This window comes from Halanaerobaculum tunisiense (assembly GCF_054657635.1).
The window spans coordinates 57,672-161,812 of the sequence record NZ_BAAHYI010000006.1 but is presented as its reverse complement, the minus strand read 5'-3'; the positions used below and the strand labels follow the sequence as shown (position 1 = coordinate 161,812).

Genomic DNA, 104,141 nt, shown 5'->3' with positions numbered 1-104,141 from the left:
CTATCATTATAGCAGAGGAAATGATTTAAGTCAAGAAGAAACTGAGTTTTCTTTCTGAATATTTTTTCTTCTCACACAGCGATTAACATGATAACATCTTAACTTGATCTTGTCAAGAGTTAATAGGCTAGAGTTAATATTAACTCTAGCCTTTAAAATTATTGCTCTCTAATTTTAGCCTCTAATCTATTATCCAGTTCTGTTTCTATCTTAGACTGGACTTGATTTACTTCTTGGTCAGTCAAAGTTCTATCAGGAACTCTATACTGTAAAGAATAAGCTAAACTCTTATGATTAGCTGGAATCTGCTCTCCTTGATATAAATCAAATAACTCAACTGATTCTAATATTTCTCCTCCTACTTCATAAATAATATTCTCTATCTGCTGGTGAGTTGCTTCTTCGTTGACAACTAAAGCAATATCACGCATTAAGGCTGGATATTTAGGAAGTTGATTATATTCTCTTTTTTGAGTAGCTACTTGGCTTATCAAATCAAAATCAAGTTCCCAAACTACAACTCGATTATTCAAATCATAATTTTCTATGACATCAGGATGAAGTTCACCTATATAACCTATCTCTTGGTTATTAACTTTTACTTTAGCAGTTCGCCCAGGATGTAAATAACTTATTTGAGTAGTTTCAAGTTCTAAATTCCTAACCCCTAAGCTAGAGAAATAATCTTCTAGGATTCCTTTTAAGTAGAAAAAATCTGCTGCATCAACATTCCATTTATCAGCTAAATCATCTTTCATTACTGCTGCGGCCAACTTTAAATTCTCTTGCGGTAAATTATCATCTTCTGTAGGAGTAAACACCTTACCTAATTCAAAGAATTGACTATTATTAACTTTTCGACTAGCATTTAAAACAATATTATCTAACAACCCAGGAATTAAAGTAGTCCGCAATAAAGTATGTTCTTTACTAACTGGATTATTAAGCTCAACTACTTTCCGTAAAGGACTAGCCTCAGCTAAATCTAATTTAGTTAAATCTTTCTGGTTGATAAAAGAATAATTCTGAGCTTCAAACAAACCAAGATCAGCTAGAATTTCCCGTGTTTTATCCTCTAATTTCTGCGCCCAACTCTTCTTGCCCTGGACAATCTCAGCTTCAAGTTTAGTAGCTGCAATTTCATTATAACCATAAGTTCTAGCTACTTCTTCTATTAAATCAATTTCTTGGTCAATATCAACTCGATATGTAGGCACTTTAACTAATAGATTTTTTCCTAAATCCTCAACAGTAAACTGTAATCTCTCTAATAAAGTCTTAATCTCAATCTTGGCCAGCTCAACTCCTAATACTTTCCGAACTCTATCTGGTCTTAGTTTGATTCCTTCTTCTGTTACTGGTTCAGGATAAATATCTTTAATTCCCTCTAGTACCTGACCTGACCCTAACTCAGCAATTAATTCTGCTGCTCTATTTAGGGCCAACTCTACTAAATTAATATCAACTCCTCGCTCAAATCTATGAGAAGCATCACTATGAATCCCTAATCGACTAGATGTATTACGCACTGAACCTGGATCAAAATTAGCCCCTTCTAAAAATATAGTAGTTGTTTCTTGGGTTACTTCACTCTTAGCGCCCCCCATTACTCCAGCTATACAAGAAGGTTGCTCACTATCAGCAATTACTAACATTTCGGAATCAAGATCACGTTCTTCATCATCTAAAGTAACTAAAGTTTCATTATCTTGAGCCCTTCTAACAATTATCTGTTGTCCTTCTAATTCTTCATAATCAAAAGCATGTAAAGGTAAACCTAACTCCATTAAGACAAAATTAGTTACATCTACTACATTATTAACTGGTTGGATACCTACTGCTTCTAATTTATTCTTTAACCAGAGAGGAGATTCCTTAACTTCTAAATCAGTAATTATTCGCCCAGCATAACGTGAACAAAGATCTTTAGCATCAATCTGGAGCTTGATCCAATCAGCAATATTTTCTGGAATTTCTTCTACCTCAGGTTCAGGATACTCAAGATCATCACCAGTAATTGCTGCTATCTCTCTCGCTACTCCTATTATACTTAGGCAGTGACTATAATTAGGAGTCAAATCAAATTCAATAATAATATCATCTAAACCTAATTCACTAATTAATTGCCCACCTACTGTCAAATCAGCAGGTAGAATGAATAATCCATCTACTCCATCATCAGCTAATTCTAATTCATCGGTAGAACACATCATTCCTTGGGATTGAACTCCTCTGAGCTTAACTTCTTCGATCTTCATTCCTTCGGGCATAACAGTTCCCACTGGTGCAACAGGGACTTTATCCCCTTGCTCCATATTATCTGCTCCACAAACAATCTGCACTTCTTCCGTTCCTAAATCTACTTGGCAGACTGCTAATTTATCTGCATTTTGATGATCATTAATCTCTAGAATCTGGCCTACTATTATTTCTTTAATATTTTCTCCTTGATATTCAATTCCTTCTACCTCTAAACCAGCCATAGTTAACTTATCAGCTAGCTCTTGAGCTGTATAATCAAAATCAATATAATTTTGTAACCACTTATAAGAAACTTTCATCTTTAGTCCCCCTCTTACTTAAATTGTTGCAAGAATCTAATATCATTTTCATATAATAATCGAATATCATCAATAGCATACTTTAACATAGCAATTCGCTCGACACCAATCCCAAAAGCAAAACCAGTATATTCTTCTGCATCTATATCGGACATTTCCAGTACATTAGGATGGACCATACCAGCACCTAAAATCTCTAACCAACCTGTATTAGAACAAATACTACAACCTGCCCCATTACAGTTAGCACAAGAAACATCAACTTCTGCACTAGGTTCAGTAAAAGGAAAATAACTTGGTCTAAATCTAACCTGTCTCTCCTGGCCAAATAATTCATGAACCACTCTAATTAAGATCTCCTTTAAATTAGCAAAGGAAATATCTTCACCAACCATCAACCCCTCTACTTGATGAAAGACTGGAGTATGAGTAGCATCAACTTCATCAGATCGATAAACTCGTCCCGGAGCAATTATTCTTATCGGAGGTTCAGTCTGCTCCATTGTTCTAACTTGAACTGAAGAAGTATGAGTTCTTAATAACTGATCCTCGCCTACATAAAAAGTATCTTGCATATCTCGAGCTGGATGATTCTCGGGAAAATTTAACCCAGCAAAGTTATAATAATCAGTTTCTACATCAGGTCCTTCAGCAATCTGGAAACCTAAACCTAAAAAGATTTCTTTAAGTTCAGAAAAGACTATATTTAAAGGATGTTGGTTAGCAGATTCAGGATCCTTACCAGGTAATGTCACATCAATTTTTTCTTTACTTAGTTGTTCTTGCTTAGCTTGCTTTTTTAATTCTTCCTGGCGATCAGCAATCAACTGTTGAAGTTGATTTTTAACTTGATTAGCCAACTTTCCAATAACTGGTCGTTGCTCAGGGGGTAAATCCCCTACATTACGTAAAATCTGAGTTACTTCACCTTTCTTACCTAGATACTTAATTCGCAATTCATCTAATTGGTCTAAATTAGAAGCTTCACTAATTAAATCAGTTGCTTCCTGTTGAATATTTTTAAGCCTATCTTCCATCTTACAATCCTCCTTTAGCAAAATACTAAGTTTTAGTTTAAGTCTAAGTAACCCCTAAACTCAGTAGTTACCTACTTTACATCTGAAATTACTATTCCAAAACAAAAAATCCACCTATCCTCCCCCAGCTAAGGACGAAAGACAGTGGATTACTTCCGCGGTACCACCCTAGTTAGCTAACTAAAGCTCGCTTAACCTAGTAACGGTAGGTGCCGACTTAGTCTACTCCATTCAACTAAGTAGCTCCAGAGTGAATTCATCTAACATCATCTGAGAAATATTTGCAGTCTAAGATATTTCCTCCCTAGAAGATGATAGGCTAAATTACTTGACTCCTTCCTAGCTGTTATTATTTACTTAACGTCAGTATACCACACTCAACTAATAATCACAACTTACTCAGTTAACTTCTTCTTTGCCGAACTCCTTCGTATAACATAACTCCTGTTGCCATAGCAACATTTAAAGATTCAGCAGCTTCTGCTAATGGTATTTTAACTAATTTGTCTGCCCCAGTAATAAATTCTTGTCTAGGGCCTTGGCCCTCATTACCAGCTACAATCGCTGTCGGTTGAGTATAATCAACTGCAAAATGAGACATCTCTGCTTCAACATCACCTACCACTAACTGGACTCCACTGGCTTGTAACTCTCTTTTCAATTTCATTATATCCTCTGTTCGATAAACTGGAAATCTAAATAAAGCTCCCATAGTTGCTCTAATTACCTTTTGATTATATAAACTTACTGTTCCTTTAGTGGTAATTACCCCACTAGCACCTGCTGCATCAGCAGTCCGGATAATCGTTCCTAAATTTCCTGGATCCTGTACTTGATCTGCTATTACAAAAAATTGTTTATTTCCAGCTAAAATATCATTTAATTGATAATCCCTCTGCTGCACAATAGCTAAAATTCCTTGCGGAGAAGTAGTATCAGCTACTTGTTGTAACAAATCATCTGTAATCTGAAAAGTATGCTGACTAACTTGTTTTAACTTATGTAATAATTCTTCGCCTCGCTGATTGCGTAACAAGTAATCAGAATAAAAAACTTGTCCAATCTCAATCTGTTCCTTGATAGCTTCTTCTATAATTCTAACTCCTTCTAGGACAAACTTTTTTTCCTGGCGCCTATACTTTTTCCGATATAAAGAACGTAAATATTTAATTTTATCATTAGTAAAACTAGAAATTAGCACTAGTTAATAACTCCTTTCTATCACTTAATACCAGAAGTTATTATATCATGCCCTAGTTGATACCTCAAATTCAACTTAAAACTTTCTTAGCTTTTCTAAATTTTCATTCTTACCTACTACAATTAAAGTATCTTCAGGTTGAATCTTTAATTTAGCACGGGGAGAAACTTCTATTTTATCTTCTCTTTTGACAGCCATTACATTAACTCCGAAGCGACTTCTTAATTCTAATTCTTTTAAACTCTGATCATGCATTTTAGGACTAGGTTTCATCTCAATCACACTATAATTAGGGGCCAACTTGATATATTCTAAAATATTAGCGTCAACTAAATTATTCGCAATTCTAACCCCCATATCTCGCTCCGGATAAACAACTTTATCTGCGCCTACCTTATGTAGTACTTTACCATGTAATTGATTATTTGCTTTAGTTACTACCTGGTCAACTCCTAATTCTTTAAGTAATAAAGTAGTTAAAATATTAGCCTGAATATCCTCCCCAATACTAACCACTCCTATATCAAACTCATTAACTCCTAATTCTTGTAATGCATCTTCATCAGTAGCATCAGCTTCTACAGCATGAGTAACTTCATTACTAATTTCTTGCACCCGAGACTGATCAACATCAACTGCTAACACATCACAATTTTTACCAGCTAATGCTTTAGCTACCCCGGTACCAAACCGACCTAAACCAATTATTATAAACTGTTTCATTTCTTTCGCCCCTCTATTAGCCAATTAGTATCTCTTCTGCTGGATACTTAACCTTATCTGTTTCTACCTTTTCACCTAAGGCTACTGCTAAAGTTAACGGGCCAACCCGTCCTATAAACATCAATACTACAACAACCAACTTACCAATTACAGTTAAAGAGCTAGTAATCCCTGTGGATAAACCTACTGTCCCAAAAGCTGAGATAGCTTCAAAGAAAATTCTTATAAAAGAAGCTGTTTCGGTAACTGTCAAAACTAAACTAGCTAAGACTACAAACAATAAACCACTTAAGGTAACTGCCAAAGCTTTATAAATAGTACTTTGGAGGATAGTCCGACCAAATAGTTGCGGAGTTTTTTTTCCTCTAACCAATGAATAAGTAGTTAATAACAAAACCCCTACAGTTGTAGTCTTTAGTCCGCCCCCAGTAGAACCAGGGGAAGCTCCAATAATCATCAGAATAATAACTAAAAACAGACTCCCAGCAGTTAAATTACCAATCGGAACTGTATTAAATCCAGCTGTCCGAGGAGTAACACCTTGAAAATAAGCAGCCACTAATTTGTTACCTACAGACAAATCACCTAGTGTTTTAGGATTAGCAAACTCTAATAGAAAAATACCACAGACTCCTACTCCGATTAAAATCACTGTCAACAATAATACTAACTTACTATGTAAAGTTAAAGGACTAAACTCTCGTTTATGATATATATCAGCAAGTACTGCAAATCCAATCCCGCCTATAATAAATAAAGTGGTAATTACTAAATTAGTATAAGGATCAGTTACAAATCCTTCTAAACTAGTCCCAAAAAGATCAAAACCAGCATTACAAAAAGCAGAAATAGCATGAAAAATAGCAAAATAAATTGCCTTCCCTACAGAAAATAAAGAATTAAACCGGAAGAATAATAAAACTGCCCCTAGCAATTCAATACCTAAAGTCAAGCTAATTATGTACTTAACTACCCTAAGCAATCCAGAAAAATCAAAGTGATTTATCTCTTCTTTAACAATAATCCGTTCTTTAAAACTAATCTTTCTACCTAGTAATAAAACTACCAGAGTAGAACTAGTCATCAAACCTAAACCACCAATTTGGATCAAAACTAAAACTACTAACTGCCCAAAAAGGGATAAATCATGAGCAGTATTAACTACAATCAATCCTGTCACCGCCGTTGCTGAAGTAGCTGTAAATAGAGCATCGATTGTACTAAGACCTTGATTTGCTACTGTAGCCCAAGGAAGAGACAATAAAATAGTCCCTAAAATAATCAATATTAAATACCCTAACACCAAAAACCTGGCTGGCGACAAAGACTTAGTTACAGAAAAAATTATTCCCACCCCCAGGTTAATTGCTTGTATCATTAATATAAACTAGATACGTCAATATTATAACCTCCAGGTGGGATTATTTATTTTTCAGCCGTGTGTCGTGTGTTATGTGCGGATGCTTTTTATTACAAAAAGTTTCTGTGAAACTTGTAGGATCATCCAAGTCTCAGCTAGCACTAACTAACAATAGTAATTTAATAGTACTTTAACTGTTTCAAACTACTTTCTTGGCCCATCACCACTAGTACATCATTAGCATTAACTGTGTCTGTTGCTTCCGGGGATAAATTAATATCATCATCTGATTTAACAGCCAACACATTAACCCCAAATTGACTCCTTAAATCCAACTCTTTTAGTGTCTTTCCCACCAATTCATCCGAAGCAATTAATTCAGCAATACTATAATTAGGGGCTAATTCTATATAATCCAATACATTAGCTGAAACTAAGTTATTTGCTACTCTAACTCCCATATCTCGCTCCGGGTAAACTACTTTATCAGCTCCTACTTTACTTAATAATTTACCATGAAGTTTATCCTGAGCCTTAACTACAACATGAGAGACTCCTAATTCCTTCAAAACTAAAGTAGTTAAAATATTACCATGGACATTAGAGCCAATAGCTACAATAGCAATATCAAATTCAGCCACACCTAGTGTTTCTAAAGCTTCCTCGGAAGTAGCATCAGCCTGAACAGCATGAGTTACATCGCTAGAAATTTCTTGCACCTTTTTCTCATCTATATCAATAGCTAAGACATCATAATTCTTATCAGCTAAGGTAGTAGCCACACTAGAACCAAACCGACCTAAACCAATTACAATAAATTGTTTCATCAACCTTCCCTCCTTATTAAATTTAACCTACTAAGATCTTCTCTTTAGGATACCTAATATTTGCTTTATTTCTCTTCTCTGCTACAGCTACCGCAATAGTCAACGGGCCAACTCGCCCAGCAAACATAGTCAAAATAATTACTATCCGCCCAATACTAGATAAGTTACCAGTCACTCCCGTTGATAAACCAACTGTTCCAAAGGCTGAAACTGCTTCAAAGAAGAGATCAATAAATGCTCCCTCTTCAGTAATAGTTAAAATAGTCGTAACTAAAACAACTAATAACAAAGCAATAAAGGCAATCGATAGAGCGTCAAAAACTACTTCTCTACCTAACCGCCGATTATAAAGTTCTACATCATCTTTACCACTAATCCTAGAATATAATACAGCTCCTAAAGCTCCAAAAGTAGTAGTCTTAATCCCCCCACCTGTTGATCCAGGCGAAGCCCCAATAAACATCAGTACAATTACAAAAAATAAAGTAGATGTCCGCAACGAACCAGTAGGTAAAGTATTAAAACCAGCTGTTCTAGGAGTTATAGACAGAAAATAAGAGGAAACAAGTTTATCTTTTAACGACAAATCGCCCATAGTAGCTGGATTAGAATACTCTAAGATAAAAGAACCAACAAAACCAACTGCAATTAAAATCAGTGTTACACTAAGAACTAGTTTAGTCTGTAAAGAAAAGTTCGCAAATCTCTTTCCATCATAAATCTCTGCAATCACAGCAAAGCCAATCCCACCTAAAATAATTAAAGTACTAATAGTAAAGTTAACAATTATATCACCAGTAAAGTTAGCTAAACTATTACCAAAGATATCAAAACCAGCATTATTAAAAGCTGACACAGCATGAAAAATAGAAAAATAAACTGCTTTACCAAGGGGCATATCCTGAATAAATCTTACAAATAAGAATAAAGCTCCTGTCCCTTCGATTGTAAAAGTAACCGCTACAACATACTTAACCAGCTGTAAAATACCTGATAATCCAAATTGATCTAAATCCTTTTGAATCATCAACCTATGTTTAAGAGTTACCTTCTTCCCAATCAAAAAAGCTAATAAAGTAGACATACTCATAATTCCTAAACCACCAATTTGGATTAAACACATAATTACTACCTGCCCGAAAACAGTAAAAAAGGTAGCTGTATTTTCTACAATCAATCCGGTTACAGCTGTAGCTGAAGTAGCCGTAAAAACAGCATCTAAAAAGTTCATTCCTTGTCCATTAGTAGTCGCTAAGGGCAAAGTTAATAGTAAAGCTCCGGATAAAATTATCGTAAAATAACCTAAAGATAATATTTGCGCCGAACTTAAATTATGGAGATTAAATATTTTCTTCATACTTATACCACACCTTACCTTCTTATTCTGTAATCATATATTTACCATCTTTAATAATCTTTATAATAGCAAAGAAGATAACTAAAAATTCTAATCTACCTAAAAACATACCCCAAGTTTCTAACCATAAGATACCTACTGGCGCATCAGCTGCTGTAATCCCTACTGATAAGCCGACTGTTCCTAAAGCAGAAGCAAACTCAAACATAGCAGCAGACAATTCATATCCGTAAGCTAAATAAACTAGGACACCTAAAAAGTAAGTAGTTAAGTATAACATAATATAATTAGCAGTCTCACGAATATATTCAGACTTAACATACAACTTCTGCTCTCCACGCCAGATATAATTTTCTTGCATAGCATTTTGCGGTAAAAAATAACTTTTGAGTTCCCAAAATAATGACTTAAAAATTAAGTAAATCCTATAGAGTTTAATACCACCAGCAGTAGAACCTGTCCCTCCACCAATTAACATTAACAAAATCAAACTTAAAATACCAAAACTATTCCAGGTAGTAAAAGTATCCAAGGAAAAACCAGTAGTCGAAATAGCAGTTATAACCTCAAAAATACTTCTTCTTAACATATCAGGTAAGTTAGTATATAAATTAGCTACAGAAAAATAACCAATAATAGGAGTAAAAATACTAATCAATAAACCTAATAATCTAATTTCACCATTTTTAAAGAAAATTCTAAATTTCCCTTTCAACAACGCAAAATGAGTAGCAAAATTAGTAGTTCCTAATAACATTAAAACCCAGGTCGCTAATTCTATCGGTAGACTATCCCAGTGTCCAATACTATCTACCTTAGTAGAAAAACCTCCTGTAGACAAAGCTGCTATAGAGTGATTAATAGCATCAAAAAATCCCATCCCAGCTAGCCAATATAAAATTATACCTCCTAAAGTATAACCAGCATAAATTAACATAATTGCTTTAGTAGACCTCTTAACGTGAGGTAATAACTGATCACTTCTTCCTTCAGCATTATATAATCCAAAACCATAAGGATGAATTACTGAAGATAACATCACCACAATCAGCCCTACCCCACCAAAAAACTGCATAATACTCCGCCATAATAAAAAAATATGAGAAGTTTCTGCCTCATTAATAACTGATAGGCCAGTTGTAGTCCACCCACTAGTAGCCTCAAAAATAGCTTGCGTAAAGTTCAATTTACCAGCTAGCATAAAGGGCCAAGCAGAAGCAAAAATAGCTACAACCCAAGAAATTAAAACAATAATGCCTCCTTCTTTAAGAGACAAAGAGACTCTTTCCTCTTTATGTTTAGTAAATTTCCAACTTAAGAAACCACAACTAAAAAATATACTAGCTGGGACTAAAAATGCTTGTAAATGAACAATATCCTGCGGATAAAAAGGTAATACCAATAAAGGCAATAATAAAAAAGCTCCAGCAGCCATTGTTAACATCCCAATATATTTAAAAATTAAGATATATCTTTCCTGTAAATTTTTTTGATAGCGCATGACTTATCCTCCTATTCTCCAGACAATACACTAAAGGCTTCAGCTTGTTTTTTAGGTAGAGTAATAATTAATGCTTTATCCCCCTCTAACAATTTAGTATTCCCTTTAGGGATTAATACTTCCTCATCTCTAATAATACAACCAAATACAATATCATGTGGTAAATTTATCTCTCGTAAAGTCTTACCTAAAACAGGAGAATCATCCTGTAAGATAACTTGTGAAATACTAATCTTTCCTTCTTCAATAGATAATAAATTGCTAACATCTGATACCTCTACTCTTTGTTCAATCAAAATAGAGATCAGCTTAGTAATATTAAAGATAGTTTCTACCCCTAAACTTTTAAATATTTCTTCATTATTAGGATTATTAACTACTGAAAAAGTCTTAGGAATTCCAAACTGTTTATAGGCCAATTGACAAATAAATAAATTATCCGGATCATTATCAGTTAAAGCTAAAATAATATCAGCTTTATTAGCTTCAGCTTCAGCTAAATAATCCGGTTTAGAACCATCCCCATTGATTACTAAAGCCTGAGATTTACGAGCTAAAAACTTACAATACTCCTTATCTTGATTAATAACAGATACTCGATAGCCTTTAGCAATGAACTTTTTAGTTAAATGATAAGTAACTTTTCCTCCGCCTACCATTATAATTCTCATACAATCTCTCCTTAACAATTAATGATTTTATTTTTAAATTCTCCTACTAGCAAATTAGTAGGACTCATAATTTCTACATCTAGGTCTTGATAAATAACTTCTTTAGTTGGATCAATAGTTCTCACAACTACCTTAGGAATCTGATGTAATTCGCTAGCTATTTGAGCTATCATAGCATTGACATTATCATTATTAGTTGTAACAACTACCAAGTCTGCTTTATCCAGTTTAGCCTCCTGTAACACTTCTATCTCTGCTGCATCACCGCTAATTGTAAATCCTGTAAATTCAGCTGATAAATTAGCAAAAGCAGTAGTATCTTTATCAATCACTACTACGTCTTCTCCTTGTTTCGATAATAAATTAGCTATTGCTGAACCAGTTCTACCACAACCAATAACTAAAGCATACATCCTAATCCCTCTCTTTCTCATCGGCACCTAAATTAATATCACTTTTATCATATTCAAACTGACTTGTTCGCTCTAAATTTTCCTGAGCTGGCTTATAGGATGGATCCAAAGCAAGAGCAGCTCGATATTTCTTTTGAGCCTCTAAATCTTGATCCTCTAATTCTAAAATAACTCCTAATAAATTAAAAGCTTCTGGCTTAGAAGTATCCAAACTAACTGCTTTTTTTAAGTATTCATAACCTTTATCCAGGTCTTGATTGTTAATACACGACTTAGCGTAATGCAAATAATCTTGATAAGTGTTTAATTCTTCTTCTTGGAACTCTAGATCATTTCTGGCAATCACTTCACTAACAATATCTTTGATTTCATCAGGAGTAAAAGGCTTTCTTAAGTAATCAATAGCTCCTAACTTCATTGTTTCTACAGCTGTCTCAACGGAACTAAAGCCAGTAATCATAATCACACTAGCTTCTTTATCAACCTGCTTAACCTGTCTTAATACTTCTAAACCATCCATACCTGGTAATTTCATATCCAATAAGACTATATCAAAATTATCCTCTTTAAATTTCTCCAATCCATCTTCACCATTAACAGCAGTTACCACCTCATAATCAGTAGTTAAGCATTGTTTTAAAGTGATTCTAATATTCTTTTCATCATCTACAACTAATATTTTTTTCATTACTAATCTCTCCTTTCAGTTGCTAAGTACTTCTTTACTTTTGTTAATAAATTATTATGATCTATTGGTTTAGTCATATATTCATCAGCGCCTACACCATAGGCCCGTTTAATATCTGCTTCTTCTGCTTTAGCACTCAACATGATGATTGGTGTATCAGCAGTAATCTCATCATCTTTTAGTGTTTCACAAACTAAAAAACCATTCATTTTAGGAATTTTAATATCCAATAAAACCAAATCAGGATTCCAATCAAAGGCTATATCAACTGCTTCAACCCCATTAGATACTACTTTAATCTTATAACCAGCATTCTCTAAACACATTCTAAGTACAGTAATAATATTTTTATTATCTTCCACAACCAATATCTTATTCATAATTATCCTCCTATCTAAAACGCAAATAACAACCACAAAATTACTTAGGTAACTTTAAAGTAAAGGTGAAAGTACTACCTTTATCTACCTCACTTTCGACCCAGATTCTACCTCCATGAGCTTCAATTATTTCCTTAGAAATAGCTAATCCTAGACCAGTTCCTGTACTTTCATCTTTATCTGCTCCTGCCCGAACAAATTTTTCGAATATCTTATGCTGATACTCCTCAGGAATTCCCGCTCCCGTATCAGCTACTGAAAGATGAATTTTGTGACCTTTTTGGTTAGCAAATAATTTTATTTCATCTCCGTCATTTGTATATCGTAAAGCATTACCAATCAGATTAGTAATCACCCAAGTTATTTTATTTAAATCAGCATAAACCTCTAAATCATCAGGAGCTGTATAATCCAAATCTATTCCTTCTTCTTTAGCTTGTTCCTTAAAGGGCTGAACTGAAGTAGCAAATATATCCTCCACTTTTACTGCTGCAAAATCCAAGTCTATCTCCCCAGACTCCATTTTAGATAAATCTAATAATTCATCAACTAAATTATTTAAATGTTCACAGTCTTCCTGAGCAACCTCTAATAGTTCCTGTTGTTGATCATTAATTTCGCCTGCATTCTCTTCTAGTAACATATTAATCCCCATATTCATTGAAGTCAAAGGAGTTCTAAACTCATGAGACACCATAGAAACAAATTCTGATTTCATTTGATCTACTTCTTTAAGATGAGTGATATCTTCTAATAAAGTAACAACTAATTTAGTTTTATCCTCTTTATCCTTTACAGGAGTAGTTGTAATTCTAAAATATAGCTCTTGCTCCTCTGTAATAAACTTAATAACATTATTATCTTGACTGACTTTTTCCTCTCCAGAATCCAAAGTCTCACTAATAGAATTAAAAATTTGATCTTCTTTGATTGCTTCTAGAAAGTGAGTTCCTACTACCTCTCCTTCCTCTAATCCAAATAATTCCTCAGCATTAGGATTAACAAGTAAAATTTTATTTTCTTCATCAGTTACTAACAAAGGATTGGAAATACTCTTGACAATCCCTTCAGATTTATTCTTTTCTTCAATTAGTTTACTAATATTCATCTCTTCGTATTCTTTAAGTCGTTGCGTCATAGTATTAAATTCTTCAGCTAACTCTCCTATCTCGTCTTTAGTATTAATCTGAATGATTTGATCTAAATTTCCTCCCGCTATCTCTTTTATCTTAGCTGTCAACTGTTTAATTGGTTTGATAATCAAATTGGAAATATAAATTCCAAATATTACAGCCAAAATAATAGCTATTCCTGAAAATATAACTGTCGAGTAGATAGCTTGACTAGCATTATCATTGGCCCGTTGTTGAGCTGTTCTCATATGCTTTTGGTTAACTAATAATAGATCTCTAGATTCCTTTTTTACTTTTTCAAACTGCGGCATAATTTCTTGTAAATAATAATTTTGAACTTCTTTAAAATCTTCTTGTTCAGCCTTATTACGCAAAGTCATAAATTCTTCTAAATAAGCTTGATAACTCTGATTGAGATCTTCTATAATTTCTTTTTCTTCTTCAATAGTTATATTATCTTCTGCTCGAGATAAAAATTTCATAAACTGCATTTGATTTTCTTTAAATATATCCAAAGCCTTCTCCCGACGCCCAAAAACAAAAATCAATTCCGCGCTATCCTGTCTTTCTAAAGCTTCCATCATTTCTTCAGCAGCTATAACACTGCGGTAATTTTCAACCATAATATCATGAATTGATTCATTTAAGGAAACAAAATTATAGATAGACCAGCTAGCTACTCCGATTAAAACTATAATTACTGCTATATACCCTAACAAAATTTTAGTTCTTAATTTTAAATTATTAGTCATTTAATCACCTCACTTTATATTCTACCTCATCTAACAAAAAAAGACTACAGCAGGTAGCCGTAGTCTATGATCTAAAGACTTACTTTCTACCCCCTTTAGTTACCTACGAGGTTAGCTGTCGGGCTCAGGTTAAGGGTCACCTTACCATCTTTAACCTAAGTTTAAATCTAAGGTCAAGCTTAACCTTAACCTCAAACTTAAACTCAAGCTTATAATGGATTCGCCCCAAAAAATGGGTTCCCCGCTTTTATACCAGATGGTATAAAATTCGGTATTAGGTAGATATTTAATTGTTGACTATTGGTTAAATTATAACTTGTAGTAGGCTTTATTGTCAAGTTAACAACCAAAATAAAAGAATAAAAAGAGCTTAAAGTACAGTACTTTAAGCCCTCCATAATAACTAAATATTTTCTTTAGCTAACTCAACTAATTCAGCAAAACCTTCTTCATCATTAACTGCCATATCAGCTAACATCTTTCTGTTAATCTCTACATCTGCTTGCTTAAGACCATGAATGAATCTACTATATGGTAGGTCGTGTTGGCGAGCAGCAGCATTAATTCTACTAATCCATAACTTTCTAAAGTCTCTCTTCTTTTCTTTACGACCTCGATAAGCATACTTTAGAGACTTCATTACCTGCTCAGTAGCTGGTTTATATAACTTACTTTTAGTTCCAAAATAACCTTTAGCTAATTTTAATATCTTCTTTCTCTTTTCTTTTCTTCTATTACCTCGTTTAGCCCGTGGCATAAATCAGACCCTCCTTATAAAATTTTATTCATATGGTAAAAGTTTTTCTAAACGCTTCTCATCACACTTCTCAACAGTAGCATCTTTACTTAATTTTCGTTTACGATTAGAAGTCTTTTTAGTATTTAAATGGTTTTTAAAACCTTTTTTACGCTTGAATTTACCTTTTCCAGTCTTCTTAAACCGCTTCTTAGATCCTTTATGAGTCTTCATCTTACCCATAGTCTAGTCCCTCCTTCAGTTGGTTTAGGTTTTATCACTCTCAGGTGTAATAAACATTAGCATGTTTCGGCCTTCCATTGTCGGCTTCTTAGAGACCTTACCTACATCACTAACTTCTTCAGCTAATCTATCCATTAAATCATAACCAAGATCTTTATGAACTATCTCCCGACCTCTAAAGCGGAGACTAACCTTCACCTTATTTTTATCATTTAAAAATCTTCTGGCCATTTTAGCTTTCACTTTAAAGTCATGGTCTTCAATATTCGCACTCAACTGAACTTCTTTTGTCTTCATTACATTCTGATTCTTTTTAGCACGCTTAGCTTTCTTAGCTTGCTCATACTTATACTTCCCATAATCCATAATCTTACAAACAGATGGTTTAGCTTCCGGAGCAACCTCGACTAAATCAAGGTCTCTATCTTCAGCCAAACTCAATCCTTTCTTTAAAGACATAATTCCAATTTGTTCCCCATCATTATCAACAACTCTTACTTCTCGTGCTCTAATCTGATCGTTAACTCTTAAATCTTCAGCACTAATTTTACATACACCTCCTAAAAAAAAGAAAAGATGACCTAATTAAAGGTCACCCGCTAGTTAGCAAAATTAAACATACATCCCCCTAGGAATATATGCCAATTCTATTAACCTCAAGTCTTAGCTTAAGGTGAGAAGCGGATGACTTCTACTTTATTGTCCTTTCCTAGTATAACACATACCTTTACAATCGTCAAGAAAAAAGTCTTTAGCTATGAGCTGTGAGCCGTGAGCAAATTCAAAAACATAAAACAACTTTTTCCTCTTACGCTAAAATAGAGATTAGATTTTGAATTTAGAGGTTTTGAATTCGCTCATAGCTCACGACACACAACTCACGACTCACAGCTAATTACTCTTTATCCTCAATTTCCTCTACAACATCTGTTTTAAATTCCTCTACTGCAACAGCGCCTAAATCTCCTTCGCGCCGATCACGAACTGATACAGTATTATCCTCTACTTCATCATCTCCTACAATTAACATATAAGGAATCTGCTGGACCTGTGCTTCTCTAATCTTATAACCTACCTTTTCTTGTCTAGCATCGACTTCAACCCTAACTCCTTCTTCTTCTAATTCCTCTTTAATATCATAAGCATAATCCAATTGATCATCACTAATAGGAATTATTTCTGCTTGTACCGGGGCCAACCAAGTCGGGAATGCTCCAGCATAATGCTCAATTAAAATACCCATAAATCTCTCTAAACTACCATAAATAGCTCGGTGGATCATTACTGGCCGATGTTCGTCGCCATCTTCACCTACATAAGTTAAGTCAAATCGTTCGGGCATCTGGAAGTCAAGCTGGACTGTTCCACACTGCCAAGTCCGCCCTAGACAATCTTCAAGATGAAAGTCAATCTTAGGGCCATAAAAAGCTCCATCTCCTTCATTAACTACATAATCTAAACCATTATCAACAATTGCCTCTTCTAAAGCATTAGTTGCCCGCTCCCATAATTCATCAGACCCCATAGCTTTATCTGGTCTAGTACTTAACTCTACACTATACTCAAAACCAAAGGCACTATAAATTTTATCCACTAACTGAATAACCCCATTTAGCTCCTCTTTAATCTGCTCTGGTAGACAATAGATATGAGCATCATCTTGGGTAAAGTTTCTAACCCGCATTAAACCATGGAGTGTACCTGATAATTCATGGCGATGAACTAGTCCTAACTCACCCATTCTAACTGGTAGATCCCGATAACTATGCATCTTATCTTTATAGACTAATACTGATCCTGGACAATTCATTGGCTTAACAGCATAATTTTCCTCATCTATCTCAGTAAAGTACATGTCTTCACTGTAATGATCCCAGTGACCAGACTGCTTCCATAATTCTTCATTTAAGATAATTGGAGTCTTAATCTCTTCGTAACCAGCTTTTTGATGCTCTTCTTTCCAGAAGTCAATCAACTGATTTCTAACTACCATTCCTTTAGGATGGAAGAAAGGAAAACCTGGTCCTTCGTCCTGCAAACTAAATAAATCTAACTCCTGACCTATCTTTCTATGATCTCGTTTCTTAGCTTCTTCTAACTTCTCGAGGTGATCTTCTAGATCAGCTTGCTTATTAAAGGCAGTAGCATAGATTCGTTGTAACATCTTATTATCCTCATCACCACGCCAATAGGCACCAGCTACATTTAATAATTTAAAGGCATTAGCTTTTACTTTCCCTGTGCTAGGTAGATGTGGTCCACTACATAAATCAATAAAGTCTCCTTGGTGATAAAAGCTTACTGTGTCCTCATCTAATTCCTCAATTAATTCTACTTTATATTCTTCGTCTGCTTCTTTCATCTGCGCAAGAGCTTCTTCTTGAGCAACTTCTTCTCGTTGAATAGTATAATCTTCAGCAATTATTTCTTTCATCTCAGCTTCAATTTCCGCAAAGTCATCCTCGGATAACCTATAATCCAAGTCAAAATCATAATAAAATCCATCTTCAATTGTTGGCCCGATTGCTAACTGGACATCATCATATAATCTCTTAATCGCCTGAGCCATTATATGAGCTACTGTATGGCGATAAACCTCTAGTCCCTCTTCTGAATCAATAGTTATAATTGCTAACTCTACGTCTTCCTCTAGTTGATAACTAATATCAACTGCTTGTCCATCAACCTTGCCCGCTACAGCAGCTTTACCTAAGCGAGGGCCAATATCAAAAGCAACCTCTTTAATAGTAGTTCCAGCTTCATAATCACGACTGGATCCATCTGGTAAAGTGATTTCCACTTGACTCATTATAAATTCCTCCTTTTATTATTTATTAACAGTTAGTTACTAATTACATTAAAATAGATAATCGAATTTAGAATGACGCTTAATTGATATAATGTGGCACTTTCGTGCCACAGCTATCAGCTGTCTGCTATCTGTCGTGAGCAGATCTTCACGGAGAGTCCAAAGGACTCGTAGGAAGTCAAATTCTTCAATTGAAAATCATAAATCTAGTTTAAACCCCTAGAATATAGTAATTATAAGGGTTTAGATTTAGAATATAAATGTTTTGAACTGGCTGATAGCACACGACACACAGCTCACGACTGTGTCACCTATGGTGACACAATATATCAATAGTACTCGATACTATCATCACTGTACACTATAAATTATAAACTGTAAATTAAAAAGACCCTCCATCTCTAATTCTAGAGACGAAGGGTTCGCGATTCCACTCTACTTAAATCTATATTAAACCTAACATAGATTCCACTCATAGTTAAGATAACGGCTTAACCGGGCCTCCCTTACTAAGTAACTTGTTCAAGGGCCAACTCAGAGGTGGTTTTCCGCTAATCATTTCTAGGAGATTTCCAGCTTATAATCCCCATTCTCTAGTAGAAAGCAATTAACTTACTCGGCCTCATCAGTGTTGTTAATCAATATTAGCTTATCATTATTATACTTATCAAGTCGACTAATGTCAAATTAATTTTCACTATCTAGTTCAGTTAAATCAGTCACTTCACAGTACTGACAGCCCAAACAAAAGGAGATTCGATCCCCAAATACATTCTCTAAAGTTTTGACTACAGCTAACGGTTCTTTAAAATGTAAAATGATTTCTACAGGAGCAATAGTAATCAAGGCACTAATCAATAAATCTTGGTAATCTAAATCTTCTTCTACCATTTGCAAAGTATAGTCATCCAAAAAGGTATTCTCTAGTACAACTCCCTTGTGATTTAACAATTGGAATCGATCATCTTCAGTCTTAACTACATTTACTAGTTCATTCTGAGGACTTTGCTGATCAATAAATGTTTTTAATAAATGAACAACTTCTTTATAATCCTTTTCTACTAGATAATCATCCACTGCTCCATCAATAGCTAATTCTAATTCTGCTAAGTAGTTCTGGAGCCTAAACCGGACAAAACCTTCAATAATAATCTGCTCCTTAATAGCCAAGTAATCCATAATCTCCAATAAAACCCTATTCTTGCGTTGAATCTTAGATATAATCTCCTCTTTATCCTGACTAACTAAAAAATTAAGCCTGTCAGTAGCAATCTCTAGGATTCTCTCTTCTGCTAGCTTAGAAAAGGATTGGTAGTTATTTCGTAAAATTTTAATTAATAAATCCTCTTCTAAGTGGTTAATAACTAAATCTGATAGTACATTAGCAATATATTCTTTAAATATATTAAGTTCATGACTATTATCACTATCACACCTACAAGCAAATACTACTGTCTCTGCTTGCTCTTTTTCTTCGATAGTAATATCATATCCATCCTGTTGGAGAAAATCCAGCTCAAAATATAATCTATCTCTTAATAAAGCAGTGTACTTGCTTGTGCCAATCTTTACTTCAACCATCCTTGGCCCCTCCCCTTAAACCACGATCTATAATATTATATGCTGCCTTTACCTGGGATATGTTCCAAGGGCCAACTTAAAGAGCATACTAGGCTTTTATTTTTCTGAATTTAATTGTAAATATTCATTAACTCTCAGGGCAGCTTTAGCTCCTTCAGCAGCTGATATAATTATCTGTTTATCCTTAATATCAGTTACATCTCCTGCAGCCCAGATTCCTTCTACAGTAGTCTGGTTATTCTCATCCACTATAATTTCATTTCGCTGATTAGTATTTACTAGCTGGTCTACAAACCCACTATTAGGAATCAAACCAATTTCTACAAAAACTGCCTTGGTGGAAAGAGTTTGGTACTTACCAGTCTCTGTATCGCGGATTACTATCTCTTCTACTTCTTCAGTACCTGTGATTTCTTCTACTCCATAACCGGTATAAATCTCGATTAAGTCATTAGCTCGCACCTTCTCTTGGAGAACATCATCACCAGCTAACTGATCACCAACCTCAATTAAGTTCACTTTACTATCCAGTTTAGCCATATCTAAAGCCGCTTCTAAACCGGAATTGCCACCACCTACTACAGTTACTTCGTCGCCAGCATATAAATAGCCATCACAAATGGCACAGTAATGAACTCCTTTTCCTTTTAACTCATGTTCTCCTGGAACACCTAAACTCCGGTTATGAGTTCCTGTAGCCACAATCACAGAGCGAGTTTCAATCTCCTGTTGAGTAGTTTCTACTACTTTTAATTTCTCTTTTGCTCTAATATTAGTTACTTCAGCTCCTAGTTTAGCTTGAACATCATACTTTTGCGTATGTTCCCAAAAAGACTCCATTAAATCCCCGCCAGTTATCTCTGGGCTGCCGATCCAGTTATCAATTACATCAGTTTCAATAACTTGGCCTCCTAAGGATAATGAAAGCACTAATACTTCTAGACCTTTCCGAGCTCCATAAACAGCTGCACTCAAGCCAGCTGGGCCAGCCCCAACAATTACTAAATCCCAGATCTGATCTAAATCAGCAGGTTTAAGTCCTAACATCTCATTTAATTTACCAGTAGTCTCTAGTTCGATTAAATCATCATAACCACCGATATTTTGCCCATTAATAAATATCTGCGGCACAGTCTTGGCCCCATTACTTCTCTCGGCCATCTCTTCTTTCTTACCTTCTTCTTCATCAATCAAATATTCAGTGTAGGACAGGTCTTTACTACGAAAAAAAGACTTTGCTTTCCGACAATAAGGACACCAGGTCAAAGTATAAATTTCAATCTTAGGTTGATTATCACTCATTTTATCCACTCCTTATCAGTATTAATAATCATTTTTGTTCTTGTTATGTATTAATTTCTAGCTCTATATTATTTTTCCTCGCAACTTCTCCAAATAATTAGATAATAAAAGGAGATGGTAGCCCACCCCCTACTTAAAAATCTATAACTCTTGTAACTGATCAATGATCTCTTGGGGGTCTACCCGCGTTGTATAATCAGCATCTACAGCAGCAAACTGAATAATACCATCTTGATCAATAATAAAGACTCCTGGTACTGGTCACTATACTCAGCTAATACCATTCCCATTCCTCCATCACCTATAATATAGGTAAGAAGATTGATGGCCTGTCAGTTATTCAGTTGTTCAATCACTAGATCAACAACTCTTCGCTTGGACATTTTACCACTCCCCTTTAATGTTAGTAAAGCAACCTATTCTTTTAATGGACAGTAGGTTGTTCTACTTCAGTTTCTTCCTCCATAACTTCTGGGCCAACATTAGATTCAGTTTTAAGACTGGTATCTAAGCGGGGATAACCAGCATAATCGACATCTAACACTTGAGCTAACTCTTTATCCACACAAACAAGATCTTTCCGATTTATTTGAGCTAAATCAGTCTTGCCTAGAGCATAAGTAGTTAACTTCATTTCTTCTGTACAAGACTTTAAAAATTTGGCTAAATGCTCTGCAGCTTCTTCTACATCCAAATCCTCTTTAAACTTCCCTAAATACAATGGAATCTGAGGAGGTGGTTCTTGAGGCAAGGCTTCCTTCATTTGTGTTTGCAGTAAGGCCATTAGAGCAATTGAACCAATATAGACTGCATCGGCTCCTAAAGCCATTGCTTTAAGAAAGTGACCGGGCGTCGTTAATCCTCCCGAAGCAATGACTGAGACTTTATCTTTAACTTCTTTTTCTTCTAAAAACTTAACTGCCCGGGCTAAAGCATGGAGAGTTGGTAATCCAACATCATCTTCTAAGGTAGTTGGCCCGCCGTGAGTTCCACCTTCAGCACCATCAATTACTACATAATCTATTCCAGCTTCAATTGCAACCTCTAACTCTTTTTCTAAATAATGAGTAGCACAAAACTTTAAACCTACTGGTACACCGTAATCATTTTTTAATTCTATCACAATATCAATAAAATCGGAAGGCTTGTCCATGCCAGCTAATCTAGTATGAATTACAGCATCTTCACCTGGTTTTAAGTTTTTAGCTTGGCGTAAATCTTCTCCAATCTGATGAGAAGACATCCCCATAGGAGCAGCGGCCTGAGCTCCTTGCCCTAACTGAATCTCAATTGCATCAAGTTGACTTAATTGCTCTGGTTTATTCATCCAACCAGCTCGGTTATACTGACCAATAAAATACTTAGCTTCTTCTCGTTCTTCATCAACTAAAGGAGCCTCTCCAGAATTAGTTGCAGTCCCGGCCCTAGCCGAAGCTCTTGCTAAGGCAGTTTTAGCTTTGATACTTAATGCTCCTCCATAAGACATTCCAGTAATTAAAATTGGGATTTCTAGCTTAAGAGGCTTATCAGCTTGAGGGCCAATAGTAGTTCCAGTTTGGATTTCCACTCCATCTTGAGTTGGCAGTTTAGATAAATGAACAGGATTTAGTAATAACTTTTCCCACTTTGATAAAACATTAGGACTACCTAATGGACGCTGAATTGGTTTACCCGATTCTGCTCGCATACCTGCTTCTATAATTGCTCTAGGAGATAATTTCTGCATGATTGTAACAAAAGAAAATAAATTCTCTGTATAGGGTTCCTCCATCATCCCTTCCATCATCTGATCCATCATATTATTCATCATACCCATCATTATTTTATTCGTAAATTTTTCAAACACTTCTATTTCCCCCTTTCTAAACTTAACTAAATCTAAATACTATGGATATCCAATTTTAAAATAAAAAAAACATTGATAATTAAAAACTATTGTTTTGATAAGGTTTCAGGGGTTAATTATCAATTGTCAATTCTCAATTATTAATTTTATTCAATTGGTTCTATTTCAGGATCTTTTAATCCTTTCTGCTCCCAGTTAATAATCTCACTCTCAATTTCTTGTTGACTAGCTACTCCTACTTGCTGCCAACCTTTTGCTTCCATTATATTAAATAATTTAGTATGTAATTCTTCTAGATCTTGATGTAAACTATGAAATACTTCTCTTAATTCTTTATTAGCAGCTTCTAATTCTGCTTTTGTATAAGTTTGAATTGCTTGTTCCATCATTAGTAACATATCCTGAGCCATCTCTTGCTCTTTTAAATTCATTATTTTACCTCCCTGATTATTGTTCTTGACCATTGAAATTTCTCAGTTGGTCTAATAGTGTTTGCAATTGATTATGATGCAGTTGTTCCCCTTCTTGAAAAATCTGTTTTAATTCACTATCCTGTGTTTCCTGTTGATAAATTTGATATTTCTTCATCGCTAGAGCAGTAGTACTCATCTGATCCTTAATCTCCTTTAGTTCTCCTTGAGTTAATTGATCCATATTTGAATTCCTCCTTACTAATATTATCATTACTCAAACTATCGATTATTATATATTCCCAATTTCAGTTATTGCTAATATATAAATTATAAAAGGGCTTAGTTAAAACTAAGCCCTTTTCCTTATTCTTAATAATCATTCCCCAATAGTAATAAAATCAAAATTAAAAATACAACAAATGCTCCATTATCTCCATAACCATAATCGCCCATATATAACACCTCCTATTTTTGTTTAATATATATTATGTAATTAATATAATTTATGTTAACAAAAATACTAGTTTGGTTAAGATATTTTTCAATTATTAACAATAAATACAATATATTCATAAACTATAATTAAAAAGGAGGTGCCTACTATGAATAATCAGAAAAGTATTTACGACAATTCAGAAGCATATATCTTATTTTTAATTCTTATCTTATTATTGTTGGGGTCAGAAAAGTTATTTAATAATTAAACAACCATCCTTCTCATAGGATGGTTGACTAATCAAAATTTAATTTTTTTAATCTCCATTAAGTAAATTAAAACCACTTCTGATTAATCCAGTTGATTGTTGAAGTAAGATCAAAGTTTTCTGCTAAAATTACTAACCTAAGAATTTGGGTACATTCATCAAGACCAATTGGTTCTTATAAAACTGGATTTAATCGATAAAACCTCGCTCCTAATAATTGAGAGCTAACACAAACATCTGCTTGAACACTACCTTGGGTAAGAATTTTAAACATTTAATTGGTCTAAATTTTTGGTTATTAGCAATTGCAATAGCTACTATACTAGGATTATTAGCTATGACTCCTCCATCAATGTGATTTTGATAAGCAGGAAAATAATTTAGAGTAGCACTACTAGCAAGAGCAACTTTAGTTACAGTTTCATCTTTAGTATCAGATTCAGGAAAATTATTAAAAAATATTTATCGCCAAGTTCCTGAATCAGAGCTAATAGTTCGAAAAGCAGGTATAATTACACGATGATCTAATTGACTAAGTAATAAATCAGTAGGGAAAACAGAATTTAATACTTTAATTAATTTCTCATTATTATAACGAGGTCTTAACATATTCATATAAGTTGGATTAAATATAAAACGAGCCTTAGGATAAGAAAATAATACTGATATTATATTTAATAAATTACTAAAAATAAAATAATAAAATTAGTAAAGAGTCAGGAGAATATTTTCCTGGCTCTTTACTAAGATTTGAATTAACTATAGTCATTACCTAAAAGTAACAGAATCAAGACCAAGAATACAACAAATACTTCTTCATCATCCCCATTAAAGAAGCCATTTAATATACCAGGCATTATTTTGCACCTCCTTTTTAATTTATATTTTTAATATTTGCCGCCTGAGAATAATAAAAGCAAGATCAAGAAAATTACAAATGATCCATTACCTCCATAATCTCCATAATCACCCACTATTTTCACCTCCACTAAAATATTTTTTTAATAAATTAACTATAGTCGTTACCTAACAATAACAAGATTAAAACTAAGAATACAACAAAAGCTCCATCATCATATCCTGCCATTGTTTGACACCTCCTCCTTTTTTCTTTGGTATATATTATGTAGCTAATGTAAAATATGTTAATAAATAAGACCATCCTATTTAAATAGGATGGTCTACAAAAGTAAAACTTCTTTCGCTTTCACTCCATTTTTTTATTAAACAACCTAGCAAATTCAAAAATAATAATAGGGGGAACTAGCACCCTATCACTATCTTTAATAATTATAATCGCCACCTAACAGTAATAAAATTAAAACTAAGAAGATAACAAATACTCCATTATCTCCATAGCCTCCATAATCCCCCATTATTTACACCTCCTCTTTTTTCTTCAATACATAATATGCATCTACTTAGAAATCGTTAAATAAAATTAATCTAATAAAGTAGGACCAGCTTCACAGCTGGGACCCCTTATCAAACTGCACGAACGGTTTTCCCGTATACAGCTTTCGGTTATTGGTGCTCCATATCAGAGAGTAAGTCAGCGACTCTATGTTACCATAGATGTATATTTCACTCTCGATTACAGCACATCAGTAAGCAGTGAATCTAGTCCTTCTTCTCTTAAAAACTTATTCGATAAGCGATAATTCTGATGAATTATCGCTTTCTTTCCTTCTATGAAAGAACGTATTCTCATTCTTATCCATTTATCTAATTTCCTATATAATGTTTTGATATTGCCTATTTTAAAGTAATGTCCCCAGCCTTTTAGTACTAAATTTAACTCATCAATTATTATTTCCAATTTCTGAGGTCTATTTCTTCTAGTTATATCTCTTATTCTATCTTTAAAGTTATTTATTGCTCTATCTCTTGGACTTTTATAATACCAATGATGAAATCTAAATCCTAGAAATTTAAACCCATCATAAAAGTTTGTTATCACTGTCTTCTCAGGATGGAGTTTTAATTTTAATTCATTTTCTATTATCTGACGAGTTACTTGTAATGCTCTTTTGGCTTTATCTTTACTTTTGGTCAATACTACAAAATCATCAGCGAAGCGAACTAGTTTATATCCCCTTCGAGTCATCTTCTTATCAAAGTAATGTAAATAGATATTAGCTAATAAAGGAGAGATCACACCTCCTTGAGGTGTTCCTTCTTTAGTCTCTTTTCTTCCTTCTTCGGTCATGACTCCTGCAGTTAGCCACGATCTAATTAAGTCTAATACCCATCCATCACTTATATATTCTACTATAAAATCCATTAATAAATCATGGTTTATAGTATCAAAATAAGATTTTATATCTGCATCTACTACCCAATCGTAACCTTGCTGTTTATATTCTTCTATTTTCTCTATTGCATCATGGGTTGATCTGTTAGGTCTGAATCCAAAAGAACATTCACAAAACAATCTCTCAAAGTATATTTCTAAGATTTGTTTGACTGCTTGTTGGGCAATCCTATCTTTAATTACTGGAATCCCTAGTGGTCTCTTTTCTCCATTTTCTTTTGAGATATACGTTCTTAGTACTGGTCGTGGCTCATATCTATCCTCTCTTAACTGCCTATATAATTCTTGCATATTCAGTTTATAGTTATTTCTATATTCATTGATACTTACATTATCAATTCCACCACAACCACCATTAGCCAGCACTTTTTGTCCTGCCTTATGCATTCGCCATTTATCTGTGATTAAATCTTTCAGACTGTATAAGGTTCGAAAATTTTTTTCACCTATCCTAATTTCACTACTTACCAGTTCTTTCTTTCCTGTCTCGATATCTTAACCCTTATCTTCATAGTACTCCTAAGCACGTCTTTAGGCTCTCACCAATCGCACCTCTTAGTTCACTACTACTTAAGTCATGGTATTCCCTAAATTCATCATATTTTCAGTTATTATTTCCTGTCTATATTTCTTTTAGAGCTCACTATCTTTAATAGCGTCTAAACCATTCTTATTAAGATATCATTGACAGTCTATTCTTAACTTCAATAACCTGACTATCCTTCACTGTAATCAACTTTCATTGATTTTTTTCGCTACTATGATAGCTTCTGAACTCTAATATATCCTCACTCTGGCTTTCCCATTTTAGGTTATACCATCATTTATCTCTATAGATTTCTATACAGAACTATATTAGAGACTCCTCTGGTCAATTACGAAAACTATTATAGCCATCCCAACCATAATCACACCTAGTAATTCGACATGGACACTCTCGTTATCTCGCTTTTTATCCAGAGCCACCTGCATCCCCCAAGTCGACATTGGACTTCTTCATTTTTATGGTGAATCGCCACTACTAAATGCCACCGACGGTTCACATATTGTTTTAGGCTGACTATTCACCTCAAACTCTTCAGATTCTATCTCACGATAGACACCCTGTTACTATTGGTTTCACACACCGATACGACGAAAACAGCATGGATAGAATTCTCATCTACTATTTTCATAATCTACAGAGCACACATAAAAAAAACACCTAGATAATCTAGGTGTTTAAAGTGATTAGTTTTATTAAGTTCAACTACCATAATTTATTAAAAGCTAGTTAATTGTTCCATTACCTTATCAATATCTTCTTTTGTAGTATAACGACCCAAACTAAATCTTACTGCTCCCATAGCTATTTCATCATCAATATTCATAGCTTTTAATATTCTTGAAGGTTCTTTCTTTCCAGAATGACATGCAGAACCAGTTGAAACAGCAATATCATCTAACTCATTTAATACTTCTAATCCATTCATTTCTTTAAAGCTTATATTTAATGTATTAGGAAGTCTTTTCTCAGGATGACCATTAAGAATTATATTATCTTTAAATTCATTAACTAATAAATCATAAAAATAATCTGTTAACTTCTTTAATTTATTACTATTAAGTTCATCATTAGCCACATCACAAGCTTCTCCTAGCCCAACTTCAAAAATAACATTCTCAGTTCCTGCCCGCTTCCCAAACTCTTGACCTCCACCATGAATCAAAGGTTCTATCTCTATTCCTTTTCTAATGTATAAAGCTCCAATTCCTTTCGGAGCATATAACTTATGACCAGCAACTGATAAAAAATCAACTCCTAATTCATCAACTTTCGTAGGAATTTTACCAACTGATTGGGCTGCATCAGTATGTACTAAAATTCCTTTCTTGTGAGCAATTTTACTAATTTCTTTTAGTGGTTGAATTGTACCCACTTCATTATTAGCGTGCATAATTGTAATCAATATTGTTTTATCAGTTATTGCATTGCGAACATCTTCAACATCGACCATTCCATAGGTGTCTACAGGTAAATACGTAATCTCAAAACCCTTCTTCTCCAAATATTTACAAACATTAATTATTGCTGGATGTTCAATTTGAGAAGTAATGATATGATTTCCCTGATCTTGATAAGCTTCAGCTACACCTTTAATAACTGTATTATTTGATTCACTACCTCCACTAGTAAATATTATTTCTTCAGAAGTAGCTCCTAAAAGATTTGCAACTTGACTTCTTGCTTTTTTAACAGCCTTCGCTGCTTTCTTCCCAAGTTCATGATCACTAGAAGGATTACCATATATATCATAAATATATGGTTCCATTGCTTTAGCCACTCTTTTATCTATTGGAGTAGTTGCATTATAATCTAAATAAATCATTAAAGTTCCCTCCCTTATAAATTCTCTTTAAAAGAATTTTAATGTGTCCATTCAATAACTTCAAGTCCTGTCTTCTCTTCAATCAGGTCCTGCATTCTTTTACCAAAAGGACAAGGATAATCAATATCACTAGGTGTTCCCCGCAAAATACAAGAAGCTAAAACAATCTTTTCAGCTCCTCTTTCTTTTAACATTGCTGCTCTTTTAATAGCTTTTTTACCTGGACAGCCACCACAAGTGATTACTCCTACAATATCTACTGGTCCTAATTCTTCAAAACCACCTTTTCCTTCTTTTGCAAAAGATAAACATGTTGTTGCTGGACAATATTCTTCAGTTTGTTGACATCTAATCAAACCTACCTTAATTGACATTATATCTCCTCCTGTTCTTAATATAATGATTTATTTTTCTTCCGAAAGAATCTTCTGTGAAATATCTATTTGTTCTGATAACTGTTCTAACATCACTTCTTTCATAATTTCTAAAGCTTCCACCATCTTAGGACTACAAATTTCATAAAATACATTTAACCCTTCTTTCCTAGTACAAACAATCTTCTTTTCCCGAAGTATTGATAAATGCTGAGAAACATTAGCTGTACTTGTTTCCATTTCTTGAGCTAGTTTACTAACATTCTTTTCTTCATTTAATAAAAGATAAAGAATTTCAATTCTTTTAGGACTAGCAATCGCTTTACAAATTTCAGCATGTAGTTCATATAATCTTCTTTTATTATCCATCTTTAACCCCCTTTATTAGTATTATTTGAATTGTTTTATTTAATAATTAAGTAATTTATTAAATACTTTATTACTGGTTATAATTATATTAAATAAAATAATAAAAATCAATAAATAATAGGTTTGGCTACAAAATGACCGCTATTATCCCCAAAAAATAAAAATAACCTGTCTTAGTGACAGGTCTTAATCCTTTATATTTCAATGCTTTATAAATGGTGGGGATAAGTGGGTTCGAACCACTGACCTCTACGATGTCAACGTAGCGCTCTCCCGACTGAGCTATATCCCCTGGTGCCGGGGGTGGGATTCGAACCCACACGGACACAAAGGTCCACCGGATTTTAAGTCCGATGCGTCTGCCAGTTCCGCCACCCCGGCCTATTTAGTTGATAATTTACAGTTAAAATCTATAAAACAGAATTCAGATAATTTCTATTTTAAGATTTTAATTGTCAATTCTCAATTGTACATTATAAATTATTTAATGGTGCCGGAGGTCGGACTCGAACCGACACGGGCACTAGGCCCACCGGATTTTAAATCCGATGCGTCTGCCAATTCCGCCACTCCGGCTGGAGGTGACACCCGGACTCGAACCGGGGGATGGAGGATTTGCAGTCCTCTGCCTTACCAACTTGGCTATGTCACCAAAGGGAGCGAAAGACGGGATTTGAACCCGCGACCTCCTCGATGGCAACGAGGCGCTCTACCAACTGAGCTACTTTCGCACAAGGGTAGCAAGACCCGGATTCGAACCGGGGACACGAGGATTTTCAATCCACTGCTCTACCAACTGAGCTATCTCGCCACTTCTATGGCGGGGACGACGAGATTCGAACTCGCGATCTCCGGCGTGACAGGCCGGCGTGTTAACCAACTACACCACGTCCCCACAATATTAGTTGACAATTTACAGTGTATAGTTTACAGTTAAAATCTTTACTCAAAATTAAAACAAGATTTTTATGGGTTTGACTTTAACTGTCAATTGTCAATTGTAAACTAGTTTTAATGGTGGGCGAAACAGGGCTCGAACCTGTGACCCCCTGCTTGTAAGGCAGGTGCTCTCCCAACTGAGCTATTCGCCCTAATGGGGTCTCTCTCTTACGCACCGTCTAATAGTATACACAAACAGGGGGCAAAGGTCAAGTATTTTTTTAATTAAAATAGTTGATTAAACTGATTTAAATAGTTCAAACTATTGTTTACTCTCTTAAACTAGTAATTAAAGGTTAAATTAATCACCAATCGTATAAATATCATCATCAATAGTCTTAATGCTCAATTCCTCTCCATTTTTAGCATCGATCTTAACACTATATTTCTTACCTCCACCTTTTACTTCACCAATAAATTCATAACACAATTTCTCTTCTCCTCTTACCTCAGCTAAGGCTAATATAGGTTTTTTAGTTAATTGAAGGTTATTACTTACTTTCTTCCTAGCTTCTTCTTTACTCAATTCTGGTTCTAATTTAGCAGAATCTCTTTTTTCGTGATGAAGTGCATAATCAATCCCATTAAATCCAATCACTTCTCCATTATCCAGTGCTACCTCTACTTTTACTGAATCAGGCTGGATTAACACTCCATTCTGCACCGGAACAAAAGAATTGATCAGTACCCGGTTAAAACTCTTAGCTGACGTAGACATCATATTATCGTAACCGTTATTAGCTAAAAACTCTGTAGCTTTCTTCTTAGCTGTATTATTATCTACTTGTTTATCTCCTACATCTCGCTGGTGTAGCAACCAGACTACTTGTCCTCCTTTTTTAGTTACATCTATTTGGACGACTCTATCCTCATCTTGTTTACTAGTTGCTCTCACAAAATGAGCCGGAAGATTAGCTCTTACAGTTCTTCCGTTTTCCAATTCAACCTGATTTTGGTCTACTACTTCGTAATCATATTGTTCAGGGTTATTAATATACCTTTGGGCAATCTTAGTTGCTTCTTCTTTTCCTACCTCATCTCCATCTAATTCAGATAAACCAGTCACCACATCTTGTTTATTAACCTGCATCACATTATCAGGTACTACTGATTTTAAATCATCTTGAATTCCTGTTAATTCAATCTTACCATCTAATTTAGCTAAACCTGATAAAGGACTAGCGGAATACTCTTTCTCTCCTTTCTCAATATTGATTCTCTTTTTATTATACCATTTAAAATCATTCTTTTCCATTTTATTATGCACTGTCTCTAAATCCTTATTAGCAACTTTGATCTGCTGGCGAAATTTAGCTAGCATCTGTTTTTCTTCTTGCTTTAATGTTCTATCAGCTACTTTACGATCCAGATAATTAGTGTAGCGAGAAACATTATGCAATAATCCTTTTAAATTATCTAAAGCATCACTATTCAAAGGCATACTTCCTAAATCTTCTTGAGCAGAATGAGAGGACTTCCAAGTATTAGATAAGTTAACTGATAAATTATTAGCAGAATCAGAGACTACTAAAGCCCCTAATTCTTCCTCTAAGGAATCAACATTATTATTTAATCCCTGGAATGCATTCTCATATCTATTATTTAATTCACTATTTATCTGGGTTAAAGTAGAGTACTGATCATAACCCCAGTATCCAGTAGCAGCAAGTCCTACTGCTAATACTAAAATCAATAACCATCTTTCATCCAACCAATCAGCAATTCCTTCGTTGTTCAACTTAACCCCTCCTTATTTAGCAAAGATATGTTTCCCTATTCTACGTGTTACTTGTCTAGAATAGATCCAATTTGTCTCCACTTTAGCAGGATTATAATAGTAAATAGATCCATAAGTAGGATCCCAACCACGTAAAGCAGAAAGAGTAGCTCTTATAATCTGATTACTTGGGGTTTCATTCCAGACATGACCCCGAGCTACTGCAGTAAAGGCCCAAGGTTGATAGATGACACCAGAAACTGAATTAGGAAATTTAGAACTATTTACTCTATTCATGATTACTGCTCCAACTGCTACTTGTCCAACTAATGATTCTCCTTTAGATTCGGCATGAATCGTTCTAGCCATTAATCTTGCTTTAGGAGATAAACTCCAGAAGTTTGAGGCAGCAGCTTTAGATTCTTCAATATTTTGGGTTGACCCACTATAATAAACAAACGTACCTGCACCAATTAATAGTAGAACTGCTAAAAATATTCCTATCCTTTTCTTCATTTTATCCTCCCCTATTAATTAATTTCGCTATTATCTTTTGTTTTTAACTTATCTAATATTCACAAACTTATCTTTTCTCTTCATCATCACGCGGAATTTCAGGTGGCTCAGGAGTTGGCCCTTCTCCTTCATCAGACGGACGATAAGGTGAGTGAACAACAGTAATACTATTTAATAAAATCTCTGTCTCTTCTGTTGTATCTCCTGTCGTTCTCTTTTTTCTTAATTCAGCTCGTGGTACTATCACAGTTACTTCATGAGGCTTATCATAGGCAAAACAACGGTCTACATCTATCTCTAATCCATCTAAATTAAGATAAATCTGATCTTGATTTCTACAATCACACTCCCTAGTAAATAAGTTAGCCACTTTTTCTTTTAAAGACTGTACTAAAGAAAAAATCATTTCTAACTCCCTCCTTAGTACAATCTATTCGCCATATCAATTAAGGGTGCAGTTTATTAAATAAAAAATCTCGCAGCTAAAATAGCTGCGAGATGATTGTTTATTATTTCTGATCATTATCATTTAATTTTTCAGCCAATTTCTCTTCGGAAGCCTCAATAATATCCTGTAAACCAGACCGACCTAACTCCATATTATCTGTCTCATTAGCTGGTGAACCTAAAAATACCTGATCGCCAAATCTACCTACTTGCTCAGCCACATCAGCTTTAAAGCTTGTCCATTCGCCAGTTTCTATTTCTGTTGTCGGGAAATTAAAACCTTCTCCTTTTTGCTGCAAACTGATAAAATCACTATCGTGTTCTTCTTTATCCTCTACATCTCTCATTAGTCCTTTATTATTAGCCTGAGACTCCATTTCATCAGCAATATTTATTGCCCCATTAGTTTCCTCTTCTAATTCATCTGCTTCTGGAATATAGTCTTCTTCATTGATTTCATTCTCTTCCATAGAGTATATCTCCTCCTTAAAATTAGTTTATTGTAATCTACACAAAATATAACACTTTCAAATAATTAAAGCCGCCTAGCTCACATGAGCTAGGCGGCTACTAACTACTTTAATTTAATATTCTGGTCTTCTACCTCCACCAAGACCACCATCACCAAGCAATAATAAAATGAGTAATAAAAAGATTAACATCATGTTATTCTCCATGCCATACTCACCCATTATGTATCCCTCCTTTTTAAATTACACTATATATTATTCACCCAAGGAGAAAGTGTGAAAGAAAAATTATTGGCTAGTATTTAGATTAATATTATTGAAATACTTTAAAAAATCACTTTCCGGATCCAATAAAAGAGTGGTTTTATCCTGCATAGTCTTTCTATAAGTCTCCAGAGTTTTAATGAACTGATAGAATTCTGGATCCTGATTATAAGCTTCAGCATAGATCTCTAAGGCTTGAGCATCACCTGCACCGCGAAGTTGGCGAGCTTTCTTTTTAGCTTCAGCCAGAATAATTGTTTTTTCTTTCTCCACTTTAGCACGAATTTCCGCAGCCTGCTGATCTCCTTCTGCTCGATATCTATTAGCTTCTTCTCTTCGGTGAGCATTCATTCGCGAATAGACAGATTGCGCGTTAGCTTTAGGTAGATCAGCTCTTTTAATTCTAACATCTACAACCTCAATCCCTAGACTCTTACTATCCTGATTACTTTTTTTAGTCACCTCGCTCATTATCTCCTTTCGCTCCGGAGAGATTATCTCATCTAAAGTATACTTCCCTAATTCAGCCCTTACTTCGGAATAAACAATATCATCTAACTGAGATTGAGCAGCTGCCATAGTACCTACGCTTTGGTAAAATAACAAAGGATCTTCAATTCGCCACTGAGCGTAATTATTAACTTCTAAATTTTTCTCATCGGCAGTATAAACTACCTTAGGATTTGAATCGTACTCTAAAATCTGCTCTTCAAAATACTTAACGTTCTGAAGCAGGGGAATCTTAAATTTAAGTCCTGGCTCAGTAATTGACTTAACTGGATCTCCAAACTCCAGAACTACTACTTGCTCAGTCTCACTAACAATAAAACAAGTATTAATCAATATAATCCCGATAATACCTAATATAATTATTAAACTTAATTTTTTCATTATTTAACCTCACCTTCTTGCGCCTGGTCTAAATTCAACATTTTAAGAACTCCTTGCGAGTTATTACCTATAATGACTCTATCTAGCTTAGGTAAGACTTCTTCCATAGTCTCTAAATAAAGTCGAGTCCTAGTTACTTGTTTACCAGACTTATACTTTTTCAATAATTTATTAAAGCGAGCAACATTACCTTCAGCTTCAGCAATCCGTTCCGCTTTATCAGCTTCAGCTTTCTTTATAATCTTAGCTGCTTCTCCTTTAGCTGTCGGAATCACCTGGCTTCTATAAGCCTGAGATTGATTCACCTTGGTATGTTTATCTTCTTTAGCACTTGCTACATCTCTATAAGCTTCTTCAACAGGTTGAGGAACTGATACATCTTGAAATAGAAAATTATTAACATGAAGTCCAGACCTGTAATCATCTAATATTCCCTGTAGTAACTCCTTAGCTTCTAACTGGATTTGACTCTTCTTTTTAGTTAGGACATCCTGAATTCCATTCTGGCCTACCACCTGACGTAAGGCAGCTTCTGCAGCATCCTGGATTGTATCATTAGGATTTTTAATCCAGAATAGATACTGAATCGGATCTTTGATTTTATACTTAATTACAGCTTCAGCCGAAACAATTGCTAAATCGCCAGTTAACATTAAAGATTCATCCTTATTTTTCTCATATTTAGCAGGAGGACCAGAGTCAATAGTTCTAAATCCTAATTCAATTCTTCTCATTTGAGTTACTTTAGGAGTGTAGGCGGTCTCAATAGGATAAGGTAGGTGATAATGCAAACCTGACTCTACCTGTCGTGTAAACTTACCAAATCGAGTTACAACTCCTATCTCTTTAGGGCCAACTTTATAGATTCCAGTAGCTAAGTAGATAAGTACTAACACCAGTAATATAATACTAATCGGTAACTTACCTAGAGAAAAACGAGGCCCAGTCTCCTTCTTGGTAGCAGTCGATTCTCCACTATCATTAATATCAATCACTTCTTCTTCCTCTTCTAGTCCTTGATCAGTAAATAAAGTCAATATATCATCCCAAAAACTCATTTAATCACTTCCTTTTGTTAGATGTTGTCAGTCATGTGCAAATGGTTTCTATTACGGAAGGTCTGTTTTCTAGACCTGTAGGGTGTGTCGTGAGCTAATTCAAAACCTTTAAATTCATTCCGTAAAAATAAAAGTTACTCGGAAAAAAAGCTACTTTGTAGCTTTTCCGAACTAGCTGTTGAATTTTTATTGCTAACTTTTTATTAAAAAGTAAAGCAATATATCAATAATTTAAGAGGTCATACATTACTTCTACTATAAAAAGACTTAATTTCCTTGAAAAATAAAGAAATTGCTTAAGTATTCTCCACAAAAAAATAAAAAAGCACACCCTACTAGTAGGCATGCTTAAACTTAACGACAAACTATACTTATTGGCACCGAAAATATATATGTATCTGTGAAATAAAATTTAATAATCAAACTAACAACTTATAATTAAATATGGTGCCGAGGGTGGGATTTGAACCCACACGGACAAGAGCCCATAGCGCCCTCAACGCTACGCGTCTGCCAGTTCCGCCACCTCGGCTCCTTTGTATTATACCATACTTTTAAAAAAAGTCAATATTAAACTACTAATTCTCCTGGCAGTACCAATTGCACACTATCAGCATCAAAGTAGTAATTCTCAATCCCAATTGGTAATTTATCAATCAACATAATTCGTTGGCTTTTAACTATCGGGCTTTCTCTATCTATATCCAACTTATCAGCTAAGAAGGCATTAGCCTCTTCTACCTGAATAATATTATTCTTAAACTTGAGGTTATTAACTCCTTTATTTCCAAATAACTCATATAATGAATCTAGATTACAAATTCGATCTTGATTGATATCAGAACTTAAATAAGTAATAACTTCTTGTAAACCATAAGCTTCGTTATCAATCATCCGTACCTGAACTATCTTATATAACTCTTCTTCTTCATCAGTCTGAACTAACTCATCAAACTCAAAATCATCAATCTGTTGTAGTTTGACATCACTAGCAGCCACTTCTCCATCCTGCCGTAGTAATTGAATAGTAGCTTTCTGTAAGTCAGCTTCTCTACCTGACAAACGTTGTTCCATATTCCGAGCGTATTTTTCTCTTAACTCCATTAGTGAAATATTGGCTTCAGATAAAATAGTCCGGACATACCGCGGAGTAGTCTCCACTCGCTCAGCAATATCACTGATCTTCAAAAAAGGATCATGGCGAGCAAAATTAATAATCTGTTCTTTTTTAGTTAAGTCTTCTGCTTGCATAGCTAACACTCCTTTAATTGAATTGATTAGTCTGTTATCTATTATTTCTAACTTATGGTATTTTATACATCCAAAAAAAGAAAAAAGCAACCAGCTAAAGCTGGTTGCCTACTAACTATCTTTATTTTCTTTATCTATTATTGCTGACTAGGATCTAACCAAACATTTGTTAAAGGTAAAGAAACTTGTGGCGTAAATACATAATTATTAACAAATGTCTTTTCTAGATAAGGGGTGGAATAATAATAAACTGGAATCCACGGTGCATCATTCATAATCTGCTCTTCAATCTTTTGGTAAAGATCAAGTCGTTCTTGCCCCGGCTTCATCTTAACAGCCTTTTCTAACATTTGATCAACTTCTTCATTTTTATAAAAAGCGCCATTACCACCTGGTCCTGCATTATCAGAGTGGAATAAGACTCGTAAGAAGTTATCTGGATCAGGATAGTCTCCAATCCAGCCAAATCTAAACATATCAGTCTTACCTTTATCCACCTTTTGGATATAAGTACCCCAGTCCATATTATTTAACTCAACATCAACTCCAATATTTTTGAGGTTACTCTGGATTGCTTCTGCGACATTTTGGTGAGTCTTACTAGTATTATAGGCTAACTCATAAGTACCTGGTAAGCCATCTTCGTAACCAGCTTCCTTTAGCAGTTCTTTAGCTTTGTTTATATCATTTGGATAGCCTTCTAAATCTTCATTATAACCAGGCATTCCTGGCGGTAAGATACTAGTAGCTGGCTTAACTAATCCATCTCTAACTACACTAGCAATTACTTTCTTATTGACAGCATAATTAAGTGCCTGTCTTACCTTTTTATTAGTAAATGGTTCCTTCTGTGTATTAAAACCAATGTAATAAATTCCTAGTCTGTTATTTAGAGTATACTGATCAGCAAATTCACCTTTAGGGTCTGTCACTCGATCAATCTGTCCCGAAGGAATATCACCTTGGATCATCACATGAATATTACCTTGTTCATACTCGGCAAAAGAAGATGAACCTTCAGTAATAATTCTATAATTAACTTCATCTAGATAAGGTCGATTATCTACATAATAATCTTCATTCTTTTCTAAAACAACTTTATTATCATGTTTCCAACTAGCAAATTTAAATGGTCCAGAACCTACTGGATTCTGTTCAAAGTCTTCCCCTTTTTCTTGGACTGCCTCTTTAGGAACAATACTTGCATTCTCCATACATAACATAGATAAGAATGGAGTAAATGGCTCTTGTAAAGTGATCTTTACTGTATACTCATCAACAGCTTCTAAACCTGTTACTTGGTCAGCTTCACCTTCTTGGAAAGCTTGAGCTCCTTCTACTCTCTCAAATAACCAAGCCCGCTCGGATTTTGTCTCTGGATCTAATAAACGAGTAAAAGAGTAAACAACATCTTTTGCTGTTATCTCTCTGCCATTATGGAACTTAGCTCCTTCTCGTAATTGGAAAGTCCATTCTACACCTTCGTCACCTACACTCCAGTCTTTAGCAATTGCAGGTGCTACTTCTAAGTCTTCATTATACTGGACTAACCCATCAAAAATATTGCGGATAACTCTACTAGAAGTAGTATCAGTAGTATGAGCTGGATCTAATGTCGGTGGATCAGAGGCTAAACGAGCTTGAAAAGTACCTCCTTGCTTATCTGCTTCAGTTACTTGTTGTTGCTGTTCTTCTTGCTGTTGGTCTTGTTCAGCCTGCTGATTTCCTCCACAACCAACTACAGCAAAAGCTAGTAAAAACAATATTGCCACTAAACTTAATGATTTTTTAAACATATGCTTACTGCTCCCTCCTCAAATTAAATTGTTCATCTGATTTATGTAATCTTCTTGTGAACTACTTATAAATATAGTATATTATAACCTGGTTTCCCTGTCAAACAACCAACTAATTAAAAATAAAAAGTAGCTGTCACTGACAGCTACTTTTTCTAGTCCACTAAATGACAAGCTACAAAATGGCCTGCTTCTTGTTCAATAAACTCGGGCTCTTGTTGCTGGCAGATATCTGTAGCAAAAGGACATCTAGTATGGAAAGTACATCCTGTTGGAGGATCTATCGGGCTTGGCACATCCCCCTCTAAAATTATTCTATCTCGTTCAACCTCAGGGTCAGCAACAGGAATAGCTGATAACAGTGCTTTAGTATAAGGATGTAATGGATTATCATATAATTCATCCCTAGATGTTAATTCGGCCATCTTCCCTAGATACATCACTGCTACCCGATCACTAATATGGCGGACTACACTTAAATCATGAGCAATAAAAATATAAGTTAAATCCAATTCTTGTTGCAAATCCTCTAGTAAATTAAGCACCTGAGCCTGAATAGAAACATCTAAAGCAGATACTGGCTCATCACAAACGATGATCTTGGGATCCACTGCTAATGCTCTAGCAATTCCAATTCTTTGCCGTTGACCTCCACTAAATTCATGGGGATATCTTTCCGAATAATTAGTCTGGAGTCCTACCTTATCCAAAAGCTCTTTAACTCTTCTCTCTTTTTCTGGTCCACTAGCCAAACCATGAATCTCCATTGGTTCCCCAATTATCTCGCCTACTGTCATCCTAGGATTCAAGGATGCATAAGGATCCTGAAAGATCATTTGCATTTCTTTACGCAGATTCCGCATTTCTTGCTTAGGTAAGTCATGGATATTCTGACCTTCAAAGATCACTTCACCTTCTGTAGCCTCTAATAAACGCAATAAGACTTTACCTGTTGTTGATTTACCACAGCCTGATTCACCTACTAAGCCTAACGTCTCGCCTCTTTTAACAGCAAAATTCAATCCATCAACTGCTTGGACATCATTAACATGTCTATTAAAAATCCCACCTGTAATAGGAAAGTGTTTCTTTAAATTATTAACCTGAAGAATACTGTCTGTCATTCTATCACCTCCTACTCACTCTTAAGATCTAATTCCTGCCATCTCCAACATCTAACTACATGATCATCTTGGACAGTTTCTAATTGAGGTTCTTGTTCCCAACATTTATCTTGCACATAATCACATCGATTAGCAAATTTACAACCTTGCGGAAAACTAAACGGATCAGGCACTATCCCCTTAATTGGTTCTAACCGATGATCTTGACCTTTAATATGCGGGATAGAATTAATTAATCCTTTGGTATAAGGGTGTTCTGGATCTTTAAATAAGGTCTTAACCTCAGCTTGTTCTACAACTCGACCACCATACATAACTGCTACTTTATCTGCTACCTCAGCTATAACTCCTAAATCATGAGTAATCAACATAATAGCCGTATTAAATTCATCCTTTAGATCCTGCATTAACTCCAAAATTTGGGCTTGGATAGTTACATCTAAAGCTGTAGTCGGTTCATCTGCTATCAATAGCTCTGGATTACAAGATAAAGCCATAGCTATCATTACTCTCTGTCTCATTCCGCCACTTAACTGGTGGGGATGTTCAGTAACTCTTTCTTCTGGAGAAGGAATGCCTACTTTCTCCAGCATTGTAACTGCTTTATCCACAGCCTGTTCTTTTGTTATATCTTGGTGTAACTGCAATGTTTCTGCAATCTGATCTCCAATTGTATAGACCGGATTTAAAGAAGTCATTGGTTCCTGAAAAATCATTGAAATCTGATTCCCGCGAATTTCTCGGATCTCAGCAATTGACTTATCCAGCAAGTCTTCATTTTTAAACTTGATTTCTCCACCTGCTATCTCACCAGGAGGAGTGGGGATCAATTGCATAATTGAGGCAGCTGTTACACTCTTACCAGAACCTGACTCGCCTACTACCCCTAATGTCTCTCCGGTTTTAATATCCAAACTAACTCCATCTACTGCTTTTACTGTTCCTTGATCAGTATGAAAATAAGTCTGTAACTGGTTAATATCTAAAATGGTATCTGACATCTTCTCCCCTCCTAATCCTTCATCTTAGGATCTAAGGCATCCCTTAGTCCATCACCAAATAGATTAAAGCCTAACACTGTAATCATAATTGCTGCTCCGGGAATTAACATCATTCTAGGTTCGCCTCTTAAAAACTGACGCCCAGTATTGATCATTAGTCCCCAACTTGGTTCTGGCGGTTGAGCACCTAATCCTAAGAAACTCAATCCTGCTTCAGATAAAATTGCTCCGGCTACTCCTAAAGTAACAGTTACAATAATCGGAGCTAAACAATTAGGAAGCAGATGCTTAAAGATGACTCTAAAGTCAGATGCTCCCAAAGATTGAGCTGCTTCAACATATTCTTCCTCTTTTAAGGACATAATTTGGCCTCGCACAATTCTAGCTAATCTAGGCCACCCAAGAATCCCTAAAGCTAGAACTACTTTATCTATTCCTGGATCCTGAAAGACAGACATAACAGCAATTACAAATAATAAAAAGGGAAAAGCTAAAAATACATTAATCAAATAAGAAACAAGATCATCAACTAAACCACCATAATAACCACCAATAGCCCCTAGGGTAATCCCAATAACTAGGGCAATCGCTTGCGTAGCAAAACCAACAAATAAAGAAATACGGGCTCCATAGATAATTCGACTAAAAATATCCCTACCTAACTTGTCTGTACCAAAGAGATGAGTCCAACTAGGTCCTTGCAAGGATAACTCCACTTTCCCATCCTCCATTACTGGTGAATAATAAGGATCATAGGGAGCAATTACTGGGGCCAAAGCTGCTACTATAAAGAGAAAAATAGTAACCCACAAACCAAGCATTGCTAGTTTATTCTTCTTCAGTCGCCGCCAAGCATCTCGCCAAACACTATGCACTTCAGCCTCTTTATCCTGTTTTGTCGCCTTTGTCGAATCTTGCTTTATCTCTCTTTGCGCCACATTAGTACCTCCTTTACTTAAATTTAATCATAGCGAATTCTAGGATCTAAAAAGCCATAACTGACATCAACTATTAAATTAATTACAATAAATATAGTTGCTAAGAATAAGACAGTTCCCTGGATTAAAGGAAAATCACGCTTCATTACAGCATCTACTGCCAAACGACCTAAGCCAGGCCAAGAGAAAGTAGTTTCCGTTAGTACTGCTCCTCCTAATAAAAAGCCTAACTGGGTTCCGATGACTGTAATCACAGGAATTAAAGCATTCCGTAAACCATGCTTTAAGATAACTACCTTTTCTGCTAAACCTTTGGCTCGAGCTGTCTTGATATAATCTTTATTAATTACTTCTAACATACTTGATCTAGTCATCCGCGCAATTCTAGCTGCTTGTAAACCTCCTAGAGCTACACTAGGCAAAATCAAGTGTTGCCAACTACCATATCCTCCTACAGGCAATAAATCTAAGTTTAAAGCGAAAATCCAGATTAAAATCATCCCTAAAAAGTAGACTGGCATAGAGATACCTACCATAGCAAATAACATAAAGAGATAATCCCAGATACTATTCGGGAATACAGCAGAGACAACACCAGCAGTGACTCCTACTAAAATAGCAAAAATCATCGCTCCTATAGTCAGCTGGGCTGTAGCCGGCACTCGCTCCATGATGATATCCAGCACAGGACGATTACTAGTAAAAGACTTACCAAAATCAAACTTAAATATTCTACCTACAAATCTAAAGTACTGCATGTACAACGGATCATTAAGGCCCATCTCTTCTCTGATCATCTCTATAGTATCTTCGTCGGCATGTTGGCCCATAGCAATTCGGACTGGATCACCAGGTACAAAGACAAAGTTAAGCAAAAAAGTTATAGTAGCAATTCCAATTAGAATAGGTACTATCATAAGAGTTCTTCTAACTATATAGGTCAGCACTATCTTCACCTCACTTTTATTTGTAAGAATAATTAAAATTTTATAAGAAAACATAGGTCAGTTATCTAAGTAAACTTATTATGAAATACTAAGATATTAGATCCCTCCTGCGCTATATTTTAACATAAACCTAACATCCATTAGCAAAATTCTATAATATAATAATTTTATCTTAGTTCTTATAGTTTGTCAAACCAGTCTTATCCAACATTATTTGGCTAGTTTATAGCTTATTTTCTGGTTTAAGAATCATAGATAAACTGATACCTGTGATAAACTTTAAGCACTTTATCAACATAACCTCTAGTCTGAGAAAAAGGGATCTTATCAATATTCTCCTCTTTTCCATCCCATTTATCAGTCTGTAACCACTGATCAACATTACTCCATCCTCCATTATAGGCTGCTAAAGTTATAGCTAGATTACCTTTAAACTTATCCTGTAACCAGTTCAAGTACCAACAACCATATTTAATATTCACCTTAGGATCATATAAATCAACAGCCTGAAAACTATCATCACCTATCATTTCAGCAATCCACCTGCCAGTTTCAGGCATAATCTGCATTAATCCTCTAGCCCCTTTATCAGAGGTAGCTTGAGGATCAAACTTGCTTTCTGTATAAATAATAGCTGCTATTAAATAAGGGTCCAAATCATAGTCGGCAGCTTCCTGAAATACAATATCCTGATATACAAAAGGATAAACTAATTTTAAAATAGCTTTATAATGTAAAATTAAAACAGTGAATAATAAAAGAACTAAACAGAACAACAAAATTTTTTTTAAGTTTAAGTACACTATTAACACTCCTAGCAAACGTAACATTTATCTGATTTATATGTTGATTACTATCTTCTTTATGCACCTTAAACTGTTATTTGAGCTCTTACTTGCTGCCAACTCTCTTTAACTTTCTGCTGTAATTCTTCTCTAGACCCTTGATTAGTAATAATCCGATCAGCATACTTCTTCTTTTCATCTAGTGGCATTTGAGAGTTTATCCTTTGTAGGGCGCTCTGGTAACTAAAATTTTCTCTAGCCATTAAACGTTTAACCTGCAGCTCCTGTGTTATATAGACTAACCAAATTCTATCAAATAGATCCATCATCTCGGCCTCAATTAAAAGAGGAACCTCCACAACAACTAATTTATCAGTAGCTATTTGCTCCATCTCTTCTTTGATTTGAGCAATAATAAACGGGTGAATGATCTCCTCTAACTTCTGCCGCAAGTGATCATTAGCAAAGACTACTTCCCCTAATTGTTTCCGATCAATCTGACCATTAGATAATCTTATTTCAGTCCCAAACTCGTCTCCAATCTGCTGTTGTAGTTGACTATTAGCATCTATTAACTGATGTGCAATCTTATCGGCATCTATAACTTCAACTCCCCATTCTCTTAACAAGTCTGCAACTGTACTCTTACCACTTGCAATTCCACCAGTCAATCCGATTCTCATTACTATCGCTCCTTTTTAAAATAATTTTGTTAATCCTAATAAAATTAGAATAATCCCCGGTAGTAATCTTATCTGCGGGCCAAACCGATTGATAGTTACCTGCTGCCCAATATATAATCCCCCAGTCAGTAAAGTGAATTTACAAATAGTTACCAATAAAGCACTTACTAACGGCTGATAACCTACCATAGCTGCCCCAATCCCTGCTCCAAAGGCATCTAACGCTAAAGCAACACCTAAAAAGACTGCCTCCTTGTTACTAATAGCTCCTGAATAATCCAGATCAGCTTTAACTGGCTTATGAAGGATATTAATAATCAACCCTAGTGATTCAATCTGTAAGCTAATAAGTTCTCTGGGACTTTGCTCTAATTCACTTCTCTTTTCAGTAGCCACCAAATTATGTAAGGAATCATAGAATAACCAGCCTCCGATCCCTACCAAAACTGCCCCACCTAACTTAGTCGTCCAGACAGGTGATAAGAATCGGCTTAATAGACTACCTAAACTCATAGCAAGTAAAATAGTAACTCCCGAAGCAATACTGATAATTAAGATAGCCCAGTAACTAATTTCTATCTTTTTTAAACCATAAGTAATCCCTGCTACAAATCCATCTAAACTAATAGCCAAAGCCAAAACAAATATAGCTGTTAAATTCATAGATTTCCCTCCCACTTAATACCTATAACTAGCATATGATCAGAGAGGGAGCTATGTGATTAAATGGCTGCTGACCACAAATTATAATACTCTTCAAGTTCTTCTTGGATGGTTTCGTATTCTGCAGTTAACTTAGTTACTTCCTCAGGATCAGTTCCAGCTTGATTTAACTTAGCTTCTATCTCTTCTAGCTTAGTTTCTAACTCCATAATCTTAGTTTCTAGCTCTGCAAAATCAATTTCTGGTTCACTATCAGATGTTGACTCCTGGTTAGCCTGTTGGTTACTTCTTGGCTCTTCCTCTGCTTGTTGCTTAGCCTTCTTTTGCGCTGCTAATTTTTGTTGGTATTCTTCGTAGTAAGCAGAATAATTGCCCTCATACTCAACTAAACTATTCTCTTCTAAAGCAAAAATTTGATCAACTAATTTATCTAGAAAGTAACGATCATGAGAGATAACTAACAGAGTACCAGGATAATTCTGTAGTGCTTCCTCTAGTCTTTCTTTAGATTTAATATCTAAGTGATTAGTAGGCTCATCTAATAATAATAAATTCAAATCTTGAATTGATAGTTTAGCTAACGTTAAGCGGGCCTTTTCTCCACCACTAAGGGTAGCTACTTGTTTAAAGACATCATCTCCTTGGAATAAAAAGGGACCTAAAATATCTCTAGCCTGACTATCTGTTATATTTTTTACTTTTTGTAATTCCTCAATTAAATTATAATCAGGATCTAAATCTGTATGCTCCTGGTCATAATATCCCAACTTAACTTTAGACCCTAGTTTAATTTGGCCTTGATCAACTTCCTCTCTACCTAGCAGTGATTTGAATAAAGTTGATTTTCCACTGCCATTAGGGCCAACTAAGGCTGTCTTCTGCCCGCGGTATAATTTAAAGCTGATCTCATCTAATACTAATTCATCAGGATAAGATTTAGTCAAATCAGTTACTTCTAAGACCTGCTCACCGCTGACAGTATCACAAGTAAATTCAATCTGCGGGTGACTAAGACTCGGTGGTGGGGGAATCTTCTCCATTTTATCTAACTTCTTTTGCCGGCCTCGAGCTTGTTTAGACTTTATCCCGGCTTTATACTTTCTGATAAAATCTTTCATCTCTTTAATCTTCTTCTGTTGTTGTTCGTACTCCCGCTGCCAAGTCAATAATCTATGTTCTTTTTCCGTAGTATAAAAAGAATAGTCTCCTTTATACTCCTCAAATCTCCCTTTTTCTAACTCCCAGATCCGATCAATTACCTGATTTAAAAAGTAACGATCATGAGAAATAATAACTACAGCCCCTGGATAATCAGCTAAATATCCTTCTAACCATTCTTTAGCAGCTAGATCAAGATGATTTGTTGGTTCATCTAGCAGTAATAGGTCAGGTTGCTGTAATAATAATTTTGCTAAAGCTGCTCTTGTCTTCTGGCCGCCACTAAAGTTAGCTAATTGCCTTGTAAAATCACTAGTACTAAACCCTAAACCTTTTAGTACCCCTTCTATCTGGCTTTCTATCTGATAACCATTATCAGCTTCGTATTCTTCGCGTAACCTACTGTAGCGTTTCATAACCTTATCCAACTCTGCCCCAGTAAGTTGGCCCATTTTAGTCTCTAACTCGGCCATTCTTTCTTCTAACTTAAATAAATCAGCAAACACACTTAACATAGTTTGGTAGAGAGTTGTTTCTAACTCTAGATCAAGATTCTGGGCCAAATATCCAATCTCTAAATGATTACTAGTAATCATTTCACCTTGATCAAGATACTCTTTCCCAGCTAAAATCCGGAGCAGAGTAGACTTACCTGTACCATTGGCCCCAATCAATCCAATCCGATCTTGCTTTTGAATCTGCAACGAAATATTCTGAAAAATTATCTGCTCTGGATACCGTTTACTTCCTTCTCGCAACTGTAAAAAAGACATATCTATTCCTCCTGACACTTAGGACAAAAATAAGAACTACGTCCGCCTACTTTAATTTTTTCTAACAGACTACCACACCGTTGACATTCTTCTCCTTCTCGATCATAAGCCCGCAGATGGTCCTGGTAACTGCCAGCCTGACCGCTAGCATCGACATAATCCCACTTAGTCGTCCCCCGATGTTCAATCCCTTCACTTAATACCTGCTTGATAGCTTTAAATAATCTCTCTATTTCTTGCTCCTCTAATTGATCAGCTGTCTGCAAAGGATGAATCTGAGCAATGAAAAGCGCCTCATCAACATAAATATTACCTAACCCAGCTAAAAACTTCTGATTTAAGAGTAAAGGTTTAATTCTGCCCCGCCGAGTAGAAATCATTTTCTTAAACTGCTCAAGGGTAAACTCTTCAGCTAATGGTTCAGGGCCTAGTTTAGTTAAACTGCCTGCATTAGTTAAGTCTTGGACTAAATAAGTCCTGGTAAACTTTCGTTTACTACCTAACCTTAATTCATCACCATCTTGAAACTTAAATAGAATATAATCATACTTATCTAACTCATCCTCTTGGCTAGCATAGACTAACCGCCCAGTCATCCTAAGATGAGTAACTAGTGAATAACCAGTATCCAACTCAATAATAATATATTTCCCTCTTCGTCTAACTTCTTCTATTCTACAACCTGGTAGGAGCTCTTGAAACTTCTCAGCGCTAGGATAAGCAATTAACTTTTCGTTCTTCACTTCTACTTGTGTGATTTCCTTCTCTAAAATAAAATCTTGTAGAGTATCCACTACTGTCTGTACTTCTGGCAGTTCAGGCATCTTAATTCCTCCAGTTTTATATAATTAACAGTTTATAATTTACAATTTACAGTTAAAATAAAATAAACAACCAAAATTATAATTCTTCTTCAGAAAAAATTTGCTCCCAAAGTTGAGGATGCTCCTGACGTAAAGAAACAGGTTTAAAATCATGATTAACAAAGGGATGAACTGTAGTAGCAGTTACTAATAACTCTTCTTCATTATATACTTGGTACTCAAAAGTTATTGTAACCCGTTTTAGCTTTTTAATTTTGACAATTATTGTTATTAAATCATCATACTGAGCTGGTCGGTGGTAGTTACAATTAACTTCAGAAACAGGAAGTAAGACCCCTGCCTCTTCTAACTGACTATAACTAACTCCTTGCTGGCGGAGATATTCTGTTCTAGCTACCTCTAACCAGTGAAGATAATTAGCATGATGGACTACCCCCATCTGATCTGTTTCACAGTATCTAACTCGCAACTGATGTGTATATTCAGCCATTAAACTCTCCTTTCCCTAACAAAATACTTTTTCTGTTAAAGCCACTAATTTATTATAGTTTAAACTTTCTTTTCTAGAAATCAAAGTACATTCCTGAAGATGTTCTTCTCGCCAGGAATTCCATTTATCATAGATATCTGTTACATTATTGATTAGCACATTTACTTCTGATAATTTTTTCATTCCTAACTTATGAAAGTTCGCTGAACCTATAAAGAAAGCCCGCCTATCTAGGCACATAAACTTAGAATGAACCATTCTGTCTGATAAATAAACCTTAAGATTCGAATTAGTCTCAGCAATCAACTTCTCTAATACACGTTGGTTTAAAGCCTGTTGAACATTGGCTTCCTTAGAGGTTATGATAGTTACATTAACCCCTCGGTGGGTAAGTTCAATAATCTTATCTGTAATATCCGGATCCCCAAAATAAGCCATCTCGATATCTACTCTATAATTTGCTTGATCTAGTAAGTCTAATACTTTCGGTTTGATCTCATAACAATTCTGCTCCCGAAGATTAAAGTAAAACTCAAGATCTTGATTATCAGCAGGAAGCTGGTTACCAGCTAATCGCTCTGTAAAATAAGCAATTAACTGGTCACCAGCAAGTTTAATCATATAGTCTTCATACTTTTTTCCTTGACTATCATGATTCTTATCTCCAATATTCATCCCACCTAAAATCAATACTTCCTGATCAAAGACAAAGAATTTAGAATGGTCATAGCGCTCCTGGTTAAATTTAATTGTAATCTGCTCATGCTCTAACATCCGATGTAATCTTTTATTGACAACCTGCTTTTTAGAACATTTATTATCCCTATAGTATAATAGAGATAAAATACACTCTTTAATAGACAAACAAATATCCTTTTGTTTATGGAAAAAACTCTGCTTTTGCTGTTCTATTTTCTCAAATACAGAACCAGCTTTATCCTTGACAATCTCTACTGTAACTCCTCTATCAGCAGCTTTAAGCAGCTCTTCGGCTAGCAAATTCCCAATATTATCATCACGCCAGATATACATGCAGATATAGATCGAATCCTCGGCTGTTCTAATCTGGTGAATTATTTCTGAAAAAGCTTCTGTATCATTAATCAATAATTCTTTCTCCATTGTTAATACCTGCCTCCATAAACTAAGTAAAGTTTTTAGTTCTAGTTAATTGCCACTAATAGATAACTCCTTAACCTTAAAAGTGGGACTCCCAAAGGAACCAAGCATCGGATTAAAAGTCAAATCACTCCCCAATTGTTCTATATCTTGTAAAAAGTCAATTAAGTTACCTGCAATTGTGATTTCACTAACTGGCTGGGCAATCTCTCCCTCTTTAATCCACTGACCTGTAGCCCCAACAGAGAAATCACCGGAAATAGGATTGGCCCCTCCAGTTACTAAACCAGAAACTTTATGGACATAAAATCCATTTTCTACTCCAGCTATAATATCTTTAGGTTCTGTATCACCTGGAGCTAAATAAAAGTTACTAGCTGAAACACTAGGAATTCCTTTGTAACCACCTCGGTTACCATTTCCTGTAGACTCTACTCCCTCTTTATAAGCTGTATAAGTATCATATAAATAATTAGTTAAGACCCCATCTTTAATTAACTCCGTAGCTGAACAAGGTACTCCTTCATCATCAAAGGGAGCAGTAGCTAATCCTTCCTCTAAGGTACCATCGTCAATAATATTTACCTCTGGCGCAGCTACTTGTTGTTTTAATTTATCAGCAAATAAAGACCTCCCCTTTTGGACTGCTTCAGCTGTTAGAGCTTGGGCCAACACATACATAAACATACTTCCTATCTCTGGCGTAAAGACAACTGGAGCTTGCTGGGAAGTAACTGGCTGACCTCCTAATAACTTAATAGCATTTTCGCTAGCTTCCTGACCTTTAGCAACTGGGTCTAGCTCCTTTAAAGTATCACCATAAGCAATAGCAGTTCCGGTCTGTTGTTCTGTTTCATTTTTAGCCAGCACATATAGATAGGCATAACAACCATTGCCCCGATAACTCTCATCCAATCCCTGCGAGGTAACAATTCTAATCTCTGTATCATAGTCTCCATAGTTAACATTAATAACTGAATCAATCTGGTTACTATAATCTAAAGCTGCCTCTTCCATCTGTAAGGCTAAATCAATCTTAGCTTCAAGCTTAGTCTCCTCTAACTTAGAATTATAAATCTTAAGCTCCGGATAGTCAAAGTTACCTTCTGGTAATTGGCGATTTTCATCTGCAGTAGCAAACTGAGCATTAGCAATTGCTTCAGCAATTACTTCCTCTAAGGCATCAGCTCTAAAGTCAGCTGTATAAGCAAATCCCATCTGATTATTCTTAAAGACTCTAATACCTAAACCTCTAGCATGAGAAGATTCTAAAGATTCAACCTGCCCATTATAAACTTTTAAATCATTTCGTTGTGATTTCTGATAATAAAGCTCTACTTCATCTGCACCTTGATCTTGGGCTTGAGCTACTAATCCAGCTAAATCTAACTCGTCCATAATTATTCACCTTTCCTTTCTGTACCACCAACAGTAATCTGATCAACTAATAAAGTCGGTTGCCCTACTGCTGCCGGGATACTTTGACCACCTTTACCACACATCCCTGGGGCCAACTCCAAATCATTACCGACCATCGAAATATTCTGGAGTACATCTATTCCGGTACCAACTAAAGTAGCACCTCTAACTGGTCTATCAAGCTGACCATTTTTAATTAAATATCCTTCAGCTACTGTAAAGACGAATTCTCCTGTAGCCGGTTCTACCTGGCCCCCACTTAGCTTCTTAGCATATAATCCATCATCAACTGCAGAGACTATTTTATCTGGATCACTTTCCCCAGGACTAATAAAGGTATTAGTCATCCGCGGTAGTGGTAAATTACGATAGGAACTTCTTCTGCCGTTACCAGTTGATCTTCTTTCTTCATTCTTAGCTCGTTTTCTATCATACATATAATCCTGTAGAATACCATCTTTAATTAAAACTGTTCGCTGGGCTGGAGCACCTTCATCATCAACATTAAAAGAACCCCAAGCATTCTGGACTGTAGCATCATCAACTGCTGTGACTACCGAAGAAGCAACTTGTTCTCCTACTTGATCAGCAAAGACAGAAGATCCTTTTTCAATAGCATCTGCCTCTAAACCATGGCCACAGGCTTCATGGAATAACACCCCACCAAAACTATTATTGATTACAACTGGCATCTGCCCCGAAGGAGCTGGATCAGCATCTAACATCGTTACAGCTTCTCTAGCAGCCTCCTGACCTATAGAGCGGGGGTCAGATTCTGAAAATACCTCAAATCCTTTGTGTAAGCCTGGCCCTTCTGTACCTGTCTCAATTCTACTTCCATCACTAGCTACTGCTTTAACGCGCATTCTAGTTCTAATTCGTTCATCTTCTACTAGTAAGCCCTCTGAATTAGCAATCTGGACTTGTTGTTGATAATCATAGTAACTAATCTGAACTTGCTTTATGCTAGTAGCATACTCTAGAGCAGCTGCATTAGCTTCTGTTACATAATCCACTTTCTTCTTTTTGGCCACCTGATCAGGTCTGATCTCAATTGGATGGCTATTTGGAACCTGTTTAGTAGTTAAATCACTAACAGTTATCTGCTGATCGCCTTGGCTTGCTAAACCAGCCACCTTAGCTGTCTCTAACAGAGAATCTTTGCTTAAATTATCAGTATAGGCATAAGAAATCTGCTGCCCACTTAAGACTCTAACTCCAACTCCCAGATCATAACCAGTCTTAACCCGTTCTAGATTTGAGTCTTCTAAACTTAGAGCATTACTCTTTTTATTCTCCCAAAAGACTTCTGCAAAATCACCACCTGCTTGTAAGGCAGTATTTAAAATCTGCTCTATCAATTTCTGAGATAGCATTAAATCAACTCCCTTCGGACAATCGATTTACAGTTTTCCAAATGTATCACTTATAGTTTACTAGGCAAGAGTTTTCTCACTTCCTAAATTTTTTCAAACTCATCTACAGCTCACTGCTTAAAAATAAGGCTAACCTAATTTAATGTCCTCCAAATTAGGCAATCCAAGCCTTATTTTTACTCCAGCTCGCTAAGATTCGTTACTAAAAAAATTCAAATGTCGTTGTGAAAATCTTACCTAGTAATTGCAAAAGATGTATTTCAACAAAAATTACTTGGAAATAGCTCATAATTATATTGCTTACTCAATTTCCTCCATCTGATCCCAGTTGGCCCCTAGCTTAGCATCAACTTTAAGGGGCACATCTAAATCAACTGTCTGCTCCATCTGCCCAGTAACTAATTCTGTTACTTCTTCAATCTCTTGCTCAGGTACTTCTAGAACTAACTCATCATGCACCTGTAATAAAATATCACTGGCTAAATCTTGTTCTGCTAAAGCATCAGCTACATCAATCATTGCTAATTTCATAATATCAGCTGCACTACCTTGGATAGGAGTATTAATTGCTGTTCTTTCGGCAAACTGGCGTTTATGATAATTACGACTATTGATTTCCGGTAAATATCGTTTGCGATCAAAGATAGTTGTTACATAGCCTTGTTCTTTAGCTTGTGTAATTGTCTTATCAATATACTCTTTAACCTGCGGATAACGACTAAAGTAGAGTTCAATATACTCTTTAGCTTCGCGGTTGCTAATATCTAAACGATCAGCCAGCCCCCAATCACTAATTCCATAAGCAATCCCAAAATTAACTGCTTTAGCCTTCCGCCGAGTCTGGTCAGTACAGATCCCAAATAACTCTTTAGCTGTTTGCGTATGAATATCTAAATCCTGCTGATAAGCTGCTTGTAACCTCTCATCCTGGGAAATATGGGCCAACACTCTTAGCTCAACTTGAGAGTAGTCAGCTGCTAATAACTTCTTCCCTTCTGGAGCTACAAATACTCGTCTGATCTTGCGTCCTTCTTCAGTCCGAATAGGAATATTCTGGAGATTAGGTTCTGTACTACTTAGCCGACCAGTAGCAGTAATCCGCTGATTAAAGTTAGTATGTATCCGACCTGTGGCTTGATTAATATAATCCTCAAGTGGATCCACATAAGTTGACTTTAACTTAGTAAAACTGCGGTAATCAGAGATCAAAGGAATGATCTCGTGCTTGCCTTCTAATTTATCCAATACTTCTGCACTAGTTGAATAATTACCAGTACTAGTCTTTTTAATCACTGGTAACTCTAATTTTTCAAATAAAATTTTTCCTAATTGCTGCGGCGAATTAAGATTAAATTCTTCCCCAGCTAAGTTATAAGCTTCCTGTTCTAAATCTTTGATTTTACTCTCTAGCTCCTGGGATAACTTAATTAATTCCTCTTTACTCACCTGAATACCTTTTAACTCTACTTGAGCTAAGATCCTAACTAATGGTAATTCAATCTCTTCAAATAGCTCTAATAGATTATTTTCCTCTAATTTAGAGATCATCTTATCCTCTAGAGCAAATAAAGAATTAAGCTGTACCGCCAGTAGCTCTCTTCCTTCTACTTCAGGCAATGATTTCTGTAACTGCCCTTTGATTACTGCTAAGAGATCATCCTTTTCTTGACTAGGATGTAATAAGTAATCAGCCAGTAATGGTTCAAAGGCTAACTTGAAGTCAGTTATTCCCTGTTGTAATAAATACCTCAATTCTTCTTTAGCCTGATACATCATTAATTTCTTATCAACTATAGTAGCTGCTAAGTAATCTAGTAATTCTTCTTCCTCTAAATCCAGATAATATGTCTGCTCTGGAGTCCCAACTACTACTCCTTGTAATTCTTGGTCTAACTTAGCTCCTGTTAAATCAAGCTTTAAGGCTATTTTAGGAGGTAAAGTAAGTTCTTCTAACTGAGCTTGAGTCTCGACCTTTTTTAAATCCACACTAGCTAAACTTTCATGACCACCTAAATAAGATAATAGACTATTGAATTCCAAATCAGTAAATAAATCATAAGCTGCTTTAGTATTTAAGTCAGATAAAACTAGCTCTGCAAAATCAATCTCTAGCTGACAATCCACTTTAATGGTAGCTAATCGTTTACTTAATCTTGCTGTATCACCTTGGGCTCGTAACTTCTCTTTTCTTTTCTTGCCCCCTACTTGATCAATATTACTTAAGACTCCTTCTAAAGTAGTAAATTCTTTCAGTAACTTAGTAGAAGTCTTATCTCCGATACCATCTACTCCAGGTATATTATCTGACTTATCGCCCATCAAGGCCTTCTTATCAACTAATTGGTAAGGCTCTAATTCATAGTCTTCTCTAAATTGAGCTAAATTATAATCAACTATATTACTAATTCCTCGTTTAGTATACATCACTCTAATATTCTCATCAATTAGTTGTAAAGCATCCCGGTCACCAGTTACAATAGTTACTTGGTAACCTGCCTGGGCTGCTTCCTTAGCCAAAGTACCAATCAAATCATCAGCTTCTAGTCCCTCTATTTCAAAAGTAGGAATCTCTAAAGAATTTAATACCTCTTTAGCCAACCCAAACTGATGTTTTAATTTATCTGGTGTTTCTTTCCGATTTGCTTTATACTCCTCATATTCTTCATGTCTAAAAGTAGCTCCTGGCGCATCAAAAGCCACCCCTAATAAATCAGGTTCCTGTTTATCAATCAAACTTAGTAACATTCTAGTAAAACCAAAAACAGCATTGGTTACTGTCCCCTCTGCTGTAGTTAATGTATCTGGTAAAGCATAAAAAGCACGATAAGTTAAACTATTTCCATCTAGCAGATATAACTCTTCTGTCGACATTTTGTGACCTCCTTCGTATTGTTTATTATTCAGTAAAAAGATAAAAATTCCTTTATAATCAAGGAGCTTAAGCCTGGAGGATTAGTCACAGACTTAAACCCCTACCTTCTCTTATTAGTGATTAAAAGCTAATAAAATAATTTCTTCATCACTTGCTTGATTAATATCCTCTTCAATCTCCTTAATCCTGTTTAGTTGTTCTGAAGTTAAATCAGTATACTGATAACCATTAATAGCCATAGAACTCCCTCCTTGATTTTTAAGATTCCCATCTAGATAACTATCTATTACTATATAACAGAAAATTCAACCTCTAATCTGTCATCGCCTCCGGTAATTATAATTGGATAAGTCCCTTGCTTTGTTTTACATCCTACTTTCCATTCCCAATTCACTCGACTATTTTCAGCTGCTACTTTAGGCTTCAAACCAGCTGCTGTACTTGCTCCAGATTTATAATACACTTCTATATGATACTCCACTCCTGGACTTCCTGCTATAGTTATTTTAGCATAATTGCCACATCTTACAGTTCTAGTTAAATCAATTAATCTTATTCCTTCTTCCTTCTCCTCCCCCCAAAATCCTTTATTCTTTTCTTTAGCTTCTTGTTCACATCTTTTAAAAAGTTTAGCATACTTTGTATCTGGGGGATAAGTTGCTACTTGAGTATATCCTCTTAACAACAAAATAACATTAATCATCTTAGATCTAATCTCTTCTTCTGGTACCTGCTGAGGGGGCCTAAGCCATATATATCGTAATAATCTACCATATCCATCTCTATTACTTATATCTTGTTCTAAATAAACTTTTTTATCTAATAATTGAGATTTAATATAATTAGTAGCTTCTCTGCCATAAGGTTCATCAGTTTCTGGAGCATCAATTCCAATTAATCTAACTTCTTCTTTCTTTCCAGCTAAAGATTCAACATAAACTGTATCTCCATCAATAACTTTAATTACTCTAGCTTGATCCACCTTATTATTGCGCTGATTATTATCTTTTTTTAATAAAGAAACAGTTCCAGCTAAGATTAAAGACTGGATGATTAATCGATTATCAACCATTTTATTAAGTCTCCTCCTAATATAAGATTGATCAATATTAGATTTTACTTTACCTAACTATTATTCAATAATATCTTTATTTATTTTCTTAATAGAATTACCATAATTTAAAAGAGTAATTTTATAGAAAAAAGATCTATTATATGTTAATATTCTATATAGATGACTGAAATCGACAACCAAATTAACAAGTATAGAAAGGAGTAATTACAATGAGGAAATTAGTTACAATTATGATTCTTACCTCATTATTAGTAGTTAATCTAACTACTGCTGCTATAGCCTATCGTCCCCCAGATGTTAAAGGAAATCACTGGGCGTTAGAGTATATCAGTCCCTTATTAGACCAAGGAGTTATGTATGTCTACCAAGATGATAACTTTAGACCTAATCAATCAATTACTAGAGGAGAATTTGCTTATTCTTTAGCTAAAGCACTTGAATTACAACCTTCTATTGTATCTCAACTAACTGACATTGCTAATCATCCTGCCAAGGGATATATCTCTGCTTTAGTCAATAAAGAAATTATTACTGGTTACCCGGACCAGACCTTTAGACCAGACAGAAGAATTACTAGAGCAGAAATCATGGCTATGTTAACTAGAAGTCTCCAACTGAATGAGGAAGAAAAACAAATCACTCTTAATAGTGACTTTTATCCTGATGTAGCCCCAGACCACTGGGCTCAAAATCTAATCTCTTTAAGTACTAGATTAGGTTTGATTGACGGTTATCCTAGTGGCAAATTTAAACCTAATAATTATGTTACGAGAGCTGAAAGTTCTAAATTGCTAGTTAAGCTAACTAATCTAGAACCAGTTGACGGTCAAATTGTAGAGACCTATCCAACTTCTAGAATAGTTAAAATCAAAACAGATAATCAAGTCAAGACTTATCACCTAGCTGATAACAATCTAATCGGCCGCAATAATCGATTAGTAGACCTAGACGAAATGTTAGTATCTGACGATGCTTTCTTAATCTTAAACCAACAAGAAAAAGTAACTTATCTAAAAGCTTACGGATTAATTAAAGAAAAAGATATAGCCGAAAAATTAAGCGATATGACTGGTGAAACTCTTAGCTCAGACCAATTAATTGCTATTGCTAAAGGAAAATGGGAGGAAGTAACGCCAGGATTGAAACAAAAACTAGAAATGAGTCTTTTAGAACAAGGATTAACTGCTCAAGAAGTACAAGCTGTTCTATCTCAAGACTGGGATACACTACAAGAAACTAGTAAAATACGTTTAGTAGAAACTATTTCTTTGAATACAAATATTCCTCGTAGTATTGTCCAAGCTGTAGCTGACCAAGACTGGGAACAAGCCAAAAAAGCAGCCCAGACTACTGCTCTTAATAGTGCTTTAAAACAAGTAATGAATAATAGCGATCTTTTATCCTAAACTAAAATAACTCGTACCCATATGGGTACGAGTTATCTCTCTTTAAACATTTTTTTAGTAATTTCCCCTTGTAATTAGCCATATAATATGTTAGTATGGTAGTTGGCTAGTGAGAAAGAGCCGAAGTGGCGGAATTGGCAGACGCGTTGGATTCAAAATCCAATGGGCCTTTGTGCTCGTGTGGGTTCGAGCCCCACCTTCGGTACCATTTACATAATAAGGTGAGGATTATAGTACCTGCCATAAGGGCAGGATTTTTTTATTTTTTGTATAAATATCCTAACGAGCTGACTATCTGCACTTAAAATTACTGTATAGAAAAAATCAATTTACTCAATGCTAATAATAACTACAAGATAGTTTAATGGAGGTATTCAATGAAGAAAAAAGTTGGATTATTACTAGTCATTGGAATGATATTATCTTCAATTTCCGTCCAGGCTAATATACCAGGCCGAACTTACTTTGAGATAGAAAACTATTATTTTCGCCATATTATTGAACCTGGCGACACTTTTTATAATCTTTCCTCTCAGTTTAAAGCTGACTTAAATAAACTACAGGAACTAAATCCAGAATTGGATGCTAATAATTTACAGATTGGTCAGGAGATCAAAATTAATATTAGTAATCAACTGGATTATTATATTCTCCAACCCGGTGATACTCTCTGGGAAATCAGCAAACGAAATGGGTTTGAAATGGATAGAATTATTGAGATTAATGATTTGAATAATCCAAGTTATCTACTGGCAGGTGAAGTTATATTACTGCCACAGAAATCTTTCCTAGCCCGAAAAGGAAATATTAAAATCACTGAATTTAAACAAAAAGGAAGAGAAATTAATCTATCTGGATTAGGCCGAACATTTGAAGCTAATATCCGTTATGCTTTGGAAACTGAAACTGATAAAGTTTTGCAGGAAGGATTTACTACCGCTTTAGCTGGTGGACCCTATTGGGGCAGTTTTGATATTGAATTAACTGATATTCCTACTACAGCAGATTATTTAACTGTCTTTGCAGTTAACATGAAGGATGGCAGTCGCCAAGATGAAATCAAATTGGAATTAGACTAACTAAAAATCACAATAGCTACTTTAGCAAATTCAGGGTAAAGTTTAGAAAGAGTGATTTAAAAAATAAATTATTTTACTTCAACAGTTCCAGTTACTTCACTTTCATTATTAGTAAAGCTAGATTCGTACTCTTCATTAGCAAAGTAAACATTCCCGTCTACTTTAGCATCACTTAGAGTAAATCCTTTAGCTTCTACATAAATATCCCCTTCAAATGTACCTGCCTGAAACTTTGTACTTGGGCTCTTAACTGTTAACTTTGGAGCTGTGATACTAAATCTTTCTGTTACATTATAATCATCATCTTGAGTATAAGGAGCTAACTTACGATATACCTCGTTATCAGCATTACCCTTATCATGGAACTTACCTTCTACTACTAGCTTTTCCTCAAATGTTAAATCATTTAGTGTAGCTATAATCCACTTTCCATCTTCAGTAATCGCCTTCTTAAATACTTCTTCCTCTTCCACTATTGATGCGGCTGTTACTGTATCAGCTTCTTCTTGAGACTGTTCCTCATTTGTAGCCGGTTGACTTCCTGAGCAACCTGCTAAAACTGCTAATGATAATAAGACTACTAGACTTAAACTAAAAAATTTCTTTTCATTTTTCATATTTATCTTCCCCCTTGATAATAATAAATACTGAATTATTTTAAAAAATAACCTTTAATAATTTAATATTTTTGTTATTTATTAAGAAATAAAACCAATACCCAGTATAAGTATTATAAATAGTGAATGTTCCATCTTTTACTATTTAATCATACTATTCCTATACAATTTTGTCAAATTAGTCATATGCAGAATTGATATTTGAGATATATTCATTAACTCAGGGCATAATTGATAGTACAGTTAATTATAAATTAAGACAAGTATTTATTGATCATACCTTATAGCATCTCAATACTTTTAAAGAATCTTATAAGTATGGTAAACTAAAGAAGTGGACAGAAATAGTACCAAATTTTAAAACTGAAAACAAAATAAATTAACCTCTGGGAATTATCCCAGAGGATTTACTATATTATTTAAGATTTGTGCTCTAGATTGATTAGCTGAATCTCCTTCAGTTCGATTAGCTTGTTGCGAATTAACTAGTGTTTGGGATTGGTTCAATGTCTTAGCTAATTGCTCGTCAGGTGCTTCATAAGGCTGATACCAACCCCGATTGACAGCTAGTGAAGTAAGGGCTTCATGACCAGCAAGCACCTGATTTAAACTATTAGAATACATTGTTCGCAGCTCAGGAGTAGAACACTCTAAAATAGCAGTAAGATAAGTGTTAGCTGCTTGTTTACTGCCAGCCAACATATCATTTGCTATTGTTTGATCGGTCAGTTGACTACCATTTTGCATTAAAGCATTTAGCAATGATGGCATATTAGTGGACCTCCTTTTTATTAGTTGCAATTTCATTTTCCTCTAAAAACTGCTGAATGCCCTTAATTCGCCCTTCAGCTGCCAAAATAGCTGATTCAGCCTGCCGTTTAAGTTCTTCATCCTGGATCATTTTCTTAGAAGCTTCTAGTTTAGCTAATCCATTAGTTTCCATTTGTAATATTTCTCTTAAAGATACCTTTTCGTGTTCAGCTAATTGTCTCATTTAAAGAACCTCCTATTTCTATTTTTCTTCAATCTATTTTTATTATCTTACAAAATTATAATAGATATGTCTGGGACTATAATGATTAAATGTTAACTATTGATAATGAGATTTTTATATTAATGGATATAACTAAAAAATCAATAATTGGTTGACTACTTAAATACATATGGTATAATATACAATAGTTGACTAATCAACTAAATAGGAGGTAAATATGCTAGAAGAACCAATCGGGAAGTACCTAAGTATGGCTCACCGAGCTCATGCAACACTACTAAACCAAAAACTAGTCCCTTATAATCTAGGCTACGGTCAGATCTTTTTGTTGATTACTCTTTATAACCAAGAAGGAATCTGTCAACAGACTATCTGTGAGATGTATAACTTAAATAAAGCTGCTGTAGGAAGGGGAATCAAAAAACTAGAAAAACAAGATTTAATTACTAAAGAAACTGACCCTCAAGATAATCGAAGACAACTAATTTATTTGACTGATAAAGCTCGAGAGTTTAAACCTAAATTCGAAGAAATTTTAACAGCCGTAGAGACTGAGATCAGACAAGACTTAACTAAAGAAGAAATTAAAACTTTTCTCCAAGTTAGTCAAAAAATATATAGTAATTTAAAATCAGAACTTGATGATTCATAAAGTATAATAGGAGGGATACTATGGCACTTGCTAATAAATCGGATAGATTAGGAGAGGAAAAAATAAGTACTCTCTTAATTAAGTTATCTATTCCAGCAATCACCGGAATGATTATCCAAGCACTCTACAATATAATTGATAGTATTTATATTGGTCGGTTAAGTACTGAAGCCTTATCAGCTCTATCACTCTGTATGCCTGTTCAGCTAATTATTATTTCTCTAGGAGTAGGCACTGGAGTAGGAGCTAGTTCTTTGATTTCTCGACTATTAGGACAAGGAAGAAATCATCGGGCCAACAATGCGGCTGAACATATCTTCTTAATTACAATTTTATACGGTATTATTACAGGAGTAGTTGGCTTCTTTTTTGCTCAAGATATAATTCGTCTCTTTACTGATGATCCACAACTAATCAAGCTAGCCGGACAATATATTAAGGTGATTCTAACTGGTTCTTTAGCTGTCTATATTCCAGTTACCTTTAACTATATTCTCCGTGGCGAAGGAAATACTTTCGTTCCGATGTTAACTCTATTAATTGGGGCTATCCTAAATATTATCTTAGACCCCTTTATGATCTTTGGGATTGGTTTCTTTCCTCAACTAGGAGTCGCTGGTGCAGCCTATGCAACGGTTTCATCTCGATTAATAGGAGGAATCTTTATTACCTTAGTTATTCTCAGTGATAAAAATGAAATCAACTTAGACCTTAAAGAATTTAACTTTGACTGGAGTATCATCCGCGAAATCTATCAAGTTGGTTTCCCAGCAATGGTCAACCGAATCCTCTTTAGCCTAGCTCTAGTAGCAATCAATAAAATACTAGGTACCTTTAGTACTACTGCTATTGCAGTAATGGGGATCATCTTTCGACTTCAATCCTTCTTTTTAATGGCTGTCTTTGGCTTAAATCAAGGTTATCTACCACTAGTAGGATATAATTTTGGCCATAATAATCCAGAGCGAATGAAACGAACTATCTGGTTAGGTAGTCTAGCTGCCTTTTCTTTTGGCATCTTTGGGTTTCTAATCTTTCAAATATTCCCAGCTAGTTTAATTAAACTCTTTAATAATGACCCGCAATTATTAAACTTAGGGGTTCCAGCTTTAAAAAGAGTCAGCATTGCCTATCTATTTATGACTTTAAATATTGTCGGAGCAGCTACATTTCAGGCTATCGGCAAGGGCTTACCTAGTTTATTAGTCACGTTTTTAAGGCAAATAGCTTTATTACTACCTAGTATGTATTTTTTAGGTCAATTATACGGTTTAAATGCTACTTGGTTAGCCTTCTTAGTTGCTGAAGGATTAACGTTAGTAGTTATGCTAATCTGGCAGTTTTCTATTGTCAAGAAAAGTTTAGATCAAATGAAAGCAATTAAGGCTAATGAATAGTCTTAATTGTTGGTTGATCTCTGTTTCCAGGTTCCTTGTTTAAACCAAAGACTACCAATAGTAGCACTAATCACACTACCTAAAGCCATGCCCCACCAGATCCCAATAGCTTGTAAATCTAGACTATAAGCAAATAATAATGCTAAAGGAACGCGCAGTCCAAATAAAGCAATCACTGCTAAAATCATAGCTTCTACTGTATTCCCTGCCCCCCGAAAGGAACCACCAATTACTATTCTAACCCCTAAAAAACCAAAAGAGAGAGCAAAAATCTGTAATAACTCCTTACCTGCTGTTACTACTTGCGGGTCAGTATTAAATACAGTAATAATCTCTTCAGCAAATAAAGCAAAGACCCCTCCTAGCAGAGTAAGTAAGACTAACAAAATCCCTGAACTTACCCAAGCACTTTTTTCTGCTCTAACTGACTGCCTAGCTCCTAAATTTTGGCCCACCATAGCAGTAGTCGCCCGCGAAAAACCACGTGAGGGCATCATAATGACTGATAACAATCTCATCCCAATCCCGTAAGCTGCTACTACTGCTGAACCAAAATTAGTTACTATCGTCATCATCACCGTCATCCCAATAGCCTGCACCGACATTTCTCCTGCGGAAGGAACACCTAATTTAATAATTCTTTTAATGTATTTCCAGTCTGGCTTAAGATGACTTAAAGTCAACTGGATTCCTTTCTTACCAGTAAATAAAATAAATAGTCCTAAGATACCACCTACTCCCCGAGCAAAAATAGTAGCTGCTGCTGCTCCAGCTACTCCCCAGGCAGGAAAGATCCACCACCCAAAAATCAAAAAAGGATCTAATAAAATATTTATTAAGGTTGTTCCTATCATCAACCACATAGGAGTTTTAGTATCTCCATAACCACGCAGTAAAGCAGAAAATATAAAAAATAAGAACATAAAGCTTACGCCACCCATAATCACATCTAAATAGCTACTAGCTGCCGGTAAAATATCTGCTGGAGTCCCAATCAATCTTAAAATTTGTTCATTAAATAAGACTCCAATAATAGAAATTAGCACTGCCAAACTCATAACAAAAACTAGTACCTGACCAGCAACTTTATTGGTATGTTCATAATCTCCTGCTCCAGTATATTGGGAGACCAAAGCAGTTCCTGCTACTGTAATCCCTCCTCCAATGGAAATCAATAAAAAGACAATAGGAAAGCTTACTGATAGAGCCGCTACTGCATTAGAACCTAACTTACCTAACCAAAAAGTATCAGTTAAATTATAAAGAACTTGCATCCCATTCCCAATCATAATTGGCAAAGCAAGTTTAAATATTGTAGTAGTAATTGGCCCTTCTAAAATCTCAGATCGCGAAACATTCTTAGTCTTCTGTTTAGTAGACATCTATAACAAACTCCTTTCTCCGCTGCACTTTAGCCAACTAATAGCAAACTGACTATTCAGTCTAGAAAAATTATAACAGATTCTAATACTTGTTACAACTAAACTTCAGGAGAAAGGACTAGCTTCTTAACTATATCAAACCACAGATCTTCAGCCTGGATTACTTTTAGATTAGCTTGTTGAATATTAGCCATTGTTTGACGGTTAATATTCGCCCCCCATAATAATAAACTAATCCAGTTGATTGAATCCATTACTTGAGCCCAGGGCTGACATTCAGTCCGCATATGCTCTAATAAAAATATTTTGCCCTCTGGTTTACAGACACGTCTTAATTCCTTAAACCCCTGCACTGGATCAGGAACTGAACAAAAGACACAACTAGCTACTATTAAATCAAAATAATCATCCGCAAACTCCAAATCTTGGACATCCATTTGAGAAAGATTGACACTAACTCCTAACTGATCAGCCTTATCTCTAGCTTGGTCTAGCATTCGCTGACTAAAGTCTATAGCATAGACTTCCACATCAGATGGATAATAGGTAATATTTTTACCTGTTCCGACTCCCACTTCTAATAATTTCATTTCTTCCTCTATAGCTTCTGTTTTAATTTCTGCCCATAATTGTTGGCGCCAGACGCCTAGTCTACCTCGTTCCATAATTGACTCCAGCAGATCATAAATAGGAGCTATTCTATCATATTTCTTCTTTATTTTATTCTCAGTCATCTTTGTCCTCCTAAATATTTCCTCCATAATTCTTCCCTAACTAAAATTAAGTTCTGTAGCACCTACTGCCATAACTGTCATTTCTGATAATTGTGATGTCACATCACCAAAGGTGGTACCACCAGAAAAAACTGCTCCAATAGCCATAGGGATCGAAGCATCAGTAATTAAAGTCAAAGGAATAACAATCGTATGGATGATTTTATTCCCCCGTTCAAAAAATTTGTCCGTTAATTTATCTAAAGAGAAACCTTGCAATAAATAAAAACCAGCTGAGAATAAGGAATAATCTCTTTAGCCCACCAAGCTAAAATAATTACTATTAACGGAGATAAAATGGCAACTATTTCCATCGTCATTTTATCCCTCCCTGAGATTAGTCTTGGTGTTTTTAAATTATCATTTATATTATTGAATTAAGCCCTGAAACTAATTACAAAATAGGGCAGTTTCAAAAATACCCTATTTGGATTAACTAGCCAACTTGGGCTATACAATGAATTAGTCTAGTTTCAATATTTAGTATTAGCTATGATTCAATTAAATATTATAAGTACAACTAAAATGAAGCCTAGTGTTAAAGATCCCTCTTAATTAATTAAAAACAATCTCATGTGGCTCACTACCAACATTAAATTCACTAATTTTAGTAAATTTATTAGCATCAAACCTCTCATTAGCCATTAGATTAAATCTTATCAGCTCCGTTTCATCTTTGTCCCCCACTTTAACTAAACTTCAAAGGAAAAAATGCAGGAGTATTCTTTCTATATTCCTCATACTCTGGCCCAAACTCATCTAAGACATCTCTTTCTTCTTTTTTAGCTAAACGATAATAAGAATAAATCAAAACAGGCCACATTATCAAAGTTGAAATAGTTGGCCATTGAATCATCATCCCTACTGTTAGCAAAAAGATCCCTAGATACTGCGGATGACGAATATAACTATAAATTCCATCAGTTACTAGCTCCCCATTACTACGATGTATCTGCCACCATCCTATTCCAATAATCAACATTCCCAATCCAAAAATTAAACTTCCTATTTGACAAACTATGATTGCTTTATCCACTCCTACACCAAAACTAGCTAGCAAATGACCACTTTCATGGGCCAGAGGATTTAAAACTGGCAGCTTATAACCTAACACCGAAGTTAAAAAATAAATAGTTAAGGGGAAGCCATACATTTCAGTAAATAGTGCTACAAAAAAAGCACTTACTACCCCCATAGATCTCCACTCTCTTTTTTTCTTAGGTCGAACAAAACTAACAACAAATAACAGTATCCAAACTATATTTACTATAACCATTTTCCATAAACCATAGTCATACTTCATAATTATCCCCCTAAAATTACTTACTTTATTTCATAATATCCAGCTTTCTTAATTGCATTTTTAAATCTACAATATCCAATATACTATTATCATAATTAATTGTTACTATTTAAATTTATTCCTACATCGTTTAGTCTTCATCATCATGTTCATGATGACCTTTCATCATAAACAAATGCATCAGTGGACATACTAGTAATATTATCCAACTCCAACTACTTTCTAATTCAATATTTGAACCGGTTAGAAACCAAAAGCTACCAAACATAATCAAACACCCTACTAACATCAACCACATATGATGACTCTGATTACTTTTTTTATTTGACATAATAGTTACTCCTTTCAAATAGCTTAATGACAACTGTAATCATCATTATTATTATCTTTCTCCATAATCCCCATCTTCTTTCCTATTAAATAAAAGGCACCTATTACAATTCCAATTAAGATAATACCTGCTATTAATTGATTCATAATCTCCCCCCCTTGAGAATCAATTTCTAACCAATAATCTCAGTTATCTTAGGCTGAGAATTCATCTTAGTACCTATTATTTTTACTAATCCAAAGGATAATATTAAACACACAATTGCTCCAATAATCCCTCCTACCTCACCTACTTGAATAATAAACTTTTGCCCTAGCAAATAACCACCTACCAAACTTAACAGTGGAAATAAATATACTAATAATTCATCTTGTTCATGATTTTTTGCTAATTCACAATTCTTTTTGCACTTACTACAGGCTGAATGACGTTGAATTTTTACTATAGCTACCTTCCCCTGATCAACTATAACTTCACCTATTTCTTTCATGTCTCTTACCTCCTTTTCATTAACATAATACAATACAGGGGCAGGGTATATAAAACTTATTAAAAAAAGCCATGAATATTAATTTCTATCTCTTTTTTTATACCTCCTAATGATATATGAATTTATAATAAAAATACCAGACTATACTTAACCTGTTGACAAGTTAATAAAGACTATAATACATTATAACTAATAAAACTATAACTACTATTAACCCTAGATTAGCAACTAATTTTCCTCTCTTATCTATGCTAGATAATTTCAAATCGCTAGGGGCATTACTAATATAAGTCCTAGCTACTAAAGCAAGTAAGATCATAACTAAACTCGTAATATGAACAATTGTAAAAGGTTTTAGTACTATAGGATTAACTCTAAAGAATTCTACAATTCCTCTATTCATAGAAAAACCAATCCAATAATATAAGAACAATTGCCCATTATACTTTATTTTATCTCTATAATTCCATAATAACATAAATAAAATAAAGTTTAGTAGTGCTTCGTAAATCTGAACTGGATGAAGTAATTGATTGTTAATTTCTACTCCCCAGAAATAGTTATTCTTCATTGGAATACCAAACACATCACATCCAATTCTACCAATAGCCTGCCCTAAAATTAGTGCTGGAGCAAAAGTATCAGCTGCTTTCCAAAAAGATAATTTTTTAAATTTAATATAACCTACACTAAATAGAATTGCTGCTAGCAAGGCTCCTTGAATGGACAACCCACCTTGTTGAATCATAAATATATCAACAGGATGCTTAAAATAATAAGCTGGATTAAAGGCTATTACATAATATAATCTTGCTCCAATTATTCCAATAATGATATTATATAGAGCTAAATTAAAAATTTTATCCTGATCTAATTTCTTACGGCTAGCCTCTTTATTTAAAATATAAAATCCAGCGACTATCCCTAGAGCAATAAAAACACCAAATAAACTTACTGAAAAAGGCCCTAATCTAAGTAATATAGTCTGCATTATTTGCGCTCCTTAATAAGATTTAAGCACTATCTTCTATAAAGTTATTAGCACATTCTTTACTACAAAAATAATATATCTTTCCATTAACTCTTTTGGAAATAGTATTACTCTTTTCAATATGCATACCACAGACAGGATCATAAACCATCTCAATTACTTGATTATTACTTTTTTTATTCTCTTCATTATAATTTTCCTGATTATTCTGTTGAGTAGAATTAGAACCACGGTGTCCACCACAACAACCCCCGCCCTTGTGCATTATCCAAAATATAATCCCAAAAAATATCAGATAACCTATTGCGCCCATAGTCACTCCTCCTTATCTAATTAAGTATAGTTGTTTTTTAATACCCAAGTTGGGTATTAAAAAACAACTATAATAATTTAACTTTGTAATTCCTCTTTGATTTCTTCTAACTCCTCTTTGCTGATTTCACCTTTAGCATATCTCTTCTCTGCAATCTCTATTGGATCTTCTTGCAATTTAATCTGTCGTTGCTGATTATTTAAAGAATTATTATTATTATTTTTTACTAAATAAATTACTAACCCAATCACCACTAACCAAAATAGTCCCATCATAATCATCCCTCCTCCAAAAAATCCTCTCATTCCATGTCCCCATCCATGCATCATAATATCAACTCCTTAGTATTATAATAACTCTAGGTCAAGGTAAACAAAGATCTATTAATTTGCTAAATCTAGACCTAGACCTCAACCTCGACCTTATCCTCAAATTTAGACTCTAACCTACCAACCCATCATGCCATTACCATGCATTCCTGGTCCACCTCTATGATGACCTCTAAAGTTACCAGTGCCCCTAAACATCTGACCCATCATTCCCCAACCAGACATCATATGACTAAAACTCATAAAACCATGATCTTCCATTCTATCTAATTGTTCAGCAGTTAAAATTTCTCTTAATTCCAAATGCATCTCAGTTCTTAACTGGGCCAATTCATTCCGCAATTGATTTATTTTAGTTTGGACTTCCATTATTTCTTCCTGATCACTATCCTTAGCAAAATATAAATCTCTCAACTCATCATTTTGATCTCTTAGTTGATCACTAATCTCATCTACTTGATCATAATATTCATCCTGTAATTCTTCCATCTTATCCAATTGAGCTGTTGATAAATTCAATTCATCGCGATAATAATCTTCTTCTGAATCATTTCTATAGCCACCACCATGAGCAAAAGCAAAAATAGAAATACTGACTATCAACAATATAATCAACCCTAGACTTAATAATCTGTTCATTATAATCTCCTCCTTAAATTCTTTCTTTTCATCTTACATTTATAGTATAAAAGACAAATATTAAGAAAGTATTAATAAAATAATAAATTTGTTTAATATCTTAACAGAAGGGCTACTCCCTAACTAGGAAGTAGCCACCAAAAGTCTTACTTTACTTCATAAGGGCCAGCATCTTCAATCGTTGCCTCAAGATCTGCCTCTTCTACTTGAGAATCATCAAATTTAACTGCTACTAACTCAGCATCTAAATCGACCTCAGCAGACTCAACACCAGCTAAATTACTTAACGCTCCCTCAACTGACTTCTTACAATGACCACAAGACATTCCTGCTACACCAATAGTTACTTCTTTCATTAATAATCCCTCCTTACTTTTTAAAGTAGCACTTTCGTGCTACAGCTATCAGTCATCTGCTGTGTACCATGTGCTAATTCAAATTCAAAATTACAGATCTAGTTCAACCCCTTAAAATATAGCAATGATAAGGGGATTAGATTTTGAATTTAAAGGTTTTGAATTCCTACGAGTCCTTTGGACTCTCCGTGAAAATCTGCTGATAGCTCATAGCACATAGCTCACGACTCATAGCTTATTTATTAGTAAATTTAAAAATAACATCCATTAATTCTTCAATCTTATCATCTGTCTCTTTCTGCTCTTCCTTAGCTACAATTGTATCAGTTACACAACCTTTAGTATGAGCTTCTAAAACAGACATACCTACTTTATTTAAAGCACCCTTAACAGCAGCAATTTGATTTAATACATCCACACAATATTTATCTTCATCTATCATTCTTTTAAGTCCCCGAATTTGACCTTCAACCCTATTTAATCTACCTATTAAATCTTCTTTTTGATCTTGATAGGAACTATCTTCTTGACATCCTTCTTGACATGAATTCACTAGTCTCACCCCATTATTTAAGATTAAGGTTAAGGTTGAGTAAATCAAAAATAATAAATGATTTTAAAATTTCGCTCTACCTCAACCTCAATCTTAGCCTTATTTTTTAATCTTCTTTATACCTTGGTTGCACATCAACTCGACGTAATAAATTAGCATTAGTAACTACACTAATGGAACTAGTTGCCATTGCTGCCTCAGCTATAATTGGATGTAGTAATCCTAAAATTGCTACTGGAATAGCAATTGTATTATAGATAAAGGCCCAGAATAAATTCTGTTTGATCTTTCTAAAGGTAGCTCTAGATAATTTAATTGCCGTAATTACTGAAGATAGATTCCCTCTTACTAATGTAACATCAGATGACTCAATAGCAATATCTGTTCCTGTTCCAATTGCAATCCCTACATTAGCTTGTGTTAAAGCAGGAGCATCATTAATCCCATCTCCTACCATAGCAATTGTCCCAAATTTATCCTGTAAATTCATAATCTCATCTACTTTACCATCAGGCAATACTTCTGCTACTACATGATCAATTCCTACTTCATCAGCAATTGCTTGAGCAGTTCGTTCATTATCTCCTGTAATCATTGCTGTTTCTAATCCTAAATCTCTCAATTCAGCAATTGCATCTTTAGAGTCTTCCTTCAAAGGATCAGCTACTGCTATAATCCCTGCTAATTGATTATTTACTCCAATTAACATAGCAGTTTTAGCTTCTTCCTCTAACTCTTTCATCTTTTCTTCTACTTGAGAGGTATCTATATCTTGTTCCTTCATTAATCTTCTACTTCCTACTAATACTTGCTTATCGTCAACTTTAGCCTGCACACCCTTACCAGTAATTGCTGTAAAGTCTGATATATCATTTATTTCTAAATCATCTTCTTGGGCTCTTCTAACTATCGCCTCACCTAAGGGATGTTCTGAACCGGCTTCTACACTAGCAGCTAACTGTAACAATTCTTCTTCATTAAATCCACTATTAGGTTCTAAATCAGTTACTGCCGGATGTCCTTCAGTTATAGTCCCTGTTTTATCAAAGACAATAGTGTGGACTTCTTTTAAAGTCTGAATTGCTTCACCTTTTCTAATTAAGACTCCATTTTCAGCCCCCATACCAGTTCCTACCATTAAAGCAGTAGGCGTCGCTAGTCCTAAAGCACACGGACAAGCAATTACTAAGACTGCTATAGTAGCAAAAATAGCTCCAGTAATTAATCCTAACTCAGGATTAACCCAAGGTAAATATGTTGCTGCCCAAGTAGTAACTTCTTTTAAAGCCCCAGGGAATAACAACCATAATCCGAAAGTTAAAGCAGCTATAGCTAATACTGTAGGAACAAAAATACTGGTTACTTTATCAGCAAACTCTTGAATTGGTACCTTAGATCCTTGAGCTTCTTCTACCATCTTAATTACTTGAGACAGGAAGGTATCTTTACCAACCTTAGTAGCCTTAACTTTAATCAGACCTCGTTGGTTAATTGTAGCACCAATCACTTCATCACCTACTGACTTCTTAACTGGCATTGACTCTCCTGTAGCCATTGATTCATCTAAAGCACTTTCACCTTCAATAATCTCACCATCAGTAGGCACTTTTTCTCCTGGTTTAACAATCATTATATCGCCTACTTGAACTTCTTCCACTGGCACTTCTATTTCTTCACCATCGCGAACTACTGTTGCAGTTTTAGCTCCTAATTCTAAAAGTTTTTTGATTGCCTGCGAAGCTCTCCCTTTAGCCTTAGCTTCAATATAGCGTCCAGTTAAATGGAAGGTCATAATCATCCCGGCTACTCCAGCATAATCTGCCAAAGGAGTAAAGAAACTAGCTGGACCGGTTACAAAAGCTGCTCCTGTTCCCATAGCAATCAAAACATCCATATTAGCACTACCATGCGATATAGCTTTATAAGCTGTATAATAAGTCTTTCGCCCTACCCATAATAAGATTGGCGTAGCTAAAGCAATCATTCCTAAATGATAAATAGTCTCTGTTGGCCAAGCAATCCCAAAAAACATCTCAGGAATCATCCATAAGATAATTGGAATCGTTAAACCCCAACTCCAAAGCATCTTATTTCTTGCTTCGGTAATCTTCTGTTGATCTTGGTCCTCTTCTTCTTCAGATTCCTCTTGCTCTACTATTTCGTATCCTGTATCCTCTACTATTTGCTCAAGGTCATACTCACTAACTTGAGCTGGATTAAACTTGACAGTTGCCTTTTCAGCAGCAAAGTTAACTGCCGCCTCTCTAACTCCAGTGGTATCCTGTAAAGCACTCTCCACTCGCTGAGAACAACTAGCACAGGTCATACCTCCTACCTTCAAATTAACTTTATCAAAGGCAACATCATAGCCTGCATTCTGGACTGTTTCCACTAAATCAGTAAGATTAACTTCCTGCGGATCATAATCAATTGTTGCTTTTTCTGCAGCAAAATTAACTATTGCCTTCTCCACTCCGGATCTATCATTTAGTGCTTCTTCCACTTTCTGAGCACAGCTAGCACAGGTCATATCAGAAATCTGTAAAGTATTTCTATCTAGTTGCTGTGCATTCTCCATCATTATCCCTCCTATTTATATAATAAACTACTTCACCTTGTTGAATAACTAAATTATTAAGTAATCTTATTTTTTATGTCGTCAGCTATCTGCTATGAGCGGATGCTTTTATCACGAAAAGTTTCTGTGAAACTTGTAGGATCAGCCAATTCAAAAAAACCTTAAAATTACTATGTTTCAAGGAATTGAATTAGCTCACAACACACCCTACAGGTCTAGAAAACAGACCTTCCGTAATAAAAAGCATTTACAGATAGCTGATAGCTGTGGAACAAAAGTGCCACAAGTGAGCAAAGTTACTTTTTCAACAACCTAAATAAACTACTTAATAAATATTATACCTTTATATAATACCCCTACCCCCCATTGGTATTATCTTGTACTAAATACAATACCATATTATCACTATCTTGTCAAATGACTTAGTAATCTGCTGTTTGCTGTCTGGCATCTGCTATGTGCCGGGTGTTATGTGCGTGTGCTAAAAAGAATCACAAAAAATAAAAAAGACCCAGGGCCAACTGCCCTAGGACTCTTCTGAACTACAATTTTCTTTGTTCGGTCTCTACTTCGGTCTCCTCTTCCTGTTTGACTAAGAATAAAGCTAACCCACCAATTGCTGTTGCTATACCAACAGGAGTAGCAATTGATAGCGATAATTCAAATCCTTCTGGCGCAGCCAAAATATAAGAAACAGAAACAGCAGTCATAAAAGTAGCAGGCAGAGTAGCTATCCAGTGTAACTTACCTTTTTGGAGTAGATAAGCTGCCCCAGCCCAGAGTGCAACCATAGCTAGAGTTTGATTTGACCAAGCAAAATATCTCCAAATAACACTAAAGTCCATCTGCGATAAGATAGCCCCCACAATAAATAGAGGAATAGCAATCTTAAACCGATTCTTTTTTTCTCCTTGGTCTAAATCAATCATATCTGAAATAGCCAAGCGGGCACTTCTAAAAGCAGTATCGCCAGAACTGATAGGTAAAGCAACAACCCCTAACATAGCCAAAATACCGCCCACTACTCCTAACATATTATTACTGATTTCTTTAACAACGCCTCCAGCACCACCTAAGTTAGCTATTGCCTCAGATAAACCAACTGGATCACCAAAGAAGGTCATAGAAGCTGCTGCCCAAACCATAGCAATTATTCCTTCAGCAATCATAGCACCATAAAAGACCTTGCGCCCATTTTTCTCATCATCTAAGCACCTAGCCATTAGAGGAGACTGAGTAGCATGAAAACCACTGATTGCCCCACAAGCTATTGTTACAAATAAAAAGGGCCATAGTGATAAGGAATCAGGATGCATATTAGCCAGAGTAACATTTGGAATATCATAACCACCTAAAATCAAGCCTCCGCCAATGCCAATAGCCATAATTAATAAAGAACCACCTAAAATAGGATAAAACTTAGAAATAATCTTATCAACTGGTAAGATAGTAGCTAAGAAATAATAAATAATAATGATCACTAACCAAGTATTAAGACTCAAACCTGTCATACTAGCTAATAACTGAGAAGGACCAGTCATAAATACTGCTCCTACTAGTATCAATAAAACAACTGAAAAAACTCTCATAAACTGGCGAGCGCCTTCCCCTAGATACTCACCTACAACCTCAGCAATAGTTGCTCCGTCATTACGAACTGATAACATACCTGCTAAGTAATCATGGACTCCTCCAGCTAAAATAGAACCTAAGACAATCCATAAGAAAGCTGCCGGACCAAATAAGGCGCCCATTACTGCCCCGTAAATTGGCCCTAATCCGGCAATATTCAATAACTGAATTAAGAAAGCTCGGGGCCAACTAAGAGCTACATAATCGACTCCATCCTCTTGGGTATAAGCTGGAGTATCTCTAGTTTCATCCTCACCAAAAATATCTGCAACAAAATTACCATAAATAAAATGGCCAGCTACCAATAAAATCAAACCCCCAATAAAAGATGTCATTTTCATCCCCCCCCTATAATTATTAGCTTCTTATAAAAATTATAGACTTATCACTATAAATATATTAGACCAGCCCACAAAAAATAATAAACTAACAGATAAATTATATAATTATATTCCACTTTATTAATTTATTTCCAGTTTCATACTTATGCTCCTTTAAATTACTATAATTAGTTTACTATTTTATATCACTTCCAAGCAGGAGAATTAAACTGATCCAACAAAATTAAATATAAATAGTTAAAGGAGGAATTACAATTCCAAATAACGAAAATAAAACTCCCTTTTTAATTACTATCTCTTATTTATCATCCTTTTTAACAATTAGATTACTAGTCTTAATTGCTGGGTCAGCAGAAAGTGAATTCGCTCAAGTAGCTAAAGAAGGGGTAACTCCAGACGCAACCTTTTATATCGGCCGAAATATTATTCTCTTGGGCCACCACATTCATCATTTTTACTTTGGAGTTTTATTCCTTGCCTTAGCTGGCTGGATGGCAATTGTTAAAAGGCCTCAGATCAAACGAGACTGGGCAGCTTTGCTTTATGGTACTGGACTAGGATTATTTATGGATGAAATAGGTTTATTATTAACCTGGGGAAATTATTACTCAGGGCTAACTTACCTATTAACTCTTTTATTAGGTGGGATCTTACTAAATATAGTTTATTTTCCTTACTTTTGGCGGGCAGTAAAGAATAATTTAGTAGCTACTAACCCCCAATCTACTATTGGAAACATGATCTTAAAAAAGACAAACTTTATTGAGGTGGTTGATAAAATGAGTGAAAAAGCAAGTCAGACGGAACGAGCTAGTCTAACCTTTACCGGGGTTATATATATGTTTGTCGGGGGGCTGATCTTATTATACCCTCAGTTTTTATACTACTGGGTAGCAGGAGTCTTTTTTATCCAAGGTATTTCTTCTTTAGTTAGAGCCTGGCAAGAGGAATAAAAAAAGAGGGATTCTAGTTAAATACTAGATCCCTCGTCTAGAAAAGTCAACAAATCTAAATTTATCCGGTCGGTGTCTGGATTCAGTATACTGAAAGAGACTAGCATCATCTAAATGAACATAGTTCTTAACTACAACTACAACATTATAGCCGGCCAAATCAAGATATTCTTTGTCCTCAGCAGTAGCTTCTACTACTGAAATCACCTTTTTAGCAAAACTAATCTCCAATCCTAGCTCATCTTCGATATATTCATAGATTGACTGCGCACAAATTTCTTTAGTTAAACTAGGCACAAAATCCTGACGGAGAAAATCCTTATCCAGGATTATTCTTTCCTCACCAATTTTGCGCGCTCTAATTACCTTCCAGAGCTGATTATCAGCGTCTACATTCAATTGTTGCTGTAAAAATCGGTTAGGAGTAATTGTAGATAAGTTATGAACAATTGTAGCTGAGTTCGGGCCAAAGTCATCAGATAACTCTTTAAAACTAACTAAACCAGAGACAGGAAAATCAAATTTTTCTATATCCAGAACAAAAGATCCTTTCCCTTTGATCTTTTGAATATAGCCATTCTGAGCTAGTAGATTTAAAGCTTTCCTGATTGTACCTCGGGAAGCGTCATAAACAGTAGCTAGTTCATTCTCCGAAGGTAATTTAGCCTCTGGCTTTAGTTGCCCTTCTTCTATCTGCTCCACTAAATCATTATAGATAGTTAAGTATTTATTTTCCACTATTTATCACCTGAATTATTTTATCATGTTGACAATTACTTTTCAAGGTGATAAACAATAGACTCATAAGGACGTAAATTGATAGTAGTAAACTCTACTGGGGAATCATCATAATTAGAAAGCAAAATTTGACTATCATAAGCAACTAAGTCCTGTAATTCAGTTGGTAACTTAAAAGTAGTTGGAGACCCATAAAAATTATTAATCACTAATAGTTTCTCCTGGTGATAAGTTCTGATATAAGCAAAAATATCCTGGTGATCAGCTAAAATTAATTGATAATCACCTTCCACAATAATATCATACTCTTTTCTTAACTGGATTAATTCTTGATAATGATAAAAAATAGATTCTTGGTCTGCTAGAGCCTGGGCAACATTGATTTCCTTATAATTAGGAGCCGGTTTAATCCACGGATTACCACTAGTAAAACCAGCATTCTGACTAGCATTCCACTGCATTGGAGTTCGAGAGTTATCCCTAGATTTAGCTTTAATAACATCCATAATTTCTTCTTCTGACTTACCTTCTTCCTTCATAATCTGATAAGCATTGAGAGACTCCACATCGCGATAGTCATCAATACTGGCAAACTTAGGATCAGTCATCCCGATCTCTTCTCCTTGGTAGATATAAGGAGTACCTTGCATCAGATGAATAGTAGTAGCTAACATTTTAGCTGACTTGCGATGATACTCTTCATCATCTCCAAATCTAGTCACTACTCGAGGCTGGTCGTGATTACACCAGAATAAAGCATTCCAACCCCCACCTTGATTGATCCCTACTTGCCAATCAGAAAGAATCTTTTTTAATTTAAGAAAATCAAAATCAACGTTAGCCCATTTTTCTCCATTAGGATAGTCAACTTTAAGATGATAGAAGTTAAAAACCATATCTAGTTCATTTCGCTCAGGATTGCTATACTTAACACAATCCTCAATATTAGTCGAAGACATCTCGCCTACTGTCATCATATCGTAATTCGAAAATACCTCTTCATTCATCTCTTGTATAAATTCATGAACTCTTGGCCCGTCAGTATAAAATCTTCTCCCATCTCCTTGATAATCATTAGGAAAATCCTGTCTTTTAGAGATTAGATTAATTACATCCAGTCTAAAACCATCTACTCCTTTTTCCTCTAACCAAAAATTCATCATCTCATATATTTTATCTCTTACCTCTTCTTTCTCCCAGTTTAAATCAGCCTGAGTTACATCAAATAGATGTAGATAATACTGATCTGTCTGCTCATCATACTGCCACGCAGAACCACCAAATTTTGATTCCCAGTTATTTGGAACTTGACCGTCTACATCATCCTTCCAAATATAAAAATCACGATATTGATTATCTTGCGACTTTTTTGCTTCTTGAAACCACTCATGCTCTGTTGAAGTATGATTAACTACTATATCCATAATCACTTTAATATCCCGACTATGGGCTTCCTCTAATAACCTATCAAAATCCTCCATTGTTCCGTACTCTTGGTATATACTATAATAATCTCTAATATCATAGCCATTATCATTCTGCGGCGAATCATAAATAGGAGTTAACCAGATAACATCTACTCCTAATCTAGCCAAATAATCAAGTTTATCTATGATTCCTTGAATATCTCCTACCCCATTACCTGTAGTATCATTAAAACTTTTCGGATAAATCTGGTAAACAACTGCATCACGCCACCACTCTGTCTGTTGACTCATAGTAAACCTCCTATCTTCTAATTAATAATTAATTGTATTTCTAAAACTAAAAGGCCCTCTCAGGCCTTTTATAAGTTATCTATTTAGCAAACTTTTTCGCGTAAATTACTGTTAAAACAAAAGGAATAATTAAACTGATTGCCATACCTACTAAAAAGGCGGGAATATATTTGGGAATAATAGAGATAAATCCTGGTAATCCTCCAATTCCTATTGAAGAAGCTAATACTTCATTACTTGTCACATATAAACCCGCTAAAGCAGAACCAATAACCCCCGCAAAGAAAGGATATTTCTTCCGTAAAGTAACACCGAATAAGGCTGGCTCAGTAATTCCAAAGTAGGCAGAAATAGCAGAAGTAGAAGCTAAACTCTTATCGTCCGGATCAGTAGACAACCAAGAAATAGCCAAACAGGCACTTCCTTGAGCTATATTGGATAAAGCTAACATTGGCCATAAAAATGTTCCACTATTTTGTGCTATCAATTGAATATCAATAGCAAGGAACATATGATGCATCCCAGTAACTACCATTGGAGCATATAACGAACCATATAACAGACCACCTAACCATGGTGCAGTCTCATAAGCAGTAACAATTCCAGTAGTTAACATATTTCCAATACTACGTGTCAACGGGCCAATAAGTCCTAAAGATAAAAAGCCAGTTACCAAAATAGTTGTGATTGGAACTATCAATAACTGAATAGCATTCGGAACCCAACTTCTCAGCCACTGTTCTATTGTACTTAAAATATAAGCAGCAGCTAAAACTGGTAACACTTGACCTTGATAACCTACTTTTTCAATCTGAAATAATCCTAAGATATTAAACTGGGGAATATCTCCTTCAAGAGCTGCTTCCCCATAGCCCCAAGCATTCATCAAATCAGGGTGGACTAACATAAGTCCCATAACAATACCTAAGATTGGACTACCACCAAATCGCTTAGTAGCTGACCAACCAACTAACGCAGGTAAGAAAACAAAGGAAGTATTAGCCATCATATTAATCAGGTTCCATAGCCCTTGTAGGCCAGGATATATCTCCAATAATGTCTTCCCTTCAACAAATAATCCTTTTGCCCCTAATAAATTATTAAGTCCCATTAATACACCAGCAATAATAATCGCAGGAATAATCGGCATAAAAATATCAGATAAGGCTTTGACTAACCTCTGTAAGGGATTCATATTCTCCTCACCAGCACTCTTCACTTCTGATACCGAAGCTTCTTCTAAGCCAGCAAGTTGAGTAAACTCAGCGTATACTTTCTCTACATCACCAGAGCCAATTACTACCTGGTAGACGCCTGAGGAACTAAATGCTCCTTTAACTAAGTCTACTGCCTCTAGCTGTTCTTTATCCACCTTAGCTTCATCCTGTAAAGTTAACCGTAATCTGGTTACACAATGGGCTGCATTTTCAATATTATCCTGTCCACCTAAGTATTTAATTATCTGTTCTGCATTTTGTTTATAATCAGCCATTCTAGTACCCCCTATAAAGTAGATTAAGCATATACAATTCTTATAGGGTTATATTCTTATAACTTGTATATACAACTTGTTGTAACTATATTATAACCTGTATATACAAGTTTGTCAATAATGATTCGCCTTCTTATATATTACTTTGTCGATTAGGATAAGGACAAGGTTGAGTTTAAGATTAAGGCTAAAGTTAAGACCAGACCAAGATCGAGATCAGGGCCAAAAACAAAATTGAATCAAAATCAAAGACAAGGTAAAAATAAGCCAAAAAAGAAAATAACCTCCTCATTACGAGGAGGTAACTAAAAAATTAATTAATCTGTATCTGGTGCTTCTCCTGTTACAATCTCTACTCCAGAGCTAGCACCAATTCTAGTAGCTCCAGCTGTAATCATCTCTTGAGCATCTTCTAAACTACCAATGCCTCCGGAAGCCTTAACTCCTAAATCAGCTCCTACTATCTCCTTTATTAACTCCACATCTTCTACTTTAGCTCCAGCAGTACCAAAGCCAGTAGAAGTCTTCACAAAATCAGCTCCTGCTTCTTGGGCAGTCTGACAAGCTTGTTTCTTTTCTTCTTCAGTCAGATAACAAGTTTCAATAATTACTTTAACTACCTGATCACGAGCAGCTCCTACAACAGCAGCTATATCATCCTCTACTATCTCCCAAGCTTTGGATTTAACTGCCCCTAAGTTAATCACCATATCCAGTTCATCAGCACCATTTTCAATAGCGTCTTTAGCTGTATAAACCTTAGTTTCTGTGGTGTTGGCCCCTAGCGGAAAACCTATTACTGTACAGACTTTAACTGAACTCCCTTTTAGTTCTTTAGCAGCTAACCGAACAAAACTAGGATTGATACATACTGAAGCAAAGTCATACTCTATAGCTTCCTGACACTTAGCTATTACCTCTTCAGCAGTAGCATCAGCAGCTAAAATCGTATGATCAATCATTCCTGCTACTTCTTCTGCCTTCATACTAACGCCTCCTTCATCTACCGATTTAATTAGACTCACACTGCCACTAAATTACTTCTTCTTAACTACCTCTTTTGCCTGCGCAACAATCTCTTCAGCAGTCAAACCAAACTCCTTCATTAATTCCTTAGGCGGACCTGATTTACCAAAAGTATCCTCAACTCCTACTCGCTGAAGAGGAACAGGATGATTCTCCACTATAGCTTCAGAAACTGCACTACCTAAGCCACCATAAATGTTATGCTCTTCTGCTGTTACTGCAGCTCCTGTCTTAGCTACTGAAGAAATAACCCCCTCTACATCTAAAGGTTTAATAGTATGTACATTAACTACCTCTGCCGAGATATCTTCTGTAACTAACTCCTCTTGGGCTTTAATAGCTTCTGCTAACATCATTCCTGTAGCAAAGATTGTTACATCACTACCTTCGTGAACCACATTAACTTTACCCCATTCAAATTTATAATCCGCTTCGTCAAACACGACTGGGGTGCCCACACGACCAAACCGAAGATAAACTGGACCATCATATTCAGCCGCTGCCTTAGTAGCTGCTTTAGCTTCAGTATAATCCGCTGGGACAATAACTGTCATATTAGGAATCCCGCGCAGAATACTAATATCTTCAATAGCTTGATGCGTAGCACCATCAGGGCCAACTGTAACCCCAGCATGAGTAACAGCAATCTTAACATTTAAGTTAGGATAAGCAATTGAATTCCTGATCTGATCACCTACCCGAGCACTACCAAAAACAGCAAAAGTACTAGCAAATGGTACTTTGCCACAGCTAGCTAATCCAGCTGCCATCCCCATCATATTCTGTTCACTAATTCCTACCTGAAAGAATCTGTCCTCATAATCTTCCTTAAAATAAGCTGTTCTAGTTGATCCCGACAAGTCAGCATCTAAGACTACAACATCATCATTGTCTGCTCCTAACTCGACTAAAGCATCTCCATAAGCATTTCGCGTTGGAATTTCTTCTGTCATCATTTATCACTCCTTCAAATAATTCAGTTTATAAGTGGCACTATCGTACCACAGCTATCAGCTATCTGCAAATGGTTTTTATTACGGAAGGTCTGTTTTCTAGACCTGTAGGGTGTGTCGTGAGCTAATTCAAATTCAAGACAATAACCCAGTTCAATCCGTTAAAACATAGTAATCTTAAAGGAGTAGATTTTGAATTTAAAGGTTTTGAATTAGCTAATCCTACAAGTTTCCCAGAAACTTTTCGTGATGAAAAGCATCTGCAGACGGCACACAGCACACGACTGTGTCACCTACGGTGACACAATATATCATTTACTCCAATTCAGATAAAGCTGTATCAGCTTGTTGACCACTAGGTGTCTTACCATGCCAAGCTGGATTATCCTCCATATAAGAAATACCTTTTCCTTTGACTGTATTAGCAACAATCATTGTTGGTTGGTCAACTACTTGATTAGCTTCCTCAAAAGCAGCTAAAATATCCTCTAAATCATGGCCATCAATCTCAATTACATACCACCCAAAAGACTCAAACTTCTCTACAACAGGTAATACTTCCATGATCTCTTCTGTCTTCCCCGCTAACTGGATTCTATTATTATCCAGAATACCTACTAAGTTATCTAAACCAAATTTAACAGCTGCTAAAGCTGACTCCCAAATCTGTCCTTCCTGTAATTCACCATCACCTACTAGAGAATAAACATTATAATCCTTGCCATCTGTCTTTCCTGCTAGCGCTATACCTGCCGCAGCAGAAAGCCCCTGGCCTAAAGAACCAGTTGTCATATCAACTCCTGGCGTCTTATTCATATCAGGATGCCCTTGCAAGTGACTATCTAACTGACGAAGACTAGTCAAATCCTCAGTAGGAAAATATCCTTTCTCTGCTAAAACAGCATATAATACTGGAGCAGCATGACCTTTAGATAATACAAAACGGTCTCGGTCCTCCCAATCAGGATGATCAGGATCAATATCCATTTCAGCAAAATAAAGAGCTGTTACAAGATCAGTAGCTGATAAAGAACCTCCGGGATGTCCTGAACCAGATTCAATTAACATTTCCATAATATAACGTCTAATTGTCTGTGCCTTCTCTTCTAATTCTGTAATATCTACCATAATCAAGCCTCCTTTTTTTTGTCTTGAAATCCTTCGCCTAAAACTTCATGTACCTCAGTGATAATCACAAAGGCATCTTCATCTATAGTATGTACCAGATGCTTGAGGTCTGATACTTCAGACCGGTTAATTGTACATAATAAAATATCTTTATCAGCTTTAGAGAAGCCGCCTTCGCCTTTGAGGACAGTTACTCCGCGATCCATCTCTTCTAATACTTTGGCTTTAATCTCTTCAGCAGAATCAGAAATAATAAATGTAGCTTTAGCAATATCCAGACCTTCCTGAACTAAGTCAATCACTCGACTAGTCACAAATAAAGCAATCAAAGCATATAAAGCCTGTTCAGGATCAAATACTACGGTAGCTAAAGCAATCACAAAAAAGTCTATCAGCAATAAACTCTTACCGGAACTAAAAGAAGTATACTTACTAATTATCTGGGCTACTAAATCTGTTCCGCCAGTGGTGCCCTTAGCTCTAAAGACTAAGCCTAAACCAAGTCCTATTAGACCACCACCATATAAAGCTGCTAATAGAGGCTTATGAGTAATAATCGGTACCTCTCCAGCTAATAAATCAGTCACTACAGATAAAGCCAAGATACCGTATAAAGTACGGACCCCAAATTTAGTTCCTAACTCTTTAACTCCAGCAATAAATAAGGGAATATTTAAAGTTAACATTACCTTACCTACTGGCAGATCAAAGAGATAATAAATAATTGTAGCTAAACCACTAACTCCTCCCGCTGCTATCTTATTGGGGACTAAAAACATAACTAATCCTAGTGCTGTTAAGACTGAACCAATTGTAATTACCAAGTAATCGATAATTATTCGTTTGTTTAACTTCATTGCCACCACCTACTTACCTCTCTTCAATCGTTGGACTACCACCTGATAAATAAATTCTGGTAGGGCCTTTATCCTGCTTAAACGCTTAGGTTCTTGGAGTAATCTATACAACCACTCTAGACCTAACTGCTGGATCATAACTGGGGCTCTAGTCTTCTTCCCCGCTAAAATATCAAAGGTACCTCCTACCCCAATTCCTACAGGAATCTGTAATTCGTCTAAATAGGTTGCCAACCACTTTTCCTGTAAGGGTACTCCCATTCCGACTAATAGAATATCAATCTCTTGAGCTTGCAGTTCAGCCACTACCTCTTTTTCTGCTTGGTGGTCTAAATAACCATGATGGGTTAAAATATCCAACTGGGAATAATCAGCTAGAACTCTCTTTTTAGCCTCTCTTGCTACCCCAGAAGCAGCCCCTAAAAAATAAAAAGTATAACCCATTTTATTACCTCGGGCCAACAACTGCTGGACTAGATCAATACCTGCTACTCGTTGAGCAAGTGGTTGACCTAATAAATGGGAGGCTAAAACCACTCCTGCTCCATCAGGCACTCGCAGTTGAGCAGAATTAATAATCTCCTGGAGGGTCTGATTTTTAGTTGCTTGCATAATCATTTCAGCATTAGGAGTAACTACTAGATTACCTAGACTTTCAGTCTCCACTAACTCCTCTATTCTTGTTAGCGCCTCTTCTCTAGTTACTTGATCAATAGCAACTCCTAAAATATTAACTTGATCTATCATAAAAAATCACTTAAGAGCCGTAAACTTATTTCTAGATTCTGCTGGGCAAGTCCTGCTAAATGACTAGTTTTTTTCTGTAAAGTTGCTTTTAACTCCTTTTTTTGCTCCCACAGCGAAATAATTTGAGAGTGGGCTGCTTGCACTCCTAAAGAATCAATCTCCCCTACTGGCTCTAACCCCACTCGCTCTAAAAAGTGATCTACTTTTGGATCATAAGAGATGCCAGCTGGGATAGCCCCCATAAGGGCAGCAAAAATCAAAGAGTGGAGCCGAACTCCAACTAGTAAATCAACCTCCTCTACTAAGCTCAATAACTCACGTGGTGTATAATTGCCAGTTATAATCCTAGCTGAATTAGTCATTAAGCCCTGGAGCTGATAACTCATCTCCCGATCAGCTGGATACTGCAGGGGAATAAATAAAATTTCAGCCTGGAGCTGATTATGGAGTTGGTCTAATAACTTAGCCAACTCTGATAAATAGGTATTTTCCTGCCAAGCCCGCGGAGCAACACCAATCACTGGAGAAGTTAACGTTACTCCTTCCTTAGCTAAAATTTCCTCTTGGCGGGCTTGACTAACTGGTTGGAGGGTAAAGACTGGATCAGCTGTCAACTGAATCTCTGCTCTAACTCCAAGCTCCTGGAGTAAACTCCTTGAAGCTTGGTCCCGAACAGTAATAGCTGCTACCTGATTTAAAATACGCTGGACTAACTTCCGGTTCCAGTAACTAGTAATTGGCCCTATCCCCTGACCACAACAAAAGACAGGCACCTGTAGTAAGTGGGCCAACTTAATCACTCCTAAGTAATAAGGAATAGTCCGTCTACTAGTCACATCTTGTAAAAGACTACCACCACCACTGATTAATAAATCAGTCCGGCGGAAGAGATTGGAGATAGCACCTAGATTATACCTAGCAACTGCTCGAACACCGTGCACCTGGCTTGTCCACTCGGGATCAGCAGATAAAACAACTAACTCCACATCATCCACTTCTCTCTGTAAACCAGATATTAAAGCAGCCAGGATAGCTTCATCTCCTGCATTATTGAAACCATAATAACCGGACAGAACTACTTGGGGCATAAAGATCATCCTTTTTAGTTTACAGTGTACAGTTTACAATGTACAGTGGATAGTTGATAGTTGAGAGTTGAGAGTTGAAAATCTAAAAAATTTAACTATACACTATAAACTATAAATTATGAACTAATATATACTCATCACTAGTCACTAGTCACTGTTGCTATTTTAACCACTCCTGCACCAATAACTCCTCCTAACAACAACCCTTCTCCTACACGCAACAACGAAACTACAACTGGCGTATGCAGGTGGGCAAAAGTATTTAACATATTAATCGGACCTATCAGCCCTGGTACTACTAACCAACTTAGCTTTTTCTGGTGTAGAGAAGTAGCAATTCCAGCCACTAATAAGGGATGACCAATTAAAAAAGATTTAAACCGCGGTCTGACTGGCAATCCTCTCTCTAAGAGACTTCTAAACCACTCTTCTAGCGAACTAACACCTATTAGTGATCTATTTCCTGTCCTACCTAGATAGATTACCATTGCTCCTACAACTACTACCGCTAGCAATACTTCCTGGCGCGAGACAGCTTGCTTAAGAAGCTTCTCTAAATGCTTCCTTAACTGATGCCAACTAGAATACTGGAGATAGAAATAATAGATTCCGCCAGCTAATAAAGGCAGTAGAAAAGCTAATTTAACTCCGCGAAACCTTCTAATCTGTAATAAATAACTAGTCTCAGCTAATAAGGCATGGATTAGTAACCCACCAGCTACTGTCACTAATCCTACCTGACAGAATAACCAACTGGTACTTAGTTGCTTTTTCAGCTGGAGATTGATTAAGACCAGAACCAAGCAAGGAATTAATAAAGCAGTACCTAAGGCAAATAACTCCTGGACTAGTTGCTGGTCTACTACAAAGGGCAGAACTAGTCCACTAATCAAGATACCAACGAGAACTAATCTATTACTAATCCCTAATAACTCCACTACTAGAGCCAATAAAGCACTTACTCCTAGCCAGAGCATAATCTGCCAGTAAATCTGAGGCTGTAAGTGCTGATAAGGCTGAGCCCTCTCTAGCTGATAGCCTGCTTGTTGTAACCTAGCACTCAACTTTGTAACTAATTTTTCTGTCTGCTTTGACGTTGGATAAGGTTTGAGATATAAACTTCTGACTCCTCGTTCCTGAACTGCTTTACTATACCGATTAACTACTTCTTCAACTGCCAGCGACTCTAACTCCTGCTGATCAATACTATGTACCCGGACAGCTTGATAATCCAGTAAACTAGCTAAAGAATGAGCCCCCTGTTGATAAGCAATAAAAGGCTCTAAGAGCCCTAAAGTAATCCCTTGCTCCTCCAAACTAGCAGCTGTCTCTTCCAATCTAGTAGGATAACCAACTACCTGTTGCCCACTAAAGATAATCTGGTTAACTGCTGGCAACTGGGCTATTAACTTAGGCAACTCTCGCGGACTAGTTTGACTACTGATTCTAGGAATCACGTCCCAGTCTTGCTTTAGCTGCTCTAAAACTGAAAGCACTAATAAAGGTTGATTAACTAATTCTTTAACCAAGTCCTGATTCTTAACCACTAACAACTGCTCCTGTAACTCCAGCTGAGTTGGCCCTAATCTGAGCTCCAAAGCCTGCTGTAGCCCCCTTAATAATTTATCCGGAGCACTAATATACAGATAATCAGACTTAAACTGCTGGTCAGTTAATACCTGTAACTCGTGGCCCGAATAATAGGCTACTTTTCCTCTTGCAGCCAACTCCTGGAGACTTTGGCCCCTAACAGCTAATGTCTGCAATCCTGTCTGCTGTAGCTGGGGCAATAATGATAACTGATCTACCTGGGCTAATGAATTATAATCCATTATCAATTCTACACTACGATTAGCTGTTTCCACTTGATATTTATTAACGACTACTACTCCAGCACTGACTAACGCACTAATCAGTAATAATACTAATAACTTACGCATTGAGTTCCTCCAAGAATTTTCTTTCACCTTTAGCATAAGGAACTCACTAACTAATTATTCATTTAATAGTCGTAATTGATTCTTCTCTAGTTTAACTTCCTCCACCTGCAGAGGCAAAGGTAACTTACTAAGATCAAATTTAAACTGCAATTTATTCTTTAACTCCTCAATTGCTTCTGTAGGTACCAAAATATTCTCTACAGCTAATTTATCCGATTTAAAAACAATCTGTTGGCTAGAAGCCACTGCAAAGTGACCAGCTAATTGGAGGTTAACCTGGGCATCAAAAAAACTAAGCAGTCCGGTAATCAACACCTTATCAGAAGTAACATCTACTTTAAAATTCTCAAAAATCTTAAGTTCTGGCCTTGTCTGTAAGTAACTGCTTAAACTTTCCTCACTAATTACTAAATCAAGATAAGTAGTCTCTCCTTCTACTATCTGCCACCCTTGGTCAGTCTCAGTCGCTTTTAAATCACTAAAAGTAGCTTGTAGACTATCTAAAGTAAGTTTCTGATCTGTTAATTTCCGTCCAGTTAACTCCAACTTATCAATCCGACCAAGTAAGATCTTAAGGGCAGGCAAAGCAGCTACTTCTGCTTCTAATTCTTCTACATTATCTAATTCAGCTTTAATTCCTGTCTCTAATTTATTAGCAAATAAATGAGGTATTAGCAACTGAGCAGCCAAAATAAGAACTACCAGACTAATTAGCCCCCCTACTTTAACTGACTGTTTCATGACCCATCCCACCTTATAATAAAATAGCTAATAATATTCCACCTACTAAACCAATTACTACTCCTAAAGTAGACTGGAAACCATACTTAGTACTATAAGCACTAGGTAATAACTCACGCACAATAATATATAACATTCCTCCCCCAGCAAAACCTAGATTAAGAGTTAAAATCCCAGGCGAGATAAAACCTAATAAAGCACCTAAGAAAGCTCCTAGCCCCATAGGAATTCCTGGTAACATAGCCAAAACTAGAATCTTAACTGGAGACCAGCCCCCAGCATTCATCGGAGTAGCTAAAGCTAATCCTTCAGGTAGATTATGGAGCGCAATAACTAAAGCTAAACTTAAGCCTAATTCAGCTTCTGCTACACAACCAGCCCCAATAGCTAACCCTTCGGGGAAATTATGGAGCGCAATCCCTAATCCTAATAAGATACCAGTCTCAATATAAGCTACATCCTGGCTGTCAGTCTTAATATAACCAGCTAGCAGACTTAATACTAGCCAACCAGCTAATAAACCACCACTAGTATAAACTAAATTACTATGTTCTACTGCTTCCGGCACTAAATCAAAGAGGACTACCGATAACATAACTCCACTAGCAATTCCTAACATCAGACTAATAGAGCGGTCTCTAGGCCGCCGCCAAAAGAAAGTGACTGCTCCGCCTAACCCTGTTCCTAGCACTCCAGCTAACAGACCAATTGTTGTAATTGAAGCCAGTTCAGACATACTTTCACCTCACAATTATCAATTCTCAATTGTAAATTATAAAATAAAAGCCCTCGCCTATAACAGACGAGGAAGACTCACATTAATTTATGTCTCATCTAAAAGATTTATTCTTCTTTTAAGTAGGCCTCAATCAACTTATCTACCTCTCCATTCATCACCTGTTCTATCTTACCAGTCTCAAAATCAGTTCTATGGTCTTTAATCATCTGGTAGGGATGGAAGACATAAGAACGAATCTGATTCCCCCAAGCTATTTCTTTATGCTCCCCCTGGATTTCTTCTAATTTTTCTGCTTGCTTTTCCTGCAGATAATCAAACAATTTTGATTTTAAAATCTTCATTGCTCCCTGCTTATTTTTATGCTGCGAACGTTCATTTTGACACTGGGCTACCATTCCTGTTGGCAAGTGGGTAATCCGGACAGCAGAATCAGTAGTATTGACATGTTGGCCCCCAGCTCCACTAGCTCGATAAGTCTCAATCTTTAAGTCATTTTCTTTAATATCAATCTCAATATCATTATCCAACTCAGGCATGACATCAACAGAAGCAAAAGAAGTATGGCGCCGACTAGAAGAATCAAAAGGAGAAATCCTGACTAATCTATGGACTCCTTTTTCTGATTTAAGATAACCATAAGCATAAGCCCCCTTAATCTGAATAGTGGCACTTTTAATTCCCGCTTCTTCGCTAGGAATCAACTCTAAAGTCTCTAACTCATAGTCATGCTCTTCCGCCCACCGGGTATACATTCTCAATAACATCTCAGCCCAATCCTGAGAATCAACTCCGCCAGCGCCGGGATTAATAGAAACTAAAGCATTATTAGCATCATACTCTCCTGAGAGTAGAACCTTTAGTTCCATCTCTTCTATAGCAGCTACTAAATCTTGACTCCGTTCCTTGACTTCTGCTATTACTTCCTGGTCATCCTCAGCAGTAGCTAATTCAAGCAAAACTTCTAACTCTTCCTGCTCAGCAACTAAATCATCAAAACCAGTAATCTTATCTTCTAAAGCACTAGCCTGTTTACTGACCTTTTGAGCTCGTTGGTTATCATCCCAAAAACCAGGCTGGGACATTTCTTCTTTTAATTTTTCGTGTTTAGCTACTAATTCGTCGTAGTCAAAGAGACCTCCTTAATTCTTTTAGTTGTTCTCCAATCTTAGCTAACTTAGCTGTTAAATCTTTCATCTAATCACCTCGCATATATGATTTACAGTTTACAATTAAAAGCAGTCCTCTGCTATCTGTACCTGGATTTTGAGTTTTACTTAACTTGACTCATGGCACATGACACACAGCACATAGCACACGACTAACAGCTATTATCTGTTATACCCACCATACTTATCTGTATTAATACAACATTTTTTATACTTCTTACCACTACCACAGGGACAAGGGTCATTACGACCAGGTTCTTCTTGTTTAGTAATTGGATCGGTAGTTGCTTCTTCAGCGGATTGGTCATCTGCCTGAGCTGTCTGTTGTTGCTGAGTTGGCTGACTTTGCTCCTCAGCTAAGTCATAAGCAGTAACCTCTGAACCATGATTATAATCCAGATTTTCTCTAGTCTCAGGAGTTGCTTCACCTTCTACTACCTCAATAGCAAATAAGTACTGGATAATCTCCTCTCTAATCCACTCGTTCATCTGTTTAAACATATCAAAGGCTTCAAATTTATACTCATTTAGTGGATCACGTTGACCATAAGCTCGGAGACCAATTCCCTGGCGCAGATCATCCATTGCTTGCAAGTGATCCATCCATTTATCATCAATTACTTTTAGCATAACTATCTTTTCTAACTCCTCTAATCCTTCTGCTCCTAATTCTTCCTTTTTCTCCTGGTAGGCAGCCTGAAAGATAGCTACTAACTTCTCTTGTAGTTCTTCTCGTCTGAGTCCTGCTAACTCCTCAACATCTATAGTAACTTTCTTTAACATCTGTTCTACATAATCTGTTAGTCCAGCTAAATCCCAATCCTGGGGATGGTCATCTTCGTCAATATAATCCTCTATAATATCAGCTAACCAGTCTTCTCCTATTTCAGTCACAATCTCTGCTAGATCATCTCCTAATAGGATTTTCCGCCGGCGACTATAAATAGCTTCTCGTTGTTTGTGGAGTACTTCATCATATTCTAAAATATTCTTTCGGATATCAAAGTTACGACTTTCTACCTTCTGTTGTGCATTGGATAAAGATTTATTAATTAACTTATGCTCAATTGGTTGGTCTTCATCAACACCTAACGTCCCCATAATATCGGAGATCTTATCGGAACCAAAGAGCCGCATCAAGTCATCTTCTAGGGAAACATAAAAGCGAGAAGAACCAGGATCTCCTTGCCGACCAGACCGACCACGTAACTGATTATCTATTCGTCGGCTTTCATGACGTTCAGTACCAATCACATGCAACCCGCCTAAGTCAACTACTCCTTCTCCTAGCACAATATCTGTTCCTCGACCAGCCATATTAGTAGCAATTGTAACTGCTCCTTGTTGGCCCGCTCGTTTAATAATCTCTGCTTCTCGTTCATGATGCTTAGCATTTAATACTTCATGAGGAATATGCTCTTGCTTTAACATCCGACTTAATTTTTCTGATTTCTCAATAGAGACAGTCCCCACTAAGACAGGCTGACCACGTTGGTGTCTGTCTTTAATATCTCGGACTACAGCTCTGAATTTAGCCTCTTCTGTTTTATAAATCACATCAGGTTGATCCTCGCGAATGACTGGTTCATTAGTAGGTACAACTACTACATCCAAATCATAAATTTCTTCAAATTCTTCCGCTTCAGTAGCCGCAGTACCAGTCATCCCGGATAAAGTATCATACATTCTAAAGAAATTCTGAAAAGTAATACTAGCTAAGGTCTGACTTTCTCGTTTGATCTTAACTCCTTCTTTAGCCTCAATCGCCTGGTGTAATCCCTCCCCAAACCGACGCCCTGACATAATCCGGCCGGTAAACTCATCAACAATATGGACTCCCCCATCTTTTACAATGTAATCTTCATCGCGGTGCATTAATTCTTTGGCTTTCAGGGCCTGATTAATATGGTGTAGCTCATCCATATGCTGATTATCGTATAGATTCTCTATTTTTAAGATATCCTCTACTCGATCAATCCCTACTTCAGTCAACATCACTGACTGAGCTTTCTCATCTATCTCATAGTCCTGTTCTTTGTTTAATCTGCTAGCTATCTTAGCAAATCTATAGTATACCTGCGGCGACTCTTGAGCTGGGCCAGAGATAATCAATGGTGTCCTTGCTTCGTCAATCAGGATACTATCTACCTCATCTAAGATGGCAAACTCTAACTCGCCTTGGACTAACTTCTCTTGCTCAGTAGCCATATTATCGCGAAGATAATCAAAACCAAACTGATTATTAGTCCCGTAGAGAATATCAGATTGGTAAGCTTCTCGCCGTTGTTGACTATCCATATCCTCTGAAATAACACCAACATCTAGACCTAGGAATCTATAAATTTGGCCCATCCATTCACTGTCACGTTCAGCTAAATAATCATTAACAGTGATAATATGTACATTTCGACCTGCTACTGCATTAAGGTAGGCTGGCAAAGTAGCTGCTAATGTCTTTCCTTCCCCAGTCTTCATCTCTGCAATTCGACCTTGGTGTAAGACAAGTCCTCCTAGAACCTGCACATCATAATGACGCATTCCTGTTGTTCTCTGCGAAGCTTCTCGCACTACAGCAAAAGCTTCCGGCAATATATCTTCCATTGTTGCTCCGTTATCTAATTCTGCTCTAAATTCTTCTGTCTTAGCACGTAATTCTTGATCAGATAACTGACTAATCTCGTCTTCCCAACTATTGACTTTATCAACTATCGGTCTTAATTTCTTTAATTTCTTTTCATTAGGATCAGGAAACAATTTCTTTAAAAATCCAAACATAACTTCACCCCTTAATTTCTAATACATCACAAGCTAACCAATATTAATTATATCATCAATTACAATAATTACAAAATTAAAATTCAATTTATAATTTAGAATTGATAATTGACAATTAAACCCCTTTAAAACCTTTATAAATCAATAGATCATACGCTTTTGATTTATAATTGTTAATTGTCAATTAAATTTCTAGCCCACTAAAAAAAGACTAGCCCTCAGGCTAGCCCCACTTAACTAGATTAAAATGTCGGTTCAATTAAGCCATAATCCCCATCTCGTCTTTTATAAACTACATTTACTTCCTCAGTCTCAGCATTAGAGAAAACAAAGAAATCATGGTCTAATAAATCCATCTGCATCACTGCTTCTTTAACCGGCATTGGCTTCATAGCAAACTGCTTAGTTCGAACTATATTCGGTTCTTCTTCTTTCTTCTCTTCTTCTTCCTGGCGAGATTGGAGTACATTCTTTTTTAATTCTTTCTTTTCTTTTCTTAACTTCCGATGAATCTTAGTTTTATATTTTCGTACTTGGCGTTCTAATTTTTCAATCACTCCATCAATAGAAGCATACATATCTCCTGTCTTCTTTTCGGCTCGTAAAATCAAACCATCAACAAAAATAGTAACCTCTACAATATGTCCTTCTTTCTTTACATCTAGAGAAACCTGGGCTTCAATTTCAGTATCGTCATTAGTATCAAAATACTTTTCAATCTTACCTACTTTCTCCTCCACATAATTTCTTAGAGCATCAGTAATATCAATATTTTTACCTCGTAGCATAATTTTCATTATATAATCAACCCCTTCCAATAAAGAGTAAAAAACTAACCAAAATTAGAATTTAAATTCCTTATCTATTAGTTCTACATCAAACTATTAATTCCTGCCGAATGTTACAAAAAATAATAAAAGCCTCGGAAACTAATCCGAGGCTTACCAGCCGTAATCTATATTTACTATAGCTTAACGACGTCTTCAGCTTGAGGTCCACGATCTCCCTCAACTACTTCAAATTCTACTGCTTGGCCATCTTCTAAAGTCTTGAAACCTTCTTCTTCAATTGCAGAGAAGTGAACGAATACATCGTCTCCTTCTTCGCGCTCAATAAATCCATAACCTTTTTTCTCGTCAAACCACTTAACATTACCTTGTTCTTTCATTATACACATTCCTCCTAATAATAAGTAAATCTTTTGTGACAATTTCTTGCCAATTCATTCTGTATATAGTCTAACACATTATTAGCATCTTGTCAAGAAAAGTTCTATAAGATCTTTCCTAAAAACTCTTGCGTTCTCTTTTCTTCTGGATTAGAGAATAACTTTTGCGGCTCTGCTGCTTCCACTATTACTCCTTGATCCATAAATAAAACACGATCTCCTACTTCGCGGGCAAAACCCATCTCGTGTGTAACTACTGCCATAGTCATACCTTCCTGAGCTAAATCCCGCATAACCTCTAGTACATCGCCTACCATTTCTGGGTCAAGAGCAGAAGTTGGCTCATCAAATAACATCACTTTAGGCTGCATTGCTAAAGCCCGAGCAATAGCAATCCGTTGCTTTTGGCCACCTGATAACTGGCTAGGATAAGTATCTGCTTTATCCTGCAGACCAACTTCGGCTAATAAATCATAGGCTATCTCGGTAGCTTCTTCCTCAGATAAACCTTTTACTTTCATCGGGGAGAGGATTATATTACCTAAAGACGTCTTGTGAGGAAAGAGATTAAAGTGTTGAAAAACCATCCCTGTTTCCTGGCGGATCTGGTTAATATCTGCTGTAGGAGCATTAATAACTTCCCCATCAATCTTAATCTCTCCTGCTGTTGGTTCCTCTAAGCGATTCAAACAACGTAAGAAAGTACTCTTCCCGGAACCACTAGGGCCAATCACAACAACAACTTCCCCTTGTTCAATCTCTTCATCGATCCCTCGTAATACTTCTAAATCACCAAAACTTTTGTGTAAGTTTTCTACTGTAATCATTGCTACTCACCTTTCTCCTCAATTAATAGTTAAAGATTATGCCTACCAGTCCCGCCCCTAGTAAATATAATATAGGATGTTGATCGAATCTATTTAGCAAATACAACAGGATAATAAATAGTAGACTCCCTTTCAGGCTAAATAACAACTCACCACTACCTACCTTAAAAGCTACAAAGCCAATCAAGCCTGCCACTGCTGGTCGAATCCCACTTAAGGCACCTCTGACAACTGGATGCTGATTAAACTTAATAAAATACCGCGCGATTACTAAAATAATAATTACTGAAGGAGTAGCTAAACCAATCGGAGCTACTAGTCCACCTACCAAATCAGCAGTATCATAGCCGACAAAAGTAGCTACATTAATCCCGATTGGCCCGGGAGTTGATTCAGCAATAGCAATCATATCTAATAACTGTTGATTAGTAATCCACCCGTATTTCTCTATTACCTGTTGGAGTAATGGTAGAGTAGCCAAGCCACCACCAATTGAAAATAAACCTATCTTAAAGAACTCCCAGTATAATAACAGATAAATCATTCTCTATCAGGCTCCTGATCCGCAAGAGCCTTATCGCGTCGGATAACTCCTATCAGTCCAGCAGCAAGGATTACAATAATTGGAGAAATACCTACTCCAGCTAATAATAAAAAAGATCCCCCAAAAAGAATAACCCCTAGATAATCCTGGACTGAATGGTCCCACATCTGAATTACTACATCAACTATTAAAGCCACTACCCCAATCTTAATCCCGCGAAAAGCCTGTTGGACCAGCTGATAATCTTGGAATTGATGAAAAAAGATAGCTATAGTTATAATCACTACTAAAGAAGGAAGAACCATACCTGTCGTAGCCACTAAAGCCCCTCGCACTCCCCTAAGTTTATAACCGATTAAAGTAGCTGTATTGATAGCAATAATACCAGGAGTACACTGACCAATAGCATAATAATCAAGAATTTCTTCTTCAGTAGCCCACTCTCTTTCAGTTACAAGTTCCTGTTGGATCATCGGCAACATGGCATAACCGCCGCCAAAGGTAAAGCCTCCAATCCGCAAAAAAATAAGAAATAACTGACCTAAATTCTGCAAGCTATCACCTCTTAAAGTCTAACTACTAGCACTCAATTTTCTCTCGGCTAGATTAACTAACCGCGTCATAATAAAGGTCATTATAAAGTATAAAATAGCTACTAAAGCAAAGATTAAAAAGGACTCATAATTTCTACTGATAATCACTCGTCCCTGACGAGTCAGGTCTTTAACAGCAATTACTGAGACTAGAGAAGAGTCCTTCAGTAAAGCAATAAACTCATTACCTAATGGCGGAATAATCCGTTTAAAAGCCTGAGGTAAGATAACATATCTCATTGCCTCAAAATAGGACATCCCTAACGACCGAGCTGCTTCCATCTGGCCGGTATTAATAGCATTAATTCCCGATCGGACGATCTCACCTACATAAGCTCCACTATTTAAGCCTAAACCTAATACCGCAGCAAAATAGGGACTTAATTCGACTCCTAGACTAGGTAACCCAAAATACAATAAAAATAACTGGACTAATAAAGGCGTCCCCCGAAAGAATTCAATATACACCTTAGCTAGATTACGCGACAACTTATTTCGCCAAGCTCGCGCTAAACCTAATACTGTACCTAAAATAACTCCCATTAAGACTCCTAATGTCGTTAACTTAACAGTTACGCCTGCCCCTTTAAGTAGTATTGGTAGGGCATTCTTGGCTATTTCTAGTTTGTTGGCCCACATTTGTTACTTCACTCCTTGTTTATTAGTTTACAGTGTACAGTTTACAATTTACAATTTACAATTTACAATTAAAATCAACTAATCTTTTAAGCTGTGTGTTGTGTGCGGATGCTTTTTATCACGAAAAGTTTCTGTGAAACTTGTAGGACCAGCCAATTCAATTTCTTATATATAAATAATAAAAATCCACCGGAGATAATTATACATCACTTTGTGTAGTTATGCAAACAATATCAGGTTAAGATTAAGGCTAAGGTTAAGAAAAATCTAGGCCCCTAAATAGAAAAAGAAGAGCAGATAACCACTCTCCTCTCCTAATAATTTAAATTACTTAAACCATTTGTCGTAAATTTCATCATAAGTACCATTCTCTTTAATCTTTTGTAAAGCCTGATTAGCCTTTTCTAGTAACTTATCATCACCTTTTTTAAAGGCTATACCATACTTCTCAGTAGTAAATGGCTCATCTGCCATCTTTACTTCTGGATTCTGGTCAATATAAGCCTTAGTTACTGGCTTATCATTAACTACAGCATCTATTCGGCCATTCTTTAACTCGATATAAGCCTGAGTAATCTTTTCGTAACGCTTAATTTCTTTGATTTCATCCTCCATCTTACTTACTTCTAGATCACCTGTAGTACCTAACTGGACTGCTACTGTCTTACCTGCTAAGTCCTCTGGCTGTTGGATCTGGTCTTCATCCTCAGTAACTGCAATTACCTGCCCTACATCAAAATAAGGATCAGAAAAGTTAACTGCTTTTTGTCTCTTCTCAGTAATCGTCATTGCCGAAGCAACTGCATCGTACTTATCAGTCTTTAAGCCAGGAATCAAACCATCAAAAGCAGTATCCTTTATTTTTAACTCCACACCTAACTCATCAGCAACAGCTTTTAGAATATCAACATCAAAACCTACAATTTGATTATCCTCATTAGGAAACTCAAAAGGTTTATAATCAGCACTCAATCCTACTACTAATTCGCCTTTATCTTGTACCTGCGACCAAGTCGTCTCCTGTTGTCCACATCCTGCAACTACTAACATAGCAATTAATAAAGAAAATAAAATTATTTTTTTCATTATTAGTCCCCCTAACGTTTATCATCTTATAAATAATTATACATGATTTATAATAATTATTCAAGGGAAATAAAAAATTTAGGTTAGGTATCAGCTATCAGCCATCTGAATAAGAAGTTAGTTTTTGAATTTAAAGATTTTGAATCGGCTGATAGCATATAGCAGAGAGCTGATAGCTATGTAGTCTTACTCCAACTCTTCGTTCTCCTTCTCTAACCTATATAATTCCTTTAGAGTAGGTTGTAATTGATTTATCTTCTCCAGATCACTATTATTAACAATATTTAATTTATCTATCTGTTTAATATCAAACTCCAGATCAAGATCAGCAATCTGATCTCGCAATTCTCGCTTCTGCTGATCAATCTCAGTAGTATCCTGTCCTTCTTTAAGTAGTTCTTGCTTCTCTTTTGTTAATTCCAATATTTCTTGGTATAACTCAACTTCTTCCTCTAATGCTGAGACCATATCTTCCACCATGTTTATCCCTCACTATCTTTTTTCCTTAATTATAAGTTATTTTACTCAATTTATCAACTTTATTAAAATTGAGAAACTAAATTCATAATATTACTAGACATTTTATTTATTTGAGCTAACATTGCCTGACCGGTTTGTGCTAAAACTCTTCGTTTAGTTAATTCCATCATTTGATTTGCCATATCAGCATCTTTTATTCGAGAATTAGATTCTGATAAATTAGTTCTATAATTAGCTACATTTTGACTAGTATGGTCTAGACGATTCTGATAAGAACCTATTTTGGCTCTGGCTGTACTAACTTTTTGGTTTGCTTCATTTATAATTTCTAGAGATTTTTGAATTTCCTCTTCGGATGCTGATGTCACTTTAGGCAAATCATCTAATCCCAGTTCTTCTGAAGTTAAATTATCTATTTCTGCCCATAAGTGATTAGACTCATCTGCCTTAGCATCATCCTGAACAACAAAGTTTGCCTCAGTTCTCTGTTTTCCCTGAGCATCAATTTCTTCTACATTGAAATCTTTCCAGTTGAAGTCGATATTAACCTCATCTAGATCAAGCCAGGATGTTCCATGGCCATACTTAGCCCTTTTACTTGCTTCTTCTGTTGGGTTAAGACTGACTTCACTTCTTCCTTTAGAATAATTAACCATCCACATATCACTACTACCATAATTACTGTCCACATCTCCATCTGAAGATGTCGTTCCTCCACTAATCATATAGTTACCCTCAGAAATTTCCTCTACAGAATTAGCTTTATCATTTCCGCTACCTCCTAATAAGTCCTGCCATTCTAAATTACCATCTTTATCAATTTTAGCAAGCAGCAGATCATCTCCACCTTGATTAGAATTATTGGGGATATCAGTAGAATCACTCTGACCTGCTATAATATATCCGCCATCCATTGTCTGTTGAATATGATTGGCCTCTTCATCACCACTGCCGCCGATACCTATTGTGGAAGTATCCCATTCTTTGGTTCCGGTTTCATTCAACTTGATGGCATATACATCCTTATCCCCAGCATCTGTAACCTGAGTTCCTGAAACTATATAACCCCCATCATCAGTCTGCTGGATATTTCCTGCCGTTTCATCATTATCTCCACCAAAGTTCTTTTCCCAATCTTTGCTTCCATTATCATTTAATTTTCTGATCCAAACATCTGTATCTCCATCTACTGTCTCTTTAGTTGCAGACAGAATATAGCCGTCTTCATCACTTTCAGTTACACTAACTCCCTCTTCATCCAGCTTATTTTCTTTTATTTTTTGTTCCCAGCTTATATCACCTGAGGAATCTAGTTTAAGAACCAATGCATCCTTATCTCCATCATTAGAAGTCTTAGTTCCTGATAGAATATATCCGCCATCACTAGTCTCTTGAACATTACCTACCCAGTCATCACCACCGCCAAAGTCATGTTGCCAATTCTTACTTCCATCTACAGAATCAACATTAAGAATCGTCATATCTTCATCGCCGTCAGCAGAAGTTTTAGTTCCAGAAATGATATAATTTCCATTATTATCTTCTTTGATATCAGATGCCTCAAATCCATCATAAGTCTGGCTCCACTTTTCAGTACCGTCACTATTTAATTTAGCAGCCCACAGCTGATCATTTTTAGTTCCAGAGATAATATAATCGCCACTATTGTCCTCTTCAATTTCTAAATTACTTATCTCTTCCTGAGAATATTTATCTCCTACTAACTGTTCCCATTCTTTATTACCGTCAGCATCTAACTTAATGATAGTACCATCTTGATCACCAAAGTTACTAGTCTTACTTCCAGCTACTATATAGCCTCCATCACTAGTCTGGCGAATACTACTAGCTGAATCATCCTTATTATCTAATCCATTCTCCCAACTTTTATTTCCAGCAGCATCGAGTTTAATCATAACCTTATTATCCTCATCATCTACTCCCGATAGAATATATCCATCAGTAGTCTTTTTCAGATCAATTCCTTGATTAAAATTCTTATCACTAAAGGTTTTATTCCATTTTTCTGTTCCATCTTCAGCAAACTTAGCTGCCCAGGCTTCTTTATCATTATCATATATAGATTCTCTAGTTCCCGCAATAATATATTCATCATTAGCTTCATCAACACTGATATCTGTAAATCGATCTTCTATCGCTCCACCTAAGTTTTTTTGCCAGTCAATACTCTTATCTCCATTTAACTTGATAACCCAGCCATCCCGATCAGTATCTGCCTTTTTGCTGTCTAGATCATGGTCATCAGATTCAGTCTCACCGGCTATCAGATATCCACCATCACTAGTCTGCTTAATACTATTTGCTGCATCATGTTCACTACCACCAAAGTTCTTTTGCCAATCTAGACTTAAATCATCCTGTAATCCAGCTGCCCAAACATCACTGCTGCCGTAATTATTACTCAGATCTCCATCACTAGATTTACTTTCACCTGCTACTAAGTAACCATTACTAGTCTCTTGAATACTATTTATTTGATCAAAGCTGCTACCACCAAAAGTAGAAGTATTTGTAGTATCCAAATTGCTATCTAACTTAGCTACCCAGCCTTCTTTATTTCCACTCTCATCTTTTCTTCCTGATAATGCATAGCCTCCACTACTTAATTTCTGCACATCCGTTATCTTTTCTACATCACCACTATCTGTTATATCTTTTTTAGTAGTAACCTGTCCATCTGGATCTAATTTAGCAGTCCATCTCTTACCAGTGTCGGTAGATTTCCCAGTTGCTAAGTAGCCGTTGCTAGTTTCCTTAAGATTATTAATCTGATCATCACTACCTCCAATAGTAGTTTCCCATTGAAAAGCTCCACGTGCATTAAACTTAATAGCTGAATTATCTTTACTATTATCATCAGGATTAGTTACTAGATAGCCATTATCACTAGTTACTGTAACTTCCGTTCCTTCATCTCCATTTCCGCCAAAACCCTGGTTAAAGGTATCCCATCGTTTAGTTCCATCTTCCTTTAATTTTACTGCTGCTATATCTGTATCTTCATTATTGGAAGTAGTAGTTCCAGAAACAATATACTCATCATTATCAGTTACTTCTATACTAACTCCTTCATCAAAATTACCTAGATTATCCAATGACTTTTTCCACACCTGATCTCCATCAGCCTCTGTTTTAGCAATCATCATATCACTACCACTACCGCTGCCTTCTCGGCCAGCAAAAACATACCCACCACCAGATAATTCCTGAACACTTTCTACACTATCACCACTATAGTTTTTATGCCATTCTTGCTCACCATTACTATCCAATTTATACATACCAGCTGTTCCAGAATTATTATTACTTCCAGCTACTATATATCCGTTATCATCTGTCTGTTTAATATCATTAACCTCATCAAATAGATCACCATGGTCTAAATACTTCTCCCATTGGAATTCACCATTCTGATCTAACTTCATTAATAACATATCATCATCTTTATCAGTAGAATCAGAATCACCCGCTAAGATATATCCGCCGTCCTGAGTAGGATAGACACTCTTCCCTTTGTCTTTGCCACCGCCAAAAGGCTTAGGCCAATCAGATTTCACATCTCCATCTGCACTTAACTTTGCTACTGAAATATCTTTATCTCCATCAGTAGAAGTTTTAGTCCCAGAGATTATCAGATCGCCACTGTTAGTCTCCTGAACTGTACTCCCCTCATCAAAGTCACTGCCCCCTAAAGTAGTTTGCCACTTTATATTCTTATCTTTATCGAGCTTTACAGCCCACATGTCACTATCAGAATTAGACTTCTCATTCTTTAAATCTTCATCGGTTGATTCAGTTCGTCCAAGTACTACATAGCCTCCATCACTAGTATTAGTAATATCCTGAGCATTATCATATGAACTGCCGCCTAGATTCTTCTCCCACTTTATAGGATCCTGAGTAATAGTTTTAGTAGCCAACAGTTTATCATCATGCTTAACATCAATTTTGACTTTTTCTTCAGATAACTTTGTGAAATTAAAATCCACCATAAAATCTCCAATTTCAACCTGACGAGTTACCGTAGTTCCATCATCAAGTACATTTAAATTATGATCAGACTCTCCTGCCACCTTTTCTTCCTTCTGACTAAAAGTACCATCAATCAGCGGCATACCGTTAAACTTCGTCTCATTAGCAATTCTGCCGGCTTTAGACCTTAATTCTTCAAGTTCAGTCTGAACACTCTCTTTATCTTGCTCACTTAACGTATCGTTAGCTCCCTGAATAGTAAGCTCTTTCATGCGGTGGAGAATATCCTGAATACTATCCATTGCTCCTTCGGCAGTCTGTAATAGAGAAGTTCCATTCTGAATATTCTCCTGTGCCTGCTGTAAACCATCTATCTCAGCTCTCATCTTTTGAGAAATTGCCATACCTGCTGCATCATCTGCTGCGGTTTCGATTCTCTTTCCGGAAGATAATTTCTTTAATGATTTAGTGCGTTTTTTATCATTCTTTCTTAATTGATTTAAAGCTTTAAGAGCATTTGCATTATTTAATACTCTCAAATTCATCCTCTCCTCTGCCAACTATTGATATATTTTTAAAATTATAACCTCTTTCTAATATAATTTAGATAAAATTTACATAATCCCCTTTATTTAAGCAATATAAATAATTTGTAACATAAGACTTTTAGTCTGTGTATTATTTATCTAATTCTTTCTATAATATCTCTTCCGGAACGGGAAACTCGAGTTCATGAAACTGCCAGAGCATTCTTACCCAGTCCATGGAATCTACTACGTAATCACTGGTCCAGAAGTCATAATCATAATCTCTAGCAGTTATACGACAGTCTTCCGGTTCTACGGAAGCATTATGGTGAGCAAAAAAGTCGGCTAAAAACTGATCCATCCTGGGCCCAAACTGAATCGGCAAAATTAACCCCTCCGGCTGGCCATCTCTAACTAGCTCCTTGTAAACATTCTGCCACAGATAAAGTGTCCGCTTCCCTTCGCGTCTGACATTATTAACTACTTCTCCGGTTGCTCCTGTTTCCATACGCGAAGCATTAATAGCCGCTGGATGTCTAACTGTCACTACATAATAAGCTCGGTCACCAAAAATATGATCTATTAACTGCATGCATTTACTGAATCTGGTCTTTTTGACTACATATTCTTTATCCGGTGCTTCGCGGTTGATATAGACTAAAAACTGGACTAGCTGAAATAAGAGATAGTAGTAATTCTCCGGCTTGCGCCAGCCTATAGTATAAGACTCTTCAATATCAAAATCGGGCATATGCTCATGCAGAATGGACATATGCAAGTCATCATACGGCCAATCTAGAGCCCGACTCAATTCTTTTAACATAAAAGTACCACCGGTTCGAGCAGCTCCCAAGATAAAGTAAAATTCTTTATCCAGATATTGGTCAATTAGCTGCTGATTATCTTCTCTAAAGGCATTAAATAAAGTAAGACATTCGGCTAGAAAGTCATCTAACTTAGTTTGTAACTCTTGACTGCTGTCCAACAAACCTTCTAATTCAGCTACCTTTTGCCGCCGATAGTCAAAATACTTCTGTGATGATCCATCCCGGCCGGAAATTCCTCTTACATTCCAGGCTTCGGCTGGGTCATAGCCGGCAAGATACTCCACTATTCCATAATGAACTTCTAAGTTTAAATCAAGACTCTGGTCTGCTTCTAAAATATTTAATGAATTAGTCCGCACTTTAGATTCCTCCAAACTATAAAATAAAAATCGGGGAAATTCCCGATTAAAATAAGTTAATCTATAAGATTATATCTTTTCATCTAAGATCAGACCCACCATGTTTTTGATGCGCCCAATCATATCCAACATTTCTTCTGGTGGTATCTCCTTAAGCACCTCATTATTATCTGTTTTTACTAATTTTGTCATCATCCTGTTGCTATCTTCATGTAATTCAAACTGTAGGTCTTCATGAAAGGTTTGTACTGTTTCATTTAATTTCTCTAGGCCTTCTTTAACCTGCTCTTTAGTTAACTTCTTCTCTGATTTCTGTTCTTTAGCTTCTTCTTTTTTCTCAGCCTGTAGATTAATTCCTTCTTTCTTTGCAGTATTTTTAGTCTGCTTTACTTCAGACTCGACTTGATTAGTTGGCTGACTACCGTCAACCTCAGAAACTTTCATTTTACCCCCTCCTTCGCTCTCAGATACAATAATCTTCTACTGTAATTTTACTCTTTTTCATCAATAAACTTACCTTCATAGGAATTACCTTGACCATTATAAGCCTGATTAATATTCAGTCCAGTATTAACATCTCTTATCTGCTGCTGCATCTCCTGTTGTTTAGCAGTTATCTTA

At 35.8% G+C, this 104,141-nt stretch carries 99 protein-coding genes, 10 tRNA genes, 1 riboswitch and 2 other annotated features (1 of these 112 only partly in view); of the genes, 6 read left to right on the top strand and 103 right to left on the bottom strand.

Features of this window, described 5'->3' with window-relative positions:
* Positions 1 to 158 precede the first annotated feature (158 nt).
* The 59 genes from pheT to ACYQ3D_RS07160 form a co-directional block, all read right to left on the bottom strand.
* Entirely contained in the window at positions 159 to 2,561 is a 2,403-nt protein-coding gene (pheT, locus tag ACYQ3D_RS07450) for a phenylalanine--tRNA ligase subunit beta (protein ID WP_459837481.1), read from the bottom strand.
* Positions 2,562 to 2,575: 14 nt separating this feature from the next.
* Entirely contained in the window at positions 2,576 to 3,598 is a 1,023-nt protein-coding gene (gene pheS, locus ACYQ3D_RS07445) for a phenylalanine--tRNA ligase subunit alpha (RefSeq protein WP_459837479.1), read from the bottom strand.
* Between the two features lie 127 nt (positions 3,599 to 3,725).
* Positions 3,726 to 3,948, bottom strand: a binding site (T-box leader).
* 53 nt (positions 3,949 to 4,001) lie between these two features.
* Positions 4,002 to 4,799, bottom strand: coding sequence for a TrmH family RNA methyltransferase (locus ACYQ3D_RS07440; protein WP_459837477.1), 798 nt, complete (start codon positions 4,797 to 4,799; stop codon positions 4,002 to 4,004).
* Positions 4,800 to 4,874: 75 nt separating this feature from the next.
* A complete protein-coding gene (locus ACYQ3D_RS07435) occupies positions 4,875 to 5,522 on the bottom strand; it encodes a potassium channel family protein (RefSeq protein WP_459837475.1) in 648 nt (215 codons plus the stop codon).
* Between the two features lie 16 nt (positions 5,523 to 5,538).
* Positions 5,539 to 6,807 carry a TrkH family potassium uptake protein gene (locus ACYQ3D_RS07430; RefSeq protein ID WP_459837474.1) on the bottom strand — a complete coding sequence of 423 codons (1,269 nt, stop codon included), beginning with the start codon at positions 6,805 to 6,807 and terminating at the stop codon, positions 5,539 to 5,541.
* A gap of 254 nt (positions 6,808 to 7,061) precedes the next feature.
* Positions 7,062 to 7,709, bottom strand: coding sequence for a potassium channel family protein (locus ACYQ3D_RS07425; RefSeq protein ID WP_459837472.1), 648 nt, complete (start codon positions 7,707 to 7,709; stop codon positions 7,062 to 7,064).
* Between the two features lie 22 nt (positions 7,710 to 7,731).
* Complete coding sequence (locus tag ACYQ3D_RS07420; protein ID WP_459837470.1) at positions 7,732 to 9,066, bottom strand: TrkH family potassium uptake protein; 1,335 nt, start codon at positions 9,064 to 9,066, stop codon at positions 7,732 to 7,734.
* Between the two features lie 22 nt (positions 9,067 to 9,088).
* A complete protein-coding gene (locus ACYQ3D_RS07415) occupies positions 9,089 to 10,567 on the bottom strand; it encodes a TrkH family potassium uptake protein (protein ID WP_459837468.1) in 1,479 nt (492 codons plus the stop codon).
* Positions 10,568 to 10,578: 11 nt separating this feature from the next.
* Positions 10,579 to 11,238, bottom strand: coding sequence for a potassium channel family protein (locus ACYQ3D_RS07410; protein WP_459837466.1), 660 nt, complete (start codon positions 11,236 to 11,238; stop codon positions 10,579 to 10,581).
* 11 nt (positions 11,239 to 11,249) lie between these two features.
* Complete coding sequence (locus ACYQ3D_RS07405) at positions 11,250 to 11,651, bottom strand: potassium channel family protein (RefSeq protein ID WP_459837465.1); 402 nt, start codon at positions 11,649 to 11,651, stop codon at positions 11,250 to 11,252.
* A 1-nt stretch (position 11,652) separates the two neighbouring features.
* Positions 11,653 to 12,339, bottom strand: a complete 687-nt coding sequence (locus ACYQ3D_RS07400; RefSeq protein WP_459837463.1) for a sigma-54-dependent transcriptional regulator — start codon at positions 12,337 to 12,339, stop codon at positions 11,653 to 11,655.
* 2 nt (positions 12,340 to 12,341) lie between these two features.
* Positions 12,342 to 12,719: a response regulator gene (locus ACYQ3D_RS07395; protein WP_459837462.1), complete on the bottom strand. Its 378-nt coding sequence runs from the start codon at positions 12,717 to 12,719 to the stop codon at positions 12,342 to 12,344.
* A 40-nt stretch (positions 12,720 to 12,759) separates the two neighbouring features.
* Positions 12,760 to 14,604: a HAMP domain-containing sensor histidine kinase gene (locus tag ACYQ3D_RS07390; RefSeq protein WP_459837461.1), complete on the bottom strand. Its 1,845-nt coding sequence runs from the start codon at positions 14,602 to 14,604 to the stop codon at positions 12,760 to 12,762.
* A gap of 84 nt (positions 14,605 to 14,688) precedes the next feature.
* A riboswitch (cyclic di-AMP (ydaO/yuaA leader) is annotated at positions 14,689 to 14,888 on the bottom strand.
* Between the two features lie 119 nt (positions 14,889 to 15,007).
* Entirely contained in the window at positions 15,008 to 15,361 is a 354-nt protein-coding gene (rplT, locus tag ACYQ3D_RS07385; protein ID WP_459837460.1) for a 50S ribosomal protein L20, read from the bottom strand.
* Positions 15,362 to 15,385: 24 nt separating this feature from the next.
* Complete coding sequence (rpmI, locus tag ACYQ3D_RS07380; RefSeq protein ID WP_459837459.1) at positions 15,386 to 15,583, bottom strand: 50S ribosomal protein L35; 198 nt, start codon at positions 15,581 to 15,583, stop codon at positions 15,386 to 15,388.
* Positions 15,584 to 15,607: 24 nt separating this feature from the next.
* Positions 15,608 to 16,129: a translation initiation factor IF-3 gene (infC, locus tag ACYQ3D_RS07375; RefSeq protein ID WP_459837484.1), complete on the bottom strand. Its 522-nt coding sequence runs from the start codon at positions 16,127 to 16,129 to the stop codon at positions 15,608 to 15,610.
* A gap of 349 nt (positions 16,130 to 16,478) precedes the next feature.
* A complete protein-coding gene (thrS, locus tag ACYQ3D_RS07370; protein ID WP_459837458.1) occupies positions 16,479 to 18,392 on the bottom strand; it encodes a threonine--tRNA ligase in 1,914 nt (637 codons plus the stop codon).
* 406 nt (positions 18,393 to 18,798) lie between these two features.
* Positions 18,799 to 19,030, bottom strand: a binding site (T-box leader).
* Positions 19,031 to 19,079: 49 nt separating this feature from the next.
* Positions 19,080 to 19,973: a sporulation protein YtxC gene (ytxC, locus tag ACYQ3D_RS07365; RefSeq protein WP_459837457.1), complete on the bottom strand. Its 894-nt coding sequence runs from the start codon at positions 19,971 to 19,973 to the stop codon at positions 19,080 to 19,082.
* A gap of 96 nt (positions 19,974 to 20,069) precedes the next feature.
* Positions 20,070 to 21,275, bottom strand: a complete 1,206-nt coding sequence (grxC, locus tag ACYQ3D_RS07360; protein WP_459837456.1) for a glutaredoxin 3 — start codon at positions 21,273 to 21,275, stop codon at positions 20,070 to 20,072.
* A 424-nt stretch (positions 21,276 to 21,699) separates the two neighbouring features.
* Positions 21,700 to 23,121 (bottom strand): FMN-binding glutamate synthase family protein, encoded by a 1,422-nt coding sequence (locus ACYQ3D_RS07355; protein ID WP_459837455.1) that lies wholly within the window; start codon positions 23,119 to 23,121, stop codon positions 21,700 to 21,702.
* A gap of 146 nt (positions 23,122 to 23,267) precedes the next feature.
* Positions 23,268 to 23,552 carry a spore coat protein gene (locus tag ACYQ3D_RS07350; protein WP_459837454.1) on the bottom strand — a complete coding sequence of 95 codons (285 nt, stop codon included), beginning with the start codon at positions 23,550 to 23,552 and terminating at the stop codon, positions 23,268 to 23,270.
* A gap of 16 nt (positions 23,553 to 23,568) precedes the next feature.
* On the bottom strand, positions 23,569 to 23,775 hold the full coding sequence (locus ACYQ3D_RS07345; protein WP_459837453.1) for a hypothetical protein: 207 nt from the start codon (positions 23,773 to 23,775) through the stop codon (positions 23,569 to 23,571).
* A 2,057-nt stretch (positions 23,776 to 25,832) separates the two neighbouring features.
* Entirely contained in the window at positions 25,833 to 26,939 is a 1,107-nt protein-coding gene (gene ltrA, locus ACYQ3D_RS07340; RefSeq protein WP_459835761.1) for a group II intron reverse transcriptase/maturase, read from the bottom strand.
* Between the two features lie 875 nt (positions 26,940 to 27,814).
* Positions 27,815 to 28,921, bottom strand: a complete 1,107-nt coding sequence (locus tag ACYQ3D_RS07335; RefSeq protein ID WP_459837452.1) for a cysteine desulfurase family protein — start codon at positions 28,919 to 28,921, stop codon at positions 27,815 to 27,817.
* Positions 28,922 to 28,959: 38 nt separating this feature from the next.
* Positions 28,960 to 29,295 carry a CGGC domain-containing protein gene (locus tag ACYQ3D_RS07330; RefSeq protein ID WP_459837450.1) on the bottom strand — a complete coding sequence of 112 codons (336 nt, stop codon included), beginning with the start codon at positions 29,293 to 29,295 and terminating at the stop codon, positions 28,960 to 28,962.
* Between the two features lie 30 nt (positions 29,296 to 29,325).
* Positions 29,326 to 29,664, bottom strand: a complete 339-nt coding sequence (locus tag ACYQ3D_RS07325) for an ArsR/SmtB family transcription factor (protein WP_459837449.1) — start codon at positions 29,662 to 29,664, stop codon at positions 29,326 to 29,328.
* A 216-nt stretch (positions 29,665 to 29,880) separates the two neighbouring features.
* Positions 29,881 to 29,956, bottom strand: a tRNA-Val gene (locus tag ACYQ3D_RS07320).
* A tRNA-Leu gene (locus ACYQ3D_RS07315) sits at positions 29,957 to 30,045 on the bottom strand. It lies immediately after the preceding tRNA gene.
* A 107-nt stretch (positions 30,046 to 30,152) separates the two neighbouring features.
* A tRNA-Leu gene (locus ACYQ3D_RS07310) sits at positions 30,153 to 30,240 on the bottom strand.
* Positions 30,241 to 30,316, bottom strand: a tRNA-Cys gene (locus ACYQ3D_RS07305).
* A gap of 6 nt (positions 30,317 to 30,322) precedes the next feature.
* Positions 30,323 to 30,395: transfer RNA gene (locus tag ACYQ3D_RS07300), tRNA-Gly, on the bottom strand.
* Between the two features lie 7 nt (positions 30,396 to 30,402).
* Positions 30,403 to 30,475 (bottom strand) — tRNA-Phe (locus tag ACYQ3D_RS07295).
* A 7-nt stretch (positions 30,476 to 30,482) separates the two neighbouring features.
* Positions 30,483 to 30,559, bottom strand: a tRNA-Asp gene (locus ACYQ3D_RS07290).
* 120 nt (positions 30,560 to 30,679) lie between these two features.
* Positions 30,680 to 30,755, bottom strand: a tRNA-Val gene (locus ACYQ3D_RS07285).
* Positions 30,756 to 30,904: 149 nt separating this feature from the next.
* Entirely contained in the window at positions 30,905 to 32,341 is a 1,437-nt protein-coding gene (locus ACYQ3D_RS07280) for a PepSY1/2 domain-containing protein (protein ID WP_459837448.1), read from the bottom strand.
* A gap of 12 nt (positions 32,342 to 32,353) precedes the next feature.
* Entirely contained in the window at positions 32,354 to 32,836 is a 483-nt protein-coding gene (locus ACYQ3D_RS07275) for a cell wall hydrolase (RefSeq protein WP_459837447.1), read from the bottom strand.
* 67 nt (positions 32,837 to 32,903) lie between these two features.
* Entirely contained in the window at positions 32,904 to 33,242 is a 339-nt protein-coding gene (locus ACYQ3D_RS07270; protein WP_459837446.1) for a hypothetical protein, read from the bottom strand.
* Between the two features lie 103 nt (positions 33,243 to 33,345).
* Positions 33,346 to 33,753, bottom strand: a complete 408-nt coding sequence (locus ACYQ3D_RS07265; RefSeq protein ID WP_459837445.1) for a hypothetical protein — start codon at positions 33,751 to 33,753, stop codon at positions 33,346 to 33,348.
* A 288-nt stretch (positions 33,754 to 34,041) separates the two neighbouring features.
* Positions 34,042 to 34,908, bottom strand: coding sequence for a protease modulator HflC (hflC, locus tag ACYQ3D_RS07260; RefSeq protein ID WP_459837444.1), 867 nt, complete (start codon positions 34,906 to 34,908; stop codon positions 34,042 to 34,044).
* On the bottom strand, positions 34,908 to 35,966 hold the full coding sequence (hflK, locus tag ACYQ3D_RS07255; protein ID WP_459837441.1) for an FtsH protease activity modulator HflK: 1,059 nt from the start codon (positions 35,964 to 35,966) through the stop codon (positions 34,908 to 34,910). Before hflK ends, hflC begins: the two co-directional genes overlap by 1 nt.
* A 445-nt stretch (positions 35,967 to 36,411) precedes the next feature.
* A tRNA-Leu gene (locus tag ACYQ3D_RS07250) sits at positions 36,412 to 36,498 on the bottom strand.
* 38 nt (positions 36,499 to 36,536) lie between these two features.
* Positions 36,537 to 37,217, bottom strand: coding sequence for a UTRA domain-containing protein (locus ACYQ3D_RS07245; RefSeq protein ID WP_459837440.1), 681 nt, complete (start codon positions 37,215 to 37,217; stop codon positions 36,537 to 36,539).
* Between the two features lie 137 nt (positions 37,218 to 37,354).
* On the bottom strand, positions 37,355 to 39,013 hold the full coding sequence (locus ACYQ3D_RS07240; RefSeq protein ID WP_459837438.1) for a peptide ABC transporter substrate-binding protein: 1,659 nt from the start codon (positions 39,011 to 39,013) through the stop codon (positions 37,355 to 37,357).
* A gap of 155 nt (positions 39,014 to 39,168) precedes the next feature.
* The gene (locus ACYQ3D_RS07235) at positions 39,169 to 40,137 is read right to left on the bottom strand and encodes an ABC transporter ATP-binding protein (RefSeq protein ID WP_459837436.1); all 969 of its coding nucleotides are present in this window, start codon (positions 40,135 to 40,137) and stop codon (positions 39,169 to 39,171) included.
* 11 nt (positions 40,138 to 40,148) lie between these two features.
* Positions 40,149 to 41,138: an ABC transporter ATP-binding protein gene (locus ACYQ3D_RS07230; protein ID WP_459837434.1), complete on the bottom strand. Its 990-nt coding sequence runs from the start codon at positions 41,136 to 41,138 to the stop codon at positions 40,149 to 40,151.
* A gap of 11 nt (positions 41,139 to 41,149) precedes the next feature.
* Positions 41,150 to 42,076 (bottom strand): ABC transporter permease, encoded by a 927-nt coding sequence (locus tag ACYQ3D_RS07225; RefSeq protein WP_459837433.1) that lies wholly within the window; start codon positions 42,074 to 42,076, stop codon positions 41,150 to 41,152.
* A 23-nt stretch (positions 42,077 to 42,099) separates the two neighbouring features.
* Positions 42,100 to 43,023 (bottom strand): nickel ABC transporter permease, encoded by a 924-nt coding sequence (gene nikB, locus ACYQ3D_RS07220; protein WP_459837432.1) that lies wholly within the window; start codon positions 43,021 to 43,023, stop codon positions 42,100 to 42,102.
* Positions 43,024 to 43,265: 242 nt separating this feature from the next.
* Entirely contained in the window at positions 43,266 to 43,826 is a 561-nt protein-coding gene (locus tag ACYQ3D_RS07215) for a lytic transglycosylase domain-containing protein (protein WP_459837430.1), read from the bottom strand.
* Positions 43,827 to 43,894: 68 nt separating this feature from the next.
* Positions 43,895 to 44,491, bottom strand: coding sequence for a dephospho-CoA kinase (coaE, locus tag ACYQ3D_RS07210; protein ID WP_459837428.1), 597 nt, complete (start codon positions 44,489 to 44,491; stop codon positions 43,895 to 43,897).
* 15 nt (positions 44,492 to 44,506) lie between these two features.
* Positions 44,507 to 45,154, bottom strand: coding sequence for a sporulation membrane protein YtaF (gene ytaF, locus ACYQ3D_RS07205; protein WP_459837427.1), 648 nt, complete (start codon positions 45,152 to 45,154; stop codon positions 44,507 to 44,509).
* Between the two features lie 59 nt (positions 45,155 to 45,213).
* The gene (locus ACYQ3D_RS07200; protein WP_459837425.1) at positions 45,214 to 47,085 is read right to left on the bottom strand and encodes an ABC-F family ATP-binding cassette domain-containing protein; all 1,872 of its coding nucleotides are present in this window, start codon (positions 47,083 to 47,085) and stop codon (positions 45,214 to 45,216) included.
* A gap of 2 nt (positions 47,086 to 47,087) precedes the next feature.
* Complete coding sequence (mutM, locus tag ACYQ3D_RS07195) at positions 47,088 to 47,909, bottom strand: DNA-formamidopyrimidine glycosylase (protein ID WP_459837424.1); 822 nt, start codon at positions 47,907 to 47,909, stop codon at positions 47,088 to 47,090.
* A 76-nt stretch (positions 47,910 to 47,985) separates the two neighbouring features.
* The gene (locus ACYQ3D_RS07190; protein WP_459837423.1) at positions 47,986 to 48,399 is read right to left on the bottom strand and encodes an acyl-CoA thioesterase; all 414 of its coding nucleotides are present in this window, start codon (positions 48,397 to 48,399) and stop codon (positions 47,986 to 47,988) included.
* Between the two features lie 15 nt (positions 48,400 to 48,414).
* The gene (locus ACYQ3D_RS07185; RefSeq protein WP_459837421.1) at positions 48,415 to 49,521 is read right to left on the bottom strand and encodes a phospholipase D-like domain-containing protein; all 1,107 of its coding nucleotides are present in this window, start codon (positions 49,519 to 49,521) and stop codon (positions 48,415 to 48,417) included.
* Positions 49,522 to 49,566: 45 nt separating this feature from the next.
* The gene (locus ACYQ3D_RS07180) at positions 49,567 to 50,916 is read right to left on the bottom strand and encodes a TldD/PmbA family protein (RefSeq protein ID WP_459837420.1); all 1,350 of its coding nucleotides are present in this window, start codon (positions 50,914 to 50,916) and stop codon (positions 49,567 to 49,569) included.
* A 2-nt stretch (positions 50,917 to 50,918) separates the two neighbouring features.
* On the bottom strand, positions 50,919 to 52,313 hold the full coding sequence (locus ACYQ3D_RS07175) for a TldD/PmbA family protein (protein ID WP_459837418.1): 1,395 nt from the start codon (positions 52,311 to 52,313) through the stop codon (positions 50,919 to 50,921).
* Between the two features lie 300 nt (positions 52,314 to 52,613).
* Complete coding sequence (gene polA, locus ACYQ3D_RS07170; protein ID WP_459837417.1) at positions 52,614 to 55,184, bottom strand: DNA polymerase I; 2,571 nt, start codon at positions 55,182 to 55,184, stop codon at positions 52,614 to 52,616.
* Positions 55,185 to 55,298: 114 nt separating this feature from the next.
* Complete coding sequence (locus tag ACYQ3D_RS07165) at positions 55,299 to 55,424, bottom strand: hypothetical protein (protein ID WP_459837416.1); 126 nt, start codon at positions 55,422 to 55,424, stop codon at positions 55,299 to 55,301.
* Between the two features lie 50 nt (positions 55,425 to 55,474).
* Positions 55,475 to 56,257 carry a thermonuclease family protein gene (locus ACYQ3D_RS07160; protein ID WP_459837415.1) on the bottom strand — a complete coding sequence of 261 codons (783 nt, stop codon included), beginning with the start codon at positions 56,255 to 56,257 and terminating at the stop codon, positions 55,475 to 55,477.
* Between the two features lie 212 nt (positions 56,258 to 56,469).
* Here ACYQ3D_RS07160 and ACYQ3D_RS07155 point away from each other — a divergent pair, with 212 nt between their 5' ends.
* The 3 genes from ACYQ3D_RS07155 to ACYQ3D_RS07145 all read left to right on the top strand — a co-directional run bounded on the left by ACYQ3D_RS07155 (position 56,470) and on the right by ACYQ3D_RS07145 (position 58,745).
* Entirely contained in the window at positions 56,470 to 57,666 is a 1,197-nt protein-coding gene (locus tag ACYQ3D_RS07155) for an S-layer homology domain-containing protein (RefSeq protein ID WP_459837413.1), read from the top strand.
* Between the two features lie 119 nt (positions 57,667 to 57,785).
* Positions 57,786 to 57,874, top strand: a tRNA-Leu gene (locus ACYQ3D_RS07150).
* A 169-nt stretch (positions 57,875 to 58,043) separates the two neighbouring features.
* Entirely contained in the window at positions 58,044 to 58,745 is a 702-nt protein-coding gene (locus ACYQ3D_RS07145; RefSeq protein ID WP_459837412.1) for a LysM peptidoglycan-binding domain-containing protein, read from the top strand.
* Positions 58,746 to 58,813: 68 nt separating this feature from the next.
* Here ACYQ3D_RS07145 and ACYQ3D_RS07140 read toward each other — a convergent pair whose 3' ends face one another.
* The 3 genes from ACYQ3D_RS07140 to ACYQ3D_RS07130 all read right to left on the bottom strand — a co-directional run bounded on the left by ACYQ3D_RS07140 (position 58,814) and on the right by ACYQ3D_RS07130 (position 60,356).
* Positions 58,814 to 59,362: a hypothetical protein gene (locus tag ACYQ3D_RS07140; protein WP_459837410.1), complete on the bottom strand. Its 549-nt coding sequence runs from the start codon at positions 59,360 to 59,362 to the stop codon at positions 58,814 to 58,816.
* A gap of 393 nt (positions 59,363 to 59,755) precedes the next feature.
* Entirely contained in the window at positions 59,756 to 60,133 is a 378-nt protein-coding gene (locus tag ACYQ3D_RS07135; RefSeq protein WP_459837409.1) for a spore coat protein, read from the bottom strand.
* A gap of 1 nt (position 60,134) precedes the next feature.
* Positions 60,135 to 60,356, bottom strand: a complete 222-nt coding sequence (locus tag ACYQ3D_RS07130) for a hypothetical protein (protein WP_459837408.1) — start codon at positions 60,354 to 60,356, stop codon at positions 60,135 to 60,137.
* 217 nt (positions 60,357 to 60,573) lie between these two features.
* On the opposite strand from ACYQ3D_RS07130, the gene ACYQ3D_RS07125 reads away from it, so the two are divergent.
* Both ACYQ3D_RS07125 and ACYQ3D_RS07120 read left to right on the top strand, forming a co-directional pair.
* Positions 60,574 to 61,008 (top strand): MarR family winged helix-turn-helix transcriptional regulator, encoded by a 435-nt coding sequence (locus ACYQ3D_RS07125; RefSeq protein WP_459837407.1) that lies wholly within the window; start codon positions 60,574 to 60,576, stop codon positions 61,006 to 61,008.
* A 20-nt stretch (positions 61,009 to 61,028) separates the two neighbouring features.
* Positions 61,029 to 62,405, top strand: coding sequence for an MATE family efflux transporter (locus ACYQ3D_RS07120; RefSeq protein ID WP_459837406.1), 1,377 nt, complete (start codon positions 61,029 to 61,031; stop codon positions 62,403 to 62,405).
* A gap of 2 nt (positions 62,406 to 62,407) precedes the next feature.
* On the opposite strand, the gene ACYQ3D_RS07115 is transcribed toward ACYQ3D_RS07120, so the two are convergent.
* The 15 genes from ACYQ3D_RS07115 to ACYQ3D_RS07045 all read right to left on the bottom strand — a co-directional run bounded on the left by ACYQ3D_RS07115 (position 62,408) and on the right by ACYQ3D_RS07045 (position 74,410).
* Entirely contained in the window at positions 62,408 to 63,787 is a 1,380-nt protein-coding gene (locus tag ACYQ3D_RS07115) for an MATE family efflux transporter (RefSeq protein WP_459837405.1), read from the bottom strand.
* Positions 63,788 to 63,885: 98 nt separating this feature from the next.
* Positions 63,886 to 64,521, bottom strand: coding sequence for a class I SAM-dependent methyltransferase (locus tag ACYQ3D_RS07110; protein ID WP_459837404.1), 636 nt, complete (start codon positions 64,519 to 64,521; stop codon positions 63,886 to 63,888).
* 36 nt (positions 64,522 to 64,557) lie between these two features.
* Positions 64,558 to 64,779, bottom strand: coding sequence for a hypothetical protein (locus ACYQ3D_RS07105; RefSeq protein ID WP_459837402.1), 222 nt, complete (start codon positions 64,777 to 64,779; stop codon positions 64,558 to 64,560).
* A gap of 469 nt (positions 64,780 to 65,248) precedes the next feature.
* Positions 65,249 to 65,863 carry a methyltransferase family protein gene (locus ACYQ3D_RS07100; RefSeq protein ID WP_459837400.1) on the bottom strand — a complete coding sequence of 205 codons (615 nt, stop codon included), beginning with the start codon at positions 65,861 to 65,863 and terminating at the stop codon, positions 65,249 to 65,251.
* A 130-nt stretch (positions 65,864 to 65,993) separates the two neighbouring features.
* Positions 65,994 to 66,227, bottom strand: coding sequence for a DUF2933 domain-containing protein (locus ACYQ3D_RS07095; RefSeq protein ID WP_459837399.1), 234 nt, complete (start codon positions 66,225 to 66,227; stop codon positions 65,994 to 65,996).
* Complete coding sequence (locus ACYQ3D_RS07090) at positions 66,218 to 66,340, bottom strand: hypothetical protein (RefSeq protein ID WP_459837397.1); 123 nt, start codon at positions 66,338 to 66,340, stop codon at positions 66,218 to 66,220. Before ACYQ3D_RS07090 ends, ACYQ3D_RS07095 begins: the two co-directional genes overlap by 10 nt.
* A 26-nt stretch (positions 66,341 to 66,366) precedes the next feature.
* Positions 66,367 to 66,684 (bottom strand): SoxR reducing system RseC family protein, encoded by a 318-nt coding sequence (locus ACYQ3D_RS07085; RefSeq protein ID WP_459837395.1) that lies wholly within the window; start codon positions 66,682 to 66,684, stop codon positions 66,367 to 66,369.
* Between the two features lie 163 nt (positions 66,685 to 66,847).
* A complete protein-coding gene (lgt, locus tag ACYQ3D_RS07080; RefSeq protein WP_459837394.1) occupies positions 66,848 to 67,675 on the bottom strand; it encodes a prolipoprotein diacylglyceryl transferase in 828 nt (275 codons plus the stop codon).
* 22 nt (positions 67,676 to 67,697) lie between these two features.
* Complete coding sequence (locus tag ACYQ3D_RS07075) at positions 67,698 to 67,988, bottom strand: YHS domain-containing protein (RefSeq protein WP_459837392.1); 291 nt, start codon at positions 67,986 to 67,988, stop codon at positions 67,698 to 67,700.
* Positions 67,989 to 68,065: 77 nt separating this feature from the next.
* Positions 68,066 to 68,317, bottom strand: a complete 252-nt coding sequence (locus ACYQ3D_RS07070) for an SHOCT domain-containing protein (RefSeq protein ID WP_459837390.1) — start codon at positions 68,315 to 68,317, stop codon at positions 68,066 to 68,068.
* A gap of 117 nt (positions 68,318 to 68,434) precedes the next feature.
* Entirely contained in the window at positions 68,435 to 68,956 is a 522-nt protein-coding gene (locus ACYQ3D_RS07065; protein ID WP_459837388.1) for a Spy/CpxP family protein refolding chaperone, read from the bottom strand.
* Between the two features lie 146 nt (positions 68,957 to 69,102).
* Positions 69,103 to 69,312: a cation transporter gene (locus ACYQ3D_RS07060; protein ID WP_459837386.1), complete on the bottom strand. Its 210-nt coding sequence runs from the start codon at positions 69,310 to 69,312 to the stop codon at positions 69,103 to 69,105.
* A gap of 235 nt (positions 69,313 to 69,547) precedes the next feature.
* A complete protein-coding gene (locus tag ACYQ3D_RS07055; RefSeq protein WP_459837385.1) occupies positions 69,548 to 69,865 on the bottom strand; it encodes a metal-sensitive transcriptional regulator in 318 nt (105 codons plus the stop codon).
* Positions 69,866 to 69,971: 106 nt separating this feature from the next.
* On the bottom strand, positions 69,972 to 72,443 hold the full coding sequence (locus tag ACYQ3D_RS07050) for a heavy metal translocating P-type ATPase (protein ID WP_459837384.1): 2,472 nt from the start codon (positions 72,441 to 72,443) through the stop codon (positions 69,972 to 69,974).
* Positions 72,444 to 72,985: 542 nt separating this feature from the next.
* Positions 72,986 to 74,410 (bottom strand): carbon starvation CstA family protein, encoded by a 1,425-nt coding sequence (locus tag ACYQ3D_RS07045; RefSeq protein WP_459837383.1) that lies wholly within the window; start codon positions 74,408 to 74,410, stop codon positions 72,986 to 72,988.
* A gap of 497 nt (positions 74,411 to 74,907) precedes the next feature.
* Between ACYQ3D_RS07045 and ACYQ3D_RS07040 the strand changes: the two genes are divergently transcribed.
* Positions 74,908 to 75,369 (top strand): hypothetical protein, encoded by a 462-nt coding sequence (locus tag ACYQ3D_RS07040; RefSeq protein ID WP_459837382.1) that lies wholly within the window; start codon positions 74,908 to 74,910, stop codon positions 75,367 to 75,369.
* A gap of 24 nt (positions 75,370 to 75,393) precedes the next feature.
* Here ACYQ3D_RS07040 and treR read toward each other — a convergent pair whose 3' ends face one another.
* The 26 genes from treR to flgN all read right to left on the bottom strand — a co-directional run.
* Positions 75,394 to 76,107, bottom strand: coding sequence for a trehalose operon repressor (treR, locus tag ACYQ3D_RS07035; protein ID WP_459837381.1), 714 nt, complete (start codon positions 76,105 to 76,107; stop codon positions 75,394 to 75,396).
* A 35-nt stretch (positions 76,108 to 76,142) separates the two neighbouring features.
* Complete coding sequence (gene treC / locus ACYQ3D_RS07030; RefSeq protein ID WP_459837380.1) at positions 76,143 to 77,825, bottom strand: alpha,alpha-phosphotrehalase; 1,683 nt, start codon at positions 77,823 to 77,825, stop codon at positions 76,143 to 76,145.
* 79 nt (positions 77,826 to 77,904) lie between these two features.
* The gene (treP, locus tag ACYQ3D_RS07025) at positions 77,905 to 79,317 is read right to left on the bottom strand and encodes a PTS system trehalose-specific EIIBC component (protein ID WP_459837378.1); all 1,413 of its coding nucleotides are present in this window, start codon (positions 79,315 to 79,317) and stop codon (positions 77,905 to 77,907) included.
* A gap of 317 nt (positions 79,318 to 79,634) precedes the next feature.
* A complete protein-coding gene (gene deoC, locus ACYQ3D_RS07020; protein WP_459837377.1) occupies positions 79,635 to 80,303 on the bottom strand; it encodes a deoxyribose-phosphate aldolase in 669 nt (222 codons plus the stop codon).
* A gap of 51 nt (positions 80,304 to 80,354) precedes the next feature.
* Positions 80,355 to 81,296 (bottom strand): transketolase family protein, encoded by a 942-nt coding sequence (locus ACYQ3D_RS07015; RefSeq protein ID WP_459837376.1) that lies wholly within the window; start codon positions 81,294 to 81,296, stop codon positions 80,355 to 80,357.
* Between the two features lie 315 nt (positions 81,297 to 81,611).
* A complete protein-coding gene (locus ACYQ3D_RS07010) occupies positions 81,612 to 82,424 on the bottom strand; it encodes a transketolase (RefSeq protein WP_459837375.1) in 813 nt (270 codons plus the stop codon).
* Positions 82,425 to 82,426: 2 nt separating this feature from the next.
* Positions 82,427 to 83,281, bottom strand: coding sequence for a YitT family protein (locus ACYQ3D_RS07005; RefSeq protein WP_459837374.1), 855 nt, complete (start codon positions 83,279 to 83,281; stop codon positions 82,427 to 82,429).
* Positions 83,282 to 83,290: 9 nt separating this feature from the next.
* Positions 83,291 to 84,028: a WecB/TagA/CpsF family glycosyltransferase gene (locus ACYQ3D_RS07000; protein WP_459837373.1), complete on the bottom strand. Its 738-nt coding sequence runs from the start codon at positions 84,026 to 84,028 to the stop codon at positions 83,291 to 83,293.
* Entirely contained in the window at positions 84,025 to 85,116 is a 1,092-nt protein-coding gene (csaB, locus tag ACYQ3D_RS06995; protein WP_459837372.1) for a polysaccharide pyruvyl transferase CsaB, read from the bottom strand. Before csaB ends, ACYQ3D_RS07000 begins: the two co-directional genes overlap by 4 nt.
* A 140-nt stretch (positions 85,117 to 85,256) precedes the next feature.
* Positions 85,257 to 87,056: a DUF5693 family protein gene (locus ACYQ3D_RS06990; RefSeq protein ID WP_459837371.1), complete on the bottom strand. Its 1,800-nt coding sequence runs from the start codon at positions 87,054 to 87,056 to the stop codon at positions 85,257 to 85,259.
* Positions 87,057 to 87,110: 54 nt separating this feature from the next.
* Complete coding sequence (locus ACYQ3D_RS06985; protein ID WP_459837370.1) at positions 87,111 to 87,797, bottom strand: LmeA family phospholipid-binding protein; 687 nt, start codon at positions 87,795 to 87,797, stop codon at positions 87,111 to 87,113.
* Positions 87,798 to 87,810: 13 nt separating this feature from the next.
* Complete coding sequence (locus ACYQ3D_RS06980) at positions 87,811 to 88,533, bottom strand: ZIP family metal transporter (RefSeq protein ID WP_459837369.1); 723 nt, start codon at positions 88,531 to 88,533, stop codon at positions 87,811 to 87,813.
* A 107-nt stretch (positions 88,534 to 88,640) separates the two neighbouring features.
* A protein-coding gene (prfB, locus tag ACYQ3D_RS06975; RefSeq protein ID WP_459837368.1) for a peptide chain release factor 2 occupies positions 88,641 to 89,730 on the bottom strand; the annotation gives its coding sequence in 2 pieces (ribosomal slippage) (positions 88,641 to 89,663 and positions 89,665 to 89,730; 1,089 coding nt in all).
* Positions 89,731 to 89,864: 134 nt separating this feature from the next.
* Complete coding sequence (gene secA / locus ACYQ3D_RS06970; RefSeq protein ID WP_459837367.1) at positions 89,865 to 92,477, bottom strand: preprotein translocase subunit SecA; 2,613 nt, start codon at positions 92,475 to 92,477, stop codon at positions 89,865 to 89,867.
* Positions 92,478 to 92,719: 242 nt separating this feature from the next.
* A complete protein-coding gene (hpf, locus tag ACYQ3D_RS06965) occupies positions 92,720 to 93,274 on the bottom strand; it encodes a ribosome hibernation-promoting factor, HPF/YfiA family (RefSeq protein ID WP_459837366.1) in 555 nt (184 codons plus the stop codon).
* Between the two features lie 167 nt (positions 93,275 to 93,441).
* Complete coding sequence (locus ACYQ3D_RS06960; protein ID WP_459837482.1) at positions 93,442 to 93,645, bottom strand: cold-shock protein; 204 nt, start codon at positions 93,643 to 93,645, stop codon at positions 93,442 to 93,444.
* Between the two features lie 104 nt (positions 93,646 to 93,749).
* Complete coding sequence (locus tag ACYQ3D_RS06955; RefSeq protein WP_459837365.1) at positions 93,750 to 94,472, bottom strand: amino acid ABC transporter ATP-binding protein; 723 nt, start codon at positions 94,470 to 94,472, stop codon at positions 93,750 to 93,752.
* 22 nt (positions 94,473 to 94,494) lie between these two features.
* The gene (locus tag ACYQ3D_RS06950) at positions 94,495 to 95,016 is read right to left on the bottom strand and encodes a chromate transporter (protein WP_459837363.1); all 522 of its coding nucleotides are present in this window, start codon (positions 95,014 to 95,016) and stop codon (positions 94,495 to 94,497) included.
* Positions 95,013 to 95,570: a chromate transporter gene (locus tag ACYQ3D_RS06945; protein WP_459837362.1), complete on the bottom strand. Its 558-nt coding sequence runs from the start codon at positions 95,568 to 95,570 to the stop codon at positions 95,013 to 95,015. Before ACYQ3D_RS06945 ends, ACYQ3D_RS06950 begins: the two co-directional genes overlap by 4 nt.
* Before the next feature lie 18 nt (positions 95,571 to 95,588).
* On the bottom strand, positions 95,589 to 96,248 hold the full coding sequence (gene ehuC / locus ACYQ3D_RS06940; RefSeq protein ID WP_459837360.1) for an ectoine/hydroxyectoine ABC transporter permease subunit EhuC: 660 nt from the start codon (positions 96,246 to 96,248) through the stop codon (positions 95,589 to 95,591).
* 327 nt (positions 96,249 to 96,575) lie between these two features.
* A complete protein-coding gene (locus ACYQ3D_RS06935; protein ID WP_459837359.1) occupies positions 96,576 to 97,334 on the bottom strand; it encodes a basic amino acid ABC transporter substrate-binding protein in 759 nt (252 codons plus the stop codon).
* A 186-nt stretch (positions 97,335 to 97,520) separates the two neighbouring features.
* The gene (locus ACYQ3D_RS06930) at positions 97,521 to 97,814 is read right to left on the bottom strand and encodes a flagellar biosynthesis protein FlgN (RefSeq protein WP_459837357.1); all 294 of its coding nucleotides are present in this window, start codon (positions 97,812 to 97,814) and stop codon (positions 97,521 to 97,523) included.
* Positions 97,815 to 97,876: 62 nt separating this feature from the next.
* Positions 97,877 to 102,352 (bottom strand): flagellin N-terminal helical domain-containing protein, encoded by a 4,476-nt coding sequence (locus ACYQ3D_RS06925; RefSeq protein ID WP_459837355.1) that lies wholly within the window; start codon positions 102,350 to 102,352, stop codon positions 97,877 to 97,879.
* A 151-nt stretch (positions 102,353 to 102,503) separates the two neighbouring features.
* The gene (locus tag ACYQ3D_RS06920) at positions 102,504 to 103,520 is read right to left on the bottom strand and encodes a hypothetical protein (protein WP_459837354.1); all 1,017 of its coding nucleotides are present in this window, start codon (positions 103,518 to 103,520) and stop codon (positions 102,504 to 102,506) included.
* Positions 103,521 to 103,589: 69 nt separating this feature from the next.
* Positions 103,590 to 103,964: a flagellar protein FlaG gene (locus ACYQ3D_RS06915; protein ID WP_459837352.1), complete on the bottom strand. Its 375-nt coding sequence runs from the start codon at positions 103,962 to 103,964 to the stop codon at positions 103,590 to 103,592.
* Between the two features lie 47 nt (positions 103,965 to 104,011).
* On the bottom strand, positions 104,012 to 104,141 hold the 3' portion of the coding sequence (flgN, locus tag ACYQ3D_RS06910) for a flagellar export chaperone FlgN (RefSeq protein WP_459837351.1). 338 nt of this gene lie beyond the right edge of the window; the window shows 130 of its 468 coding nt (coding positions 339-468); its start codon lies off the right edge, out of view; the stop codon is at positions 104,012 to 104,014.

What these genes read in the sequence shown, in the direction of transcription:
- pheT (WP_459837481.1), bottom strand. Translation starts at nt 2,561, where the DNA reads ATGAAAGTTTCTTATAAGTGGTTACAAAATTATATTGATTTTGATTAT.
- pheS (WP_459837479.1), bottom strand. Translation starts at nt 3,598, where the DNA reads ATGGAAGATAGGCTTAAAAATATTCAACAGGAAGCAACTGATTTAATT.
- ACYQ3D_RS07435 (WP_459837475.1), bottom strand. Translation starts at nt 5,522, where the DNA reads ATGAAACAGTTTATAATAATTGGTTTAGGTCGGTTTGGTACCGGGGTA.
- ACYQ3D_RS07425 (WP_459837472.1), bottom strand. Translation starts at nt 7,709, where the DNA reads ATGAAACAATTTATTGTAATTGGTTTAGGTCGGTTTGGTTCTAGTGTG.
- ACYQ3D_RS07420 (WP_459837470.1), bottom strand. Translation starts at nt 9,066, where the DNA reads ATGAAGAAAATATTTAATCTCCATAATTTAAGTTCGGCGCAAATATTA.
- ACYQ3D_RS07415 (WP_459837468.1), bottom strand. Translation starts at nt 10,567, where the DNA reads ATGCGCTATCAAAAAAATTTACAGGAAAGATATATCTTAATTTTTAAA.
- ACYQ3D_RS07410 (WP_459837466.1), bottom strand. Translation starts at nt 11,238, where the DNA reads ATGAGAATTATAATGGTAGGCGGAGGAAAAGTTACTTATCATTTAACT.
- ACYQ3D_RS07405 (WP_459837465.1), bottom strand. Translation starts at nt 11,651, where the DNA reads ATGTATGCTTTAGTTATTGGTTGTGGTAGAACTGGTTCAGCAATAGCT.
- ACYQ3D_RS07400 (WP_459837463.1), bottom strand. Translation starts at nt 12,339, where the DNA reads ATGAAAAAAATATTAGTTGTAGATGATGAAAAGAATATTAGAATCACT.
- ACYQ3D_RS07395 (WP_459837462.1), bottom strand. Translation starts at nt 12,719, where the DNA reads ATGAATAAGATATTGGTTGTGGAAGATAATAAAAATATTATTACTGTA.
- ACYQ3D_RS07390 (WP_459837461.1), bottom strand. Translation starts at nt 14,604, where the DNA reads ATGACTAATAATTTAAAATTAAGAACTAAAATTTTGTTAGGGTATATA.
- rplT (WP_459837460.1), bottom strand. Translation starts at nt 15,361, where the DNA reads ATGCCACGGGCTAAACGAGGTAATAGAAGAAAAGAAAAGAGAAAGAAG.
- rpmI (WP_459837459.1), bottom strand. Translation starts at nt 15,583, where the DNA reads ATGGGTAAGATGAAGACTCATAAAGGATCTAAGAAGCGGTTTAAGAAG.
- thrS (WP_459837458.1), bottom strand. Translation starts at nt 18,392, where the DNA reads ATGAGTCAAGTGGAAATCACTTTACCAGATGGATCCAGTCGTGATTAT.
- ytxC (WP_459837457.1), bottom strand. Translation starts at nt 19,973, where the DNA reads ATGGTTGAAGTAAAGATTGGCACAAGCAAGTACACTGCTTTATTAAGA.
- grxC (WP_459837456.1), bottom strand. Translation starts at nt 21,275, where the DNA reads ATGAGTGATAATCAACCTAAGATTGAAATTTATACTTTGACCTGGTGT.
- ACYQ3D_RS07350 (WP_459837454.1), bottom strand. Translation starts at nt 23,552, where the DNA reads ATGAATTTAAAAGAGCAAGAGATGGCTCAGGATATGTTACTAATGATG.
- ACYQ3D_RS07345 (WP_459837453.1), bottom strand. Translation starts at nt 23,775, where the DNA reads ATGGATCAATTAACTCAAGGAGAACTAAAGGAGATTAAGGATCAGATG.
- ltrA (WP_459835761.1), bottom strand. Translation starts at nt 26,939, where the DNA reads ATGCATAAGGCAGGACAAAAAGTGCTGGCTAATGGTGGTTGTGGTGGA.
- ACYQ3D_RS07335 (WP_459837452.1), bottom strand. Translation starts at nt 28,921, where the DNA reads ATGATTTATTTAGATTATAATGCAACTACTCCAATAGATAAAAGAGTG.
- ACYQ3D_RS07330 (WP_459837450.1), bottom strand. Translation starts at nt 29,295, where the DNA reads ATGTCAATTAAGGTAGGTTTGATTAGATGTCAACAAACTGAAGAATAT.
- ACYQ3D_RS07325 (WP_459837449.1), bottom strand. Translation starts at nt 29,664, where the DNA reads ATGGATAATAAAAGAAGATTATATGAACTACATGCTGAAATTTGTAAA.
- ACYQ3D_RS07275 (WP_459837447.1), bottom strand. Translation starts at nt 32,836, where the DNA reads ATGAAGAAAAGGATAGGAATATTTTTAGCAGTTCTACTATTAATTGGT.
- ACYQ3D_RS07270 (WP_459837446.1), bottom strand. Translation starts at nt 33,242, where the DNA reads ATGATTTTTTCTTTAGTACAGTCTTTAAAAGAAAAAGTGGCTAACTTA.
- ACYQ3D_RS07265 (WP_459837445.1), bottom strand. Translation starts at nt 33,753, where the DNA reads ATGGAAGAGAATGAAATCAATGAAGAAGACTATATTCCAGAAGCAGAT.
- hflC (WP_459837444.1), bottom strand. Translation starts at nt 34,908, where the DNA reads ATGAAAAAATTAAGTTTAATAATTATATTAGGTATTATCGGGATTATA.
- hflK (WP_459837441.1), bottom strand. Translation starts at nt 35,966, where the DNA reads ATGAGTTTTTGGGATGATATATTGACTTTATTTACTGATCAAGGACTA.
- ACYQ3D_RS07245 (WP_459837440.1), bottom strand. Translation starts at nt 37,217, where the DNA reads ATGCAAGCAGAAGACTTAACTAAAAAAGAACAGATTATTAATTTTGCT.
- ACYQ3D_RS07240 (WP_459837438.1), bottom strand. Translation starts at nt 39,013, where the DNA reads ATGTTTAAAAAATCATTAAGTTTAGTGGCAATATTGTTTTTACTAGCT.
- ACYQ3D_RS07235 (WP_459837436.1), bottom strand. Translation starts at nt 40,137, where the DNA reads ATGACAGACAGTATTCTTCAGGTTAATAATTTAAAGAAACACTTTCCT.
- ACYQ3D_RS07230 (WP_459837434.1), bottom strand. Translation starts at nt 41,138, where the DNA reads ATGTCAGATACCATTTTAGATATTAACCAGTTACAGACTTATTTTCAT.
- coaE (WP_459837428.1), bottom strand. Translation starts at nt 44,491, where the DNA reads ATGAGAATCGGATTGACTGGTGGAATTGCAAGTGGTAAGAGTACAGTT.
- ytaF (WP_459837427.1), bottom strand. Translation starts at nt 45,154, where the DNA reads ATGAATTTAACAGCTATATTTGTTTTGGCTTTGGCTATTAGTTTAGAT.
- ACYQ3D_RS07200 (WP_459837425.1), bottom strand. Translation starts at nt 47,085, where the DNA reads ATGTCTTTTTTACAGTTGCGAGAAGGAAGTAAACGGTATCCAGAGCAG.
- mutM (WP_459837424.1), bottom strand. Translation starts at nt 47,909, where the DNA reads ATGCCTGAACTGCCAGAAGTACAGACAGTAGTGGATACTCTACAAGAT.
- ACYQ3D_RS07190 (WP_459837423.1), bottom strand. Translation starts at nt 48,399, where the DNA reads ATGGCTGAATATACACATCAGTTGCGAGTTAGATACTGTGAAACAGAT.
- ACYQ3D_RS07185 (WP_459837421.1), bottom strand. Translation starts at nt 49,521, where the DNA reads ATGGAGAAAGAATTATTGATTAATGATACAGAAGCTTTTTCAGAAATA.
- ACYQ3D_RS07180 (WP_459837420.1), bottom strand. Translation starts at nt 50,916, where the DNA reads ATGGACGAGTTAGATTTAGCTGGATTAGTAGCTCAAGCCCAAGATCAA.
- ACYQ3D_RS07175 (WP_459837418.1), bottom strand. Translation starts at nt 52,313, where the DNA reads ATGCTATCTCAGAAATTGATAGAGCAGATTTTAAATACTGCCTTACAA.
- polA (WP_459837417.1), bottom strand. Translation starts at nt 55,184, where the DNA reads ATGTCGACAGAAGAGTTATATCTGCTAGATGGAAATAGTTTAACTTAT.
- ACYQ3D_RS07165 (WP_459837416.1), bottom strand. Translation starts at nt 55,424, where the DNA reads ATGGCTATTAATGGTTATCAGTATACTGATTTAACTTCAGAACAACTA.
- ACYQ3D_RS07160 (WP_459837415.1), bottom strand. Translation starts at nt 56,257, where the DNA reads ATGGTTGATAATCGATTAATCATCCAGTCTTTAATCTTAGCTGGAACT.
- ACYQ3D_RS07155 (WP_459837413.1), top strand. Translation starts at nt 56,470, where the DNA reads ATGAGGAAATTAGTTACAATTATGATTCTTACCTCATTATTAGTAGTT.
- ACYQ3D_RS07145 (WP_459837412.1), top strand. Translation starts at nt 58,044, where the DNA reads ATGAAGAAAAAAGTTGGATTATTACTAGTCATTGGAATGATATTATCT.
- ACYQ3D_RS07140 (WP_459837410.1), bottom strand. Translation starts at nt 59,362, where the DNA reads ATGAAAAATGAAAAGAAATTTTTTAGTTTAAGTCTAGTAGTCTTATTA.
- ACYQ3D_RS07135 (WP_459837409.1), bottom strand. Translation starts at nt 60,133, where the DNA reads ATGCCATCATTGCTAAATGCTTTAATGCAAAATGGTAGTCAACTGACC.
- ACYQ3D_RS07130 (WP_459837408.1), bottom strand. Translation starts at nt 60,356, where the DNA reads ATGAGACAATTAGCTGAACACGAAAAGGTATCTTTAAGAGAAATATTA.
- ACYQ3D_RS07125 (WP_459837407.1), top strand. Translation starts at nt 60,574, where the DNA reads ATGCTAGAAGAACCAATCGGGAAGTACCTAAGTATGGCTCACCGAGCT.
- ACYQ3D_RS07120 (WP_459837406.1), top strand. Translation starts at nt 61,029, where the DNA reads ATGGCACTTGCTAATAAATCGGATAGATTAGGAGAGGAAAAAATAAGT.
- ACYQ3D_RS07115 (WP_459837405.1), bottom strand. Translation starts at nt 63,787, where the DNA reads ATGTCTACTAAACAGAAGACTAAGAATGTTTCGCGATCTGAGATTTTA.
- ACYQ3D_RS07110 (WP_459837404.1), bottom strand. Translation starts at nt 64,521, where the DNA reads ATGACTGAGAATAAAATAAAGAAGAAATATGATAGAATAGCTCCTATT.
- ACYQ3D_RS07100 (WP_459837400.1), bottom strand. Translation starts at nt 65,863, where the DNA reads ATGAAGTATGACTATGGTTTATGGAAAATGGTTATAGTAAATATAGTT.
- ACYQ3D_RS07090 (WP_459837397.1), bottom strand. Translation starts at nt 66,340, where the DNA reads ATGAATCAATTAATAGCAGGTATTATCTTAATTGGAATTGTAATAGGT.
- ACYQ3D_RS07085 (WP_459837395.1), bottom strand. Translation starts at nt 66,684, where the DNA reads ATGAAAGAAATAGGTGAAGTTATAGTTGATCAGGGGAAGGTAGCTATA.
- lgt (WP_459837394.1), bottom strand. Translation starts at nt 67,675, where the DNA reads ATGCAGACTATATTACTTAGATTAGGGCCTTTTTCAGTAAGTTTATTT.
- ACYQ3D_RS07075 (WP_459837392.1), bottom strand. Translation starts at nt 67,988, where the DNA reads ATGGGCGCAATAGGTTATCTGATATTTTTTGGGATTATATTTTGGATA.
- ACYQ3D_RS07070 (WP_459837390.1), bottom strand. Translation starts at nt 68,317, where the DNA reads ATGATGCATGGATGGGGACATGGAATGAGAGGATTTTTTGGAGGAGGG.
- ACYQ3D_RS07065 (WP_459837388.1), bottom strand. Translation starts at nt 68,956, where the DNA reads ATGAACAGATTATTAAGTCTAGGGTTGATTATATTGTTGATAGTCAGT.
- ACYQ3D_RS07060 (WP_459837386.1), bottom strand. Translation starts at nt 69,312, where the DNA reads ATGAAAGAAGTAACTATTGGTGTAGCAGGAATGTCTTGTGGTCATTGT.
- ACYQ3D_RS07050 (WP_459837384.1), bottom strand. Translation starts at nt 72,443, where the DNA reads ATGGAGAATGCACAGCAACTAGATAGAAATACTTTACAGATTTCTGAT.
- ACYQ3D_RS07045 (WP_459837383.1), bottom strand. Translation starts at nt 74,410, where the DNA reads ATGACATCTTTTATTGGGGGTTTGATTTTATTGGTAGCTGGCCATTTT.
- ACYQ3D_RS07040 (WP_459837382.1), top strand. Translation starts at nt 74,908, where the DNA reads ATGGCAATTGTTAAAAGGCCTCAGATCAAACGAGACTGGGCAGCTTTG.
- treC (WP_459837380.1), bottom strand. Translation starts at nt 77,825, where the DNA reads ATGAGTCAACAGACAGAGTGGTGGCGTGATGCAGTTGTTTACCAGATT.
- treP (WP_459837378.1), bottom strand. Translation starts at nt 79,317, where the DNA reads ATGGCTGATTATAAACAAAATGCAGAACAGATAATTAAATACTTAGGT.
- deoC (WP_459837377.1), bottom strand. Translation starts at nt 80,303, where the DNA reads ATGAAGGCAGAAGAAGTAGCAGGAATGATTGATCATACGATTTTAGCT.
- ACYQ3D_RS07015 (WP_459837376.1), bottom strand. Translation starts at nt 81,296, where the DNA reads ATGACAGAAGAAATTCCAACGCGAAATGCTTATGGAGATGCTTTAGTC.
- ACYQ3D_RS07010 (WP_459837375.1), bottom strand. Translation starts at nt 82,424, where the DNA reads ATGGTAGATATTACAGAATTAGAAGAGAAGGCACAGACAATTAGACGT.
- ACYQ3D_RS07005 (WP_459837374.1), bottom strand. Translation starts at nt 83,281, where the DNA reads ATGAAGTTAAACAAACGAATAATTATCGATTACTTGGTAATTACAATT.
- ACYQ3D_RS07000 (WP_459837373.1), bottom strand. Translation starts at nt 84,028, where the DNA reads ATGATAGATCAAGTTAATATTTTAGGAGTTGCTATTGATCAAGTAACT.
- csaB (WP_459837372.1), bottom strand. Translation starts at nt 85,116, where the DNA reads ATGCCCCAAGTAGTTCTGTCCGGTTATTATGGTTTCAATAATGCAGGA.
- ACYQ3D_RS06990 (WP_459837371.1), bottom strand. Translation starts at nt 87,056, where the DNA reads ATGCGTAAGTTATTAGTATTATTACTGATTAGTGCGTTAGTCAGTGCT.
- ACYQ3D_RS06985 (WP_459837370.1), bottom strand. Translation starts at nt 87,797, where the DNA reads ATGAAACAGTCAGTTAAAGTAGGGGGGCTAATTAGTCTGGTAGTTCTT.
- ACYQ3D_RS06980 (WP_459837369.1), bottom strand. Translation starts at nt 88,533, where the DNA reads ATGTCTGAACTGGCTTCAATTACAACAATTGGTCTGTTAGCTGGAGTG.
- secA (WP_459837367.1), bottom strand. Translation starts at nt 92,477, where the DNA reads ATGTTTGGATTTTTAAAGAAATTGTTTCCTGATCCTAATGAAAAGAAA.
- hpf (WP_459837366.1), bottom strand. Translation starts at nt 93,274, where the DNA reads ATGAAAATTATGCTACGAGGTAAAAATATTGATATTACTGATGCTCTA.
- ACYQ3D_RS06960 (WP_459837482.1), bottom strand. Translation starts at nt 93,645, where the DNA reads ATGAAAGAACAAGGTAATGTTAAGTGGTTTGACGAGAAAAAAGGTTAT.
- ACYQ3D_RS06955 (WP_459837365.1), bottom strand. Translation starts at nt 94,472, where the DNA reads ATGATTACAGTAGAAAACTTACACAAAAGTTTTGGTGATTTAGAAGTA.
- ACYQ3D_RS06950 (WP_459837363.1), bottom strand. Translation starts at nt 95,016, where the DNA reads ATGATTTATCTGTTATTATACTGGGAGTTCTTTAAGATAGGTTTATTT.
- ehuC (WP_459837360.1), bottom strand. Translation starts at nt 96,248, where the DNA reads ATGTGGGCCAACAAACTAGAAATAGCCAAGAATGCCCTACCAATACTA.
- ACYQ3D_RS06935 (WP_459837359.1), bottom strand. Translation starts at nt 97,334, where the DNA reads ATGAAAAAAATAATTTTATTTTCTTTATTAATTGCTATGTTAGTAGTT.
- ACYQ3D_RS06930 (WP_459837357.1), bottom strand. Translation starts at nt 97,814, where the DNA reads ATGGTGGAAGATATGGTCTCAGCATTAGAGGAAGAAGTTGAGTTATAC.
- ACYQ3D_RS06925 (WP_459837355.1), bottom strand. Translation starts at nt 102,352, where the DNA reads ATGAATTTGAGAGTATTAAATAATGCAAATGCTCTTAAAGCTTTAAAT.
- ACYQ3D_RS06915 (WP_459837352.1), bottom strand. Translation starts at nt 103,964, where the DNA reads ATGAAAGTTTCTGAGGTTGACGGTAGTCAGCCAACTAATCAAGTCGAG.